At 72.9% G+C, this 111,367-nt stretch carries 104 protein-coding genes, 1 tRNA gene and 4 pseudogenes (1 of these 109 cut by a window edge); 62 read left to right on the top strand and 47 right to left on the bottom strand.

The window, feature by feature from the left end; all coding sequences use genetic code 11:
- Positions 1–607, bottom strand: the 5' portion of a protein-coding gene (locus tag ABD220_RS08360; RefSeq protein WP_344121552.1) for an ABC transporter ATP-binding protein. Its footprint begins 347 nt before the window's first position; the window shows 607 of its 954 coding nt (coding positions 1–607); its start codon is at positions 605–607; its stop codon lies beyond the left edge, outside the window.
- Between the two features lie 286 nt (positions 608–893).
- On the opposite strand from ABD220_RS08360, the gene ABD220_RS08355 reads away from it, so the two are divergent.
- The 6 genes from ABD220_RS08355 (at position 894) to ABD220_RS08330 (ending at position 6,651) form a co-directional block, all read left to right on the top strand.
- On the top strand, positions 894–1,691 hold the full coding sequence (locus ABD220_RS08355) for a helix-turn-helix transcriptional regulator (RefSeq protein WP_344121550.1): 798 nt from the start codon (positions 894–896) through the stop codon (positions 1,689–1,691).
- Positions 1,684–3,138 carry a Fe-S cluster assembly protein SufB gene (gene sufB, locus ABD220_RS08350; RefSeq protein ID WP_344121549.1) on the top strand — a complete coding sequence of 485 codons (1,455 nt, stop codon included), beginning with the start codon at positions 1,684–1,686 and terminating at the stop codon, positions 3,136–3,138. The genes ABD220_RS08355 and sufB overlap by 8 nt, the downstream gene beginning before the upstream one ends.
- 166 nt (positions 3,139–3,304) lie before the next feature.
- Positions 3,305–4,504 carry a Fe-S cluster assembly protein SufD gene (gene sufD / locus ABD220_RS08345; RefSeq protein WP_344121658.1) on the top strand — a complete coding sequence of 400 codons (1,200 nt, stop codon included), beginning with the start codon at positions 3,305–3,307 and terminating at the stop codon, positions 4,502–4,504.
- Between the two features lie 59 nt (positions 4,505–4,563).
- A complete protein-coding gene (gene sufC, locus ABD220_RS08340; RefSeq protein WP_344121547.1) occupies positions 4,564–5,325 on the top strand; it encodes a Fe-S cluster assembly ATPase SufC in 762 nt (253 codons plus the stop codon).
- 35 nt (positions 5,326–5,360) lie between these two features.
- A complete protein-coding gene (locus tag ABD220_RS08335; protein WP_344121545.1) occupies positions 5,361–5,717 on the top strand; it encodes a metal-sulfur cluster assembly factor in 357 nt (118 codons plus the stop codon).
- Between the two features lie 142 nt (positions 5,718–5,859).
- Positions 5,860–6,651: a ZIP family metal transporter gene (locus ABD220_RS08330; RefSeq protein WP_344121544.1), complete on the top strand. Its 792-nt coding sequence runs from the start codon at positions 5,860–5,862 to the stop codon at positions 6,649–6,651.
- Positions 6,652–6,714: 63 nt separating this feature from the next.
- Here the strand turns inward: ABD220_RS08330 and ABD220_RS08325 are convergent, their stop codons facing one another.
- Positions 6,715–10,617 carry a phage tail protein gene (locus tag ABD220_RS08325; RefSeq protein ID WP_344121542.1) on the bottom strand — a complete coding sequence of 1,301 codons (3,903 nt, stop codon included), beginning with the start codon at positions 10,615–10,617 and terminating at the stop codon, positions 6,715–6,717.
- 155 nt (positions 10,618–10,772) lie between these two features.
- On the opposite strand from ABD220_RS08325, the gene ABD220_RS08320 reads away from it, so the two are divergent.
- Complete coding sequence (locus ABD220_RS08320; protein ID WP_344121540.1) at positions 10,773–11,498, top strand: NYN domain-containing protein; 726 nt, start codon at positions 10,773–10,775, stop codon at positions 11,496–11,498.
- A 721-nt stretch (positions 11,499–12,219) separates the two neighbouring features.
- On the opposite strand, the gene ypfJ is transcribed toward ABD220_RS08320, so the two are convergent.
- The 7 genes from ypfJ to ABD220_RS08285 form a co-directional block, all read right to left on the bottom strand.
- Positions 12,220–13,125, bottom strand: a complete 906-nt coding sequence (gene ypfJ / locus ABD220_RS08315; RefSeq protein WP_344121538.1) for a KPN_02809 family neutral zinc metallopeptidase — start codon at positions 13,123–13,125, stop codon at positions 12,220–12,222.
- Positions 13,126–13,475: 350 nt separating this feature from the next.
- A complete protein-coding gene (locus ABD220_RS08310) occupies positions 13,476–14,099 on the bottom strand; it encodes a biotin transporter BioY (RefSeq protein WP_344121536.1) in 624 nt (207 codons plus the stop codon).
- A 10-nt stretch (positions 14,100–14,109) separates the two neighbouring features.
- Positions 14,110–15,564, bottom strand: a complete 1,455-nt coding sequence (locus ABD220_RS08305; protein WP_344121533.1) for an AI-2E family transporter — start codon at positions 15,562–15,564, stop codon at positions 14,110–14,112.
- Positions 15,565–15,694: 130 nt separating this feature from the next.
- The gene (locus tag ABD220_RS08300) at positions 15,695–16,792 is read right to left on the bottom strand and encodes a zinc-dependent alcohol dehydrogenase (protein WP_344121530.1); all 1,098 of its coding nucleotides are present in this window, start codon (positions 16,790–16,792) and stop codon (positions 15,695–15,697) included.
- The gene (locus tag ABD220_RS08295; RefSeq protein WP_344121528.1) at positions 16,789–17,766 is read right to left on the bottom strand and encodes a Gfo/Idh/MocA family protein; all 978 of its coding nucleotides are present in this window, start codon (positions 17,764–17,766) and stop codon (positions 16,789–16,791) included. Before ABD220_RS08295 ends, ABD220_RS08300 begins: the two co-directional genes overlap by 4 nt.
- Positions 17,763–18,902 (bottom strand): glycosyltransferase, encoded by a 1,140-nt coding sequence (locus tag ABD220_RS08290; RefSeq protein ID WP_344121526.1) that lies wholly within the window; start codon positions 18,900–18,902, stop codon positions 17,763–17,765. The genes ABD220_RS08295 and ABD220_RS08290 overlap by 4 nt, the downstream gene beginning before the upstream one ends.
- Positions 18,899–19,867: a glucosyl-3-phosphoglycerate synthase gene (locus ABD220_RS08285; protein WP_344121524.1), complete on the bottom strand. Its 969-nt coding sequence runs from the start codon at positions 19,865–19,867 to the stop codon at positions 18,899–18,901. Before ABD220_RS08285 ends, ABD220_RS08290 begins: the two co-directional genes overlap by 4 nt.
- A 163-nt stretch (positions 19,868–20,030) precedes the next feature.
- On the opposite strand from ABD220_RS08285, the gene ABD220_RS08280 reads away from it, so the two are divergent.
- From ABD220_RS08280 to mgtE, 3 genes are all read left to right on the top strand, one after another.
- Positions 20,031–20,741, top strand: coding sequence for a histidine phosphatase family protein (locus ABD220_RS08280; protein ID WP_344121522.1), 711 nt, complete (start codon positions 20,031–20,033; stop codon positions 20,739–20,741).
- Between the two features lie 95 nt (positions 20,742–20,836).
- Complete coding sequence (abc-f, locus tag ABD220_RS08275; RefSeq protein ID WP_344121520.1) at positions 20,837–22,435, top strand: ribosomal protection-like ABC-F family protein; 1,599 nt, start codon at positions 20,837–20,839, stop codon at positions 22,433–22,435.
- An 81-nt stretch (positions 22,436–22,516) separates the two neighbouring features.
- Positions 22,517–23,854 (top strand): magnesium transporter, encoded by a 1,338-nt coding sequence (gene mgtE, locus ABD220_RS08270; protein WP_344121518.1) that lies wholly within the window; start codon positions 22,517–22,519, stop codon positions 23,852–23,854.
- A gap of 33 nt (positions 23,855–23,887) precedes the next feature.
- Here mgtE and ABD220_RS08265 read toward each other — a convergent pair whose 3' ends face one another.
- From ABD220_RS08265 to ABD220_RS08255, 3 genes are read right to left on the bottom strand one after another with little or no spacing between them, the layout of a single operon-like run.
- Positions 23,888–24,859, bottom strand: a complete 972-nt coding sequence (locus ABD220_RS08265) for an SURF1 family cytochrome oxidase biogenesis protein (RefSeq protein ID WP_344121516.1) — start codon at positions 24,857–24,859, stop codon at positions 23,888–23,890.
- Positions 24,856–25,128, bottom strand: coding sequence for a hypothetical protein (locus ABD220_RS08260; RefSeq protein ID WP_344121514.1), 273 nt, complete (start codon positions 25,126–25,128; stop codon positions 24,856–24,858). Before ABD220_RS08260 ends, ABD220_RS08265 begins: the two co-directional genes overlap by 4 nt.
- 55 nt (positions 25,129–25,183) lie before the next feature.
- Positions 25,184–25,678 carry a DUF3099 domain-containing protein gene (locus ABD220_RS08255; protein ID WP_344121513.1) on the bottom strand — a complete coding sequence of 165 codons (495 nt, stop codon included), beginning with the start codon at positions 25,676–25,678 and terminating at the stop codon, positions 25,184–25,186.
- A 177-nt stretch (positions 25,679–25,855) separates the two neighbouring features.
- Between ABD220_RS08255 and ABD220_RS08250 the strand changes: the two genes are divergently transcribed.
- The 6 genes from ABD220_RS08250 (at position 25,856) to ABD220_RS08225 (ending at position 30,645) form a co-directional block, all read left to right on the top strand.
- On the top strand, positions 25,856–26,584 hold the full coding sequence (locus tag ABD220_RS08250; RefSeq protein WP_344121511.1) for a beta-ketoacyl-ACP reductase: 729 nt from the start codon (positions 25,856–25,858) through the stop codon (positions 26,582–26,584).
- A 45-nt stretch (positions 26,585–26,629) separates the two neighbouring features.
- Complete coding sequence (locus tag ABD220_RS08245; RefSeq protein WP_344121510.1) at positions 26,630–27,388, top strand: SDR family oxidoreductase; 759 nt, start codon at positions 26,630–26,632, stop codon at positions 27,386–27,388.
- Positions 27,389–27,601: 213 nt separating this feature from the next.
- A complete protein-coding gene (locus ABD220_RS08240; protein ID WP_344121508.1) occupies positions 27,602–28,624 on the top strand; it encodes an ATP-binding cassette domain-containing protein in 1,023 nt (340 codons plus the stop codon).
- Positions 28,621–29,457, top strand: a complete 837-nt coding sequence (locus ABD220_RS08235) for an ABC transporter permease (protein WP_344121506.1) — start codon at positions 28,621–28,623, stop codon at positions 29,455–29,457. Before ABD220_RS08240 ends, ABD220_RS08235 begins: the two co-directional genes overlap by 4 nt.
- A gap of 2 nt (positions 29,458–29,459) precedes the next feature.
- Entirely contained in the window at positions 29,460–29,975 is a 516-nt protein-coding gene (locus tag ABD220_RS08230; RefSeq protein WP_344121503.1) for a class I SAM-dependent methyltransferase, read from the top strand.
- Between the two features lie 160 nt (positions 29,976–30,135).
- Complete coding sequence (locus tag ABD220_RS08225) at positions 30,136–30,645, top strand: SRPBCC family protein (RefSeq protein ID WP_344121501.1); 510 nt, start codon at positions 30,136–30,138, stop codon at positions 30,643–30,645.
- A gap of 165 nt (positions 30,646–30,810) precedes the next feature.
- Here ABD220_RS08225 and ABD220_RS08220 read toward each other — a convergent pair whose 3' ends face one another.
- Positions 30,811–31,227: a VOC family protein gene (locus ABD220_RS08220; RefSeq protein ID WP_344121499.1), complete on the bottom strand. Its 417-nt coding sequence runs from the start codon at positions 31,225–31,227 to the stop codon at positions 30,811–30,813.
- A gap of 107 nt (positions 31,228–31,334) precedes the next feature.
- On the opposite strand from ABD220_RS08220, the gene ABD220_RS08215 reads away from it, so the two are divergent.
- On the top strand, positions 31,335–31,889 hold the full coding sequence (locus ABD220_RS08215) for a dihydrofolate reductase family protein (protein ID WP_344121497.1): 555 nt from the start codon (positions 31,335–31,337) through the stop codon (positions 31,887–31,889).
- Positions 31,890–32,000: 111 nt separating this feature from the next.
- Entirely contained in the window at positions 32,001–33,422 is a 1,422-nt protein-coding gene (locus ABD220_RS08210) for an FAD-binding oxidoreductase (protein ID WP_344121495.1), read from the top strand.
- Positions 33,423–33,450: 28 nt separating this feature from the next.
- Here the strand turns inward: ABD220_RS08210 and ABD220_RS08205 are convergent, their stop codons facing one another.
- Complete coding sequence (locus ABD220_RS08205; protein WP_344121493.1) at positions 33,451–34,209, bottom strand: amidohydrolase family protein; 759 nt, start codon at positions 34,207–34,209, stop codon at positions 33,451–33,453.
- A 152-nt stretch (positions 34,210–34,361) separates the two neighbouring features.
- Between ABD220_RS08205 and ABD220_RS08200 the strand changes: the two genes are divergently transcribed.
- Positions 34,362–34,772 carry a hypothetical protein gene (locus ABD220_RS08200; RefSeq protein ID WP_344121491.1) on the top strand — a complete coding sequence of 137 codons (411 nt, stop codon included), beginning with the start codon at positions 34,362–34,364 and terminating at the stop codon, positions 34,770–34,772.
- 144 nt (positions 34,773–34,916) lie between these two features.
- Here ABD220_RS08200 and ABD220_RS08195 read toward each other — a convergent pair whose 3' ends face one another.
- From ABD220_RS08195 to serB, 4 genes are all read right to left on the bottom strand, one after another.
- Positions 34,917–35,093 carry a helix-turn-helix domain-containing protein gene (locus ABD220_RS08195; protein WP_344121489.1) on the bottom strand — a complete coding sequence of 59 codons (177 nt, stop codon included), beginning with the start codon at positions 35,091–35,093 and terminating at the stop codon, positions 34,917–34,919.
- Positions 35,094–35,233: 140 nt separating this feature from the next.
- The gene (locus ABD220_RS08190) at positions 35,234–35,899 is read right to left on the bottom strand and encodes a response regulator (protein ID WP_344121487.1); all 666 of its coding nucleotides are present in this window, start codon (positions 35,897–35,899) and stop codon (positions 35,234–35,236) included.
- Complete coding sequence (locus ABD220_RS08185) at positions 35,896–37,746, bottom strand: sensor histidine kinase (protein ID WP_344121485.1); 1,851 nt, start codon at positions 37,744–37,746, stop codon at positions 35,896–35,898. The genes ABD220_RS08190 and ABD220_RS08185 overlap by 4 nt, the downstream gene beginning before the upstream one ends.
- A gap of 122 nt (positions 37,747–37,868) precedes the next feature.
- Complete coding sequence (gene serB / locus ABD220_RS08180) at positions 37,869–38,798, bottom strand: phosphoserine phosphatase SerB (protein WP_344121484.1); 930 nt, start codon at positions 38,796–38,798, stop codon at positions 37,869–37,871.
- Between the two features lie 90 nt (positions 38,799–38,888).
- Here serB and ABD220_RS08175 point away from each other — a divergent pair, with 90 nt between their 5' ends.
- The 8 genes from ABD220_RS08175 to ABD220_RS08140 all read left to right on the top strand — a co-directional run bounded on the left by ABD220_RS08175 (position 38,889) and on the right by ABD220_RS08140 (position 47,074).
- Positions 38,889–39,674 carry an ABC transporter ATP-binding protein gene (locus ABD220_RS08175; protein WP_344121482.1) on the top strand — a complete coding sequence of 262 codons (786 nt, stop codon included), beginning with the start codon at positions 38,889–38,891 and terminating at the stop codon, positions 39,672–39,674.
- 70 nt (positions 39,675–39,744) lie between these two features.
- On the top strand, positions 39,745–40,581 hold the full coding sequence (locus ABD220_RS08170) for a sulfite exporter TauE/SafE family protein (RefSeq protein ID WP_344121657.1): 837 nt from the start codon (positions 39,745–39,747) through the stop codon (positions 40,579–40,581).
- A 90-nt stretch (positions 40,582–40,671) separates the two neighbouring features.
- Complete coding sequence (locus ABD220_RS08165) at positions 40,672–41,496, top strand: TrmH family RNA methyltransferase (protein WP_344121480.1); 825 nt, start codon at positions 40,672–40,674, stop codon at positions 41,494–41,496.
- Positions 41,497–41,700: 204 nt separating this feature from the next.
- Positions 41,701–42,249, top strand: a complete 549-nt coding sequence (locus tag ABD220_RS08160) for an AMIN-like domain-containing (lipo)protein (protein ID WP_344121478.1) — start codon at positions 41,701–41,703, stop codon at positions 42,247–42,249.
- Positions 42,250–42,479: 230 nt separating this feature from the next.
- The gene (locus ABD220_RS08155; RefSeq protein WP_344121476.1) at positions 42,480–42,740 is read left to right on the top strand and encodes a type B 50S ribosomal protein L31; all 261 of its coding nucleotides are present in this window, start codon (positions 42,480–42,482) and stop codon (positions 42,738–42,740) included.
- 133 nt (positions 42,741–42,873) lie between these two features.
- Positions 42,874–43,938: a lipoate-protein ligase LplAB gene (gene lplAB / locus ABD220_RS08150; protein ID WP_344121475.1), complete on the top strand. Its 1,065-nt coding sequence runs from the start codon at positions 42,874–42,876 to the stop codon at positions 43,936–43,938.
- Between the two features lie 195 nt (positions 43,939–44,133).
- Positions 44,134–45,204: an LCP family protein gene (locus ABD220_RS08145; protein ID WP_344121474.1), complete on the top strand. Its 1,071-nt coding sequence runs from the start codon at positions 44,134–44,136 to the stop codon at positions 45,202–45,204.
- 100 nt (positions 45,205–45,304) lie between these two features.
- Positions 45,305–47,074, top strand: a complete 1,770-nt coding sequence (locus ABD220_RS08140; protein WP_344121472.1) for a glycosyltransferase family 4 protein — start codon at positions 45,305–45,307, stop codon at positions 47,072–47,074.
- Here ABD220_RS08140 and ABD220_RS08135 read toward each other — a convergent pair.
- The 3 genes from ABD220_RS08135 to ABD220_RS08125 all read right to left on the bottom strand — a co-directional run bounded on the left by ABD220_RS08135 (position 47,037) and on the right by ABD220_RS08125 (position 49,714).
- Positions 47,037–48,026 (bottom strand): oxygenase MpaB family protein, encoded by a 990-nt coding sequence (locus tag ABD220_RS08135; protein WP_344121655.1) that lies wholly within the window; start codon positions 48,024–48,026, stop codon positions 47,037–47,039. The two genes, ABD220_RS08140 and ABD220_RS08135, sit on opposite strands and share 38 nt — an antisense overlap.
- Before the next feature lie 128 nt (positions 48,027–48,154).
- Positions 48,155–48,829: a hypothetical protein gene (locus ABD220_RS08130; RefSeq protein WP_344121470.1), complete on the bottom strand. Its 675-nt coding sequence runs from the start codon at positions 48,827–48,829 to the stop codon at positions 48,155–48,157.
- Positions 48,830–49,012: 183 nt separating this feature from the next.
- Complete coding sequence (locus ABD220_RS08125; RefSeq protein WP_344121468.1) at positions 49,013–49,714, bottom strand: SDR family oxidoreductase; 702 nt, start codon at positions 49,712–49,714, stop codon at positions 49,013–49,015.
- A gap of 221 nt (positions 49,715–49,935) precedes the next feature.
- Between ABD220_RS08125 and ABD220_RS08120 the strand changes: the two genes are divergently transcribed.
- Complete coding sequence (locus tag ABD220_RS08120; RefSeq protein ID WP_344121466.1) at positions 49,936–51,330, top strand: aldehyde dehydrogenase family protein; 1,395 nt, start codon at positions 49,936–49,938, stop codon at positions 51,328–51,330.
- 40 nt (positions 51,331–51,370) lie between these two features.
- Here the strand turns inward: ABD220_RS08120 and ABD220_RS08115 are convergent, their stop codons facing one another.
- Together ABD220_RS08115 and ABD220_RS08110 are read right to left on the bottom strand one after the other, a co-directional pair.
- The gene (locus ABD220_RS08115; RefSeq protein WP_344121463.1) at positions 51,371–53,056 is read right to left on the bottom strand and encodes an ABC1 kinase family protein; all 1,686 of its coding nucleotides are present in this window, start codon (positions 53,054–53,056) and stop codon (positions 51,371–51,373) included.
- Positions 53,053–54,195, bottom strand: a complete 1,143-nt coding sequence (locus ABD220_RS08110) for a hypothetical protein (protein WP_344121461.1) — start codon at positions 54,193–54,195, stop codon at positions 53,053–53,055. Before ABD220_RS08110 ends, ABD220_RS08115 begins: the two co-directional genes overlap by 4 nt.
- A 192-nt stretch (positions 54,196–54,387) precedes the next feature.
- On the opposite strand from ABD220_RS08110, the gene ABD220_RS08105 reads away from it, so the two are divergent.
- A complete protein-coding gene (locus ABD220_RS08105) occupies positions 54,388–55,809 on the top strand; it encodes a hypothetical protein (RefSeq protein WP_344121459.1) in 1,422 nt (473 codons plus the stop codon).
- A gap of 69 nt (positions 55,810–55,878) precedes the next feature.
- Complete coding sequence (locus ABD220_RS08100; RefSeq protein WP_058875007.1) at positions 55,879–56,082, top strand: hypothetical protein; 204 nt, start codon at positions 55,879–55,881, stop codon at positions 56,080–56,082.
- 64 nt (positions 56,083–56,146) lie between these two features.
- Here the strand turns inward: ABD220_RS08100 and pepN are convergent, their stop codons facing one another.
- Positions 56,147–58,771, bottom strand: coding sequence for an aminopeptidase N (pepN, locus tag ABD220_RS08095; protein ID WP_344121456.1), 2,625 nt, complete (start codon positions 58,769–58,771; stop codon positions 56,147–56,149).
- 121 nt (positions 58,772–58,892) lie between these two features.
- Here pepN and ABD220_RS08090 point away from each other — a divergent pair, with 121 nt between their 5' ends.
- On the top strand, positions 58,893–59,351 hold the full coding sequence (locus ABD220_RS08090) for a DUF2243 domain-containing protein (protein WP_344121454.1): 459 nt from the start codon (positions 58,893–58,895) through the stop codon (positions 59,349–59,351).
- Positions 59,348–60,127: a cytochrome c oxidase assembly protein gene (locus ABD220_RS08085; RefSeq protein ID WP_344121452.1), complete on the top strand. Its 780-nt coding sequence runs from the start codon at positions 59,348–59,350 to the stop codon at positions 60,125–60,127. Before ABD220_RS08090 ends, ABD220_RS08085 begins: the two co-directional genes overlap by 4 nt.
- 10 nt (positions 60,128–60,137) lie before the next feature.
- On the opposite strand, the gene ABD220_RS08080 is transcribed toward ABD220_RS08085, so the two are convergent.
- Positions 60,138–60,410, bottom strand: coding sequence for a hypothetical protein (locus tag ABD220_RS08080; RefSeq protein ID WP_344121450.1), 273 nt, complete (start codon positions 60,408–60,410; stop codon positions 60,138–60,140).
- A gap of 278 nt (positions 60,411–60,688) precedes the next feature.
- Here ABD220_RS08080 and ABD220_RS08075 point away from each other — a divergent pair, with 278 nt between their 5' ends.
- The 10 genes and pseudogenes from ABD220_RS08075 to ABD220_RS08035 all read left to right on the top strand — a co-directional run bounded on the left by ABD220_RS08075 (position 60,689) and on the right by ABD220_RS08035 (position 72,455).
- Positions 60,689–61,684 (top strand): polysaccharide pyruvyl transferase family protein, encoded by a 996-nt coding sequence (locus ABD220_RS08075; protein WP_344121448.1) that lies wholly within the window; start codon positions 60,689–60,691, stop codon positions 61,682–61,684.
- 37 nt (positions 61,685–61,721) lie between these two features.
- The gene (locus ABD220_RS08070) at positions 61,722–63,359 is read left to right on the top strand and encodes a carbamoyltransferase family protein (protein WP_344121445.1); all 1,638 of its coding nucleotides are present in this window, start codon (positions 61,722–61,724) and stop codon (positions 63,357–63,359) included.
- Positions 63,356–65,008 carry an HAD-IIIA family hydrolase gene (locus ABD220_RS08065; RefSeq protein ID WP_344121443.1) on the top strand — a complete coding sequence of 551 codons (1,653 nt, stop codon included), beginning with the start codon at positions 63,356–63,358 and terminating at the stop codon, positions 65,006–65,008. The genes ABD220_RS08070 and ABD220_RS08065 overlap by 4 nt, the downstream gene beginning before the upstream one ends.
- Positions 65,009–65,010: 2 nt before the next feature.
- Positions 65,011–66,114, top strand: a complete 1,104-nt coding sequence (locus ABD220_RS08060) for a glycosyltransferase family 9 protein (RefSeq protein WP_344121441.1) — start codon at positions 65,011–65,013, stop codon at positions 66,112–66,114.
- Positions 66,102–67,061, top strand: a complete 960-nt coding sequence (locus ABD220_RS08055; protein ID WP_344121439.1) for a glycosyltransferase — start codon at positions 66,102–66,104, stop codon at positions 67,059–67,061. Before ABD220_RS08060 ends, ABD220_RS08055 begins: the two co-directional genes overlap by 13 nt.
- Positions 67,058–68,236: pseudogene (locus tag ABD220_RS18070) on the top strand (glycosyltransferase); the annotation flags it as partial. The gene ABD220_RS08055 and the pseudogene ABD220_RS18070, both read left to right, overlap by 4 nt.
- Before the next feature lie 24 nt (positions 68,237–68,260).
- A complete protein-coding gene (locus ABD220_RS18065; RefSeq protein ID WP_425552535.1) occupies positions 68,261–68,908 on the top strand; it encodes a D-sedoheptulose-7-phosphate isomerase in 648 nt (215 codons plus the stop codon).
- Positions 68,905–70,317, top strand: a complete 1,413-nt coding sequence (locus ABD220_RS08045; RefSeq protein ID WP_344121434.1) for a PfkB family carbohydrate kinase — start codon at positions 68,905–68,907, stop codon at positions 70,315–70,317. Before ABD220_RS18065 ends, ABD220_RS08045 begins: the two co-directional genes overlap by 4 nt.
- On the top strand, positions 70,307–71,314 hold the full coding sequence (locus ABD220_RS08040; RefSeq protein WP_344121432.1) for a glycosyltransferase family 9 protein: 1,008 nt from the start codon (positions 70,307–70,309) through the stop codon (positions 71,312–71,314). Before ABD220_RS08045 ends, ABD220_RS08040 begins: the two co-directional genes overlap by 11 nt.
- 130 nt (positions 71,315–71,444) lie before the next feature.
- A complete protein-coding gene (locus tag ABD220_RS08035; RefSeq protein ID WP_344121430.1) occupies positions 71,445–72,455 on the top strand; it encodes a UDP-glucuronic acid decarboxylase family protein in 1,011 nt (336 codons plus the stop codon).
- 81 nt (positions 72,456–72,536) lie between these two features.
- Here the strand turns inward: ABD220_RS08035 and ABD220_RS08030 are convergent, their stop codons facing one another.
- Complete coding sequence (locus ABD220_RS08030; protein WP_344121429.1) at positions 72,537–73,469, bottom strand: glycosyltransferase family 2 protein; 933 nt, start codon at positions 73,467–73,469, stop codon at positions 72,537–72,539.
- Positions 73,466–74,380 (bottom strand): glycosyltransferase family 2 protein, encoded by a 915-nt coding sequence (locus ABD220_RS08025; protein WP_344121428.1) that lies wholly within the window; start codon positions 74,378–74,380, stop codon positions 73,466–73,468. Before ABD220_RS08025 ends, ABD220_RS08030 begins: the two co-directional genes overlap by 4 nt.
- A gap of 228 nt (positions 74,381–74,608) precedes the next feature.
- Between ABD220_RS08025 and ABD220_RS08020 the strand changes: the two genes are divergently transcribed.
- The 3 genes from ABD220_RS08020 to ABD220_RS08010 are packed head-to-tail and all read left to right on the top strand — an operon-like array spanning position 74,609 to position 78,029.
- Positions 74,609–76,258, top strand: a complete 1,650-nt coding sequence (locus ABD220_RS08020; protein ID WP_344121426.1) for a circularly permuted type 2 ATP-grasp protein — start codon at positions 74,609–74,611, stop codon at positions 76,256–76,258.
- Positions 76,252–77,178, top strand: a complete 927-nt coding sequence (locus ABD220_RS08015) for an alpha-E domain-containing protein (RefSeq protein ID WP_344121424.1) — start codon at positions 76,252–76,254, stop codon at positions 77,176–77,178. The genes ABD220_RS08020 and ABD220_RS08015 overlap by 7 nt, the downstream gene beginning before the upstream one ends.
- Positions 77,175–78,029: a transglutaminase family protein gene (locus ABD220_RS08010; RefSeq protein ID WP_344121422.1), complete on the top strand. Its 855-nt coding sequence runs from the start codon at positions 77,175–77,177 to the stop codon at positions 78,027–78,029. The genes ABD220_RS08015 and ABD220_RS08010 overlap by 4 nt, the downstream gene beginning before the upstream one ends.
- A 39-nt stretch (positions 78,030–78,068) precedes the next feature.
- Here the strand turns inward: ABD220_RS08010 and ABD220_RS08005 are convergent, their stop codons facing one another.
- The 3 genes from ABD220_RS08005 to glgC all read right to left on the bottom strand — a co-directional run bounded on the left by ABD220_RS08005 (position 78,069) and on the right by glgC (position 81,469).
- Positions 78,069–78,824, bottom strand: a complete 756-nt coding sequence (locus tag ABD220_RS08005; RefSeq protein WP_344121420.1) for a class E sortase — start codon at positions 78,822–78,824, stop codon at positions 78,069–78,071.
- A gap of 12 nt (positions 78,825–78,836) precedes the next feature.
- Positions 78,837–79,865: a hypothetical protein gene (locus ABD220_RS08000; protein WP_344121418.1), complete on the bottom strand. Its 1,029-nt coding sequence runs from the start codon at positions 79,863–79,865 to the stop codon at positions 78,837–78,839.
- 359 nt (positions 79,866–80,224) lie between these two features.
- Complete coding sequence (gene glgC / locus ABD220_RS07995; RefSeq protein ID WP_344121416.1) at positions 80,225–81,469, bottom strand: glucose-1-phosphate adenylyltransferase; 1,245 nt, start codon at positions 81,467–81,469, stop codon at positions 80,225–80,227.
- Positions 81,470–81,680: 211 nt separating this feature from the next.
- Between glgC and glgA the strand changes: the two genes are divergently transcribed.
- The 5 genes from glgA (at position 81,681) to ABD220_RS07970 (ending at position 84,564) form a co-directional block, all read left to right on the top strand.
- Positions 81,681–82,874 carry a glycogen synthase gene (glgA, locus tag ABD220_RS07990; protein ID WP_344121414.1) on the top strand — a complete coding sequence of 398 codons (1,194 nt, stop codon included), beginning with the start codon at positions 81,681–81,683 and terminating at the stop codon, positions 82,872–82,874.
- 441 nt (positions 82,875–83,315) lie between these two features.
- Positions 83,316–83,401 (top strand) — tRNA-Leu (locus ABD220_RS07985).
- A gap of 379 nt (positions 83,402–83,780) precedes the next feature.
- The gene (locus tag ABD220_RS07980; RefSeq protein ID WP_344121412.1) at positions 83,781–83,936 is read left to right on the top strand and encodes a hypothetical protein; all 156 of its coding nucleotides are present in this window, start codon (positions 83,781–83,783) and stop codon (positions 83,934–83,936) included.
- A 30-nt stretch (positions 83,937–83,966) separates the two neighbouring features.
- Complete coding sequence (locus ABD220_RS07975; protein ID WP_344121409.1) at positions 83,967–84,287, top strand: hypothetical protein; 321 nt, start codon at positions 83,967–83,969, stop codon at positions 84,285–84,287.
- 58 nt (positions 84,288–84,345) lie between these two features.
- Complete coding sequence (locus ABD220_RS07970) at positions 84,346–84,564, top strand: hypothetical protein (protein WP_344121407.1); 219 nt, start codon at positions 84,346–84,348, stop codon at positions 84,562–84,564.
- A gap of 16 nt (positions 84,565–84,580) precedes the next feature.
- Here ABD220_RS07970 and ABD220_RS07965 read toward each other — a convergent pair whose 3' ends face one another.
- From ABD220_RS07965 to ABD220_RS07955, 3 genes are all read right to left on the bottom strand, one after another.
- Entirely contained in the window at positions 84,581–84,832 is a 252-nt protein-coding gene (locus ABD220_RS07965) for a hypothetical protein (RefSeq protein ID WP_344121406.1), read from the bottom strand.
- 53 nt (positions 84,833–84,885) lie between these two features.
- A complete protein-coding gene (locus ABD220_RS07960) occupies positions 84,886–85,719 on the bottom strand; it encodes a hypothetical protein (protein ID WP_344121404.1) in 834 nt (277 codons plus the stop codon).
- A gap of 255 nt (positions 85,720–85,974) precedes the next feature.
- Positions 85,975–86,634, bottom strand: a complete 660-nt coding sequence (locus ABD220_RS07955) for a hypothetical protein (RefSeq protein ID WP_344121403.1) — start codon at positions 86,632–86,634, stop codon at positions 85,975–85,977.
- A gap of 776 nt (positions 86,635–87,410) precedes the next feature.
- Between ABD220_RS07955 and ABD220_RS07950 the strand changes: the two genes are divergently transcribed.
- The 4 genes from ABD220_RS07950 (at position 87,411) to ABD220_RS07935 (ending at position 91,053) form a co-directional block, all read left to right on the top strand.
- A complete protein-coding gene (locus tag ABD220_RS07950) occupies positions 87,411–87,539 on the top strand; it encodes a hypothetical protein (RefSeq protein WP_344121401.1) in 129 nt (42 codons plus the stop codon).
- Between the two features lie 389 nt (positions 87,540–87,928).
- Positions 87,929–88,477 (top strand): ferritin, encoded by a 549-nt coding sequence (locus ABD220_RS07945; RefSeq protein ID WP_344121399.1) that lies wholly within the window; start codon positions 87,929–87,931, stop codon positions 88,475–88,477.
- Between the two features lie 585 nt (positions 88,478–89,062).
- Complete coding sequence (locus tag ABD220_RS07940) at positions 89,063–89,731, top strand: dienelactone hydrolase family protein (RefSeq protein ID WP_344121397.1); 669 nt, start codon at positions 89,063–89,065, stop codon at positions 89,729–89,731.
- Entirely contained in the window at positions 89,728–91,053 is a 1,326-nt protein-coding gene (locus tag ABD220_RS07935; RefSeq protein WP_344121395.1) for an erythromycin esterase family protein, read from the top strand. The genes ABD220_RS07940 and ABD220_RS07935 overlap by 4 nt, the downstream gene beginning before the upstream one ends.
- Before the next feature lie 138 nt (positions 91,054–91,191).
- Here the strand turns inward: ABD220_RS07935 and ABD220_RS07930 are convergent.
- The 3 genes and pseudogenes from ABD220_RS07930 to ABD220_RS07920 form a co-directional block, all read right to left on the bottom strand.
- Positions 91,192–92,295, bottom strand: a pseudogene (locus ABD220_RS07930) (glutamate--cysteine ligase); the annotation flags it as partial.
- Between the two features lie 188 nt (positions 92,296–92,483).
- Positions 92,484–93,464 carry a DUF4383 domain-containing protein gene (locus tag ABD220_RS07925; protein WP_344121393.1) on the bottom strand — a complete coding sequence of 327 codons (981 nt, stop codon included), beginning with the start codon at positions 93,462–93,464 and terminating at the stop codon, positions 92,484–92,486.
- A gap of 277 nt (positions 93,465–93,741) precedes the next feature.
- Positions 93,742–94,102: pseudogene (locus tag ABD220_RS07920) on the bottom strand (DUF2254 family protein).
- A 275-nt stretch (positions 94,103–94,377) separates the two neighbouring features.
- Between ABD220_RS07920 and ABD220_RS07915 the strand changes: the two are divergent.
- Complete coding sequence (locus ABD220_RS07915; RefSeq protein WP_344121392.1) at positions 94,378–95,091, top strand: hemerythrin domain-containing protein; 714 nt, start codon at positions 94,378–94,380, stop codon at positions 95,089–95,091.
- A gap of 584 nt (positions 95,092–95,675) precedes the next feature.
- On the opposite strand, the gene ABD220_RS07910 is transcribed toward ABD220_RS07915, so the two are convergent.
- Positions 95,676–97,364, bottom strand: coding sequence for a RecQ family ATP-dependent DNA helicase (locus ABD220_RS07910; protein ID WP_344121390.1), 1,689 nt, complete (start codon positions 97,362–97,364; stop codon positions 95,676–95,678).
- Between the two features lie 360 nt (positions 97,365–97,724).
- On the bottom strand, positions 97,725–98,249 hold the full coding sequence (locus tag ABD220_RS07905; RefSeq protein ID WP_344121388.1) for a hypothetical protein: 525 nt from the start codon (positions 98,247–98,249) through the stop codon (positions 97,725–97,727).
- A gap of 519 nt (positions 98,250–98,768) precedes the next feature.
- Here ABD220_RS07905 and ABD220_RS07900 point away from each other — a divergent pair.
- Positions 98,769–100,019 (top strand): S8 family serine peptidase, encoded by a 1,251-nt coding sequence (locus tag ABD220_RS07900; RefSeq protein WP_344121386.1) that lies wholly within the window; start codon positions 98,769–98,771, stop codon positions 100,017–100,019.
- Positions 100,020–100,800: 781 nt separating this feature from the next.
- Here ABD220_RS07900 and ABD220_RS07895 read toward each other — a convergent pair.
- From ABD220_RS07895 to ABD220_RS07880, 4 genes are all read right to left on the bottom strand, one after another.
- Positions 100,801–101,208 carry a hypothetical protein gene (locus ABD220_RS07895; protein WP_344121384.1) on the bottom strand — a complete coding sequence of 136 codons (408 nt, stop codon included), beginning with the start codon at positions 101,206–101,208 and terminating at the stop codon, positions 100,801–100,803.
- A 231-nt stretch (positions 101,209–101,439) separates the two neighbouring features.
- Entirely contained in the window at positions 101,440–101,913 is a 474-nt protein-coding gene (locus ABD220_RS07890; RefSeq protein ID WP_344121382.1) for a hypothetical protein, read from the bottom strand.
- A gap of 31 nt (positions 101,914–101,944) precedes the next feature.
- Positions 101,945–102,145: a hypothetical protein gene (locus ABD220_RS07885; protein ID WP_344121380.1), complete on the bottom strand. Its 201-nt coding sequence runs from the start codon at positions 102,143–102,145 to the stop codon at positions 101,945–101,947.
- A 145-nt stretch (positions 102,146–102,290) separates the two neighbouring features.
- Positions 102,291–103,022 (bottom strand): DUF72 domain-containing protein, encoded by a 732-nt coding sequence (locus ABD220_RS07880; protein ID WP_344121378.1) that lies wholly within the window; start codon positions 103,020–103,022, stop codon positions 102,291–102,293.
- Between the two features lie 171 nt (positions 103,023–103,193).
- Here ABD220_RS07880 and ABD220_RS07875 point away from each other — a divergent pair, with 171 nt between their 5' ends.
- Positions 103,194–103,784 carry a thymidine kinase gene (locus tag ABD220_RS07875; protein ID WP_344121376.1) on the top strand — a complete coding sequence of 197 codons (591 nt, stop codon included), beginning with the start codon at positions 103,194–103,196 and terminating at the stop codon, positions 103,782–103,784.
- Between the two features lie 46 nt (positions 103,785–103,830).
- On the opposite strand, the gene ABD220_RS07870 is transcribed toward ABD220_RS07875, so the two are convergent.
- Positions 103,831–104,328, bottom strand: coding sequence for a hypothetical protein (locus ABD220_RS07870; protein WP_344121374.1), 498 nt, complete (start codon positions 104,326–104,328; stop codon positions 103,831–103,833).
- A gap of 608 nt (positions 104,329–104,936) precedes the next feature.
- Positions 104,937–105,083, bottom strand: coding sequence for a hypothetical protein (locus ABD220_RS07865; RefSeq protein ID WP_344121372.1), 147 nt, complete (start codon positions 105,081–105,083; stop codon positions 104,937–104,939).
- Between ABD220_RS07865 and ABD220_RS07860 the strand changes: the two genes are divergently transcribed.
- Together ABD220_RS07860 and ABD220_RS07855 are read left to right on the top strand one after the other, a co-directional pair.
- On the top strand, positions 105,082–106,308 hold the full coding sequence (locus tag ABD220_RS07860; protein WP_344121370.1) for an IS110 family RNA-guided transposase: 1,227 nt from the start codon (positions 105,082–105,084) through the stop codon (positions 106,306–106,308). The two genes, ABD220_RS07865 and ABD220_RS07860, sit on opposite strands and share 2 nt — an antisense overlap.
- Before the next feature lie 310 nt (positions 106,309–106,618).
- The gene (locus ABD220_RS07855) at positions 106,619–107,230 is read left to right on the top strand and encodes a deoxynucleotide monophosphate kinase family protein (RefSeq protein WP_344121368.1); all 612 of its coding nucleotides are present in this window, start codon (positions 106,619–106,621) and stop codon (positions 107,228–107,230) included.
- Here the strand turns inward: ABD220_RS07855 and ABD220_RS07850 are convergent.
- Positions 107,205–108,107 (bottom strand): SDR family NAD(P)-dependent oxidoreductase, encoded by a 903-nt coding sequence (locus tag ABD220_RS07850; RefSeq protein ID WP_344121366.1) that lies wholly within the window; start codon positions 108,105–108,107, stop codon positions 107,205–107,207. The genes ABD220_RS07855 and ABD220_RS07850 overlap by 26 nt on opposite strands.
- 97 nt (positions 108,108–108,204) lie before the next feature.
- On the opposite strand from ABD220_RS07850, the gene ABD220_RS07845 reads away from it, so the two are divergent.
- Positions 108,205–109,077, top strand: a complete 873-nt coding sequence (locus tag ABD220_RS07845; RefSeq protein WP_344121364.1) for an aldo/keto reductase — start codon at positions 108,205–108,207, stop codon at positions 109,075–109,077.
- A 68-nt stretch (positions 109,078–109,145) separates the two neighbouring features.
- A complete protein-coding gene (locus tag ABD220_RS07840; RefSeq protein ID WP_344121363.1) occupies positions 109,146–109,844 on the top strand; it encodes a type 1 glutamine amidotransferase domain-containing protein in 699 nt (232 codons plus the stop codon).
- A gap of 77 nt (positions 109,845–109,921) precedes the next feature.
- On the opposite strand, the gene ABD220_RS07835 is transcribed toward ABD220_RS07840, so the two are convergent.
- Entirely contained in the window at positions 109,922–110,125 is a 204-nt protein-coding gene (locus ABD220_RS07835; protein WP_344121361.1) for a hypothetical protein, read from the bottom strand.
- 184 nt (positions 110,126–110,309) lie between these two features.
- Here ABD220_RS07835 and ABD220_RS07830 point away from each other — a divergent pair, with 184 nt between their 5' ends.
- A complete protein-coding gene (locus tag ABD220_RS07830) occupies positions 110,310–111,053 on the top strand; it encodes an MBL fold metallo-hydrolase (RefSeq protein ID WP_344121359.1) in 744 nt (247 codons plus the stop codon).
- A gap of 81 nt (positions 111,054–111,134) precedes the next feature.
- Here ABD220_RS07830 and ABD220_RS07825 read toward each other — a convergent pair.
- A pseudogene (locus ABD220_RS07825) lies at positions 111,135–111,367 on the bottom strand (manganese catalase family protein); the annotation flags it as partial.

Genomic DNA, 111,367 nt, shown 5'->3' with positions numbered 1-111,367 from the left:
GCTGGGCGTCGTCGAGCAGGTGCGTGGTGAGGATGATGCACACCCCCTCGCGGCGCAGCTGCTGGACGAGGTCGAAGACGATGTTGCGGGACTGCGGGTCCATCCCGGCCGAGGGCTCGTCGAGGAAGAGCACCTCCGGGCTGCCGGCCAGGGCCGCCGCCAGGGCCACGCGCTGGCGCTGGCCGCCGGAGAGCCGGCGGACCACGGTGCGGTCGAAGCTGCTGATGCCGAGCCGCTCCACGAGCTCGTCCATGTCCCGGGGGCTGCGGTAGAGGGACGCCACGTGCCGGAGCAGCTCCAGCGGGCGCACGGCCTGCGGGAGCCCGCCGTCCTGGAGCATGACGCCCACGCGGGCGCGCAGGGCCGGGCTGGCCCGCCACGGGTCCTGGCCCAGGAGGCGGACCGTGCCGGCCGAGGGCCGCTGCAGTCCCTGGGCGCACTCCAGGGTGGTCGTCTTGCCCGCGCCGTTGGGCCCGAGCAGCGCCGTGATCTCGCCGTGCCGCGCGGTGAGGGACAGCCCGTTGACGGCGTGCACCACGTCGGCGCGCGTGGCGCCCGGACCGTCCGGACGCCGGGAGCGGCGCCGGCGGACGGGGAACTCCTTCACGAGGCGCTCGATCGAGAGTGCGGGCGAGGGCGCGGGGGGACTCTGGGCGGGCACCGGACCAGTGTAGTGCGGCGCGCCCGCGGCCCGGCCCCCCTTGGCCGCCCCGCGTCCGGGGGTTATTATGAGTAGGTCGTGATTTAAACGCAGCGGCCCGGTAAGGCTCCACTTACTGGTGAGGCCGGAATGAATTACGACATACTCCGGTTGTGTATTGAGAGCGGCCCTGACGGGTCGCACCCTGCACCACGAGAACCTCCACCCCGACCAGGAAGCGAGCGGTTCATCCATGACTCAGACCACGGACGCCCGGAGCAGGTCCCGCTCCGGCCCGCGGGCGGAGCAGGAGGAGAACACCCGCTCGCGCGTGCTCGGCGCCGTCCTCGAGCACGGCCCGGTCTCGGCCGCCGACCTCGGCGAGATGCTCGAGTTGACCCCCGCCGCCGTGCGCCGCCACCTGGACGCCCTCGAGCAGCAGCACTTCGTCGAGGTCACCATGGTCCGCCGCCGCAGCGGGGGCGCCGGCCGCCCGGCGCGGCGCTACGTCGTCGCCCCGGAGGGCCACGCCAAGCTGGGCGACGACTACCTCGAGATCGCGACCGACGCGCTCGAGTCCATCCGGCGCATCGCCGGTCCCGACGCCGTGCAGTCCTTCATCCAGGAGCGCGTGGACCGACTCGAGGCGTCCTACCGCCCGGAGGTCGAGGCCGCCGGGGACGACGTCGCCGACCGCCTGCCCGTCCTGGTGCGGCTGCTCAGCCGCGACGGGTTCGCCGCCTCCACCAACGAGGTGGCCGTCGGCCGCGGGGAGTCCCGCACCATCGTCTCGGCGCAGCTGTGCCAGGGGCACTGCCCCGTGCGCGAGCTCGCCGCCCGCTACCCGCAGTTCTGCGAGCTGGAGACCGAGCTCATCGCCCGGCTGCTCGGCACCGACGTCCGCCGGCTCTCCACGCAGGCCGCCGGCGCGCACGTGTGCACCACGCACGTGCCCCTCACGCGGCCGGGACCCGCCGCCGCACCGACTTCCGTGGACCGCACCGCGGGCCGCGTCACAGACCAGACAACAGAGGAAGGCCGTCATGACTGACCAGATCGCCAGCGGCAACGACACTGTCATCGCCGACATCCTGGAGAAGAACCCCGAGCTCGAGGGCATCGGCACCTACGAGTACGGCTGGGCCGACTCCGACGTGGCCGGCGCCTCCGCGCGCCGCGGTGTCGACGAGGACGTCGTCCGGGACATCTCCGCGAAGAAGAGCGAACCGCAGTGGATGACCGACCTGCGGCTAAAGGGCCTGAAGTTCTTCGACCGCAAGCCCATGCCCACGTGGGGTGCGGACCTGTCCGGGATCGACTTCGACAACATCAAGTACTTCGTGCGCTCCACGGAGAAGCAGGCCGCCACCTGGGAGGACCTGCCCGAGGACATCCGCAACACCTACGAGAAGCTCGGCATCCCCGAGGCCGAGCGCGGACGGCTCGTGTCCGGTGTCGCCGCCCAGTACGAGTCCGAGGTCGTCTACCACCAGATCCGCGAGGACCTGGAGGAGCAGGGCGTCATCTTCCTCGACACCGACACCGCGCTCAAGGAGCACCCGGAGCTGTTCGCGGAGTACTTCGGCACCGTGATCCCCGTGGGCGACAACAAGTTCGCGTCCCTGAACACGGCCGTGTGGTCCGGCGGTTCCTTCGTCTACGTCCCGAAGGGCGTGCACGTGGAAATCCCGCTGCAGGCCTACTTCCGCATCAACACCGAGAACATGGGCCAGTTCGAGCGGACGCTGATCATCGCGGACGAGGACTCCTACGTCCACTACATCGAGGGCTGCACCGCGCCGATCTACAAGACCGACTCGTTGCACTCCGCCGTCGTGGAGATCATCGTCAAGAAGAACGCCCGCGTGCGCTACACGACCATCCAGAACTGGTCGAACAACGTGTACAACCTCGTGACCAAGCGCGCGATCGCCCACGAGGGCGCCACGATGGAGTGGATCGACGGCAACATCGGCTCGAAGGTCACCCAGAAGTACCCGGCGGTCTACATGACCGGCGAGCACGCCCGCGGCGAGACCCTCTCGATCGCGTTCGCCGGCGAGGGACAGCACCAGGACACCGGTTCCAAGATGGTGCACATCGCCCCGAACACGTCGTCGTCGATCGTCTCGAAGTCCGTGGCCCGCAACGGCGGCCGCGCCGCGTACCGGGGTCTCGTGCAGGTCCGCGAGGGCGCGAAGGGCTCGAAGTCCAACGTGGTCTGCGACGCCCTGCTGGTGGACACGATCTCCCGCTCCGACACGTACCCGTACGTCGACATCCGTGAGGACGACGTCACCATGGGCCACGAGGCGACCGTCTCGCGCGTCTCCGAGGAGCAGCTGTTCTACCTCATGCAGCGCGGGATGGCCGAGGACGAGGCCATGGCGATGATCGTGCGCGGCTTCGTGGAGCCGATCGCCCGCGAACTGCCCATGGAGTACGCGCTCGAACTCAACCGCCTCATCGAACTGCAGATGGAAGGATCCGTTGGCTGACATGTCCAAGCTGAACGAAACGATTCGCAATGCCACGGAGGCCGCCGCCTCCGCGGCCACCGCGGTGGCCGACAAGGCCGTCGGCGCGGCCAGGGACGCCTACGACAACCTCGGCGAGAAGGTCGACGGGGTGCCCACCGGGGACGGCCGCATCGCCATCCCGGGCATGGACCAGGAGGGGGAGCGGCTGGCCCGGGACAAGGTCGAGAACGACACCCTCGTGCGGCACACCGCCCATGGCGACATCTCCGGTGTGCCCGACTCCTCCCGCGCGGGGCGCCGCACGTCCTACGACGTCGCCGACTTCCCGAAGCTCACGGGCCGCGAGGAGGACTTCCGGTTCACCCCGCTGAAGCGCCTCAAGGGCCTGCACGCCGACGCCCTCACCGGCCCGGCGCCCGCGCTGACCGTCGACTCGGACGCCGTGCGCGTCGAGACCGTGGGCCGCGACGACGCCCGCATCGGCAGCGCCGGCATCCCCGAGGACCGGCTCTCCGCCAACGCGTGGAGCAGTGTCACCGAGGCCACCGTGATCACGGTGCCGCAGGAGGCCGAGGTGACCGAGCCGGTCGTCGTCGACATCCACGGCACCGACGCGACCCCGGCCGCCCAGCACCTCGTGATCGACGCCCAGCCCTTCTCCAAGGCCCTCGTGGTCCTGCGCCACCACGGCAGCGCCGTGCTCTCGCAGAACGTCGAGTTCCGGGTCGCCGACTCCGCGAACCTGACCGTGGTGACCCTCCAGGAGTGGGACGACGACGCCGTGCACGCCTCCTCCCAGCAGGCGCGCCTCGGCAAGGCGGCCACGTTCAAGCACGTGCTCGTCTCCTTGGGCGGCGACCTCGTGCGCGTCACCCCGTCCACCCGCTTCGACGCCCCGGGCGGCTCCGTGGAGCTGTACGGGCTGACGTTCGTGGACGCCGGCCAGCACCTGGAGTCCCGGCTGTTCGTGGACCATTCCCAGCCGAAGTGCACCTCCCGGGTGACCTACAAGTCCGCGCTGCAGGGCGAGAACGCCCACGGTGTGTGGGTCGGCGACGTCCTCATCCGCGCCATCGCGGAGGGCACCGACACCTACGAGCTCAACCGGAACCTCATCCTCAACGACGGTCCGCGGATGGACTCCGTGCCGAACCTGGAGATCGAGACCGGCCTCATCGCCGGTGCCGGCCACGCCTCCACCACGGGCCAGCTGGACGACGAGCACCTGTACTACCTCATGTCCCGGGGCATCCCCGAGGACGAGGCGCGCCGGCTCGTGGTCCGCGGATTCCTCTTCGAGATCATCCAGCAGATCGGTGTCCCGGACATCGAGGAGCGGCTGCGCGAGGCCGTCCAGGACGAGCTCGCCTCCGCCAACTACTGAGCCTCTTCCGGCACGCACTCTTCCGACCACAGACTTTTTCGACCACAGGAGAACCATCCATGGCAACTCTCGAGATCAAGGACCTGCACGCGTCCGTCGTGCTCGACGACGAGACCACCAAGCCGATCCTCAAGGGCGTGAACCTGACCATCAACTCCGGTGAGGTCCACGCGATCATGGGCCCCAACGGCTCCGGCAAGTCCACGCTGGCCTCCACCGTGGCCGGCCACCCCAAGTACGTCGTCGACTCCGGCGAGGTCCTGCTGGACGGGGAGAACGTCCTGGAGATGTCCGTGGACGAGCGCGCCCGCGCCGGGCTCTTCCTGGCCATGCAGTACCCCGTGGAGATCCCCGGCGTGACGACCTCCAACTTCCTGCGCACCGCGAAGACCGCGATCGACGGCGAGGCCCCCTCGCTGCGCACGTGGACCAAGGACGTCAAGGCCGCCATGGAGCAGCTGAAGATCAGCCCCGACATGATCCAGCGCAACGTCAACGAGGGCTTCTCCGGCGGCGAGAAGAAGCGCCACGAGATCCTCCAGCTCGAGCTGCTCAAGCCGAAGATCGCCCTGCTGGACGAGACCGACTCCGGCCTCGACGTGGACGCGCTCAAGGTCGTCTCCGAGGGCGTCAACCGCGCCCTGGAGACCAACGACATGGGCGTCATGCTCATCACCCACTACACGCGCATCCTGCGCTACATCAAGCCGCAGTTCGTGCACGTGTTCCACGACGGCCGCGTGGTCGACGAGGGCGGGCCCGAGCTCGCCGAGCGGCTCGAGAACGAGGGCTACGACCGCTACCTGGCCCCGGCCAAGTAGGCTTCGACCCCACCAGCCCCGAAAGGAGGCCAGCGATGGCCGACACCCCTGCTGAGACCACCGCCGATCCCGCGGCCGCGGGCCGGCCCTCCGCCGAAGAGGTCGAGGAGGCGCTCAAGAACGTCATCGACCCCGAGCTCGGCGTGAACATCGTGGACCTGGGCCTGCTCTACGGCTCCAAGTGGGCCGAGGACGGCGCCCTGGTCCTCGACATGACCCTGACCACGGCCGCGTGCCCGCTGCAGGACGTCATCGAGGACCAGTGCGCGGCGAACCTCGACCCCATGGTGGACGAGTGGCGCGTGAACTGGGTCTGGATGCCGCCGTGGGGACCCGACCGGATCACCGAGGACGGCCGCGACCAGATGCGGGCCCTGGGCTTCAACATCTGATCCTCCCTCCCGGCACGCCTGCGGCGGCCCGCCCACCTCCGACGGAGGTGGGTGGGCCGCCGTCGTCGTGCCGATCCGCCTTTCACGGAGAAACCTTCCGGATTGTGGGCGCGAACGCCCCGCCCGCTCCTACACTGCCGTCATGGGCCAGACGTTGCTCTTCGGGATCGTCGCCTCGAGCGCCCTCGTCATCGGGGCGCTGGTCGGCGTCCGCTTCGAGCTCCCGAAGCGCGTGCTCGCCATCCTGCTCTCCTTCGCCGCCGGCGCGCTCATCACCGCACTGGCCTTCGAGCTGTTCGAGGACGCGTACGAGCGCGGGGGTCTACCGCTGGCCGTGATCGGGCTGTTCGCCGGTGCCGTGGTCTTCACGGCCCTCAGCGCCCTCCTGGACCGCTGGGCGCAGCCGGGAGCCCCTTCCGGGGACGCCGAGAAGCAACAGGGCAGCGCCAAGCTGGACACGGACGCCGCGGCGGACGAGAAGGCGCCGACGTCCGCCTCCACCGGTGGTGCCGCCGGTCTCGCCCTGCTGGCCGCCGTCACCCTCGACGGTGTGCCCGAGAACGTGGCGCTCGGCGTCTCGCTCACGGAGGGCACCGGCGGCCTCGCCCTGCTCGCGGCGATCTTCGTGTCCAACCTGCCCGAGTCCCTGGTGGGCGCGGCCTCGATGCGTGAGCAGGGCATGTCGAAGGGCAAGGCCGTCCTGCTCTGGACGGTCTGTGGCGTGCTCCTGGTGGTGGCCGTGCTGATCGGCGCCGGTCCGCTGGCCGGCAGCGACCCCGAGACGATCTCCCTGCCGCTGGCCTTCGCCGCCGGCGCGGTGATCGCCTCCCTGGCCGACACCCTGATGCCGGAGGCCTACGAGCACGGCGGCCCGGCGGTGGCGGTGAGCACCACGGCCGGCTTCGCGCTGTCCTTCGCGCTGTCGCTGGCTTGAGATCTTCGATTATCATCGCACTTCTCGTAGAAGCTCAAGAACTCGAACGACGCATGCGCATGGTCATGATGCCTTGCCTTCGTTCCGTCCACGAAACCGGCGTCCCACCTTATAGGAGGTCGGTTCTTTTTCACCGCTACCCTTGCCGGAATTGCAACTCCTGCACATCGTAACGAGAATTGCTCCGTTGCTGCCTTTGCCGTTGAACCATTCATTGCGTTCCTGGTAGCTGCAATCGTTACCTGTGGACTTCCAGTGGGAGGCGACGGAAGGGTTGTGGTCGAATGTCAATTCGCCCTTCGTGTCGACCTCGTCTATTTTGGTCAGCCGGCACACCGGGCAGTGATATGCGTCAGGGTTTTTCCGGTCCGAAGAAGTAGCCGGGATCATTGCGCGCAGACGGGCGAATTCGGAGTTTCGGTGTGAGCCGTTTGTCCGGTTGTCTTTGTCCCAGCTTCCGTAAACCCTAGGGCGGAAGGACTTCCCCCGGTACTCGTTCTTGAGTTCTCCCTCCACGGTGATCCACTCCGACGGGTGCCCCAAGTGACGCAGGCTCTTCAGCCCGAAAGTTCGCCCCACGTCGCCCAGTAGAGCTGCCGCGTCTACCACGAGTTCATTGATCCGCTTTTCCAGGGCTGCAGTCATTTTTGTACCTTGGTATGTGGAGTCGTGCAGCGCGGAGGCCCGTCCAAGTGGGACATATACTTTGTTGAGCGCCTTTCGGAGCCCCTTTTTCGGAGATTTTGACTGTTCGAGTTCTGTGGCTTCATCCTCGGCGAAGGAGAGCAACGTTGCCAACAGTTCACGGCGCGAGGCCATTTCAACGTTTAGTTTGCCGTGGACGGTCTTCGCGAAAATGGTGTGATGCGTGCCGGACATGTCGAACGGTTTGGAGATGTTAATCGCAGGTATGCTAGTACCGGCATCCGCGGAAGAACGTGGACTGCGATCCTTTCCGCTTTTCCGCTTCATCCATTCGTTGCCCGCCTTGACCTTGCCCTTGACGTATGATTTACCTGCGGCGACCTTCCCCTTCACAAATGCCTTTCCGGCAGCGATCTTCCCCTTGACCTTGCCGCCCAGCTTGGTGAGGCCGCGAATAATGGGGCCAGCGAGCTTGAGGCCGGTCTTGATGACGAAGTCGAGGGCCTGCTTCACCGGCTTCTGCAGCGCCGTGACGATCTCGCGGATCTTCTGACCGATGCCACCGAGGCCGAGCACGCTGGCGAGGAATCCGATGAGGATCGGCACGATCTGGCCGAGCACGTTCTCGATCTTGGCGACCACGCCGCCCACGTTGCCGCGCACGATGTCCGCGACCGAGTCGATGATCGTGTCGACGAACTGCGCCAGCCGGGCGGCGTTGTTCACGAAGAACATGACCACGTCGTAGATGAGCTTGCAGGCCTTGATGAACGCGGCCGCGGGGTTGAGTAGGCTGATCAGCCACGTGATGCCGGCGGTGATCACCTTCGTGACGACGAAGTCCTGGACCTTCTCCAGGATCATGTCCTTGATGTTGCCGACCTTTTCCACGAGCAGCTGCCACAGCCCGCCGACTCCCTGGGTGGCGATGAGCTGGAAGATCTCCACGCCCTTTTCCACCGCGGCCATCGCCGGCTCGCCGATCTGCTTGACGAGCCGGTTGCGGATGTTGGTCCACGTGAGGCCGAACAGTGAGGCGAGCAGCTTGACGACGCCCTTGAGGTCGAAGGTGTCCGGCAGCTCGACCCCGCCCTCGGCCAGTGCCCCGAACAGCCAGCCCATCAGTCCCTTGCGCAGGTGGTCGAGGATGTTGTCCTTGAACCTGAGGATGCCGCCCTTCACGCCGGCGATGAGGTGGCCGAGGAAACCGATCGGGTTCTTAATGATGTCGCCCACCACCCCCGCGGCCCGGGAGAGCACGTTCTTGAGCATGGAGGCGAGCTCGCGGATCGTGTTGATGACGGCCTTGATCGCGCCGATGGCCTTGTCCACCAGCCCGCGGTTCTCCGCCTGGAGCGCCTCGATCCGCTCGTCGAGTCCCTTCCGGGACTCCACGTATTTCGTGGCGAGGGCATCCACCACGGACTCCTGCTTGGCGTCGACGTCGCTCTCGAGCTGGGCGAACCTGTCCCCGATCTCCTTCGCAGCCTCCGAGCCGACCTTCTGCAGGTCCTTGGGGAGGCTCCCGACATAGGTCGCGATCTCGGTCCGGCCCTTTGCGATCCGTTGCTTGGCCTGCGTCAGATCGTCGCCCACGATTTTGGCGACCCCGGAGATGACACCGTCCATCTGTTTCAGGTAGAGCTCGCGGCCGGCTTCGTAGAACTCGTTGACCTTCGCGGGCATCCCGCGGATCTTGTCCCGCAACCAGCGGTACCCGCCCAGCCAGCCGCTGTACCGGTCTTTCTTGTACGCCGACATCTTCGCCTCGACGTAGTTCTCGAACGCGGCCCGGGCGGTGGCCTCGCCCTGCTCGAAGGCGGCGTCCACCTTTGGGTCTATGCCGTCGAGGATCTTCTTCACGTCGGCCTCGGTGGCGGCGAAGATGCCCTGCACTTTGGCCGTGACCTCGGCCCGCCGGGTCTCGTCCTTGGACTTGGTCTTCCCCTTGTCGGCGACCAGCTGGGCCAGCGCCGCGCCCTTGGCCCCTTGCATGCCGGTGACGCCCGCCGTCGTCACCGCGGCGGCCTCGGCCCGGTCCTGCTGGATGGCCTGCTGCTCCTGCTGCCGGTACTCGGCGGGTGCCGTGTCCGCGTGCTCGGCGACGGCCTTCTTGTCGACCACGGCCTGCTGGAACTCCGGTTCGTTGGACTGGGCGAGCTGCGCCTCCGAGACCCCGGCGTCGGCCATCTCCCGGTCGGCCTCGTGTTTGCCGGCGGCGAGGTTGGTCTGCTCGGGCGGTGCCGGCTTGGGCACGGCCCCGGCGGCCGGAATCGGCACGGCCTGGCCCGGGTCCTCCGGAGCCAGCGGGGTGACGGGCTTGGGGACGGCCTTGGCCGGGTCCGGCGGGGCTTCGGTGGCCGCCTCGATGTCCTTGGCCTGTCCCTCCTTGCCCTGGGTGACCAGTCCCTTGACCTCTCCCTTGACCTGCCCGGCCTGACCGGATTCCTTGTACTCGTCGGCCTCCTTGAGGGTCTTCGGCGACTTCGCCTCGATCGCCGCCTTCACGGCGGCGATGAACGCCTTCTTGTCGAAGCTGCCTGCCGGCTGGGCGTCCATCGTGTCGACCTTGGCCGCCTTCGCCTGCGCGCCCAGGTCGTCGGTCGGGGCCATCGCGGCGCCCTGCGCCTCCTTGGCCTTCGCCGCGGCGGGCGGGTGCGCCTTCTTCGCCGCAGCGAAGCCCTTGACGTTGCGCGTCACCTGGGCGAAGGCGGGATCCTCCTCGGGCCGGACGGCTGTCGGAGCCACGGGCGGCTGGAGGAGCTTGTCGGCGGGCAGGGGAGCGGGCGCCGTCGTGGGCGCGGGGGCGGGCCCTGCCGCCGGGGGCGCGGTCGGGGCCCTGCCCGGGGGGCCCTTGGCCGGGCCGCCGGCCTTGGCAGCGGCCTTGCCGAGCGGGCTGACTGCCGGAACCTGTTTGGGTGGTGGCACCGGCTTCTTCGGAGCCACGGATCCCGGCCCGAATCCGGTCCTGGTCACGGCGAGGGCGGACGCCGGGGGTTTGGGGCCCTCGAGCTCGACGGGCACCCCGGCGGCCTGGGCCGCCTTCAGGCCCTTCTCGACCGTGTCCACGGCCGGCTCGTCCCGGCGGACCTCCCGCAGCGCGGCGTCGATGTCGGCGACCGCCTGCTCACCCGGGAAGCGAGCCCGGGCGGCCATCAGGGCACCGACGGCGGAGTTGCCCGCCTGGCGCTGGAGGGCCAGGACGGCGGGGGGCCCGACGACGGGACGGGCGTTCGCGCCGCCGGCTCGGTGTCGGCCCGCCGTCAGGGCGTCGCCGACCGCGGCCTGCTGGGCCTCGGCCACCCGGTGTGCGCCGGTCATGTTTCGAGGATCGCCGACCCGTCGCTGAGGCGCCGGTCGCGGGGAGCCTTCCCCGGGGGCACGGCGGCCTGCCCCAAAGGGCAGCGGCAAGACGGGGAGGTCGCCGAGGTCCCGGCGCGCCGATTGACCCTCGGCGGGTGGACCCGCATGCTCGGGTGGTGAACACCGACGAGAAACGCATCGCCCTGCTCATCGACGCCGACAACGCGCCGGCGTCCAAGATCGACGTGGTCCTGGCCGAGGTGGCCCGCCACGGGGCCGCGAACGTGCGCCGCGCCTACGGCGACTGGAAGAGTCCGCGCCTCCAGCAGTGGGAGGCGGTGCTGCACGCCTACGCGATCCGACCGATCCAGCAGTTCGCCTACAGCACCGGCAAGAACGCCTCGGACATGGCCATGGTGATCGACGCCATGGACCTGCTCTACGCCGGATCGGTGGACGGATTCGCGATCGTCTCCAGCGACGCGGACTTCACGCCCCTGGTGATGCGGATCCTCACCGACGGGCACAAGGTCTACGGCTTCGGCCAGCGGCAGACGCCGGAACCCTTCATCAACGCCTGCTCCCAGTTCACCTACGTGGAAAGTCTGGGGGAACCCGCCGCCGAGGCTCCGGGCGAGGCGCCCGTGGCGACACCTCAGCAGATTCTGCGCGGGGACGCCCGGCTGGTCAGGATGCTGCGGAGCGCGGTGGACGCCGCCAGCGGCGACGACGGCTGGGCTCACCTCGGCGCGGTCGGTCAGCAGATCGGCAACCAGGCGTCCTTCGACTCCCGCAACTACGGGTACCGCAAGCTCAGCGACCTCATCGAGGCCACGGGTCTCTTCGACGTCCGGCGGCAGAACCCTGGCGTGCAGGTGCGGGACAGCCGCCGCCGGTGAACGCCGACGGTGCCCCCATGTCACCAGGCACGCTGGTCGACAAGACACCGTCTCGACTCACTGAATCCGCATGGCATGGCCCAAGAGCACCGCGGGTCTTAATGCCATCACGGCAGTCGCGTCACGCTTAGTCTTCGAACATGGCTTACGACCTGCACCTTACGAGAGCCGATGACTGGTCAGAGGGACTCTCGCGGCCGATTACGACTGAGGAGCTGGTTGACGCTTGCCGCCAGGTCGGCTTTACGCTCCGATCGGATGGTTCTGACGCATTCCAATTGCGTCGTATCGCCCCGGGAAAAGCCGACGTGGATCTGATGTCCGCCCACGTCTTTGAAGGGCAGGTCACCCTCAAGCCTTTTCCTCCCGATCAAGACGCGGCAGATCGGGTGACGCTCCTGGCGGCAGTCTTGGAGGCTCGAGTTCAGGGTGATGATGGCGAAGTCTACGAGCGGGCCCCTGTCCTGCGGATTGTGCGTCGGCCATTCTGGCGGCGCGGATAGCGGCAGGGCAGGCCTGGCGTTGCAATCTGCCGACGGGGCCACTTGGGTCGGCAATCCGAGATGTGTGCACCGTCGTGCTGACCGGCCAGCGCCGAGTCCCCAAGGGACTCGCGAATCCCCACGCGGATTCCTGGGGAGATGCGAAGTCCTTGGGGACTCGGGGTCCAAGGTGGGGTCGGGATGGGGACTCGGCACGCGGGGCCGGGGTGGGGGGCGGGTCAGAGCGCCGGCGGGGCGTCCAGGTCACGGGCGCTGAAGGTGTCGCAGGCGTTGATGTCGCCGGTCCGGTAGCCGGCGTAGAACCACAGCTGCCGCTGGGCGGAGGCCCCGTGGGTGAAGTTCTCCGGGCTGACCCGGCCCTGGGTGGTCTCCTGGATCCGGTCGTCGCCGATGGCCGAGGCGGCGTCGAGGGCCTGGTCGAGCTCCTCCTGGGAGATTTCTCCCAGGTCCACGGCCCCCGAGGTGTCCCCGGCGGCGCCGCCGGCCCACAGCCCGGCCAGGCAGTCGGCCTGCAGCTCGACGCGCACGGCGCCGGACTCCGGGCCCCGCGGGTCCTGCTGGGCGTAGCCGAGGGTGCCGATCTGGTTCTGGATGTGGTGGCCGAACTCGTGGGCGAGCACGTACTCCTCGGCCAGCGGCCCGCCCTCGGCGCCGAACTGGGTCTGCAGCTCGTCGAAGAACACGATGTCGAGGTACGCGGTCTCGTCCGCGGGGCAGTAGAACGGCCCCACGGCCGACGACGCCGCGCCGCACCCGGTCTCGGTCTGTCCCTCGAACAACTGGACGCCGGGCATGACGTAGTGCTCGCCCGTGGTCCGCGGCAGGTAGTCCGCCCAGAACTGGTCGAGGCTCTGCGCCGTGGCGATCATCCGGCAGTCGGTGTACCGGTTCGCGTCCTCGCCCGTCCGGCACCGCTCGGCCCGCTCCTGCTCCACCGAGGACCGCGACCCGGTGTCCTGGCCACCCCCGCCGGTGATCGCGTCGATGCCGTCCTGGCCGAAGAGCAGTCCCACGACGAGCAGCAGCAGCCCGCCGCCCAGGCCGCCGCCCACGGCGACCCCGCGTCCGCGCCCGCCGCTGCCCACGCGCGAGGCGTCCAGCTGGGAGCTGTTGCCGAAACTCATGGCTGAAGTGTAAGCCGCCTGATGGTGGTGCGGAGGGAAGCGGTCGGTCGAAGCCGCGGGCGGCCGGGCCGGGACCGTGGGTGGAGATCGGCAGCCGGTGCGGGAGCGCGCCGAGCAGCCCCACGGGCCGGCCCCGGTCGCGCAGGTCGAGCAGGGTCGTGCGAGGGCTCGTCGCGGACGAGGACCTCGGGCTCCGCGCCCGGCGCCGCCTCGAACGCCGCCGGCCGGCGCTCCGCGCCGGCGAGGCCGCGGATGCGATGCTCTGCACGGTGGCCGATGCGCATGCGGTCGAGCAGAGCCGGCGCGGCGCGCCGTCGTCGGGGCCGGGTCCCCGGAGGCTCCGGGTGGGGTCAGCGCGTGCCGGCGATCCGGGGGAACGCCTTGTGCACGGCCACGGCGATGACCGCGGCGAGCACTACCTTGACCAGGTCGCCGGGCCAGAAGACGAGGTCGGCGAGGAACGCGTCCTGGAGGGGCAGGCGCGTGTTGGCCACCAGGCCGAGGATGCCGCCGATCCGGATCACCACGAACCCGGCCAGGGCCGCGGCCACGAGTCGCAGGGTGTAGGTGCCGGTGCGCTCGTAGCGGGCGTTGGTGGCGCCGCCGTCGTTGGCTCGGCGGGCCGGGATCAGCCACTGGGCCACGTAGCCGGCCGCGGCCGCGGCGAAGGGGAACGCGAGGATGTAACCGGCCGAGGGCTCGGCGAGCACGCCGGGGCCGCCGCGGAAGTCCGCGAAGACCGGGACGCCCATCAGGCCGACCAGGACGTACAGCGCCACCGCGAGGAGCCCGCGGGTGCCGCCCAGGACCAGACCGGTCAGGAACACGGCCAGGGTCTGCAGCGTCAGCGGCACATCCGCCGTGCCGAGGGGGATCCCGGGGAGCGCGGACAGGGCGGCGGTGAGGGCTGCGAAGAGGCCGATGTTGGCGAGGTCCTCGGCGGTGATAGCGCGGCGGCGTTCGACGTTGGTCATGGCTCCCAGACTAGGGCTTGCTGCCCTCGGCGGCGGAACCCGTGCGCTCGTCCTCCGCGCCCTGCGCGCTGCCGTCGGCGTCGTCGTCCTGCCGGACGGCGTCGCGCTCCGTGGCCCCGAAGCGTCCGCCCAGGGCCTGCTGGTAGCGCATCCGCTGGTACTTCCAGCGCTCGGCCATGGTGGCCTTGGACTCGACGCGGTCCTTGGGGTTCACCGGGTCCGGGCCGAGCACGGGGTCGTCGCCGACCTGGTAGCGGCTGGACCAGACCTGGATGACGGCCCACGCGACCGCGGTGTACGGCACGGCCAGGATGGCGCCGAAGATGCCGCCCACCAGGGTGCCGACGGTCAGGGCGAGCAGCACCATGAGGGCGTGCAGACTGAGGGTGCGGCCCATGATGATCGGCTGCAGGATGTTGCCCTCGATCTGGTTGACCACGATGATCACGATGACCACGGCCAGGGCGACGGCCGGCCCGTTGGTGACCAGGGCGACCAGGGCGGCGATGATGCCGGCGATCGTGGCCCCGACCACCGGGATGAACGCGGTGACGAACACCAGGACGGCGAGGGGCAGGGCCAGCGGAACGCCCAGGATGAGCAGCGCCGCGCCGATGAACACGGCGTCGATCGAGGCGACCATCGCGGTGCCGCGGACGTAGCCGCCGAGCACCTGGGCGCTGCGGTCCACGGACTCGGCCAGCTTGGCCCGGCGCTCGCCGCGGAACCAGCGCAGCGTGAAGTTCCACATCTTCTCGCCGTCCTTGAGACAGAAGAAGAGCACGACGATCATCAGGACCACGCCGGTGACGAACTCCGTGGCCGCGCCCAGACCGCTGATCGCCCCGCCCGCGAAGGACCCGCTGGTGACGAAGTCACCGGCCTGCTGGACGGCCGAGTCGATGGCGGCCGTGTCGACGGGAAGGGGCCCGGACTGCACCAGGCGCTGCAGCTCGTTCCAACCCTCCACCGCGGAGGCCGTCAGCGTGTCCCACTCGCTGCGCACGGCGAGCACGATGCCGGTGAGCACACCGCCGACCAGGCCCAGGATCCCGAGGAAGGCCGCGAGGGTGGCCAGCAGATTGGACCAGCCCCGGCGCTCGAGCCACTTCACGGCCGGGCCCACCGCGGAGGCGAGGATCAGCGCCACCAGCACGGCGATCAGCACGACCTTGACCTGCAGAAAGACCCAGATCAGCCCGACCACCACGGCGGCCACGAGCAGCGTCTGAGCGGCGCGCGAGCCGGCCCGGCCCAGCGAGTCCGCCCAGGGGCCGACCGCGGGGGCCAGCGCCTGGGTGGCCTCCTCGAAGCCGGCGGGCTCGACCCCGGGGCCCATGGCCGGGACGGCGCTGGTGCCGGGGTCGGCCTGGCCGCCGAGAACGCTCTCGGCGTGCAGCGGGGCGGCCGACGACCCCCCACCGGGGCGGTGCGGGGCTTGTTCCGGTCGGGACGACGTGGCCATGCGGATCTCCTCGGAGAGGGCAGCGATCAGGGGGTGCGGTCGTGCGACGACGACCCTCGCCCCAACCATAAGGCGGCTGTCGGAAGAGTGTCCACCGGCCGGTGCTGCGCCGGAGCCGCATCGGTCCCGGTCAGACGTGACCGTGCATTGCGAACACGGCGGTCAGGACGTGCCGGCGGCGGCCCGCGACGTCGTGCATGAGCGCCGGCGCGTCGTCGAAACCCACGACGTCGCTGATCAGGTGCTCCCGGAACTCCCCGGCGTGGGCCCCCAGCAGCCTGATCGTCTCCGCGGAGAGCCGGGCCCGGTCCCAGGTGTGGGCGAGGCCGCGCGGCACCCGCCCGATCTGCGCGCAGCGCAGGCTCAGCCCGTTGTGGTGGAACTCCTCGCCCAGCCGCACCGCGTCCGCGCCCTCGGTGTAGAACGCCAGGTCGATCACGGTGCCCTGGGGGCGGACGGCCCGCAGCGCGGTGTGCAGGGCACCGGGCTTGCCGCGGCACTGGAACACGACGTCGGCCCCGTGCTCGCCCGGGCCGTGGCGCCAGCGGGTCTTGAGCACCCGGCCCGGGTCGTCGTCGAGGTCGAGGGGGAGGAAGCCCAGGCGTTCCGCGACCGCCCGCCGGCGGGGGTCGGCGTCGGCCACGGCCACCTCCCGGGCGCCCAGGGCGCTGGCGAACAACCCCGTGACCAGGCCCACCGGCCCGGCCCCGGTGACGAGGACCAGCCGTCCGGCCACGCCGTCGCCCAGGCCGCGCACCGGTCCCGCGTCGGCGGCCGCGTGCAGCAGCCCGTTGGCGCAGATGGGGCCGAAGTGGGCGACGAAGACGCCCAGCATCGGGTCGAGCGCGGCGGGCAGCGGCACGAGGTGCTCGCCCAGCGGGTCGGCCACGTGGGCGGTGGCGTGGCCGTAGGCCGTGGCGAGGACGTCGCCCACCCCGAAGGCGGGGGTGCGGGACTCGGCCACCCTGGCGACCTCCATGTAACCCAGCCGGCGCACGGGGTAGCCCTGCGCCGGGACGCCGGGGCGGAACAGGCCCAGCTCGGTGTCCTGCCGGGAGTGCAGCCCGGGGTGGTCGCCCTTGACGAAGGCCAGTTCCGTGCCCGTCGACAGCCCCGTCACCAGCGTCTCCAGGAGCAGACCGCCCTCCGGGACCTCCAGGAGCTCCTCCTCGGCGATCTCGATCCGGCCCCGGGCGGGGACCACGAGGTTGCGGCGCCGGGCGCTCACCCGCGCTCCTCCAGGGCGACGGCCCGGCCCGTCCGGGCGGACTGCGCGATGGCGCAGGCGAGCCGGTGGGTGCGCAGCGCCTCTCCGTAGGGCGCCCGGGTGGCCTCCCGCTCGCCCCGCACCGCTTCCAGGAACTCCCGGTCCACGGCCACCCTGGGGTCCTCGGTCGGGGCGTGCTCGGTGCGCTCGGCCGGCCAGAAGGCCGTGAGCCCCTCCTCGGCCAGTTCGAGCACCAGGCCCCGGCTGACCGTGTGCAGCGCGGCGCGGTGCTTGACGGCCAGCGCGGAGGTCGCCGCGAGGGTCGCCACCGCCCCGGAGCGGAAGCGCACGGTGGCGGCGGTCGCGTCGTCGACGTCGCCGTCCTCGGCCTCCGTGCCGTCCGGGGTGCCGCGGACCCCTGCGGCGTAGACCTCGACGGCCTCGCCCAGCAGGAACCGGGCCGTGTCCAGCACGTGCGTCAGCTGCTCGACCACCTGCCCGCCGGAGCGGTCCGTCCGGCCCCACCAGGGCACGGGCGGGCGCTTGTCGAGCCAGTAGCCGTTGGCCAGCAGCGGCGGGGCATCGGCGAGCAGGTCCCGGGCCAGCACGGCGGTGTCCAGGCAGCGCCAGTGGTAGCCGGTGCCCGTGACGACCCGGGTCTCCTCGACCCGCCGGCCGATCCGCTCAGCGGCGTCCAGCCCGAGCCCCACGGGCTTCTCCACGAACAGCGCCTTGCCGCGCTCGAGCGCGGCGAACTCGGCGGGCCCGTGGGCGAACGGGGGCACGCACACGTAGACGGCGTCGGCCTCCACCGCGTCGAGGGCCTGCTCCGGGTCGGTGAAGGAGGGGACCTCGAGCGCGGCGGCGAGGGCCTCGGCCGCGGGCGGGTGCGCGTCGGTCACGCTGACCACGCGGGCGCCGCCGAGCCGGTGCAGCACGTCGACGTGGCGCCGGGCCACGGACCCGGCCCCGACAAGAGCGATCCTGAGCGTCATGCGGGGTTCTCCTCCAGCAGCCGGTGGTACAGGTCCAGGTAGCACCGGGCCATGCCCGCCGGCGTCCACTGCCGGGCGGCCTCCCGGCATGCCTGCGGGTCCAGGGAGTCGAGCTCGCCCAGGTGCCGGACCAGGTCGTCCTCCTCGGCGGCCAGGAACCCGGTCCGCCCGTGCTCGACGAGCGAGGGCAGCACCCCCCGCGGCGTCCCGACGACGGGCACGCCCCGGGCCAGCGCCTCGACGACGCCGGTGGCGCCGGGCTCGGCCCAGCGGATGGGGCTCAGCAGGGCGCGGGACGAGCGCAGCAGCCGCTCCTTGCGCTCACCGGCCACACCGCCCACCCACGTCACCGACGTGCCGTCGACCAGGGGCCGCACCTCCTCGAGCCAGTAGCGGACGTCGGGGTGGGCGCCCAGCGCCTCGTCGCCGTCGGCGAGCCGGCGCTCCAGCTCCTGCGGGTCGTCGATCCCGGCCACCGGGCCGGCCAGGACGAGGGGCACCCCGGCCCGGCGGCTGATCCGCGCCGCCACGTCCTGGGCCTTGTCGGCGGTGATCCGCGCCAGGACCAGGACGTGCTCGCCCGGGGTCGTCTCCACCTCGAGCGGTGGCGGCGCCGCCAGCGGCACGACCCCCAGCGTCTGCCGGCGCAGGTTGGCCGGGGCCCGCTCGAGCTGGGAGGCGGAGACCGCGGCGAAGCGCACGCGCCCGCGGCCGTCGAAGACGGAGTAGAACTCGGGGTGCTTGCGCAGGTCCCAGTGCAGGGTCTGCAGGGTCGGCGGGGCGGCCGCGCCCATCGCTCCGAGCACGGACGGGCCCACGACCTCCAGGTGGTCGTGCACCAGGTCCCAGCGGCCCCCGTCCCGCAGGGCGTCCACGAGGCCCTGCATGTGGGCGTGGGCGATGCCGGAGACCCGGTTGTAGGGCATGGCGATGGACCGGAACGCCGGTCCCGGCAGCGGCCGCACGTAGTCGTCCGCCTCCAGGCTGCTGGTCCCCACCGTGGCGAGCGTGACGTGCACCCCCGCCCGCCGCAGCTCCGGCACCAGGGTGGCGACCACCGTCTCGATCCCGCCGTAGCCGGACGGGGGCACGGGCAGCCACGGGCCCGCGTTCACGAGCACCCGCAGCCCGCTCATGCGACGCGGCCGACGAACCGGGCACGGTACTCGGGGATGCCCGCCATGGGCGGGCGCTCGCGGACACTGACGTCGTGGGTCTCGGCGAGGAACCGCTCGCCCTGGCGCAGGAACTGCGTGAGCTGCCCGCTCTCACCGGCCACCGGGGCCTCGCAGCGCAGACGGGCCTGGACCGTCAGCTGGATCTGGGCGGCCATCCGCGCCAGGGCCGCGTCCGAGGAGTTGCGGTGCGAGCGCACGCCGAGGTCCACCTGGGCCATCGCGTCCAGGCCGACGGCCTCCAGGACGTCGATGAGCATGGCGATCTCCACCCCGTACCCGGACACGAAGGGCACCTGCTCCAGCAGCTCCCGGCGCCCGGCGTACTCCCCGGCCAGCGGCTGGACGAGGCCCGCCAGCTGCGGCCAGAACAGGTTGAGCAGCGGACGCGCCACGAGTTCCGTGACCCGCCCGCCGCCGGCGGGCAGGACGGTGGCGCCGTCGTGCAGCGGGCGGTCGTAGCAGCTCTTGACGAACTGCACCCCCGGCTCGATGAGCAGGGGGCCGAGCAGGCCCACGGCGAAGTGCGTGTCGAACTCCCGCAGGTCCGCGTCGACGAACGCGAGCACGTCCCCGGTGGTCACGGCCAGGGACTTCCACAACGCCTCGCCCTTGCCGGGGACGTTGCCGTGGGCGGGCAGGATCTCGACCTGCCGATGGACCCGGGCCCCGGCCGCTGCGGCGACCGCCCCGGTGCCGTCCGTCGAGTCCGAGTCGATGACGACCAGTTCGTCGATCAGCGCCACGTCCTCCATGAGGTCGCGCCGCAGCGCGGTGACGATCCGCCCCACCGTCTCGGCCTCGTTGCGGGCCGGCAGCACCACGCTGACCGTGGTCGCGCCTTTCCGGCGGCAGAGCTGCTCCGCGGACCACTGCCTGCCGTGGTAGCTCCGGGTGGCGAACCACTTCTGGACGTCCTGTCGCATGCTGCTCGCTCCCGACGATGAGGAATACTGGACGACGACTGACCGGTTGCCGTCGGACACTACCGAGCGCACGGCTTCCCGAGAAGAGCGCGGAGGACAGTCGGGGCAATGTGTCGCGGCCGCCGGGCCGGGTGGGAAGCGGTCACGCCGACGAGAGGCAGGGATGAGCCAGCGGACGAGCTCGCGGGGACCGGCACGCCGCCGCCTGGTGCTGTGGCGCCACGGGCGCACCGCGTGGAACGTGGAGGACCGCGCCCAGGGGCAGGCCGACATCCCCCTGGACCCGGTGGGACGCCTGCAGGCCCGGACCGCCGCCCCGGCGCTCGCCTCCTTCGAGCCCGCGTTCGTGTGGTCGAGCGACCTGCAGCGGGCCTGGCACACCGCCCAGGAGCTCGCCGCCCTGACCGGGCTCGAGGTGCGGCCGGACCCCCGGCTGCGCGAGTACGACGTGGGCATCCGGCAGGGCACCACCTTCCCCGAGTTCCGCGAGAGCCATCCCGACGTCTTCGCGCGGTTCTTCTCCCAGGAGGACTACCGCGTGCCCGGCGCCGAGCTGCCCTCCGAGGTCGACGAGCGGATGGCGGCCGTGCTCGGCGACGCCGCCGCGGCGCTCGACGAGGGCCGCACCGGCGTGCTCGTCGGCCACGGCGCGGCCCTGCGCAGCGGGGTGCCGGCCTTCCTGGGGGTCCCGCCCCGGCTGCGGGACATGTTCGCGGGGATGGCCAACTGCGCCTGGACCGTGCTGCAGGAGCATCCGCACCGCGGCTGGCAGATCGCCGACTACAACGCCCGCACCCTGCCGGGCGACTCGCCGGCATCGGCCGACGAGATGCCCGCCCGGCACGTGAGCAAGAACGCGGACCCGGCCCGCTGAACGGGGTGCCGCCCGGGAACGGGGACCGGTAGAATGGACAGGTTGCCCGCTCAGGGCGCCCACACCTCCCGTGCTCCCTCCGAAAGGTCTCCTCCGTGATCACTGTCCAGAACCTCGAACTGCGTGCCGGTGCGCGGCTGCTCATGGACGAGGTCAACTTCCGCGTGGACAAGGGGGACAAGATCGGCCTGGTCGGGCGCAACGGCGCCGGCAAGACGACGATGACCAAGGTCCTCGCGGGGGAGACCCTGCCGGCGGGCGGGACGGTCACGCGCACCGGGGCGATCGGCTACCTCCCGCAGGACCCGAAGGTCGAGGACATGGAGCAGCTGGCCCGCGACCGCATCCTCTCCGCCCGCAACCTCGCGGGCGTCGTCGCCCGCCTGCGCCAGGCCGAGCAGGACATGGCGTCCGAGGACGAAGCCGTGCGCACCAAGGCCATGCGCGGCTACGACCGGCTCGAGTCGGAGTTCCTGGCCGGTGGCGGCTACGCGGCGGAGTCCGAGGCCGCGACGATCACCTCCAACCTGGACCTGCCCGAGCGCATCCTCGGCCAGCCGCTGCGCACGCTCTCCGGCGGTCAGCGGCGCCGCGTGGAGCTGGCCCGCATCCTGTTCTCGGACGCCGACATCATGCTCCTCGACGAGCCCACCAACCACCTGGACGCCGACTCCGTGGTGTGGCTGCGGGACTTCCTGAAGAACTTCCAGGGCGGGTTGCTGGTCATCAGCCACGACGTGGAGCTGATGGAGATGGTGGTCAACAAGGTCCTGTACCTGGACGCCAACCGCTGCGTCATCGACCTGTACAACATGGGCTGGAAGAACTACCTGCTGCAGCGCGAGCAGGACGCCCACCGCCGGAAGCGCGAGTTCGCCAACGCGGAGAAGAAGGCCACCGCGCTGATGGACCAGGCCAACAAGATGCGCGCCAAGGCCAGCAAGGCCGTGGCCGCCCAGCAGATGATCAAGCGCGCCGAGCGGCTCATGAACGGCCTCGAGGGCGAGCGCCAGGCGGACAAGGTCGCGAACATCCGCTTCCCGAAGCCCGCCGACTGCGGCAAGACCCCGCTGACCGCCCGGGACCTGTCCAAGTCCTACGGCTCGCTGGAGATCTTCAACGACGTGGACCTGGCCATCGACCGGGGCTCCCGGGTGGTCATCCTCGGCTTCAACGGTGCCGGCAAGACCACGCTGCTGCGGATGCTGGCGGGCGAGGCCGAGCCGGACACCGGTGAGGTGGTCCCGGGCCACGGACTCAAGCTCGGCTACTTCGCCCAGGAGCACGACACCCTGGACCCGGACCGGACGGTGCTGGAGAACATGCGCTCCGCCGCCCCCGACCTCGCCGACACGGAGGTCCGCAACGTCCTGGGCTCGTTCCTCTTCCAGGGCGACGACGTGTCCAAGCCGGCCGGGGTGCTCTCCGGCGGCGAGAAGACCCGCCTGGCGCTGGCGACCCTCGTGGCCTCCTCCGCCAACGTGCTGCTGCTCGACGAGCCGACCAACAACCTCGACCCGGCCTCCCGCCGGGAGATCCTCAACGCGCTGCGGACCTACGAGGGCGCGGTCGTGCTCGTGTCCCACGACGAGGGCGCGGTCGAGGCCCTGGACCCCGAGCGCGTGGTGATCCTGCCCGACGGCACGGAGGACCTGTGGAGCCAGGAGTACCAGGACCTCATCTCCCTCGCCTGACGGCGCGCGCCCCGCGGGCGCGGCCGGAACCGGCAGGGACGCGACAGGGACCGGACACGACCCGGCCGGGAAGGACGTGACGTGGACACCTCGCTGCGGGAGCGGATCCGCGCGGGACTGCGCCAGCACGACCTCGAGGAGGTCCGTGACCGCGTCCTGCAGTGGGGCCTGGCCGAGCAGGTGGACCTGCTCGAGCGCCTCCCGCCGTCGGAGCGTGCCGTGGTGTACCGGCTGCTGCCGCGCGAGACGGCCTCCCAGGCCTTCGTGCGTCTCGACACACCGCTGCAGGGGGAGCTGCTGACCGCGCTGCGGAACGGGGAGGTCCACGACCTCGTGGCGGAGCTGGACCCGGACGACCGGGTGAGGCTCCTCGACGAGCTGCCGGCGGACGTGGCCCGCGCGCTGCTGGTGGACCTCTCCCCGCAGGAGCAGGACGCGACAGGGCTGGTCATGGGATACCCGGCCGGCTCCGTGGGGCGTAGGATGAGCCCCGAGTTCGTGGCGCTCGACCGCCGGATGTCGGTGGACCAGGCCCGGGCGGCGGTGCTGGCACGCATCGACGACGCCGAGACCGTCTACGCGCTGCCGGTCCTGGACGAGCAGCGGCGGCTGTGCGGGATCGTGGGACTGCGGCGCCTCCTCGCCACGGACGGGTCCGCGCCCGTCGCGGACATCCTCCGCGAGGCGGTCACCGTCGAGGCGCACGCACCGGCGGAGGAGGCGGCCCGCCGGTGCGCGGACGAGAAGCTCCTCGCCCTGCCCGTGGTCGACGGGACGGACCGGCTGGTGGGCATCCTCACCTTCGACGACGCCCTGGACGTCCTCGAGGAGGCCGAGTCGGAGGACGTCGCCCGGTCCGGCGGCGCGGAACCGCTGCGGCGGCCGTACCTGTCGACACCCGTGCGCTCGATCGTCCGCTCGCGCGTCGTGTGGCTCCTGGTCCTGGCCGTCGGCGCCACGCTCACCGTGCGGGTGCTGGAGGTGTTCGAGGCGACGCTGGAGCAGATGGTGGTGCTGAGCGTCTTCATCCCGCTCCTGATCGGCACCGGCGGGAACACGGGCAACCAGGCGGCGACGACGGTCACCCGGGCGCTGGCCCTCGGGGACGTTCGGGCGCGGGACGTCGGCCGCGTCGCCTTCCGCGAGATGCGGGTCGGTGCGTTGCTGGGCGCCTGCCTGGGCACCGCGGGACTCCTGGGCGTGGGCCTCGTCTACGGCTGGGAGGTGGGCACGGTGATCGGTCTGACGCTGCTCACGGTGTGCGTGCTCGCGGCGACGGTGGGCGGCGTGATGCCGCTGGTGGCGCGCGCCCTCAAGGTGGACCCCGCGGTGTTCTCCAACCCGTTCATCACCACGTTCGTCGACGCCTCCGGACTGGTCGTGTACTTCCTCATCGCCTCCGCGGTGCTCGGGCTCTGAGACCGACGTCCCCGGTCCTGGGGGCCGGTGGGCCTACCGCCCCTGGCGCTCGAGGGCGTCCAGCAGCGCGTCCTCCTCGTCCTCCCACGTGGGGCGGGAGCGCCGGCGCTGCGGTTTGGGCCGCATGAGCGACCGGAGGTGGGCCGGCATGTCGTCGGCCATCTCCAGCTGGCGGACGACGAGCTCCTCGTCGCCCTCACCGACGTAGTTGCCGTCCTCGTCGTAGAACCGTCCGAGCCGGCGCTCCATCTCCTCGGCGAACTGGCGGTCCCACACGTCGTTGCGCGCCTGCTGGCGGGCGGCGTAGCCGTAGGCCACGAAGAACAGCGCCGCGAACGCGTACCACTGGAACGAGTAGGACAGGTGCGGCCCGGAGCCGGTCTCCGGCTCCGAGGCCGGCGCGGGGGCCGCTGCGGGCGCCGGGTCCTCGGCGAAGACCTCGCCGTAGGCCGCCGTCCCGATCGGGCGGTCCCAGCGCTCGCGCAGCTCCTCGAGGTCGATCGTGGCGATCTGCCCCTCGGGGGCGCCGCGGCTGACGTCCGGCTCCCCGGGCAGGAGCCGGGCGGTGACCGTCACCTCCCCGGCGGGCGGGGCGGGCACCTCGTCCGGCATCCCGTTGGCGGCCTCGCCGGTGGGGATCCAGCCGCGGTCGAGGACCACGACGTCCCCGCCCTGCGTGCGGAACGGGACCAGGACCTCGTAGCCGACGCGTCCGTCCTGCGGCCGGTTGCGGACCAGCACCTGGTCCTCCGGCAGGTAGCGGCCGGACAGCTGCACGGGGTGCCAGGTGAGGCTCTCGTCGTGGGCGGCGAACTGCTCGGCGGCCCGCGCTCCGGTCAGGGGCTCGGCGCGGTAGTTCCGCGTGATCTTGGCGTTCTCGCCCTCGAGGTGGTCGTTGCGGTCCATCTGCCAGCCGCCCAGGTGCACCGAGACCACGGCGGCGGCGCAGGCCAGGAGGAAGAAGCCCAGCCACTTGCCGCTGAGCAGGAACCGGTAGTCGTTCATCCTCGGGGCTCCTGCGCGGGGTCGGCCAGCGGGACGGTGTCCTTCCAGAAGCCGCGGGCGCCGAGGAACTCTTCGAGGTCGCCGCGGTGCTCCGGGCACGCCAGCCACGTCTTGCGGCGCTCCGGGGCGTGGATGCGCGGGTTGTTCCAGCGGATCTGCCACGCGGCGTCCGCGCGGCAGCCCTTGCGGGAGCACTGCGGGGTGTCGGGCCCGGCCGGGGGAGCGCCGGCGCCTCGCGGGGACAGCGATCCGAGCAGGTCGAACTCCACGGCGGTCGTGCTCCTCAGGGTCTTCGGTGGGGTCCCGGGTCGGCCCGCGGCGGGCTCAGGCCGCGCCGCGGCGCCGGGTGGTCTCGTCCTCGACAGTAGCGGAGGAAGCCGGGTCCCCGCTGGGAGCGGCCCTGCTCCCGGAGCCCGCCGGGGTGGTGTCGTCCTCCCCGTGGCCGGCGACGAACTCGCCCTCGAGCACGAAGCCGATCGCCCGCGGCTCGGCCGGCGGTGCCGGCTCGGGCGCGGCGGCCAGCGCCGGCGCGGCGGGCGGCTCGTAGTAGTGGCTCGTGCGGGTGGAGCGGTCGTTGCTGTTGGCCAGCAGCACCGCCATCCAGGGCAGGATGGCCACGCCCAGGATCGCGACGCCACGGACCCAGATGTTGTCGACGGCGACGAACACGATGAGGCACACGATGCGCAGGCCCATCTGGATGCTGTAGACCTTCATCCGGTGGCCCATGTCCTGGGTGTGCGGCTCCGCCGTGGTGGTGATGGAGTGGACGTCGTCCTGTCCGGCGGTCCCGCCGGTCGTGCGATAGCGCTTGGTCATGGTCCTCCCAACAGACGATCAATTGTCTCACCGGGGTCCGACATCGAGAAGGCGGTGCCCGGGGACTACCGGCCGGTCACCGGCCCCGACCGGTACCATTGGGGGGATTTCCCCGCGGACCCCGCACCCGATCCGCACCGCGGGCTCCGCGACCCACGACCGAAAGGCCCCCTCCCCATGGCAGACGAGCAGCGCAGCCCGGCACCCCGCACCGTCCTCGTGACCGGCGGCAACCGCGGGATCGGACGGGCCATCGCGCAGGCGTTCCAGGACGCCGGTGACCACGTGGCCGTCACCTACCGTTCCGGCGAGGCGCCCGAGGGCTTCTTCGCGGTGCAGGCCGACGTCACCGACTCCGCCTCGATCGACGCCGCGTACAAGGCGGTCGAGGCCGAGTTCGGTCCGGTCGAGGTGGTCGTGGCCAACGCCGGCATCACCCGGGACACCCTTCTGCTGCGGATGAAGGAGCAGGACTTCCAGGACGTCGTGGACACCAACCTCACCGGTGCCTTCCGTGTCGTGCAGCGCGCCGCCAAGGGGTTCATGCGCCTCAAGCGGGGCCGCGTGGTCCTCATCTCCTCCGTGGTCGGGCTCTACGGCTCGCCCGGGCAGGTCAACTACGCCGCGTCCAAGGCCGGCCTGGTCGGCATCGCCCGCTCCATCACCCGTGAGCTGGGCGGGCGCAACGTGACCGCCAACGTCGTGGCCCCCGGGTTCATCAACACGGAGATGACGGCGGCGCTGCCCGAGGACACCCAGTCGAACTACCTCGCCTCGATCCCGGCCGGCCGCTTCGCCGAGCCGGAGGAGGTCGCCGCCGTGGTGCGCTGGATCGCCTCCGACGAGGCGAAGTACATCTCCGGCGCCGTCATCCCCGTGGACGGCGGCCTGGGCATGGGCCACTGAGCCCTGCCGCCCCATGATCCCCGCACGTTCCACCGAAGGAGCACCATGAGTTCACTTGCAGGCAAGACCGCGGTCGTCACCGGGTCCTCGCGCGGCGTCGGCGCCGACACCGCCAAGCTGCTGGCCGGAGAGGGCGCCAACGTCGTCGTCAACTACCGGCAGAAGGCGCCCCGCGCCAACAAGGTCGTCAAGGAGATCGAGGCGGCCGGCGGGAAGGCCATCGCCGTCCAGGCCGACATGACCGAGCCCGAGGAGGTCCGCGCCCTGTTCGCCCGCGCGGTGGAGGCCTTCGGCGGGGTGGACGTGCTCGTGCTCAACGCCTCCGGCGGCATGGAGACCGACCTCGGCGAGGACTACGCGCTCAAGCTCAACCGGGACGCGCAGAACGACACGCTCACCGCCGCTCTCGAGCACCTGCCCGAGGGCGGGCGCGTGGTCTTCGTGACCAGCCACCAGGCGCACTTCATCAACGACGTCGAGACCATGCCGGAGTACGTGGAGGTCGCGAAGTCGAAGCGCGCCGGCGAGGACACCCTTTCCGCCCGCATCCCGGAGCTGACCGAGAAGGGCATCACGTTCGTGGTGGTCTCCGGCGACATGATCGAGGGCACCGTGACCGCGACCCTGCTCAACCGGGCCCGCCCGGGCGCGCTCGAGGAGCGCCGTGAGGCCGCCGGCAAGCTCTACTCCGTGCAGGAGTTCGCCGTGGAGATCGCCCGGATGGTCACCGCCGACGTCCCCACCGGACACGTCGAGCTCGTCGGCGGCGCCGACGACTTCCTGGCGAAGGCCGGGCGGAAGTAGCCCTGCCGGGGACCTGCCCGGCGTGCGACGAGGTGACGGCGCAACGCCGCCCGGACACGTTCCGGGCGGCGCTGCGCCGTCAGCGGGCCGGGGACTGGTGCGCTGTCCGGGGTCGGTGAGATGCTCCTCACGTCACCGATCGGACGACCGGGTCCCGGGGCAGGACGGGGCCGACCGGAACAGGGGCGGGCGCGCCCAGGACGGAGCCCCACCATGACCGGTCCACTCATCGGGGTCGAGGGGCTGACCAAGACCTACCGGTCCCGCTCGCGCACGGTCCACGCCCTGTCCGGCCTCGACCTGGCCGTGCCGGAGGGCATCGTCAAGGGCCTATTGGGCCCCAACGGAGCGGGCAAGACCACAGTGGTCAAGGTGCTCACCACTCTCATCACCCCGGACGCCGGGACCGCGCGGATCGACGGGGTCGACGTGGTGGCCCACCCGGCCCGGATCCGGCGGATGATCGGTGCCTCCGGTCAGTACGCCGCGGTCGACGAGAACCTCACCGGCACCGAGAACCTGCGGATGGTCGGCCGGCTGTACCACCTGGGCGCGGCGACCGCCCGGCGCCGGGCCGCGGAGCTGCTGGAGCCGTTCGACCTCGAGGAGGCCGGGGACCGCACCGTGAAAGGATACTCGGGCGGCATGCGGCGTCGCCTGGACCTCGCCGGGGCGCTGGTCATCCGGCCCCGCGTCCTGTTCCTGGACGAGCCCACCACGGGCCTGGACCCGCGCAGCCGCATCGGTCTGTGGGACGTGATCCGGTCCCTCGTCCAGGACGGCACCACGGTCCTGCTCACGACCCAGTACCTCGAGGAGGCCGACCAGCTCGCCGACGAGATCTCCGTCATCGACGACAGGAACGTCATCGCGGCGGGCCCTCCCGACGAGCTGAAGACCCGCCTCGGCGGTCACCGGGTCGTCGTCGTCCTGCAGGACGGGGCCGACGCCGCGCGGGCCTCCGACGTGCTCGCCCGCCACGGGGAGGGCACCCCCACGTTCGGCGAGCAGGGGCGCGAGCTCCACATCCCGGTCCAGGAGGGCCCGCAGGCCCTCCAGCGCATCCTCGCGGATCTCGACGCCCAGGGCGTGGGCCTGCACGACGCCGGGATGCGCCGGCCCGCCCTCGACGACGTGTTCCTCTCGCTCACCGGGCACACCACCGCACAGGCCGCCGGCGACGAGAAAGCATCCGGCAACGCCGTGAGCGCGACCGGCGGAGGACAGCACCGATGAGCACCCGCGCCCTGCCCGGATCGACCAGCCCCGGCGCCACCCTCAGCAGCTGGGCCGCCGACGGCTGGACGATCACCCAGCGCAACCTCATCAAACTGCGGCGCTCACCGGACATGCTCGTCTTCGCCGTGCTCCAGCCCATCATGTTCGTCCTGCTGTTCAGCCAGGTCTACGCCGGGTCGATCCAGGTGCAGGGAACCGACTACACCCAGTACCTGATGGCCGGGATCTTCGGGCAGACGGTGCTCTTCGGCTCCACGTTCTCGGGGGCCGGCATGGCCCAGGACCTCAAGGAAGGCATCGTCGACCGCTTCCGGACCCTGCCCATGAGTCCCTCGGCGGTCCTGATCGGTCGGACCAACAGCGACCCGGTGCTCAACGGCGTGTCCATGATCATCATGATCGGCACGAGTTTCGTCGTCGGGTGGCGGTTCACGACATCGGTCGGGTCGTTCCTCGCCGGGATCGCCCTGCTGCTGCTGTTCGGCTACGCGTTCAGCTGGGTCATGGCATTCGTGGGCATGAGCGTGCGCAGTCCGGAGACCGTCAACAACGCCTCGTTCATCATCCTGTTCCCGCTGACGTTCATCTCCAACGCGTTCGTGCAGTCCCAGAACCTCCCGGGACCACTCGAGACCTTCGCCAACTGGAATCCCGTCTCCGCGCTCGTGCAGGCCGCCCGCCAGCTGCTCGGCAACACCGGGTCCGCCCCGGTGCCGGACGTGTGGCCCATGCAGCACCCGGTCCTGACCGTGGTGGCGGGGAGCTTGCTGCTGCTCGCGGTCTTCGTGCCGCTGTGCTTGCGCAGGTTCGCCACGGTCAGCTCGCGGTGACCGTGGCGCGGCGTCCGGCGCCGGAGCGCAATCGGTGGGCCGTCGAGCAGCTGGGCCTCCGTCCCGGGTCCCGGGTGCTCGAGTTCGGCTGCGGCGGCGGCGCGGCGGCACAGCTCGTCCTCGACCGGCTCTGCGGCGGGTCGGTGCTGGCGATCGACCGCTCGGCCACCGCCGTGGCCCGTGCCGCGGAGCGCAACCGCGCGGCCGTGGACGCCGGAGTGCTGACCGTGCGTCAGGTCCCGCTCGCCGACCTCGACGTCCCCGCGGGGTCCTTCGACGTCGCCTTCGGCGTGGACGTCAACCTCTTCTGGACGACCTCCGCGGAACCGGAGCTCTCCGTGCTGCGCGACGCGCTCGCCCCGGGAGGAACGCTGCTCATCGCGTACGGCCCCGCTCCGGGTCCGGAGCGCCGTGCCGCGCTGCTGGAGCGGGTGCGAGGAGCCGTGGCCGCCCACGGATTCGTCGACGCCGAGGTGGTCGAGGCGGCACGGGGGAGCGGCGTGCGGGCCCGCGCCTGAGCCCGCCCGGTCACTGAGCTGCTGAGGGCGGCGCGAAACCGTCCGCAATGTGACGCCGCCCGTCCGGCGCGGGTGCTAGTCATGGACCACACGGGGCGGGGCCGTCCGCGCCTGGGCCGAGAGCACCTCCGCGCGGTGCGGAGCCGAGCGAGGAGCCGCCATGACCCCACAGCCCACCGGACGGCTCGACCCCAGGGGCCATCTCGTCCTCACCCGCGCCCTCGACGCCCCCGTCGAGGAGGTCTGGTCCGCGGTGACGGACCCCGGCCGGCTCGCCCGGTGGTACGGCACGTGGCGCGGGGACCCGGCCTCCGGGCGGGTGGAGGTCCTGACGACCGCCGAGGACTGGGACCGGCCCGAGCCCCTGCTGATCCGCGCTTGCGACCCGCCGCGGCACCTGGCGCTCACCCTGGGCACGGCCGCCGACGCCTGGCGCGTGGACCTCGACCTCCACGAGGACGACGGCAGGACCGTCCTGCAGCTCACCCACCGATACCCCGACCCCGACGAGGTGGAGTCGGTCGGGCCCGGCTGGGAGTACTACCTGGACCGGCTCGTCGCCGCCGAGACCGGCGGGGACCCGGACGCCGTCGACTTCGCCCGGGACTACCACCCCGCGATGTCCGGGCACTACCGGCCGCTCGCCGAGCAGCTCCGGGCCCGGGACTGACCCCGGCCGGACGTCCCGCGACCTGCCCGTGCACCGGCCGCGCCCAGGAGCACCAGAGCGCCGGGGCGAGCCACGGCCGCACCGCGCCCCCTGCGCCGGGCGGCCCGCCGCCCGGGGTCGGGGCGGGCGCGCGATCCGGACGGCGGTGCCGCGCCTGGGGGCGCGTCAGGAGCCGGCGTCGCCGACGCTGAGCATCCAGTGGATGCCGAACCGGTCGGTGCCCATCCCGAACAGGCCGCCCCAGGGCGCCTCCTCGAGCGGCATCGTGACGGTCCCGCCCGCCACCAGCTCCTCCCACCAGCCGCGCAGCACGGCCTCGTCGTCGCCGCTCACCGAGACCGAGACGTTGTCCCCGACGACCAGGTCCATGCTGTTCGGGGTGTCGGAGGCCATCAGGACCATGCCGGTGCCGGTGGTGAGCATCGAGTGCATGACCTTGTCCTGCTCCGCGGGGTCGTCGCTGGCCCCGTACTCGCTGAACCGGCTGATCGACAGCTCCCCGCCGAACACGGAGCGGTAGAACGTCATCGCCTCCTCGGCGGTGTCCCGGAAGGAGAAGTAGGGATTGAGCAGCATGGGCATGGCCGGGCCTCCGGATCGATGGGTCGGTGCCCCCATCATGACGCCGTCCGGGGCGCGGGGGGAAGCACCTCTGGGAAGCCCCCGGCGGCGTGCGTAACCTGGTGCGCATGAGCAGAACGCAGTACTACGTGGCGGCCAGCGCCGACGGGTACATCGCCGACCGGGAGAACCACCTCGACTGGTTGCTGCAGTACGGCTTCGAGGCCTATCAGGAGCACTACGACGCCTTCCTGGCCGAGGTCGGGGCGCTCGCGATGGGCGCGAGCACGTACGAGTTCGTCCTCGACCAGGGGGACTGGGCCTACGGCGACCTCCCGGTGTGGGTGTTCAGCCACCGCGAGCTGCCGCGGTTGGAGGGGGCGGACCTGCAGTTCGTCAGCGGTGCCGTCACGCTGCACGCCGAGGCCATGGTGGCGTCCGCGGGCGGGCGGAACCTGTGGGTGGTGGGCGGCGGACAGCTCGCGGCCCAGTTCGCCGACGCCGGCCTGCTCGACGAGCTGTGGCTGACCTACATGCCGATCGTCCTGGGCGGAGGTCATCCCGTCCTGCCGACCGCGGCGGCGCGCGACCTGCGGCTCCAGCGCACCACCCACTTCGAGGGCGGCGCGGTGGAGCTGCGCTACGTCCTGCAGGGCCCGGACCGGCAGGTGTGGCCCGAGTAGCCGCCCTCCGTTGTCGGGGCGGGAACCGGGGACTACACTTCCTGCCACGCCCTCGGCGGCCGCTCCGCCGCTCCACCGGGGCCCGAGCGCCCCTCGTCGCAGGACCTCGCCATGAGCCTCCACCGCCCCGCCGGTGACCGTGCGACCGATCGGGCCCTCCGCGACCTCGCGGCGCACCTCACCGGCGCACTGATCGGCCCCCACGACCCCGGCTACGACGACGCACGACGGGTCTGGAACGGCATGGTCGACGTCCGTCCGCGCGCTCTCGCCCGGGCGGGGTCCGTCGCCGACGTCGACCTCGTCCTGGCGACCGCCCGGAGCACCGGTCTGCCGCTGGCCGTGCGCGGCGGCGGGCACAACATCGCCGGGCAGAGCACGGTCGCCGACGGACTCGTCCTGGACCTCGGCGGTCTCACCGGCGTCGTGGTCGATCCGGCGGCGCGCCTCGTGACCGCCCAGCCGGGAGCCACCCTCGCCCACGTGGACCGGGCCACGGCCCCGCACGGCCTCGCCGTTCCGCTCGGCGTGGTCGGCGGCACCGGCGTCGCCGGACTCACCCTCGGCGGCGGGATCGGATGGCTGACCCGCACCCACGGCCTGACCATCGACAACCTGGTCTCCGCGGAGGTCGTCACCGCCGCGGGCGAGCACCTGCACGTCGACGAGGCGGAGCACCCCGAACTGTTCTGGGGGCTGCGCGGCGGGGGCGGGAACTTCGGCGTGGTGACCTCGTTCCAGTGCCGGGCCCATCCGCTGGCGTCCCCCGTCCTGGCGGGCGGCCTGGTCTACCGCCGCCCGCGTTGGGAGCAGGCGCTGGCGGCCTTCGAGGCCTGGGCGCGGGAACTCCCGGACGAGATGAACACCATCGTGTCCTTCGTGGTCCTCCCGCCGGAGTACGGGCTCGGGCCCGAGGTGCTCATGACCGTCGGGCTCGCCTGGGCCTCGCCGCAGCACGGCGCCGGACTCGAGCTCGTCGACCGATTGCGCGCGGCGGCGCCCCCCGACCTCGAGACCGTGGGCCCGGTGCCCTGGACCGTGTGGCAGACCGCGAAGGACCCGGTCTTCCCGACGGGCTCCCGGGGTTACTGGAAGAACGTGGCGTTCAGCCGCCTGGACGAGGAGGTCGTCTCCGCGCTCGTGTCGGTGGCCGCCCGGATCACCTGGGTGGGCAGCGGCATCAACCTGCACTACCTCCGGGGCGCCTTCGGCAGGGTGCCCGAGGACGCCACGGCGTGGCCCAGCCGCGCCGCACGGTTCTGGCTGAACATCTTCGGGTTCTGGCGGGACCCGGCCGACGACGCCCGGCTCACGGCCTACGCCCGGACGGTGCACGCGGCCCTGGAACCGTTCGCGGAGCACGGCCAGTACGTCAACTTCCTCGGGGCGGAGACCGGCGGCGACCCGGTGGCGGCGGCACGGCACGCCTACGGGCGCGACAAGCACGAGCGGCTGGTGGAGCTGAAGAACCGCTTCGACCCCGGGAACATGTTCCGTGGCAACCACAACATCGTCCCGACGGCGGCCAGCTGACTCCTGCCACCGCGCAGGACCCGTCCGGTCAGGGCGCGGCCGCCGGGCGCGGCAACCCGTACCAGGCCGCCGCGTTGTCGTGCAGCACGGCCGCCGCGGCGTCCGCGCCCAGGGTTCCGACGACGAGCGCGACGTCCGTGTCCCGGAACGGGCGCCGCGCCCGGGTGCTCGGCAGGTCGGTGCCGAACAGCAGCGCGGTCGGGTCCACGGCATGGATCCTCCGCAGCGCTTCCGGCACATCGAGGTCGACGCGGCCGAAACCCGTGGCCTTGACCTTCACGCCGTGCCCGACGAGCTCGAGCAGCCGCGGCAGCCCGGCCGCGCTCAGGCCGAGGTGGTCGACGCCGGCCCGCGGCAGCCGCCGCAGCACGGGGGCCAGGTGCTCCAGCGCCGCGGCGTCGAGGTAGAACTCGGCGTGCCACCCGGCGAGGTCGTGCACCCGCCGGGCGAGACGCTCGATGCCGGCGGGGTCCGAGGCCGCGCCGCGGCGGAGGGCGAAGCGCACCGCCCGCACCCCGGCCCCGTGCAGCGCGCGCACCTGCTCGTCCGCGACGGTGGGCGGCAGCTGGGTCACACCGGCGAATCCGGGCCCGAGCTCCGCCAGCGCGGCGCGCAACCAGCTCTGGTCCTGGCCCTGGAACGATCCGCTCACCACCGCCCCGCCCACCACGCCCAGGCCCCGGACCCGCCACCGGTAGTCCCCGACCGTGAAGCGCGGCGGCACGTACCCCTGGTTCGGCACCAGCGGGAACCGCGGGTCGACCACGTGCAGGTGGGCGTCGATCATGGTGCCATTCTGCCCGGCGCCGCGGCTGTTCCCGGTGCCGTCGTCGTGGCCGGAGCCGGGTGCGCTCCGCGCGGACGCCGTCGGGGGAGGCCCGGCGGCGACACGGGGTGGCGTCCCGCGCCGGTGCATGCGCGGGCATATGCTTCTCGGCGATGACCACCACCGCCCGGACCCCCGACCACGTGCTCCAGGCCGCCGAGGAGGCGCTCGACCGTGCCCGGCGCAGCTACGCCCGGAAACTGCTGCGCCTCGTGGCCGCCGAGCTGACCCGCCGGCACCCCGACGCGGTCCGGCTGGACGTGCTCACCCGTGACGGCGACCGGGAGTTCTTCGTCGACGCCCTGCGCGGCGCCGACGGCGAGTACGTCTGGGGCGACCCGGGCCGGGTCGTGGTGGTGCGCGAGACGGCCGACGACGAGCTCGGCGGCCCCGTCACCGTCGCCGCCCGGGACGTGCGCGAACTCGTGGGCCGCGCCCTGGACGCCTACGACGGGCCGCTCGAGGGGCTCCTGCGCCACGACGAGGAGCGCGACACCTACTGGCTGGACCTCACCCGCCCGTGACCACCCGGGCTCCCGGCGCCCGGCCGGGGGCCCGGGCGGCGGGGCGCCGCCGGAGCCGCCGTCCCGTCCGCGGCTCGCACCGCAGCCCGTCCCCGTCCGGGACGGACCTGCCGGGCACGGGCGGGTCCCGGCGGGCCGGGCGGGTCACTCCTCGAACGGCGGCCACAGGCTGGTCCCCAGCCGGACCTCCAGGCGGGCGATCGTGTACCCGTCCGGCCAGACGTGTCCGTCCAGGATCCGGGACAGCGCGGTGTGGTCGACGCCGGTGAGCGTCCCGAGCTCGCGCAGCGTCCGGGACCCCGCGGCCGCGCGCAGGTTCACCGCGAAGAGCCTTGCCCGCTCCGCCACCGGATCGGCGCAGATCTCCTCCGGCCACGAGACACAGTGGTCCTGTGGTTCCGGTCGTACCCTGCTGGCCATGGCGAGCAGTCTAGGGACCGCTCCTGTGCATGAACTTGGCGTCAGGGCGCCGCCGGCCCGTAGCGGTGCTCGGGGCGCCCGGTGCTCCCGTAGCGGAGCTGGATCTCGACCGACCCGTCCTCGGCCAGCGCGGAGAGATAGCGCTGGGCCGTGGCGCGGGAGATGCCCACCTTGCGGGCGATCTCCGCGGCCGAGAGCGGCACCCCGGCCTCCAGGGCCGCGAGGACGGAGGCCTCCGTCGCGGACCGGGTGCGCTCTCCGGGGGAGGCGGTCTCGCCCGGGCGCAGGGCGTGCAGGGCACGGTCCACGGTGTCCTGCGTCAGCGCGTCCCGGTCGGCGAGGAGCCGGCGGTACCGGGCGTAGGCCCGCAGGGTGCGCGCCAGCCGCTCGTTCGGGAACGGCTTGATGAGGTAGGCGAGTGCACCGCGGCGCACGGCGGTGCGCACCGAGGCCGGGTCCGCCGCCGCGGTGAGCATGATGACGTCCACGTCGAGGGCCCGCAGCAGGTCCAGGCCGAGCGCGTCGGGCAGATAGACGTCCAGTAGGACGAGGTCGGGCTGGTGGGCGTGGACGGTGCGCATCGCCTGCTCGGCGGTGCCCACGGGGGTCATCGCCGTGAAGCCGGGCACGGCGTTCACGAAGCCCGCGTGCAGCCGTCCCACGTGGAAGTCGTCGTCGACCACGAGGACCACCAGGTCGTCGCTCATCCTGCACCTCCTGCTCTGCCGGCGGACCGTTCGCCGTGGACGTCGGCCCCGCGCCCGGGGTCGCGGACCACGGTACCGGGCAGGCGCGCGCAGAAGACCGCTCCCGGACCGCCGGGGCCCCCGGGGTCGGCCACCCACACGTCCCCGCCCCGCCGGCGGGCCAGCTCACGGCTCAGGGACAGGCCGAAGCCCTGCCCGTGGACGTCGGGCAGGGCGTCGAACGGCGCGCCGCCGCCGTGGCCGGGGACGACGGCGGACGGGGCGGTGGTGGACCAGCCCTGGGCGAAGATCGGCTCCGGGTCCTCCACGGGCAGCCCGTCACCGGAGTCGGCCACGACCAGATGCAGGGTGCCCTCCCCGCCGGTCCAGTCGTCGAGCAGCTCGACCTCGACCCAGCGGTCCTCCGCCGCGCCCTGGACGGCGGCGCGGACGGCGTTGTCCACGAGGCTGCCGATCACGGTGGTGACGTCCTGCGGGTCCGTGATCCGACCGCGGACCAGGGTGTCCGCACCGATGCGCAGGCTCACGCCGCGCTCGGCGGCCTCGACGCTCTTGGCTCCCAGGAACGCCTGCAGGTAGGGGTCCCGCAGCAGTTCGGCTCCTTCGGCCGGGTAGCTCAGGGGCCCGGTCTCGGTCACCTCGGAGACGTACCTGCGGGCCTCCTCGACGTCGCCGATCGCGAGCAGCCCCGAGATGGTGTGCAGGCGGTTGGCGAACTCGTGTCGCTGGGCGCGCAGCGCGGTGCTGAGGGCGCCGACCGCGTCGAGCTGCCGGGTCAGGGACTGCAGCTCGGTGCGGTCCCGGATCAGCACCACCCAGCCCAGTTCGGGGACGTGCGACCCCGGCCCGGGTGCTGTCCGCCGCGGGTCCCGCAGGCGTCGCTGCGGTGCCCGGGCGGGACGCACCGCCCGGGCGGACAGAATCAGCACGCGCGGGCCGATGACCTGTTCGATGGCCGGGGACTCCGGGGTGGCCGCGGCCAGCAGCGCTGAGAAGGAGCCGGGCAGACGGGTGTCGCCCAGGCGCTCGCCCACGAGCCGGTCCGGGTCCTCGATCCCCAGCAGGCGCCCGGCCTCGCGGTTGCACACGGTGATCCGCTCCTCTGCGGAGACGCCGATGACGCCTTCGTCGACCCCGCGCAGCACTGCCTCCTGGTCCTGCGCCAGCGTGGCGATCTCCTCGGGCTCGAGACCCAGGGTGAGGCGCTTGAGCCGGCGTGCGATCGCGGCCGAGGCGGCCGCGCCCAGGCCCAGGGCGCCGACCGCGGTGGCCGCGACGGGGGTGATGTCCTCCTCCAGCGTGGCGAGCACGTCCGCGCGGGAGATCCCCACGCTCACCGCGCCCACCACGGCGTCCGTTCCCGGGGCGTACACGGGGACCTTCGCGCGGGCGGAGAGCCCGAGCGTGCCGCGCTCCTGGCTGGTGACCTCCTGCCCGGCCAGCGCCTCCGTGGGGTCCGTGCTCACGGGCCGGCCCAGCTGCTCGGGATTCGGGTGGGAGAGCCGCAGCCCGGCGTCGTCGGTGATCACCACGAACAGGGAGTCCGTGCGGCGGCGGACCTCCTCGGCGGCGAGCTGCAGGTCACCCCGGGCCAGCACGTCCGGGTCCAGGTCCCCGGGACCGGCGTCGTCAAGGGCTGTCACGCCCGCGCGGACGTCGTCGTCGGCGGCCACCGACCGGGCGATGGACAGTGCCCGCTGCTCCGCGTCGCGGCCCAGCCGCTCGTAGGTCAGCCAGCCGTAGACCCCGCCGCAGAGCAGGACCACGGCCGCGACCACCGCCAGGTGCAGCAGCATCATCCGCACCAGGAAACCGGGGCGCTGCCGGGGCGCACCGGGTGCCGTCACTGTCTCTCCTCGTGGCCGGGCGTGGTCTCGTGCTCGATCTGCGCGCGTGCTGCATCCCACTCTACGGCCACGGGTCCTGCGCAGGAGCCCGCCCGGAGCGGCGGCCCCTGCGCGGCAGGTGGTCAGAGATCGGCGAAGAAGCGGACCGCGTCCAGGTTCGGCAGGTTCAGCTGGGCGTCGGCGGCCGCGCGCAGGGCGGGCTTGGCGTTGTAGGCCACGCCGAGCCCGGCGGCCGTGAGCATGTCGATGTCGTTGGCGCCGTCGCCCACGGCGATGACGTCCTCGGGGGCGACGCCCAGCTCCTCGGCCCAGGTCCGCAGGCACCGCTCCTTGACGGTGCGGTCCACGACCTCCCCGAGCACCCTGCCGGTGAGTCTCCCGTCGACGACCTCGAGGGTGTTGGCGGTGTGCCGGGTGAGCCGCAGCTGCTCGGCGAGCGGGGTGAGCACGCCCAGGAAGCCCCCGGAGACCGCCGCCACGGCGTGCCCCTCCCGCAAGAAGGCCCTGACGAGCACGTCGGCGCCGGGGGAGAGCCGCACCGCGGCCCGGACCTCGTCCACCACGGACGCGGGCAGCCCCGCGAGGGTCTCGACCCGCGCGTGCAGGGACTGGGCGAAGTCCAGCTCTCCGCGCATGGCCGCCTCGGTCACGGCGGCGACCTCGGCCTCGCGCCCCGCGTGGGCGGCCAGCATCTCGACGACCTCCTGCTGGATGAGCGTGGAGTCGACGTCCATGATGAGCAGCTTCTTGCGCCCCGGGTCGAACAAGGTGGTCGGCACCACGTTGACGTCCACGCCCGGCAGCATCTGGGTCAGCGGGTCGGGGCGCAGGGCCGCGAGCAGAGCGGTCGCCTCGGAGCCGTGCACGAGGGCGGTGAAGGCGTTGTAGCCGGGGACCTCCGAGTCCGGGCCGGCGGAGCCGGGGCCGGTCACCCGCACGGTGGAGAAGCGCTCGACCTCGGCGCCGGCGTCCTGCACCAGGGCGAGGATGCGCTCACGGGCCTCCGGGTCCGGATTCCGGGCGAACGCGATCACGGCGAGGTCGGTGGTCATGCGGCCAGTCTATCCGTGCCCCCGGACGCCCCGCCCGGTGCCGGGCGTCGGGACGGGGACCGGCGCCGCCGGTGCCCTACAGTGGCCCCTATGAGTGCTGTGCTGGAGATGGTGGACGTCAGTGTGGTCCGCGGGCAGAAGACCCTGCTGGAGTCCGTGGACTGGGTCGTCAACGAGGGTGAGCGGTGGGTGGTGCTGGGCCCCAACGGCGCCGGCAAGACCACGCTGCTGTCCATCGCCGCCGCCCGGCTGCACCCCACCCGCGGCATGGTGGACATCCTCGACGAGATCCTCGGCGCGGTGGACGTCTTCGAACTGCGCCCGCGGATCGGCCTGAGCTCCACGGTGCTCGCCGCCCAGATCCCCGAGGCCGAGACCGTGCGCAACTGCGTGGTCACGGCCGCCTACGGCGTGACCGGGCGGTGGATCGAGAACTACGACGACGCCGACGAGGCCCAGGCGCGGGAGCTCCTGGACGCGTGGGGCATCGGCCACCTGGCGGAGCGCCGCTTCGGGTCCCTGTCCGAGGGGGAGCGCAAGCGCGTGCTCGTCGCCCGGGCGCTGATGACCGATCCCGAGCTGCTGCTGCTGGACGAGCCGGCGGCCGGCCTCGACGTGGGCGGCCGGGAGGACCTGGTGGCGCGGCTGGACGAACTGGCCCGGGACGAGGCCGCACCGACCGTCGTGATGGTCACCCACCACCTGGAGGAGGTGCCCGACGCCTTCACCCACGCGCTGCTGCTGCGCGAGGGACGGGTCGTGGCCTCCGGGCCCGTCCAGCAGGTCATGACGCAGAAGAACCTCTCCGAGACCTTCGGCCTGCCCCTCAAGCTCGTGAAGGTCGGCAACCGCTACGCGGCGTTCGCCCGGTCCTGACCCGGCGCCCGGGCCCGAGTCCGCCTTCGTGGAGACCGTCAGCGATGCCGTCACCGGCCTGCTCGCCGGCATGCCCTTCGAGCCCTGGCAGGTGGGGCTCATCCTGCTCGCCGGGGTGTGGGCCGGGCTGATCAACACGATCGTGGGCTCCGGGACCCTCGTGACGTTCCCCGTGCTCGTGGCCATGGGTGTGCCGCCGGTCACCGCCACCATGTCCAACGCCATGGGCCTGGTCGCCGGCAACCTCACCGGCGCGTGGCACTACCGTGCCGAGCTCAAGGGGGTCGAGCGGACCCTGCTGAAGCTCGTCCCGCTCTCCATGCTGGGCGGCGTGGCCGGTGCCGCACTGCTGCTGCACCTGCCCGAGGCCGTGTTCGGCTACGCCGCCCCGGTGCTGGTCGTCGTCGCCCTCGGCTTCGTCGTCTTCCAGCCGAGGCTGCAGGCCGCGGTCCGCCGCCGCAAGGCCCTCCAGGCCGACGCCGCGGAGGCCGAGGCCCGAGCCCGGGGCGAGACTCCCACGCCCCTCGACCCCGACCGTGCGTCCCAGCCGCTGTCCCTGTACGTCCTCGTGCTGCTGGCCGGGGTCTACGGCGGCTACTTCGTCGCCGCCCAGGGGGTGCTCCTGCTGGGGATCCTCGGCGTGTTCCTGCTCGCCTCCCTCCAGGCCGCCAACGCCGTGAAGGTGGTGCTCGTGGCCGTGGTCAACATCGTGGCGGCGGTCTCCTACATCCTGTTCGCCGCCGACCGCATCGACTGGTGGGTGGTGCTGCTGATCGCGGTCAGCTCGAGCATCGGGTCCTGGGCCGGCGCCAAGATCGGGCGACGGCTCCCGGCGCCGGTCCTGCGCGCGGTCATCGTGGTGCTCGGCGTCCTCGCCCTCGTGAGCCTGGTCGCACAGCTGGTCTGAGCCCGAGGGCCGGGTGCGGCGGCAGCCACAGCCGCTACGATCGTGGCGGCCCCCACCGGCCACGCCCCCGCCGCGACCCGAAGAGACCCCGTGACCGACTTCCCCCACCTGATCCGCCTCGACAGCGCCGACGACCCCCGGGTGGCCGACTACGCCCGCCTGACCGACGTCAAGCTGCGCCGCCGGCTCGAGCCCGAGCGCGGCATGTACATCGCCGAGTCCTCCAAGGTGCTCCGCCGGGCGCTCGCGGCCGGTCACTCGCCCCGGTCCTTCTTCATGGCGGACAAGTGGCTGGAGGACCTCGCGGACGTCCTGGCGGAGCACCCGGAGGTGCCCCTGTACGTGGGACCGGACGAGGTCCTCGAGCAGATCACCGGCTTCCACCTGCACCGCGGTGCCCTGGCGGCCATGCAGCGCCCGGAGCCGGTGGCGCTGGAGCAGCTCCTGGCGTCGTCCTCCCGGGTGGCGGTCCTCGAGGACATCGTCGACCACACCAACGTGGGGGCGATCTTCCGCTCGGCGGCCGCCCTCGACGTCGACGCCGTGCTCGTCACCCCGCGCTGCGCCGACCCCCTGTACCGGCGCGCCATCCGGGTCTCCATGGGCACCGTGTTCCAGGTCCCGTGGACCCGGCTGCAGCACTGGACCGCCGACCTGCAGCGGATCAAGGACGCGGGCTTCACCACGGCGGCGCTCGCCCTGAGCGAGGACTCGATCACCCTCCAGCAGCTGTCCGCTCGCCGGGACGAGAAGCTCGCTCTCGTCCTCGGCACGGAGGGGGACGGCCTGAGCCCCGCCACCGTGCACCACGCCGATCTCACCGTCCGCATCCCGATGTCCCACGGCGTGGATTCCCTCAACGTCGCCGCCGCCTCGGCCGTGGCCTTCTGGGAGACCCGGCCCGACCGCGGCTGAGAACTCCGGCCGGCGCGCAGTGACCGGCGCGGGGCCGTCGGCTCGCGAGCGGCCCGCGGAGGGACCGCGGCCGCGACGGTCCCTCCCATAACGATTGCTGCTTCACTTCGCTTTCGCCGGGAGACTTAGCTTTCGAAAAGGCGGATCATGGAAGCACCCGCTCGCGCCCGTGGGGGGCACGAGGGGCCCTCGAGAAGGTGCATCATGAAGAAGTTGATCTCATGGCTGGCGGCAGTGGTGCTGGCCATGGGGCTGGGGCTCATCGTCCCCAGCAGCGCGAATGCCGCGGCCCCGTACTGCGGCATCACCTGGGGATCCACCCCGAAGAACTCGGACGTGTACACGAGCGATGTGATCACCAACGTGCGATCCGGTCGGCACGCGTGCTTCGACCGCCTGGTCGTCGACCTGCGCGGGAAGCACGCGCCGGGCTACAGAGTGCAGTACGTCGCGGCCGTCCACGAGGACGGCTCGGGCAAGAAGGTCCCCCTCCGGGGCGCGGCCGATCTGCAGATCATCGTGCACGCGCCGGCCTACCAGAACGGCAAGGCCACCTACCTTCCGAAGAACCGGAAGGAAGTGCTCGACGTCAGCGACTACCGGACGTTCCGCCAGGTGGCGTGGGCGGGCAGCTTCGAGGGCCAGACCACCCTCGGCCTCGGCGTCCGCGCCCGGCTGCCGTACCGGGTCTTCGTCCTCGACGGCCCGGGGAAACACACGCGGCTCGTCGTCGACGTCGCCCACCGGTGGTGACGGGTTCCGCGACCTGACCACCGCTGCACGAGGGGCCCGGCGCACGCCGGGCCCCTCGTCGTGTGGGACAGCGGCACGTGAATATCCAGCGGCGATCCCGTACGATGGACCGCTGGTGCCCGATGCCCCCGCCATGCTCGAACCGCGCGGACGGACGACGACGGCGCACCGCCCACCGAGCGAAACCGTGGCTGGCAAAATCCAGGCACCAACGAAAAGGTTTGAACCCCATGAAGACTGACATCCACCCGGACTACCACCCGGTCCTCTTCCGCGACCTGGCCTCCGGCAAGACGATCCTGACCCGTTCCACCGCCACCTCGCAGAAGACCGAGACGTGGGAGGACGGCAACGAGTACCCGATCATCGAGGTCGAGATCTCCTCGGAGTCCCACCCGTTCTACACCGGCAAGCAGCGCATCATGGACTCCGCCGGTCGCGTGGAGCGCTTCAACGCCCGCTTCAAGAACTTCGGCAAGTCCAACAGCTGACGTTCGGCCCGTTCACGGGTCCCCGCGCGATCGCCCGCAGGCCCGGACCGCATCGGTCCGGGCCTGCGCCGTGCCCGCGGGCCCCGGCGTAGGCTGACCCGGGACCACCGGCTCGGACGACGGAAGGACGCGGATGGCGCAGGAGCGGCGGCACGGGGAGTTCAAGGTGCTGGGCGGCAAGCTCGTGGTCGCGGACCTGGTCGTGGTCGAGGGCCGGCTGGCCGACGTCTCCGTCAGCGGGGACTTCTTCCTCGAGCCCGACGAGGCCCTCGAGGACATCAACGCGGCGCTGACCGGGCTCAGCGAGCACATCTCCCACCAGGACATCGTCGAGGCCGTGGAGGCGGCCCTCACGCAGGACGTGGTGCTGTTCGGCTTCTCCCCGGCGGCGATCGCCACCGCGGTCCGCCGGGCCCTGGCGCACGCCACGACGTGGGAGGACCACGCGTGGGAGGTCATCCCGCCCACGGTCCGGCCCACCCTGGAGAACCTGGCGCTCGACGAGGTCCTCGCCCGCGAGGTGGGGGCGGGCCGGCGCCCGCCGGCCCTGCGGCTGTGGGACTGGGAGGAGCCGTCCGTGGTGATCGGCTCCTTCCAGTCCCTGCGCAACGAGGTGGACGCGGAGGGCGCCCGGCGGCACGGCGTCTCCGTGGTGCGCCGCGTCTCCGGCGGCGGGGCCATGTTCATGGAGGCGGGCAACTGCATCACCTACTCGCTGTACCTGCCGCAGACGCTCGTGGACGGCCTCAGCTTCTCGGAGTCCTATCCCTTCCTCGACCAGTGGGTCATGCAGGCGTTCCGGGAGATGGGCCTGGAAGCCCTTTACGTCCCCCTCAACGACATCGCCACCGAGCACGGCAAGATCGGCGGGGCCGCGCAGAAGCGCTTCGCGGGCGGCGGGATGGTCCACCACGTGACCATGAGCTACGACATCGACGCCCGGAAGATGACCGAGGTCCTGCGCATCGGCAAGGAGAAGCTCTCGGACAAGGGGCACCGCTCGGCCAAGAAGCGCGTGGACCCGCTGCGCCGGCAGACCGGCATGGCCCGCGCCGACGTCGTCGACAGGCTCATGGAGGTCTTCGCGGGACGCTACGGGGCCGTGCAGGGCGCCGTCCGCGACGCCGAGCTCGCCGCCGCCCGCCGGCTGGTGACCACGAAGTTCGCCACCCCGGAGTGGATCGCCCGGGTGCCCTGAGCGGACCCTGGCCCTCCGGCGCCCCCGCGCACCGCGCCCCCGCGTCCCGGGCGTCCTTCGTGTTCCCAGCGGTCTCCGTGTTCCCAGCGGTCTCCGAGCGGTTCCCGAGCGGCGGCGGCCTAGCATGGGCGGCAACCACCGGCCCGGACGAACCGCGACCGGTGTCCGCCCGATCCACCGAACCGGGAGCCTTCCATGTCCGTCCACGACCGCGGATCCGCCCGTGGTGCCGACCGTGGCGCCGATCGAGGCGCCGGCGGCGCGGTGGCGGCGGCACCGCGCCGCCGGCACCCGTTCCGGCGCGTGCTCCTCGTGCTTCTGGGGCTCGTGCTGGTGCTCGCCCTGGCGGCCGGTGCGTTCCTCTGGCACCTGGGGCGGACCTTCGACGCCCGCAGACAGGTCGTCGCACACGCGTTCCCGGCCGAGAGCGGCCGGCCCGCCGCCGGCTCGGCCCAGGACCGGGGGACCACCGTGCTGCTGCTCGGTGCGGACAGCCGGCCCGGTGGCCGGGCGGACGTGGGCGTGGAGGGGGAGCGGGCGGACACCATCATGCTGGTGCACGTCCCCGAGGACGGCGGTGAGGCCTACGTCATGTCCGTCCTGCGGGACATGTGGGTGCCCATCCCCGGGGTCGGGGAGGCCAAGATCAACGCGGCGCTCGACCTCGGCGGCGTCCCTCTGATCGTCCGGACCGTCGAGGACCTCGTCGGCGCCCGGGTCGACCAGGTCGCCGAGGTGGACTTCGCCGGCTTCCAGGCCCTCACCGACGCCCTGGGCGGGGTCACCGTCGACGTGCCCCAGGACTTCGTGTCCAACGAGGGCATGACCTTCGAGGAGGGCCCCGAGCACATGGACGGAGAGCGGGCGCTCGAGTTCGTCCGGGAGCGCAAGGCCTTCGAGCGCGGGGACTTCCAGCGGGTGCAGAACCAGCGCACCTACGTGCGGGCCGTGCTCGAGCGGACGCTCGGCCCGCAGACGCTGCTCCATCCCGTCCGGCTGCACACCGTGGTCAGCGACTTCTCGCCCTACCTGACGGTCAGCGAGGGCCTCGACGCGGCGTGGATCGCCGGACTGGCCCCCGACCTGGTCGGTCTCTCCGCCGGGGACCTGAGGATGTTCACGGCCCCCGACCGCGGCCTCGGCGTGTCCCCGGACGGGCAGTCCGTCGTCCTGCCCGACCTCGAGGCGATGGAGGGGATCGGCACGGCCGTCGCGGCCGACGATCTCGGCGGATATGTTGCTACGCTGAGCCCTGACGATCAGTAGTTCCCCGCCGGCCCCCGACCCGGCGAGGAACGACTTCCCCCGCCCGCAGCACGCCCCGCGATCGACCGGGACGGCCCCTCTTGACCCCCGCGAGAAGGCCATGCCGCACACCCCCCGCCCTTTCAGTCCGGACGACGAGCCCGAGGCCTTCTGGCTGCCCGCGGCCCGAGTCCTCCCCACCGGAGCGGCGCGACCCGCCGCACGCGCCCTGCTGCGCAGTCCCTGGCCCGAGGCCGGTGCCGCCGTGGCCCGCACGCTGGGCCCGGACGTGCGCGCGGAGCGGCAGCTCGAGCACCGGCTCCGCCGTGCCCGCCGCGGGCGTCCTGCGGCGGGCACGGCCCGCCGACTCGCCGAGGCCGCCCTGTCGGCGGGGCGCGTGGCCGAGGCGGACCGGCTCCTGGCGCAGGTGCCGCCCGGCACCAAGGACCTCGCCGGCACGAGGGCGCGCCGGCACCGCCACGTCGGCCGGATCTCGGAGGCCGTGGTCGAGCTGCGGCGCGCCGTGGCCGCCGGGCGCGCCACGCCCGGGGAGCGGCGCCGGCTGAGCCACTACGAGGACGAGCTGCGGCTGCTCTCCGGCTGGCGGCCCGCCCTCACCCCGGTGGTGGGCTACCGCCCGGAGCCCGCGTCCGTGCTGCACGTGCTCGCCGAGACGCCGCCGCGGGCCCGGGGCCGCCGCGCCCCGCGCAACCACTCCCTGCTCTCCGCGACCGTGGCCCAGGGCTGGACCGTGACCGCCGTGACGCGCCCCGGCCCCCTGCCCCCCGGCGGCAGGGCGCACGGGGCGGCCACCGAGGTCCTCGACGGCGTCTCCTACCACCGGATCCTGCCCGGCCGGCAACCGCTGCTGCCCACGGCGCGGCTGCAGCAGGAGGCTCAGGCCCTGCTCGAACTGGCGCTGCGCGCACGGCCCGCGGTGCTGCACACCACGAGCCGGCCCGGCAACGCCCTCGTGACCCGCGCGGTGGCGGAGGCCCTGGGCATCCCGTGGGTCTACGAGGTGCGGGAGTTGCCCGCCGACCGGTGGGCGGCCTCCCGGCCCGCCGAGGCCGCCTCGAGCGAGCGCCACCGGCTCGACTGTGCCCGCGAGGCCGAGGCCCTCGCCGACGCCGCCGACGTCGTGACCACCAGCAGCGCCATGGGTGAGCGGGTGCGGGCGCTGACGCGGACCCTGCCGGCCGGCCCGGTGCCGGTCCGCGTGACGCCCCCGGCCGTGGACGGTCCCTACCTGGCGGATCCCCGCCCCCTGCGGGAGGCGCGCCGGGTCCTGGGGCTGCCGGAGACGGCCCGGGTGGTGGGCGCGGTCGCGGACCTGGTGGAGCACGAGGGCCTCGACGACCTCCTGCGCGCCGCCGCCCTCGTGGCCGCCGACGTGCCGGAACTGCTCGTGGTGGTCGTGGGCGACGGCCCGGCGAGACGGGATCTCGAGGTGCTGGCCGCGGAGCTCGGCATGCTCGGCCGGGTCCGCTTCGCGGGGCGGGTCCCCGACGAGCAGGTCGTGCAGTACCACCAGGCGTTCGACGTGTTCGTGGTCGCCCGCAAGGACCGCCCCGTCACCCGGGCCGCGGCCCCGACGGAGTCCGTGGAGGCCCTGGCGACCGGTACTCCCGTGGTCGCCTCCCGCCTGCCCGTGCTCGCCGAGACCGTGGCCGACGGCATCACCGGGATGCTCACCCCGCCGGAGGAGCCCGAGACCCTCGCCACGGTCCTGCGGATGATGCTCGAGTGCCCCGCCGTGCGCCGGTGCCTGGGCGGCGAGGGCCGGCGGCGGGTGGTGCCGGGTCGGACCTGGCACGGGGTGGCCTCGGCCGCCGCGGAGGTCTACGACCACCTCACCGGGCGGGCCGGCTCCGAGGAGGCATCGGCCTGAGCGCGGTGCGGTCTCGGAGCAGGCCGAGGCGCGCGAGGCGGCGGCGTGCGGCCGCCTCGCTCGGCCCGGTCCGTCCGAGGGCCCGGCCGGCGACCGCCAGGGTGAGCGCGGCGGCGCCCCGCACGGGCAGCGGCACGGGGCCCAGCCGCGGACGCCCGAGACCGAGCAGGCCCAGCCGGTCCTCGGGCAGCGAGTCCACGACGGCGGCGAACAGGGCCCGGTAGCCCGGCAGCAGCACCGGGTCCAGGGGAGGGCGGCGCAGGAACGCCACGACGTCGTCCACCCGGGGGCCCCCGGCGAGACGGGGCCCGAAGGACCGGAGGCGCTCGTCGAGCTCGGCCTCGGAGTGCGGCGGCCGCTCGACGCCCATGAGCCGCCCGGCCACGGCCCACTCCCGCACGTAGGCGTCGGGTCCGCCCGGGATCGGCCCGCCCCACCGCTGGTGGCAGCGCAGGAACGCGTCCGTGAACGCCAGGTGCACCCACTCGGCGAGCTCCGGGTCGTTGGCGCAGTAGGAGTGCTGCAGGCCGTCGGCCCCGGTGTAGCTGCCGCGCACGCTGTCGTGGATCCGGCGGACGTGCGCCGAGGCGCGGTGCGCGGCGGCGGTGTCACCATAGGTGACGGTGAAGATCCACCGGATGGTCCCGGCCAGGCGTCCCAGCGGGTCGCTCCGGTAGTCGGAGTGCTCCACCACGCCGGCCAGGGCACCCGGGTGCAGGGCCTGGGTCAGCAGGGCGCGCACGCCCGCGGGAATCGTCGCCATCGACCCGTGCACCGCCCACACCGCCGAACCGGGCCGGAAGTACCCGGCGTCCACGCCGTCGGCCAGGGCCAGCTCCCACTCCGGCACGCGGTCGGCCTGGCCAGCGAACGTCGTGCGCAGCCTGTCCTGCAACGGCGCCATCAGTCCCACGTCCTGCTCCTCCGGTCCGGGGGCGGTCTGTGGCGCCATCATGGCGCCCGCCTCCGACATCCGCGGCGCCGGCGCGCACGGGCGGGGAGCGGCACCCCGTTCCGGGCCGGTCGGAGCGGGGCCGGTCGGACCGGGACCGGCCGGGTCGCGCCGGCCGGGCGAGCCGGTCAGGAGCGCTCCGGGCCCCCGGCGACCAGGGCGGCCAGGGGCGCGCCCCCGAGGAAGCGCGCCAGGCCGGGAGAGCCGGTCACCACCGTCTCCTGGTAGCGGCCCGGCAGCTCGGGGTCCTTGCCGATGACCATCTGCTCCACACCGTCCTCCAGGAACATCGACATGGTGCCCCGGAGCAGTTCCAGCGCGGCGTCGTCGTGCAGCCACTGGCGCACCACACCGGGCAGCCGGAGGGTGCGCGTCCCGTCCAGCAGGAGGTCGGCGAAGGCGGGGGAGTCGCTCGTCGACCAGCGGGCCGTGCTCGCGGCCGCGACCACGGCGACGGCCTCGATCGCGACGGTGACCACGATGGTCGCCTCCATCAGCGCCGCTTGGACGTCCTCCGCACGGCGTCGCTCGAGGTCCTTGCGCCAGCGGCTCGGGCGCCGTCGGCCGACCACCAGGTACTCCAGCTGCAGCTTGCCCTGGCACTCCTCCAGGAAGGAGACGGTGACCGTCTCGGCGGGGGACTCACCCCGGACCGCGGCGTAGGCCCGGCGCAGCAGGTCCTGCAGGTCGGTGGAGCCGCGGCCGAGGGTGCGCGCCGAGAGGCTCACGGGCCGGCCGTGACCGTCCAGGAAGCGCACGACGATCGGGACGCGTGCCACCGCAGTGGCGAGGGGGGTGACCACGGTGCCTTCGGGCCTTCCTGTGCGGATCGGGGGAGTGACCTTCATCATAGATGCACGCGCATCGTCCGACCCCCGCGTGTCCCGTCGGCGCTTATGGGGACAACCCGCCTCCCACCAGTGGGAACGGCCGGTCCGGACCGTGCTCGCACCGTCCGGACCGGCCGCTCCCGGGCCGGGCTGCGATCAGGGCCAGGAGCCCTCCTCGGCGTGGGCGATGAACAGCTCGCGGATCTCGCAGCCGCGCGGCTGGGCGAGGGCGAACAGCACGGCGTCGGCGACGTTCTCCGGATCGTTGAGCTGGGAGTCGTCCTGGGGCTTGTACTGCTCGTCCCGGTCGTCGAAGAACCGCGTCTTCATGCCGCCGGGGATGAGCTGGGTGACGCCGACCTCGCCCTTGAGCTCCGCGGCGAGGGCCTGGCTGAAGCCGAGCACCCCGAACTTGGACGCGCAGTAGGCCGTCGCGTCCGAGACGCCCTTCAGCGCCAGGGTGGAGGCCACCGTGATGACCCGGCCCCGCGACTCCCGCAACGCGGGCAGCGCCGCACGCACCGTGGACACGGTGCCGAACAGGTTGACCTGCACGACCTTCTCCCACTCGGTGCTCGCCACGTCCTCGAGCCGGCCGCAGCGGTCGATGCCGGCGGCGGTGACGACCGCGTCCAGGCCGCCGGCGGACTCCACCGCCCTGCGCACCGTCTCGGTCACCGCGGCGGTGTCCGCCACGTCGACCTCGTAGGCGGTGACGCCGGTGAGCGTGCTGATGTCCCGGTCCAGGACGATGGGGGTGCCCCCGTTGTCGCGGACGGCCTCCGCCACAGCGGCGCCGAGCCCGGAGGCACCGCCGGTGATCAGCACCCGGCCGGGGTTGGTGGGCTGGAAACTCATGCAACTTCCTCTCTGCTGGACATGGCCGCGCCCGCGGCCGAGCCGCGGGCGGGCGTGCTGCTCCTGGTCGGAACAGGGGCAGGCCCCGCGGGTGCGGCGGCCTGGTCACTGCTACCGTAGCCGTTCCCGGGCCGTTCATCAGTATGCTCATCAGGACGGCCCCCCGCGGTGTCCGCACGGGCACGGCCGGAGGACGCCCAGCCGAACGGAGAAGGAGTTCCATGACCACCGCAGCACCCGCCACCGCCCCGACGACCGAGCTCACCGTGCTGGATCCCCGGGACGGCTCCACGGTCGGCACGGTGGCCGCCGCCACGGACGAGGAGGTGCGTGCCGCGGTCGCGACCGCCCGCCGCGCCGCCCGTGACTGGGCGCGGACCGCCCCCGAGGAGCGCGGGAAGGCTCTGCGCGCCGCCGCCGACCGCCTCGCCGAGCACGCCCAGGAGCTCGCCGAGCTCAACGCCCGTGAGACCGGCAAGCCGGTCGAGGAGTCCCTGGGCGGAGTCATGGCCGGGGTCGGCACCCTCCACCAGTACGCGGAGCTCGGCCCTGTGCACCGGGGTCACAGCCTGCGCGGCAGCGTGCTGGCGGCCGACTACACCGTCGCGGAGCCGCGCGGCGTCGTCGTCGCCCTCACCCCCTGGAACGACCCCGTGGCCGTGGCCGCAGGCCTGCTCGGCGCCGCGGTCGTCACCGGCAACACCGTGGTGCACAAGCCCAGCGAGCGCTGCCCGCACGTCGGGGCGCGCCTCGGGCAGATCCTCGCCGAGGCCCTGCCCGCCGGGGTGCTCACCACCGTCACCGGCGGCGCCGCCGTGGGCGAGCTGCTCACCGCGCTGCCCGACGTCGACGTCCTCGCCCATGTCGGCTCCACCGCCACCGGGGAGGCCATTGCCCGCGCCGCGGTCGGCACCGGCGCCCACGTGATCCGGGAAAACGGCGGCAACGACGCCCTGGTGGTCGACGACGACGTGGACCCCGTCTGGGCCGCCGGGCAGGCCGCCCTCGGCGCGTTCGCCAACTCGGGGCAGATCTGCGTGGCGGTCGAGCGGATCTACGTCCACCGGGCTGTCGCCGAGCCGTTCCTCGAGGCCCTCGCCGAGGAGGCGCGCCGGCGCAACAGCGGCGGAACGCTCGCCCCGCTGGTCGACGAGCGGATGCGCGAGGAGGTCCACCGCCAGGTCGCCGACAGCGTCGCCCACGGGGCGGTCGTGCTCGAGGGCGCGCAGGTCCCGGAGGGCCCCGGCGCGTTCTACCCGGCCACCGTGCTGAGCGGGTGCACCCCCGGGATGACCGTGATGGCCGAGGAGACGTTCGGGCCCGTGGCACCGGTGCAGGTCGTCGACAGCTTCGACGAGGGGCTCCGGCTGGCCGCCGCCGACCGCTACGGGCTGGCCGCCACCGTGCTCACCGGGCGGATCGCCCACGCCCAGCGCGCCGTGGCCGAGCTGCCGGTCGGCACGCTCAAGGTCAACAACGTCTTCGGCGGTGCCCCGGGGGGTGCGGCGCAGCCGCGCCGGGCCTCCGGCGCGGGCTTCGGCTACGGGCCCGAGCTCCTCGACGAGATGACCCAGGTGAAGGTCGTCCACGTCGAGATGCCGCCCACCGCCGGCTGAGACGCGGGACCGCGCCGCACCGTGGGCCGGAGCGGCGCGGTCAGAACGCGCGGCGGCGGAGCCGGATGGTGCTGGCCAGGCGCCGGACCTTCGGCACGTTGGTGGAGAGCACGAGGTAGCCCGTGAGGGTCCCCACGGTGGTCGCGCCACCGGCGATGAGGGGGGTGTGGAACCTCCGCCACCGGTCCGGGTCGGACGCGAGGATGTGGGCCATGCCGTTGATGGACGCGGCGATCACCGCGCCGGCCACCACCTGGTGGCCGATCTTCTCGCCGCGCCGCAGCAGCGGCTCGATCTCGTCGGCGCGCAGGTGGACGTCGAAGCCGCCCCGCTCCAGCACCACGATGAGCCGCCGGAGGTACTCGGGGGCCTCCACGCCCATCTGCACCGCGTCCTGCAGGATGTCGCGCAGCCGCTTGGCGAGGATCTCCGGGGAGAGCCGGTGCAGCACGAACCGCTGCGCGTACGGGGTGAGGACCGAGACGAGGTCGAACTCCGGGTCCAGCCCGGTGCCCACGGACTCCGCCGTGACGAGCATCCGCAGGAACAGGGCCGACTCGCGCGGCAGGTGCATCCGGTACCGGCGCAGCATCCCGATGAGGTCGCCCATCAGGTGGCCCACCCGCACCTCGTGCAGGGGCTTGTTCGAGTAGCGGCGCAGCATGATCGCCACGTCCCGCTCGAGCTCCTTCTTGTTGACGTCCTGCTCCTGCGAGGTCAGCCCCAGCAGCCCCGCGGCGACCCGGCGCGGGTTCTCCTGCACCACGCCGAGCATCAGGGTCACCAGGTGGTCCCGGAACTCGTCGGTGAGGGTGCCCATCATCCCGAAGTCGATGATGCCGATCCGCCCGCCGGTCTCCACGAAGAGGTTGCCGGGGTGCGGGTCCGCGTGGAAGAAGCCGTGCTCGAAGATCATCCGGCAGATGGCCTCGGTCGAGTCGACGGCCAGCAGGTGCCGATCGAGCCCGGCGCTCTCGAGCGCCGGGTAGTCGTTGATCTTGATGCCCCGGATCCGCTCCATCGTGAGGATCCGGGAGGTCGAGGCCTCCCAGAAGATCTTCGGGATGTGCACCCGGGGGTCGCCCGTGAAGTTCTCGGCCATCCGCTGGGCGTTGCGGGCCTCCGTGAGGTAGTCCAGCTCGTCGCGCAGGGACTGGGCGAACTCGTCCGCGAGTCCCTCGAGGTCGAAGTGCTCCACCGCGGGCCAGTAGGTGGACAGCAGCTTGGCCAGCTCCGAGAGGATTTCGAGGTCCCGGTTGACCTCCTCGACGACGCCGGGGCGGCGGACCTTCACGATCACGTCCACCCCCTTGTACACGGCCGCGTGCGCCTGGCCGATCGAGCCGGTGGCGAGGGGCACGGGGTCGATCTCGGCGAGGATCTCCTCCGCCGCGGAGTCGGGCTCCGACTCGATCATCTCCCGGATCCGCTCCGGCGGCACCGCGGGGGAGCTGTCCTGCAGCCGCGTCAGCTCCTGCACGTACCGCGCCGGCAGCAGGTCCGGCCGGGTGGAGACCACCTGTCCGAGCTTCACGAACGTGGGACCGAGCTCCTCGAGGGCCTGACGCAGGTGCACGGGCTGGCTGTAGAGCTTGTTCGGGTCGATGAGCCGGACCCGGGCCAGGGGGGCGCGCCACTCCTCCTTGATCCCGCCGAGGGCGAAGCCGAAGCCGTGCTTCGAGAGGACCTCGAGGATCTGGAGGAAGCGCTCCCTGCGGCTGATCATCGGCGGGCCACTCCGGTGCTCATCCGGGCCAGGTAGAAGGACATGAACCCGGTCGCGACCGCCACGATGAAGCACAGCGCGCTCACCAGGGGCTCGATGCCCAGGAAGACCACGCCCACCCCGCCCAGCAGCACGGTCATGGCCAGCAGCACCCACACGGCCGCGTGCACCCGGCCGAGCACGCCGGTCCCCGCGCCGGCGGACGACCGCTGGGCGGAGACGTCGTCGTCGTGCGGGACCCGCTCGGCGGCGGACACGGCCAGGCCCTTGCGCCACTTCTTCGCGTTGCGCGAGCGGTCGGCCTCGGCGGGGACGTAGGCGTCCGGGACGGCGTGGCCGCCGCCGGGCGGCAGCAGCTCGGGGACGTCGTTGGGCAGCTGCTCGAACCACTCCGCGGGGATGTCCTCGGGGCGCGCGGCCTGGATCGTCATCGAGACCTCGAAGGCCGAGCCCCGGATGGTGCCCCACACCGCGGTGAGCTTGTCCTGCTGGAAGGCGTGGTCGATGATCGGGATGAACTGCTCGGACATCTGGGTGGAGAGCCGGCCCACCTGGCGGCGCTCGTAGAGCACGTCGACGATGTCCAGGGTCTGCCCGTGGTGGTTGCGGACCTTGTTGGTCTCCAGGGTCAGCATCACACGGCCCTCACCGGACGGGGGGATGACGCTGTGCAGGTACTCGGCGAACTCCTGCTCGTCCAGGACCTTGATCGACGGGCCCTGCGGCAGCACCGCGGCCTGCGCCGGGGGCGTGTTGAGCGGGAACAGCAGGTCCGGGGCGGCGATCGACAGCCGCGCCGAGGCGTCGACCTCCGCCTGCCCGTCCTGGCGCAGGACCGTGGCCTCCAGCTTCAGCGGCGCCACCGGGGTGTAGCCGGAGGCGATGACCCGCGCGAGGTAGGGCCAGTACCGCTGGGCGTCCTGCTGGGCGAGATGACCGATCTTGTTGGGCCCGATCCGCACCGAGACGGTGTGGGGGTCGAAGGGGTTGTCCGGCTCCGGGACCAGCGCCGCGCTGCCCGTCCAGGTGCGCAGCTTGCCGAAGGACAGACCGCCGAACACCCGCATGATCTCGGTGTCGTAGAAGTTCTCCGTGACGATCTCCAGAGAGCCGCGGTCGTTGAGCGCGTAGTCGGTCATGGTCTCCCTCGATGGAGCTGGGGCATCAAGTCGTCAATAGCTTCTCACGATTCCCGGGACGCCCGGTTCATCCCCCCGGCCCGTAGGGTGTCCGCGCTGACTGGTGCAATGATGACCGATCAGGACACCGGGCCGGCCCGGTGACCACCCCGGGACGAGGGCCGGACCGGGACTTGTGAAGGAGGCGCGCGGATGCCCCAGGGCCAGGTCCCCCCGCCCGAGCCCGACCGCCCGGCGGTGGACGTCGACGTGCTGCGCACGCTGTTCCTCAGCCCCGCCGACTGGATCCACCGCCGCGTGGAGTCCGTGCTGATGAGCCCCGACGGCGTCACCCGCCGGAAGGTCTCCCTCGACGTGGACCTCGCCGCGCGCGCCCCGTGGCCGACCGACGCCGCGGGCCGGCTGCTGGTGCCCGTGACCATCCAGGCGAAGCAGCCCCTGCGCAACTTCGACGCCGTCTGCCAGGGCGACCCCGTCCCGGTCCTCAGCACGGAGGACAACGGCGCGCTCGCCGTGCTGCTCCTGCGCGGGCTGATCCCGGAGCAGCTGCCCCCGGCGGAGGCGGCCGTCCTGGCCGACGACCACGTCCCGGCCGTCGTGCACGCCCCCGAGCTGCTCGTGGAGGACGCCCTCGACGGGTTCTGGGCCTACTGCGAGCACCTGCGCGCCGTGGTGCAGGGGCTCGTCGACGGGGGGCGGCTGGCGGCGGAGGACGCCGAGCACTGGGACGCCGACCTCGCCCTGTTCACCACGGTGGCCGACCAGCTGGCCCGCGGCTTCCTGCTGACCTTCGCGCTGCCCGCCGAGTTCGCAGGACGCCGGCTGGTGCTCAAGTACTCGATGGACGAGCAGTACGCCGCCGGCCGGAGACCGCGCGCCCGGGACCGTCTGCGGCACTGCTGGATGCCCTGGGTGGGGCGGGTCGGTCTGCACGACCTCGCGTCCTGCCGCAGCTTCCACCTGGAGCTGACGGTGCCCGCGGAGGTCCGGTTGCACGAGTTCACGGTCCTCTCGCACGAAGGGGGCCGCGCCGGTGGTCCGGGGGGTTCGCACCGGGCGGTGGAGCGGGTGCTCGCCGAGGACCGCACCGTGCGGCGGTGGCCGGGGGCGGTGCGCGGCCACCTGGCGCTGCGGCCCACGTCCCGCTTCGACGACGCCTTCTGCGAGATGGTGATCCTGCCGGCGCGGCAGGGGATCACGGCGTTCGCCTCCGTGGCGGTCAGCCTCATCACGGCGGTCCTGCTGCTCGTGGGGCTCGTGTCGACCGTGCGGGAGCACGTGCTGGGGCCGGGCTGGCAGGTGCCCTCCGCGGCGGCGTCGATCGTGATGTCCGTGGTGGCGGTGCTGCTGTCCTGGATCAACCGGCAGCCGGAGCACGACATCTCCGTGCGCGTGATGCGGCCCCTGCGCTACGCGCTGAACCTGGAGGCGCTGGTCATGCTGATGCTCGCCGGCGCGGCCTCGGTCCCCTTCGCCCCGGGGGCCGCCGCGGCGTACTGGTCGGTGCTCGTGCTGCTGCACGTGCTGTCCCTGGTGCTCGTGGCGCGCACCTGGTGGGTGCGGAGGTCCGTGGACCGGGGCTGGTACACGTCCCGGGCACGGCGGCACGGCTGATGACCGGCGGCGCCCTGTTCAGTGGGACGGCGGCCTCCTACACTGGAGTAGTCACGGAAAGGATCCACCATGGCCTATGACGCCCGGACCGGTCCCCAGGCGCCCCAGCCGCGCCGCGAGCACCGCAACGACTCCAAGGTGAACCTGCTGCAGCTGGGCAACTCGTCGATGTCGCTCGGCCAGAGCCTCGACCGGCGGGTCTTCAAGTCCAACGAGGACGCCCAGCGCGCCGTCGACCGCGTGCTGCGCCGCTCCGGGCGCCCCGCCGCCTGACACCGCCCCCGCCCCGCGCGGCACCTCCGGCCGTCAGCCGGGGACCCGGCGCGCGAGCCGGCGATCAGGGACGCGCCGCGGCCTGCGCCCGCAGGGCCCGCAGCAGGTGGTCCCGCTCCTCGACCAGGATCCGCCGCAGCGCGGCGGATGCCCCGGAGTGGTTGCTCAGCCACAGCTCCGTGCGGGCGAGCACCGGGTGGTGCTCGGGGTCGTGGCCGGGTTCGAGGTCGGCGCCGGCGGGGTAGAGCCCCTGCACGATGCGGGTGGCCATCCCGATGGAACGGCTCGCCCACACCTCCTCGAGCATGGCGAAGTACTTCTCGCGGTACGGCTCCAGCAGCTCCGCCGGGCCCAGCTGGAAGCCGGTCACCGTGGCGCTCAGCAGGTCGTTGGACAGCGCGTCACCGGTGATCGCCTCCCACGCCTCGGCCTTGGCGCGGGGCAGCGGGCGGGCGGCGCGGGTGCGGGCCCAGCCGACCTGCCCGGTGCGGGTCCGGTCCCCGGCACGCTCCTGCTCCAGGGCGACGTCCAGCCCGGGGTCCTCGCCGTGGCCGGTGGCCGCGAGCGCCGTCCACAGCGCCCAGCGCAGCTCCGAGCCCAGCCGCAGCCCGGGCAGCGCGTCCCGCCCGCCGAGGAGGTCGCGCAGCCAGCCGGCGTGGCTCCCGTCGCGGCGGGCCGTGCGGGCGGTGAGCCGGGCGAGGGCCAGCTGCCGGTCGCTGCCGGGGTCGGCCCGGCGCAGCTCCCGCACGGCGGCGTCGAGCAGCCGCCCCCGCAGCCGGTCCCGCCGGGCGGTCGGGCTGAACCGCTCGACGGCCTCCACGGCGTGGTCCACGGCGGTGGTGAACATCCCGGTCTGCGGCTCGGCGAAGCCGTGGTCCAGGACGGCGCCCACCCAGTCCCCGGGGTCCAGCTCGGCGTCGCGGGTGGCGTTCCACAGCCCCGACCACAGCTGGGCGCGGGCCATGTCGTCCTCCACGGAGGACAGGGAGCTCAGCGCCGTGGTCAGCGAGAGCGGGTCCAGGCGGGTCTTGGCGTAGGTGAGGTCCTCGTCGTTGACCACCAGCAGGGGCGCGGTCGAGCCGACGAGCTCGGGCACCTCCACGGAGGACTCGGCGGGCAGGTCCACGCTGACGGTGCCGGTGCGCACCAGCACGTCGCCGGGCCCGCGCTCGTAGCCGCCGAGCAGCAGCCGGTGCGGGCGCAGCACCCCGGGGCCGGGGTCCTGGAGCAGCGCCGCGAAGGTCACGGTGCCGTCCTCGTCCCGGGCGAGGTCCAGGGTCAGGGAGGTGACGCCGGAGGTCCCCAGCCAGGACTCCGCCCAGCCGTGCACGTCCCGCCCGGAGGCCTCCTGCAGCACGGCCAGGAAGTCCTCCAGGGTGGTGGACCCGTAGGCGTGGCGGCGGAAGTAGGCGCGGCACGCGTCGACGAACGGGCCGTAGCCCACGAACGCCACGAGCTGCTTGAGCACCGCGGCGCCCTTGGCGTAGGTGATGCCGTCGAAGTTCTGCCGGGCGGCCTCGAGGTCCTGGACGTCGGCGACCACCGGGTGCGTGGTGGGCAGCTGGTCCTGCCGGTAGGCCCAGGCCTTCCGGCGGTCCGCGAACGCGATCCACGCCTCCTCGAAGTCCGTGGCCTGCACGGACGCGTGCGCCCCCATGAACTCCGCGAAGGACTCCTTGAGCCACAGGTCGTCCCACCACGCCATGGTGACGAGATCCCCGAACCACATGTGGGACATCTCGTGCATCAGGGTGTTGGCCCGCCCCTGGTGCTCGGCGCGGGTGGCCCCGTCCGGGAACAGGTATTCCTCGGTGAACGTCACCAGCCCGGGGTTCTCCATGGCGCCCAGGTTGTACTCGGGCACGAACGCCTGTTCGTACTTGCCGAAGGGGTAGGGGTAGCCGAACAGCTCGGTGAAGAACGTCAGCCCCTGCCGGGTGAGGTCGAACAGCTCCCGTGCGCCGGTGCCCGCGTCCAGGTGCTCCGCCAGCGCGGCGCGGCAGTACAGGGCCAGCGGCACGGACATGCGGGTGCCGTCCTCGAAGGAGTGCCGCCACTCGCCCGTCACCCGGTGGTACGGGCCCGCCAGCACCGTGGTGATGTACGTGGAGATCCGCTCCGTGGCGGCGAACTCGTGGCGCACCGCCCCGGGCCGCTCGGCCTCCGGGGCGGGGGAGACCGCCATGCGGACCCCGTTGGAGGACACCTGCCAGCCCTCCGGGGCCAGGACCGTGAACCGGAAGGACGCCTTGAGGTCCGGCTGCTCGAAGTTCGCGAAGACCCGGCGGGCGTCCGCCGGCTCGTACTGCGTGTACAGGTAGACGCGGCCGTCGGCCGGGTCCACGAACCGGTGCATCCCCTCCCCGGAGCGCGAGTACAGCCCCCGCCCGGCCACCGACACCTCGTTGGTCGCCTCGAGGGAGGGCAGGCGGATCCGCGCGCCCTCGACGACGTCGTCGGGCTCCAGCTCCCGGCCGTTGACCGTCACCGACTCCACGGAGCCCCCGATGAAGTCCAGGAACGTCTGGGCGCCCTCCTCGGCGCCGAAGCGCACCGTGGTCACGGACCGGAACGTGTCCGTCTGCGGGTCCGGTGCGGCGGACAGGTCCAGCAGCACGTCGTAGCTGTCCACGGCGACGAGCTCGGAGCGGTCGGCGGTCTCGCGGCGGGTCAGGTTGTCGTTGCGCACCGTGCCATTGAACCACCCGGACCGCTCTGCCCGCCGGGCCCGGGGCGCCCGGACCCTCGACAGCCGGCGGTGCCACCGTAGGCTGGACCGCAACCCCGCCCGTGCGCACCAGGAGGACCCCATGGCCGACCAGGACCGCCGGACGCTGCTCGCCGGCGCGCTGCTGGGGGCGGGCATCGCAGCCTCCGTGGTGGACCTCGCCGTGTTCCACCTGCTCCTGCACTGGCACCACTTCTACGACCTGTCCACCACCGGCGTCGCCCTCGCCTCGGACGGGCTCTTCCACGCCTTCGGCTGGTTCGTCACCGTGGGCTCCCTGTTCCTTCTCGCCGACGTCCGGCGCCGGGGCGCCGTGTCCTGGGGCCGCTGGACCGGGGGCCTGCTCGCGGGCCTCGGCGCGTTCCAGCTCTTCGACGGGGTGGTCCTGCACAAGGTGCTCAGGATCCACCAGATCCGCTACGACGTGGACCTGCTGGTCTACGACGCCACCTGGATCGGCACGGCCCTGCTCGCGCTCGCGGCGGGACTGGTGCTGCTGCGCCGGACCCGCCCGGCCCGCCCCGCCCGCCCGGGGCGATGACGCACCACCACGGCGCCGCCGGCTGGGCCCTCCTCGACGCGACCGTGCTCGTCCTGCTCGGCCTGGGCGCCGCCGGCTGGGCCGCGGGGCTGTGGGCGGCGCGGCACCGCGGCCCGTGGCCGGCGCACCGCACGGTGCTGTGGTTCACGGGGCTGCTGTGCGCCGGAGTCGCACTGGTCGGTCCCCTGGCGGAGGCCGCCCGCACCGGCTTCACCGCCCACATGGCCGGGCACCTGCTGCTGGGGATGGCCGCCCCGCTGCTGCTGGTGCTCGCCGCCCCCGTGACCCTGGCGCTGCGCGCGCTGCCCGTGGCCCGGGCCCGGGTCCTGTCCCGTCTCCTGCGCACGCCGCCCCTCCGGGCGGTGACCCGTCCAGTGGTGGCCGGGACGCTCAACGCCGGGGGCCTGTGGCTGCTCTACACCACGGAGCTGTACGGTCGCATGCACACCTCGGCGCCCGTGCACGCGGCGGTGCACCTCCACGTGCTCCTGGCGGGCTGCGTCTTCACCGCGGCCGTGGTCGGGGTGGACCCGGACCCGCACCGGGGCTCGTTCCGGCTGCGCGCGGCGGTGCTGGTCGGCTTCGTGGCGGCCCACTCGGCGCTCGCCAAGCACCTGTACGGCCACCCACCGGACGGGGTCGGGGCGTCGGACGCCCGCACGGGCGCGCAGCTCATGTACTACGGCGGCGACGTCGTGGACGTGGCGCTGATCGTCGTGCTCTTCGCCCAGTGGTACGCCCGGCCCCGCGCCCGGACCGCCGGGCCGGTCGCCTGAGCGGACCGGCTCACGCTCCGGAGGCCGCCCCCTGACGGGCCTCGAGCTCGGCCGAGAGCTCCTCGTGGCGGTCCTGGGTGACGGGGTGGGGGCCGTCGGGGTTCACCAGGTACTCGTGCTCGAGCTGGCACACGACCCTGCTGTGCAGCACCTGCAGCTCCACGAGGGACAGTGCGGAGAGCTCCGCGGGGAATTCGGCGTCCGGGCCCAGGCACGTTTCGCAGTCCCGGTGCCCCCCGGCACCGGCGTCCGCCGGGGGCGGGGCGACGTCGACGCCGCTCACGCCGCCACCCCGCCCTGCTCCGCCCTGCTCCAGGGCGTGGGTGCATGCGGACGGGGACCCGGGCGCAGGGCCTGGGCGGCGAGGGACAGGAGATGGTTCATGGAGGGGTCCTTCCACAACAGGACGTCACGGCCGACGGCTCGATCCGTGCCATCGAGCCTAGTCTTCTGTGACGTGGGCCACCAGCCGTCGTGCTGACTCGTTACCGGACGTGACAGTGCTCACAGTGCGCCCGCGCGGCGGCCGTGGGCCCCGCTCCGGCCGGTAGCGTCGAGGCCATGCGCACACTCGTGGTCGGTTGGTCCAGCGTCCTGCACGGCGAGGCGACGGCCGGTGACGTCCTCGCCATGGACGCCGTCGCCGATGCCCTCGGCACGGGGGGCGTCCCGCACGACGTCGCCTGGAGCGCGGTCATGTGCCCGCCCGGTGGGCTGCGGCTCGAAGACGCCGAGCCCGCGCGCTACACGCACCTGGTGTTCGTCTGCGGGCCCGCGACGGGACGGTCGATCGCCGAGCTGCACGAGCAGTTCGCCCACTGCCGCCGGGTCGCGGTCGGGGTCAGCGTCCTCGACCCCGAGGACCCGGTGACCGCCGGGTTCCACCGCGTGATCGCCCGCGACCGCCCCGGTGCCGACGCCCGCCGGGACCTCGCCGCGCGGGCCGCGCCCCAGCTCGTGCCCGTGCTGGGCGTCTACCTCACCTCCGGCCAGCAGGAGTACGGTGCCCGCCGGAGGCACGACGGTGTCCGGGCCGGGCTGGAGGAGTGGCTGGGCCGGCTCGACGCCGCCCGGCTGCCCCTGGACACCCGGCTGGATCCGCGGGACTGGCGGCTGCCCGCCACCGCCGCCCAGGTCGGGTCGGTCATCGCCCGCCTCGACACCGTGGTGACCATGCGCATGCACGGACTGGTCCTGGCGCTGCGGGCCGGGGTGCCCGTGCTCGCCGTCGACCCCGTCGCGGGCGGCGGGAAGGTCACGGCCCAGGCGCAGGCCTGGGACTGGCCGGCCGTGGTCGGCGCCGACGAGCTCGACCCCGGGCGGCTCGACGACCGGCTGCGCTGGTGCCTGTCGCCGGCCGGGCGCGCAGCGGCCGAGGAGCGGGCGGCGATGGCCCCGAGCGGCTTCGAGCAGCTCGACGAGCTCGTCGGGGAGCTCCTCGGGGACCTGGCCGGCGAGCCGGGCCGGGACGCCGACGACGAGTTCGACCGGGAGCTCGGCCCGGAGCTGCTCCAGGCGGCGGCAACCGGGCGGCACCAGGGCGGACACGGGTCCTAGATCAGCCGCCTGATGATTTTGTGCCATACTCCGATCCATGAACTACCTGGGCATCAACGCGATTTTTCATGACCCCGCGGCGGCTCTCGTCGTGGACGGCAGAGTGGTGGCCGCAGCGGAGGAGGAGCGCTTCTCCCGCCGCAAGCACGGCAAGCGCCCGGTGCCGTTCTCGGCGTGGGAGCTGCCCGAGCAGGCGATGCGCTGGTGCCTCGCCGAGGCCGGGCTGACGCCCGCGGACCTGGACGCCGTCGGCTACTCCTTCGACCCGGCGATCGCCGCCGAGATGCCGGACGACCCGTACGACCCGGTCCGGGTGGACTACGCCCGCCGCGCACCGGGGTTCCTCGCCGAGGCCCTGCCGGGTCTCGGGCGCGGGAAGGTCCGCTTCGTGGAGCACCACGTGGCCCACGCCGCCTCCGCCGGCCTCGCCGCCCCCACCCGCACGAGCAGCGTCCTGGTGGTCGACGGCCGCGGCGAGGCGCACTCGCACCTGGCCGGGCGCTACCGCGACGGCGAGCTGGAGATCCTGCACCGCCAGGCCCTGCCCGAGTCCCTCGGCCTGCTCTACGAGTCCCTCACCGACCACCTCGGCTTCCTCCGCTCGAGCGACGAGTTCAAGGTCATGGCCCTGGCCTCCTACGGCGAGCCCCGCTTCCTGCCCGAGCTGCGCGAGATCGTCCGCGCCACGGGCGACGGCGGCTTCCGCGCCCAGGCGCCCGACTGGACCCGCTTCGCGCCCCGCCGGATCGACGACGGCACCTGGGGCGGCGACCACGCCGACCTCGCCGCGTCCGTCCAGGCCGTGGTCGAGGAGGTCCTGGTGGACCTCGCGACCTGGCTGCACGAGCAGACCGGGGACACGGTGCTCACCATGGCCGGCGGCACCGCCCTGAACTGCGTGGCGAACTCCCGGATCTGGCGCGAGACGCCCTTCGAGCAGGTCTGGGTCCAGCCCGCCTCCGGGGACTCCGGGACCGCGCTCGGCGCGGCCCTGCACCTGGCCCAGGAAGCCGGGGACCTCGGCGCGCCCCAGCCCACCGCGGCCCTCGGGCGCAGCTGGTCCGGCGAGGAGCTCGCCCAGTGGCTGAGCACCGCCCAGGTGCCCTTCACCACCCCGGAGGACCTCGCCGGCGAGGTCGCCGACATCCTGGCGGACAACGGCGTGATCGCCTGGTTCGACGGCCGCAGCGAGTTCGGCCCCCGGGCGCTGGGCCGCCGCTCCCTGCTGGCGAACCCCATGCACCCGGACAACCTCGAGCGGCTCAACGACGTCAAGGGTCGCGAGCAGTTCCGGCCCGTGGCCCCCATGGTCCTCGAGGAGCGCGCCGCGGAGATCTTCGCCGGCGGGCCGATGCCCAGCCCCTTCATGCTCTTCGTGCACGACGTGGCCCCGGAGTGGCGCGAGCGGATCCCCACGGTCACCCACGTGGACGGCACCGCCCGGATCCAGACGGTCACCGACGAGGACAACGCCGGGATCGCCGCGCTGCTGCGGGCCTTCGACGAGCGCACCGGTGTGCCAGTCGTCGTCAACACCTCCCTCAACACCGCCGGCCGGCCCATGGTGGACGACCCCCGCGACGCCCTCGAGCTCTTCGGCTCCGCCCCGGTGGCCGCCCTAGTGCTCGGTCCGCACCTTGTCCGCCGCGCCTCCTTCTTCCAGGAGGCCAAGTGACGGCCGCGCCCGCGACCTACGCCGTCGTCGTCCCCTCGGTGGGGCGCCCGACCCTCCAGTGGTTGCTGGACACCCTCTCCGCCCAGGACGTCGACGCGGACCACCCCGGACCGCTCGAGGTCGTCGTGGTCGACGACCGGCGGGGTGACGTGGAGCCGCTGCGGCTGAGCGTGCCCGACACCGTGGCCTGGACCGTGCGCACCGTCCGGGGCTACGGGCGGGGCCCGGCCGCCGCGCGCAATCGGGGCTGGCGGGCCGCCCGCCGCTCGGGGGCGGAGTGGATCGCCTTCCTGGACGACGACGTGGAGCTGCCGGCCGGCTGGGCCCACCGCCTGGCCGAGGACCTCGCCGCGTGCGGGCCCGAGATCGGCGCGACGCAGGGCCGGATCAACGTCCCCCTCCCGGGCTCCCGCCGGCCCACCGACTGGGAGCGCAACACCGCGTCCCTCCAGGATGCCGACTGGGCGACCGCGGACATGGCCTACCGCACCGCGGCGCTCGAGGCCGTCTGCGGTTTCGACGAGCGCTTCCCCCGGGCCTACCGGGAGGACGCGGACCTCGCCCTGCGGGTGCGCCGGGCCGGGTGGCAGCTGGTGCGCGGGCAGCGCCGGATCACGCACCCCGTGCGCCCCGCCGACGACCTCGTGAGCCTGCGCGTCCAGGCCGGCAACGCCGACGACGCCCTGATGCGCCGCCTGCACGGACCGGACTGGCGGCGTGCGGCCGAGGCCCCTCCCGGCGGCTTCCGCTGGCACGCGGCGACGGTCGCCGCCCTGGGCACCGCGGCAGCGGGAGCCGGTGCGGCGCTCACCGCCACCGCCCTGGGCCACCGGCCCGCCCGGCGCTCCGCCCTGGCCGCGGCCGGCGCCGGCGCCGCGGCGTGGGGCTGGCTGACCGGCCGGTTCCTGCTGCTGCGCACGGTCCCGGGTCCCCGCCCGGGCGACCCCGAGTTCCTGCCCGAGCTCAGCCGCATGGTCCGCACCAGCGTCGCCATCCCCGTGGCTGCCGTGCGGCACAAGGCCCGGGGCTGGTGGCGGCACCGGGAGACCGGGCCGTGGCCCGTCCCCGTGCGCGCCGTGCTCTTCGACCGGGACGGCACTCTGGTCCACGACGTGCCCTACAACGGCGACCCCGCCGCGGTCGAGCTCGTGCCCGGGGCCCGCGAGGCGGTCGACGCCGTGCGCGCGGCCGGACTGCGGGTGGGCGTGGTCTCCAACCAGTCCGGCATCGGCCGCGGCCTGCTGACCCGCGAGCAGGTCGACGCCGTCAACGCTCGCGTGAGCGAGCTGCTCGGTCCCTTCGACACCTGGCAGCTGTGCCCGCACGCCCCGGAGCAGGACTGCGCGTGCCGCAAGCCCCGGCCCGGCATGGTGCTCGCGGCCGCCGCCGAGCTCGGCGCGGACCCGTCCGAGTGCGTGCTGATCGGCGACATCGGCGCCGACGTCGAGGCCGCCCAGGCCGCCGGCGCGCGCAGCGTTCTGGTGCCCACCCCGGTGACCCGCGAGGAGGAGGTGGCGGCCGCCCCGGCCGTGGCCCGGACCCTGCGGGAGGCCGTCGCCTCCGTGCTGGGGCCCGCCGCCGGCGAGGGGGCGGAAGGCGCCCCCCAGGGCTTCCCGACACCGGCCGCGACGGCCGGGGCCAGGGGCTGAGCGTGGGCCGCACCCTCGCCGTCCGCCTCGACTCGGACGGCGACGTCCTGCTGACCGGGCCCGCCGTCCGGTCCCTGGCCCGGCTGGGCAACCCGGTGGACCTGCTGGCCTCCCCGTCCGGTGCTGCCGCCGCGCGGCTGCTGCCGGACGTGGCCGAGGTCCTCGAGTACTCGGCGCCGTGGTCGGGCTTCCGGCCGCCGCCGGTGGACCGGGAGGCGACCGCGGCCCTGGTCGCGGACCTCGCCGCCCGCAGCTACGACCTCGCCGTGGTCTTCACGTCCTTCCACCAGAGCTCCCTGCCGATGGCGCTGCTGGCCCGGCTCGCCGGGATCGACCGCGTGGTCGCCACGAGCGAGGACTACCCCGGGTCGCTGCTCGACGTCCGGCACCGCCGCGCGGACCCGCCCGGCGGCGGCCACGAGGTCGAGGCGGCCTTGGAGCTCGCGGTCGCGGCCGGGGCCCCCGAGCCGGCACCGGCGGATCTGCGCCTGGCCGTCCGCCGCCCGCTCCCGGAGCTGCCGGACGAGCTGTCCGCGCTGCCGGACGGGTTCGTGGTGCTGCACCCCGGCGCCTCCGTCCCCTCGCGCGGGCTCACCGCCGAGCACGCCGGGGCCCTGGCGGCGGGGCTCGCCGCGGCCGGGCGCACCGTCGTCCTCACGGGCGGGCCGGGGGAGCGCGGGCTCACCGCCGCGACCCGCGCCGTCGCCCGGGCCGGCGCACCGCGCGGCACGGTGCTGGACCTCGCGGGCCGCACCGACCTGCCGGGCCTGGCCGCCGTGCTGGACGCCGCCGCGTGCGTCGTCGTGGGCAACACCGGTCCGGCGCACCTCGCCGCGGCCGTGGGCACCCCGGTGGTCTCCCTCTTCTCCCCGGTCGTGCCGCCCGAGCGGTGGGCGCCCTACGGCGTGCCCGTCGTGCTGCTCGGGGACCAGGGCGCGGACTGCCGCGGCTCCCGCGCCCGTGACTGCCCCGTTCCCGGCCACCCCTGCCTGTCGTCCGTGTCCCCGTCCGCCGTGGTCGCGGCCGTCGAGGAGCTGACGGACGGCGTCCCGGGGGCGCCCGCCACTGTTCCCGAACCGGAAGGAGGACCCGGGTGCGCATCCTGACCTGGCACGTCCACGGCTCGTGGACGACTTCGTTCGTGCACGGCCCTCACACCTACCTGCTGCCCGTGGTCGCCGGCCGCGGCCCCGACGGCCGCGGCCGGGCCGAGACCTGGGACTGGCCTGCCGCCGCCGTCGAGCGCACGCCCGAGGAGCTCGCCGACGCCGAGTTCGACGTGGTCCTCCTGCAGCGCCCGCACGAGCTCGAGCTGCTGGAGCGGTGGACCGGGCGCCGGCCGGGGGCCGACGTGCCGGCGGTCTACGTGGAGCACGACACCCCGCGCGGGCCCGCCGTGGCCACCCGTCACCCCCTGGCCGAGCGCTCCGACATCCCGGTGGTCCACGTGACGCACTTCAACCGGATGATGTGGGACAACGGGGACGCGCCCACCGAGGTCGTGGAGCACGGCGTCCTCGACCCGGGCCCGCTCTACACCGGGCGCACGGCCAGCCTGGCCGCCGTGGTCAACGAGCCCGTCCGGCGCGGGCGCATCGCGGGCACCGACCTGCTGACGGCGCTGGCCGAGGAGCTGCCCGTCGACGTCTACGGCATGGGCATGGACCGCCTCGCGGAGCACGCGCCGCACATGGCCGGGCGGTTGCACGAGAACTATCCTCAGGAGCGGCTGCACGCGGCGCTCGGCGAGCACCGGGCCTACTTCCACCCCTACCGGTGGACTAGCCTGGGGCTCGCGCTGCTGGAGGCCATGACCATCGGGATGCCGGTGCTCGGGCTCTCGACCACCGAGGCGCCCCGCGCGGTGCCGCCCGGGGCCGGGCTGCTCTCCAACGATCCGGAGGCCCTCGCCGCCCAGGCCCGGCACTGGTTGAACGACCCCGACGCGGCGGCCGCCGCGGGCACCGCCGCCCGCGAGCACGCCCTGAGACACTATGGAGCAGACCGCTTCCTCGCGGAGTGGGACCGCATCCTGGAGAAGGTGACAGCATGAGAATCGCAATGGTCTCCGAGCACGCCAGCCCGCTGGCCGCGCTCGGCGGGGTCGACGCCGGAGGACAGAACGTCTACGTGGCCGCCCTCGCGGAGGGTCTGGCCCGGCTGGGCCACGACGTCACCGTGTACACCCGCCGCGACGCGGCCGGTCTGCCCGACGAGGTCGAGCTCGCCCCCGGGGCCCGCGTGGTCCACGTCCCCGCAGGACCCCCGAGCCTCCTCCCCAAGGACGACCTCGCCCCGTACATGGACGAGTTCGGCCGCTGGCTCGCCCGCGACTGGGCCCGCCGCGGGGTGCCCGACCTCGTGCACGCCCACTTCTGGATGTCCGGGATCGCGGCGCGCCGCGCCGCGGAGACCCTGCAGATCCCGGTGGTGCAGACCTTCCACGCGCTCGGGGCCGTCAAGCGCCGGCACCAGGGCGCGGCCGACACCAGCCCCACCGGCCGGCTCGCAGCCGAGAACGAGATCGTCGCCGCGGCCGACCTCGTCCTGGCCACCTGCCGGGACGAGCGGGCCGAGCTCCTGGCCCTCGGCGGGGACCCGTCCCGGATCGACGTGGTCCCGTGCGGCGTGGACCTCGACGCCTTCGTGCCCGCACCCCGGCCCGCCGGCGAGCGGCGGCCTCGGATCGTGGCGCTGGGCCGCCTGGTGGAGCGCAAGGGCGTGGACGTCGTCGTGCGCGCCCTCGCCGAGCTGCCGGACGCGGAGCTCGTGGTGGCCGGCGGCCCCGACCGCGCCGAGCTCGACCGCGACCCCGAGGCCCTGCGGCTGCGGGCGCTGGCCCGGGAGCTCGGCGTGGCCGAGCGCGTGGAGCTGCTCGGCCGCGTGGACCACGACGCCGCCGCCGCGCTGCTCGCCACCGCGGACGTCGTGACCTGCACCCCGTGGTACGAGCCGTTCGGCATGGTCCCGCTGGAGGCCATGGCGTGCGCCCGCCCCGTGGTGGGCAGCGCCGTCGGCGGTCTGCTCGACAGCATCGAGGACGGCGTGACCGGTCTGCACGTCCCCCCGCGGGACGTCGCCGCGACCGCGGCCGCCCTGGGCACCCTGCTGGCCGACCCCGAGCTGGCGGCCCGCATGGGCCGCGCCGGGCGCGAGCGCGTGGAGCGGCTCTTCGGCTGGCGGCGCGTGGCCCAGGACACCGAGCGCTCCTACGCCCGCGCCGTCGCCCGGCACCGCCGGGAGCACCCCCCGCTGCTCGGGCACACCGAGCGCTGGCTCGGCGCCCACCTGGACGAGCTCGCCGTCGCCGCCCGCGACGCCGCCCAGCACGCCGACGTCGTGGACCGGTGGGGCGCACGGCTGGCCGGGATGCTCACGGACGGCGGGCGGGTGCTCGCCGTGGGCAACGGCGGCAGCGCCGCGGAGGCCCAGCACTTCACCGCCGAGCTCGTCGGGCGCTTCGTCGACGAGCGGCGGCCGCTGTCCGCCGTGTGCCTGTCCGCGGAGACCTCGAGCCTGACCGCCATCGTCAACGACTACGGCGTGGAGGAGGTGTTCGCCCGCCAGGTCCAGGCCCACGGGCGTGCCGGCGACGTGCTCGTCGTGCTGTCCACCAGCGGGCGCAGCCCCAACGTCCTGGCCGCGGCCGAGCGGGCCCGGGAGCACGGCCTGCACGTCTGGGCGCTCACCGGTCCCGGCCCCAATCCGCTGACCGAGCGGGCGGACGAGTCCCTGACCGTCGCTGCCCCCAGCACCTCGGTGATCCAGGAGGTCCACCTCATGCTGCTGCACGCCGTCTGCGCCGCCGTCGACGCCCGGCTCGCGCCGGCCGCCGGGCCCGCGGAGCCCTCCGGGACCGGGACACCGGCCAGGACGGCCGTCCGGGCGGGGGCCGCATGAGCGCCCCGCACATCGTCGTCGTGGGCGACGCCCTGCTGGACCGGGACGTCTCCGGCACCTCGACCCGGCTGAGCCCCGACGCCCCCGTGCCCGTGGTCGACGTCGACGACGTGTTCGCCAGCCCCGGCGGGGCCGGTCTCGCCGCGCTGCTGTGCGCGGAGCCGCCGTCCGTCGGCGCCGCCCCGGCGACGGTCACCGTGACCCTCTTGGCGCCGGTCGCCGACGACCCCGCCGGGCGGGAGCTGGCCGGCGCGCTCGGCGAGGTCGCCCTGGAGCGGCTGGGGCACGAGGGCGGGACGCGCACCAAGACCCGGATCCGCAGCTCGGGGCAGAGCCTCGTGCGCGTGGACGAGGGCGGGCCCGGCACCCCCGTCGGTGTCACCGCCGCGCACGTGAGCGCCGTCCTGGCCGGAGCGGACGCCGTCCTGGTCTCCGACTACGGGGGAGGCGTCACGCGCGACCCCGCCGTGCGCGCGGCGCTCGAGGAGCACGCCCGCACCGGCGTGGTCGTGTGGGACCCCCATCCGCGCGGCGGCACCCCGGTGCCCGGGTGCACGCTCGTCACCCCGAACGCCGCCGAGGCGGCGGCCGCCCTCGGGCGCTCCGCGTCCGGGGCCCCCCGGGACCTCGCGGGCGCCCTGCGCCGGCACTGGGCCGCCCGTGCCGTGGCCGTCACCGCCGGCGTGGAGGGCGCCTACCTGGCCACGGCCGCGGGCACCGAGCTGGTGCCCGCGGCACCCGTGCAGAACACCGACCCCTGCGGGGCGGGGGACCGGTTCGCCTCCGCTGCGGCCCTCGCCCTCGGCGGCGGGACGCACGTGACGGCCGCCGTGGAGACCGCGGTCGAGGCCGCGGGCCAGTGGGTCGCGGCCGGCGGGGCGGCCACCTACCGCAGCCGGCGCGCCGCGGGCGCCCGGGCCCGGCCCGTTCCGCACCCGGGCGCCGAGCGCCTGCCCCGCGACGTGCAGGAGCTGCTGGCCGAGGTGCGCGGCCGTGGCGGGACCGTGGTGGCCACGGGCGGCTGCTTCGACGTCCTGCACGCCGGGCACATCGCCTCCCTCGACGCCGCGCGCCGGCTCGGCGACGCCCTCGTCGTGCTCCTGAACTCGGACGACTCCGTGCGCCGGCTCAAGGGGCCGGGGCGCCCCGTGGTCGGCGAGGCGGACCGCGCCCGCGTGCTGGGCGCCCTGCGCAGCGTCGACGCGGTCCTCCTCTTCGACGAGGACGACCCGCGCGCGGCCCTGAACCTGCTCCGCCCCGACGTGTGGGTCAAGGGCGGGGACTACACGCCAGAGCAGCTGCCCGAGGCCGCCGACGTCCGCGGCTGGGGCGGCCACGTCACCGTGCTGCCCTACCTGTCGGGGCGCTCGACCACCGCGATCCTGCAGAAGGCCGGCCGTGAGCGCTGAGCCCGGCACCGCGGCCGCGACCGTGTCGGACCGATGGGCCGTGGACCCCGCGACGATCGGCCCGGGGGACGTCCTCGTGCTGCGGGCGCTCGGGCTCGGGGACGCCCTGACGGCCGTGGCCCCCCTCCGGGGCGTGCGCCGGATGCTGCCCGGTCACCGGATCGTGCTCGCCGCGCCCGCGGGCGTGGGCGCCTGGCTGGCCGGGCTGGGCGTCGTCGACGGCGTGCTCCCGGTCCCCGGGCTCGTGCCGCTGCCGCCGACCCCCGGCGGGCACGTGGCCGTGAACCTGCACGGGCGCGGACCGCTCAGCCACGAGCTCCTCCTCGCCTCCCGCCCCGAGCGGCTCGTCGGCTTCGCCGCCCCGGCGGCCGGCCACGACGGCCCGCCGTGGCGGCCCGACGAGCACGAGGTCCATCGCTGGTGCCGCCTCGTGGCCGGCGCCGGGGGGCCGTGCGGACCCGAGGACCTGCGCCTGCGCGACCACCGCCCCGCGCCCGGGGACGCCCCCGTGCTGATCCACCCGGGCGCCGCTTCCGCCGCGCGGCGCTGGCCCGCCGAGCGCTGGCGAGAGGTCGCCGCGGACCTGGCCGCGGACGGGCACCGGATCGTGGTCACCGGCTCCCCGGCCGAAGCCGACCTCGCCGCCACCGTGGTGGCGGGGATCGACGCCGCGGAGAACCGGTGCGGGACACTGGACCTGGACGGTCTGGCCCGCACCGTCGGGGCGGCCGCCGTGGTGCTCAGCGCCGACACCGGTGTGGCCCACGTGGCCACCGCCCAGGCCGTGCGCTCCGTGGTGCTCTTCGGGCCCACCCCGCCCGCCTGGTGGGGGCCCGCCGTGGACCCCGACCTGCACACCGTGCTGTGGCACGGCGACCCGGCCGCGCAGGCGTGGGGCGACCCCCACGCGGACCGGCTCGACGAGCGGCTCGCCGCCGTCACCCCGGCCGAGGTCCTGGCCGCGGCCCGGGCGCAGCTGGGCGCCTCCCGCACCTGACCCACCGGATTCCCGGTCCGCCGGGGACCGACCGGCGGACCCCGGCATCCACCCCGGACCTCGGCCCCGGATCTCGCCCCCCGGCCTCGACCCCGTCCTTCGACCCCGTCCTTCGACCCAGAGGAGCACCGTGAACCCCACGACCGATGCGACCACCACTGCGGGCGCAGCCCGTCCGATCCGCCGCGCCGTCGTGACCGGCGGGGCCGGCTTCCTCGGCAGCCACCTCTGCACGGAGCTGCGCCGCCGGGAGGTGGAGGTGGTGTGCCTCGACAACTTCCTCACCGGCTCCGCGGCGAACATCGAGCACCTCGTGGGCGACCCCGGCTTCCGGCTCGTCCAGTGCGACGTCACCGACTACGTGCACGTGCCCGGCGACGTGGACCTCGTCCTGCACTTCGCGTCCCCGGCGTCCCCGATCGACTACCTGAAGCTGCCCATCCACACCCTGAAGGTCGGCTCGATCGGCACCCACCACGCTCTCGGCCTGGCCAAGGACAAGGGCGCACGGTTCGTGCTGGCCTCCACCTCCGAGGTGTACGGCGACCCGCAGGTCCACCCGCAACCCGAGAGCTACTGGGGCCACGTCAACCCGGTCGGCCCGCGAGGGGTCTACGACGAGGCCAAGCGCTTCGCCGAGGCCCTCACAGTCGCCTACCGCGCCGAGCACGGGGTGGACACGGCCATCGTGCGGATCTTCAACACCTTCGGCCCCCGGATGCGGCCCTTCGACGGCCGCGCGATCCCCACGTTCATCCGCCAGGCCCTCGCCGGGGAACCCCTCACCGTGGCCGGGGACGGCGCCCAGACGCGCTCGGTGTGCTACGTCTCCGACCTCGTCCGCGGCATCCTGGCCCTGGCCGGCAGCGGGCACGGCGGTCCCATGAACATCGGCAACCCCCACGAGCTGTCCGTGCTGCAGATCGCCCGCGACGTCATCGCCGCGACCGGCTCCTCCTCGGGGCTGGAGTTCGTCGAGCGTCCCGTCGACGACCCCATGGTGCGCCGCCCCGACACCACGCTCGCGACCGAGGTCCTCGGCTGGACCCCGGAGGTCCCGTGGACGCAGGGCCTGGAGCGCACGGTCGAGTGGTTCCGGGAGGGGGCCGGTCTCCCGCAGGCCGGCGTGCGCGCCCGTTGAGCGGACCGCCCCGGACGGAGCCGGGCGGCGGCTCCGCCGGGCTGGGCGCTCGGTCGGCCCGGCGCTCGGTCTGAGGGGGGCTCAGCTGACGTAGCGGCGCGCGGCGCTGCTGCGCTGCGACTCCTCCAGTGCCAGGAACCGCCGTTCGACGTGCTCGGGCAGGGGTCGCCGCTCGCGCAGCACCCACGGCGCCCCGCGCAGGGCATCGAGCAGGGCCAGGGCCGTGACCCGGTCCCGCGGGGCGGCGCCGACCACGTCCCGCGTCCGCCGCAGGGCCGCGCGCAGGGGGCGGCGCAACCAGATGAACCACAGCGTGTTACGCAGCCCGTGGCGGCGCCGCAGGTGCGGGTCGCGGACCGTGGAGGCCTGGTGGTGGACCACGACGTCGGGCAGGTGCACGAGTTCCCAGCCCGCGGTCGCGAGGTCGGCGGCCAGCAGCTCCTCCTCGCCGCCGAGCCACAGCCGCTCGCTGAACCCCCCCACCTCGCGGAACGCGCTCCGGCGGACCACGGACGCCCCCGCCAGGAAGCTGCCGAGGGCGGGCCCGGGCATCCACTCGGGGCCCTCGACGGGCGAGTGCAGCAGCTCCGCGTTGATGGGGTCCTCCCGGGCCCCGGGCTCCACGAGGATCCTGCCGGTGACCACGCCCAGCCGGGGGTGGGCCTCCAGCGCGTCGGCCGCCCGGCGCAGGGACCCGGGCTCCCACCAGGTGTCGTCGTCGCAGAAGGCCACGAACGGTGTGTCCACGCGCTCCAGCGCGACGTTGCGGCCCACGGCACCGAGGTTGACGGGGCTCGCCACGAGCTCCGCCCAGGGGTGCCGGTCGCGGATCGCGTCGGCGGTGCCGTCCTCGGAGCCGTTGTCGACCACCACCACGTGCGGTCGCTCCGGGAGCTGCCGCAGCCGGGTCAGGGCCAGCAGGGCCTCGTCCCGGCGGTTGTAGGTGATCATCACGACCGCCACGCGCCCGTCGGGGCCGGTGGCAGGCGTGGGGGTGGGATCGGTCTCGGTCACGGGCTCTCCTCCGGGGCGGTGGGGTCGGTGGTGGCGGGGTCGGTCGGGTCGGTGCGGACGGGCCCGTGCAGCAGTGCGAGCGCGGCCTCCGTGGTCGGGGACACCGGGTTCCGGGCGCGCAGCGCGGCCGGGACGCGGGGGAGGGCGCCGAGCAGACCGCGGCGCCCCGCCCGTCCACCGCGCAGGGCCTCGCGCAGCTCGTGCGCCACGACACGCCGCGGCCGGCGCATGAGGGCGGTGAGCAGGCGGCTGCGGACGAGCCCGGCCTGCCGGTGCTCGTCCGTCCCCCGCCGCGGCGAGGGGTGGTGGTGGGCGCGGACCTCCGGGACGTAGGACAGCCGCCACCCGGCGTCGAAGAGGTCGAGGGCCAGGCGCTCCTCCTCGCCGGGGAAGCGCACGACGTCGTCGAAGCCACCGGCGGCCAGGAACGCGGAGCGGCGCACGACCGCCCCGCAGCCCACGAAGCCGAGCAGCGCCGGGCCGGGGCACCCCGTCGGGATGCCCAGCGGTGACGCGGCGAGCACGGCGTTGAGCGGATCCGGGCGCTCCTCGGGGCCCACCGCGATGGAGCCGGCGATCAGGCCCAGCCGGGGATGGGCGTCGAAGACGGCGGCGGCGCGGGCGAGCGCCCCGGGCGCCCACCAGGAGTCGTCGTCGGCGAAGGCCACGTAGGGGGTGCGGGCGAGCCGGACACCGACGGTCCGGGCCACCGCGCCGATGTTGCGGGGCAGCTCCACCACCTGTACGTGCGGGTGGGCGGCGCGCACCGCCTCGGCGGAGCCGTCCGTGGAGGCGTTGTCCACGACGACGACGGGCCCCTCGTGCCGGCCCAGGTGCGCCACGAGCTCCTCCCGGCGGTTGCGGGTGGCCACGACCACCGTGACGCGGCACTGGGGGTCCGGGGCGTCCATCGTGTCCTTCCGTCGGGTCCGCCGTGTCCCGGTGGCGGACGCGGCCGTGCGTCCGCCCTCCGGCGGACACGCCCTCCCATCGTAGGGGCAGGTCCTCCCGCCGTCCGGCGCGTGGCGCGTGACACAATCGGGTGGAGCCTGGGCCACCGGGTTACCGCTGCGAAATACGACCCGTCCATACTGCACGTACTGCCCGCCCCGACCCCGAAAGGCATGTGATCGCCCGACATGTCCGACCTGTTCGAGAACTACGCCGCTGACATGGCCGTGGCGGACGCCTACGACGAGATGTACACGGCGGATCGGCGGGTGCGTCCCGGCTACGACCGCATCGGCGGGGTCCTGGACGACCTGTCGCTGAGCGACGTCAACACCCGGGCCGACTCCATGGCCCGCTCCTTCCTCGACCGGGGTGTGACCTTCGACTTCGCGGGGGAGGAGCGCCCCTTCCCGCTCGACATCGTGCCGCGGGTGATCACCGCCGACGAGTGGGACGTGATCGAGCGGGGCGTGAAGCAGCGGGTGCGGGCCCTGGAGTGCTTCCTCGACGACGTCTACGGGGAGCAGCGGGTGGTGGCCGACGGGGTCGTGCCGAAGGCGCTGATCACGTCCTCCGCCCACTTCCACCGGGCGGTGTGGGGATTCCGGCCCGCGGGCGGCGTCCGCATCCACGTGGCGGGCATCGACGTGGTCCGGGACCAGCAGGGCGTGTTCCGGGTCCTCGAGGACAACGTGCGCGTGCCCTCGGGGGTGTCCTACGTGATCGAGAACCGGCGGGCCATGACCAAGGGCCTGCCGGAGGCCTTCATGTCCCAGCCGATCCGGGCCGTGGAGGCCTATCCCCGGCACCTCTACAAGGCGCTGCGCGCCACGGCGCCGGAGGCGGCCGAGGATCCCACGGTGGTGGTCCTCACCCCGGGCGTGTTCAACTCCGCCTACTTCGAGCACACCCTGCTGGCCGGGCTCATGGGGGTGGAGCTCGTGGAGGGCCGAGACCTCGTGGTCCGCGGCGACAAGGTCTACATGCGCACCACCGACGGCGAGCAGCGCGTGGACGTGATCTACAAGCGGATCGACGACGAGTTCGTCGATCCCCTGCACTTCCATTCCGGGTCCGTGCTCGGCTGCTCCGGGCTGGTCAACGCGGCCCGGGCGGGCAACGTGACCATCGCCAACGCCATCGGCAACGGCGTGGCGGACGACAAGCTCACCTATTCCTATGTCCCCGACCTCATCCGGTACTACCTCGACGAGGAGCCGGTGCTGCCCAACGTGGACACCTACCGGCTGGAGGAGGACGACGCCCGCGCCTGGGTCCTGGAGCACCTGGACGAGCTGGTGGTCAAGCCCGTCGACGGGTCCGGCGGCAAGGGCCTGGTCATCGGCCCCCAGGCCACCGCTGCGGAACTCGAGGAGCTGCGGGCGAAGGTGCTCGCCGACCCGCGCGGGTGGATCGCCCAGCCGGTGCTGCAGCTGTCCACCGTGCCGACGTTCGCGGACGGGCAGTTCAGCCCACGGCACGTGGACCTGCGCCCCTTCGCCGTCAACAGCGGCGACGAGGTCTACGTGCTGCCCGGCGGGCTGACCCGCGTGGCCATGCAGAAGGGCTCGCTGATCGTCAACTCCTCGCAGGGCGGCGGCTCCAAGGACACCTGGGTGCTGGGCCAGCCGCAGACCCAGGACCTGGACCCCGGCCAGGCCCCGCCCCCGGACGTCGACTCCTCGGTGCACACGTGGCCGGTCTCCGCGTCCTGGCAGGACGAGGGCGACAGCGGCCAGCAGCAGCAGCAGCAGCAGGCCGTGTCCGGCCCGGGCGCTGCGTCCACCACCGCATCCACCACCGCGACCACCCGCACCGGAGAGGGGCCCACGTGCTGAGCCGCATTGCCGAGTCACTGTTCTGGATCGGCCGCTACGTCGAGCGGGCCGACGGGGTCGCTCGGATCCTCGACGTCCACCTGGAGCGCATCACCCAGCTGCCCGTGGGCGAGCAGGAGGCCGAGGTGCGCCGCATCATGGCGGTGATGGGCGTGGAGCCCGGCGACGGCGACCACAGCGTCCGGTCGATGATCCACGAGCTCGCGTGGAACAAGGACTGCCTGACCTCCATCTCGGGTTCCCTGCACGCCGCCCGCGAGAACGCCCGCCGCGCCCGGGAGACGGTGTCCTCGGCCATGTGGGAGTCGCTCAACTCCACCTACTACGGTCTGGGCCAGCACCGCCGCGACGTCGTCGGCACCTTCCGGGTGTGCCACTGGACCATCGAGCGGATGGCGACCGTGCGCGGGCAGACCCAGATGACCATGTCCCACGACGAGTCCTGGATGTTCCTGTCCCTGGGCGCGGCGATCGAGCGGGCGGACATGACGTCCCGGCTGCTGTGGACCCGCTCGACGTCCACGTCCGGCATGTCGTGGGTGTCGATCCTGCACTGCGCCGGCGGGTACGAGGCCTTCCTGCGCACCAGGTACGGCACGTTCAGCGACGAGTCCGCGACCGAGTTCCTGCTCCTCGACCGGCTGTTCCCGCGCTCGATCCTGCACGCGCTCACCACGGCGGAGGAGATCCTCGTGGGCCTCGAGCCGGGCCTGCAGCGGGTCGGGTTCAAGGACGACGCCCGCCGGATCATCGGCGAGGCGCGCACCGCCCTGGAGTTCCACCACGCGGAGGACCTCATCGCGGTGCTGCCCGAGCACCTGAACAACGTCCAGGCCGCGTGCGCGAGGGCGTCGGAGGCCGTGAGCACCAAGTACTTCTCGCACGCCGTCGAGGCGTCCTGGTTCGGAGGCATGCTGTGACCCGGCTCAAGATCGACCACGTCACCCGCTACGACTACAACGACAACGTTTCGAAGTCCTACAACGAGGCCCGGATGACACCCCTCTCCGACGACGAGCAGATCGTGCTCGAGGCGGAGCTGACGCTGAGTCCGGGGATCGCCACGGTCAGCAACTACCGGGACTACTGGGGCACCCGGGTGGCGGCCTTCGACATCCAGGGCCGGCACCGGCACCTGGAGGTCCGCTCCTCGGCCACGGTGGAGGTGCACCGGCGGCCCGGTGACGAGGTCGCGGACGGGCTGAGCTGGGAGGAGCTGGCGACCCCCGAGGTGCTGGACGCGGTCTCCGACTTCGTGCCCCAGACCCCGCTCACCCGGCTCGGGCCCGAACTGGAGAAGGTCGCCGAGGAGATCCGCAAGGAGGCGGCCGATCCGGCCGCTGCCGCAGCGGCGATCTTCCAGGGCATCGCCTCGCACATGCAGTACGTGCCGGGGGTCACCGGCGTCCACACGGACGCGGAGGCCGCCTGGCGGGAGGCCAAGGGCGTGTGCCAGGACCTCGCGCACGTGGCCATCGGCATGATGCGGCACATCGGGATCCCCGCCCGCTACGTCTCCGGCTACCTGCACCCGGACTACGAGGCGGGCATCGGCGCGACCGTGCCGGGGGAGTCCCACGCCTGGGTGGAGTGGTGGAACGACCGCTGGTACGCCTACGACCCCACCAACCACACGCCGCTCACCGACTTCCACGTCACCGTCGCCCGCGGCCGCGACTACACCGACGTCACCCCGCTCAAGGGCATGGTCACCGGCGGCGGCGGGACCTCCGGGTTGGACGTCACGGTGGAGGTCACGCAGACCGCGTGACCCGGCACCGAGCACGGTCCTCGCGCCCGCGGGCCGATCTCAGCGGCGGCCGGCAGCGGCGACCGCCTCGGCGATCTCCGCCGGCGGGCCGGCCGACGACGGCCTCCACGACGTCAGCACGGCACGGCCGATGAAGCGCTCGGTGGCTCCGTAGCGCGGATGGCAGGTCGTCAGCGTCAGGAGCCGCTCGGTCGGCTCCGAGGTCGGGGCTGCGGGGTCCGGCGCCAGCACGCGTGTCGCGTCCGGGGCCACGACCTCGCTGTCGCGGTAGGAATAGGTGAAGTACGCCTCTGCGGTGCGTACGTGGATGCGGTCGCCCGGCCGCAGGGTGTGGATCAGGTCCAGGGCCTTCCCGTTGGACTGCCGGTGCCCGGCGATCGCGAAGTTGCCGAGTTCTCCCGGCATCGCCGTGGACGGGTAGTGCCCGAGTCCGAGGGCGTCCAGCACGTCGGGTCCCGCTCCCTCCGCAACTGGCCGGGCGTAGTCGTCACCGAAGCGCGGCACGTAGACGATGCCGAACGGTTCCCCGGGCGACGGGTGGGCGGCCACCGGCGGCGCTCCGTCGTCGGCGCCGGTGGCCGCCGTGTGCTCCGTGGGGAGTGCCTGCTCCAGCTGGTCGCTCGTCCGGACCACCGCCCGATCCTGGGCCCGTCCCGCCATGAGGTCGGGCCACCACAGGTTCCACAGCGGAACGAGCAGCAGTGTCAGCCCGAGCGCCATCACCAGGACCGGGACGGTTGCGCGTCGCCGCTCCGCAGGATCGTGTCGGGTGGTGGTCGCTGCGGCTCGGCGCACGGTGCCGCTCCCTCAGGCGCGCTTGAGGCGCAGGGCGGCGCCCAGGGCCAGGAGCAGGGCGCCGAGCCCGCCCGCGCTCAGAACACCCCCCGGCACGCCGGTGTACGCCAGGGAATCCGGCAGCGGCGGTGTGCTCGGATCTGTCCCGGAGGTGGAGACCCGGGCTCCGGCGGCAGCCGGCATCGTGGGAGCCTCAGCACCGGCTGACCGGGACATCACCGTGGCGTCCTGCACGGAAGTCCGGACCGTGGAAACCGGACGCGCGGAACCGATCTGGGGCGCATGGTCCCATCCGGTCCCCGTCCTTGACGTGTCCGGCAGACCGACGACGCCGACCGGCCGCGGAGCCGGTGCTCCCGCATCGTGCACAACCGGAGGAGCCTTTATCGGAGCCGGGGACGGGCTGCCACTGTCGCTGTCCTTCTCGTGCTCGAGGGCGCTGCCGCCGTTGCTGGGGGTGGCGTCGTCGTTGCTGTGATCGCCGCCGCCGTCGCTGCCCTGGTCGCTGTTGCCGGGGAGGTGGCCGTCGTTTTCGTGGTCACCGTTACCGTGGTGACCCTGTCCGCCGTTGCCCTGGGTGCCGTTGCCGTTGTGGCCGTTGCCGGGGGTGGCGCCGTCGCTGCCCTGCCCGCCGTTGCCCTGCCCGCCGTTGCCCTGGGTGCCGTTGCCGTTGTGGCCGTTGCCGGGGGTGGCGCCGTCGCTGCCTTGTCCGCCGTTGCCCTGGGTGCCGTTGCCGTTGTGGCCGTTGCCGGGGGTGGCGCCGTCGCTGCCCTGCCCGCCGTTGCCCTGCCCGCCGTTGCCCTGCCCGCCGTTGCCCTGCCCGCCGTTGCCCTGCCCGCCGTTGCCCTGCCCGCCGTTTCTGCCGGGGCCGGCAGCCGGCGCAGTTGTCGGCAGGGGAGACGCTGAGGTGATGAGGACCGACGTGCCGGGCGATGCTCCGTCGGGCGCGACATCTACGGCGAGGGCGCCGGTGAACCCGCACAGGGTGATGGCAGAGGCGGTGGGGGCGACGAGCAGAGCTCGCCAGAGGGGGGTGTTCACGATCATCTCCGAAGGGTGAGAAGCGATGTGCTGATCAGGTCTCACCGTACGGAGATCCCATGCGCATTCATGTAGGCCGAAGAGCCCATGATCAGAGGTGTCCCCTGTTGTGCAGCACCTCGACGATGCGCCGCTGACCTGGAGCGACAGATTCCACCTGGATGGAGGTGCTGATGCGGCGTCCGCTTTCTGTCCCTTTTCCGGCACCGGGCGGGCAGTGCGTGTCCCCGGAAGAGTATGCGTCACCGGCCCCTCCCGGAACCGGTGGATGCCGACGAGCGGTGCCACGGCACCCCCGTTCCGACGACGGGCCCGCNGGGGCCCGTCGTCGGAACCGGACGCGAGGCGTCCGGAGGGCGTCAGCTCTCGAAACGGAAGTTCTTCGGGGCGACCGTCAGCCCGGACTCCGTGACCGTCAGGCCCCGCGACCGGTCGAGCTCGTGGTCCACGCCCACCTGCGCGCCCGGGGGCACCACCACGTTCTTGTCGAGGATGCACCGGTCGACCACGGCTCCCTCCCCGATCTGGACATTGGGCAGCAGGACCGACTGGTTGACGGTGGCGTCGTTGTGCACCAGCACCTTGGGGGAGAGCACCGACTCGGTCACGCGTCCGCCCGTGACGAGCACGCCGCGCGAGAGGATGGAGTCCGTCGCGATGCCGCCTTCCCCGTGCGGGCCGCGCACGAGCTTCGCCGGCGGGGCTTGCATCTCGTTGGTGTAGAGCGGCCAGGCGTAGTTGTACAGGTTGAACACCGGTAGCGGACGGATCAGGTCCATGTGCGAGTCGTAGTACGAGTCCAGCGTGCCGACGTCGCGCCAGTACTGCCGGTCCCGATCCGTGGAGCCCGGGACGTCGTTCTCCGTGAAGTCGTAGACGGCCGCCTCGCCGCGATCCGCGAACCAGGGCATGATGTCCCCGCCCATGTCGTGGCTCGTGTCCTCCTTCGCCTCGTCGGCGCGCAGGGCCTCGACGAGCGCGTCGGTGTCGAAGACGTAGTTGCCCATCGAGGCGAAGAACGCGTCCGGGTCGTCGGGCAGGGGAGCCGTGCTCTGCGGCTTCTCCACGAACCGGCTGATCTTCGTGACGTCCTCCGGGTCCGTCTCGATCACGCCGAAGGACGTCACCATCTCCATGGGCTGGCGCACGCCCGCCACTGTGGCGCGGGCGCCCGACTCGATGTGGAAGTCCACCATCGCCGAGAAGTCCATCCGGTACACGTGGTCCGCGCCGACCACCACGACGATGTCCGGCTTCTCGTCGTCGATGAGGTTCATCGACTGGAAGATGGCGTTGGCGGAGCCCAGGAACCACTCCTTGCCGCGCCGCTGCTGGGCCGGCACGGTGACCACGTAATTGCCCAGCTGGGCGGACAGGCGCCAGGTCTGGGTGACGTGCTGGTCCAGGGAGTGCGACTTGTACTGCGTGAGCACCACGACCTGCAGATAGCCGGAGTTCACGATGTTGGACAGCGCGAAGTCGATCAGCCGGTACCCGCCCGCGAACGGCACCGCGGGCTTGGCGCGGTCCTCGGTGAGCGGCATCAGGCGCTTGCCCTCGCCTCCTGCCAGCACGATCGCGAGTACCTTCTTGCGGTGGGGCATGGGAACCTCTCTGACGTCTTCGACAACGGGCGCAACCACTCCGCCTCGCGGTGCAGAACCACTCGACAGTGGCCTTCATTGTGTCTTAACCGACGCGAAGCAGCGTGACCCCCGGCACAGGAAACCCGATGTGTCACCAGAACTGGGGATGTCGGCCCCTCGCCGCGCCTTTCCCGTGGCGGGGACCGGATCCTGCAGTACGCTCGAAACCGTGCGAGTCGATATCTTGTCCAAGGAGTTCCCGCCCGAGATCTACGGCGGCGCCGGAGTCCACGTGTCCGAGCTCTCGCGGGTCCTGGCCCCGCTGGTCGACCTGAGGGTGCGGTGCTTCGGTGCGCCACGTGAACCCCGGGTCAACGGCGTCGAGGTCCAGGCCTATCCCGTGCCCGCGGACCTGGCCGGCGCCAATGCCGCGATCCAGACCCTGGGGGTCGATCTCGCCATGATCGGCGACATCGCGGGCGCCGACCTGGTGCACTCCCACACCTGGTACGCCAACATGGGCGGGCACCTCGCGTCACTGATGTACGGCATCCCCCACGTCCTCTCCGCCCACTCACTCGAGCCCCTGCGCCCGTGGAAGGCCGAGCAGCTCGGTGGCGGGTACGCCGTCTCCTCCTTCGTGGAGAAGACGGCCTACGAGGCGGCCGCGGCCATCATCGCCGTCTCCGACGGGATGCGCGAGGACATCCTCCGGTCCTATCCGGACGTCGACCCGGACCGGGTCCGGACGGTGCACAACGGCATCGACGTGAGCCAGTGGGTGCGCGACGAGGGCACCGACGTGCTCGAGTCCTACGGCATCGACCCGGCCAGGCCCTCCGTCGCGTTCGTGGGCCGCGTCACCCGGCAGAAGGGCGTGCCGTTCCTGCTGCGCGCCGCGGCTCGGCTGCCCGAGGACGTCCAGCTCGTGCTGTGCGCCGGGGCCGCCGACACTCCGGAGCTGGGCGCCGAGGTCAACGCGCTCATCGACGAGCTGAAGGCCACCCGGTCCGGGGTGGTGCTCATCGAGAAGATGCTGCCCCGCCGCGAGATCGTCCAGATCCTCTCCGGCGCCACGGCCTTCGCCTGCCCGTCCGTCTACGAGCCGCTCGGCATCGTCAACCTCGAGGCCATGGCCTGCGGCACCGCCGTGGTCGCCTCCGCCACGGGCGGCATCCCCGAGGTCGTCGTCGACGGGGAGACCGGCCGGCTGGTCGCCATCGAGCAGGTCCAGGACGGCACCGGCACTCCCATCGACCCGGAGAAGTTCGTGGCCGACTTCGCCGCCGCGCTGACCGAGGTGGTCTCCGACCCGGCGCGCGCCCGGGCGATGGGCGCCGCCGGCCGGCGCCGCGCTGAGGAGCACTTCGCCTGGGAGTCCATCGCCGAGCGCACCCTGGAGGTCTACCGCTCCGTGCTGTGAGTCCCCGCGGTAAGGGGCTGCCTCGAGGTCGCTCCGTGCCGCGCAGGGGAGACGGCGGCCACCGTGGACCCGTGGGAGAACGGTTCGGCGGTGGCCGCCGCCGGCACAGGTGAGGGGGGTCCCCGGCCACTCCGAGAGCCCATGGCACCGGCGGGGACGGGGGCACCCCGGCGCTGCGGAGGCGGCTCTGGAGAGAGCATCGTCCCAGGTCAGCTGGACGATCCGGGGGATGCTCCGACCTCATTCAACCGCATGCAGGGCCGTGGGGAAAGGCGGGAGCACACGTACCGACGAGTTTTCATCAAGTTTTTCGACGGCGCTCCGCCCCGTCCCCCGGCGGCGGCGCCGATGTGAACGGTGGGCACGCATGTGGTACCTTATTTTCTGTTGCGTTCAGGAAGGACGGCCGGCAACGGCACCACGTTCTCCCTGGATCCACTCGCGCGGGTGGCGGAATAGGCAGACGCGCTAGCTTGAGGTGCTAGTCCTCGTATTAGAGGGTGGGGGTTCAAGTCCCCCCTCGCGCACAGTGCGATGTCGCAGGACATCGGAAACACCCCGGACCCACGGTCCGGGGTGTTTTTTCGTGTCCGGGGGCTGGTCGAGGGTTCAGGGCCGGCGGTCCTGGCCTGGTCGGGGACGTGACGTCCCGCAGGGACCGGGGTGCCGTCCCAGGGGTGAGCGCAGAGCTTCGAGCCGAAGCCGAAGTCGGGGGTGGGCGTCGGCTCGCGCACCGGCGCGAGGGAGAGCCGCATCATCCTCCGTCTCGTCCCGCTGCCGCGCCGACCCGCACGACCTGACGGCCGGTCTCAGGGGAGCATTTCGCGCTCGAGCACCGAGGGTGTGACACCTGCCCGACCGGGCGCCGGGTCGTCACCCCGTCGACGCGGTCGGCGATCATGAGGCATGGCCCATCGCACTGACCCGGAGGCACCGCAGTTCGTCACGCTGTTGCCGTGGCAGATCCGCATCGCCTTCGGCGTCACGTTCCTCGTGGTGATGTTCGCGGCGATCATGGCCGTGCCGGGCGGGCCGTGGAACGTGTGGGGCGCGCTCGTCTAGGCCGGCGGGTTCGTCGCCTACGGACGGCTGGTGAACACGTCGGTCGTCGTCCGGGTGGAGGACCGGTCCGTGCGCGTCCGGCTGGGCCGGCACAAGGTCAGCATTCCGTACGAGCAGATCACCGAGGAGGCCGTCGGGCCGCGCACCTCCCGGTGGCAGATCGGTCGGCGCCGACTGGACGACGGGTCCACCGGTTACCTGGTGGGCGGCTCCAGCGTGCGCATCAGCGCCGCGGAGACCTCGGTCGTGGTCTCGGCGGACGAGTCGTACCGGGTGACCGGGGCGATCCAGCGCCGGCTCCAGCACGTCGCAGAGGAACGGGTGGCGGGCACGGAGCAGTCCGGGCGCTGAAGCAGTCGCGGCCGGCGCCCCAGGGAAGGCACAGGTGCCCGTGACAGCGTGGAAGGCGATGAGCACTCCAGCACCGGACCAGCGAGCACGAGCCGTCGCGCGGCAGCGCAGGATCACCCGGGTCGGCCTCGCCGTGCTGACCACAGTGCTGTTCGTCGCGGCGATCTCCTTCCGCGAGCTGGAGTTCATCACGGCCGCACTGCTGACCGGTGTGGCGGGCGTAGCCCTGGATGTGCGGCAGACCAAGAAGTTGGCGCGCACGCGGGCGCAGCCATAGCTCGGGCAGCGGATCGTCAGCCGGGGCGACCGGCGCCGTGCAGGACAGGCAGCCAGGCCCGGCCGCCGCGGGCCCGGAAGACGCATTCCACGGTGCGGACCACTGGGCCGCCCAGTGCAGCCGGCCACGGGTACGCAGGGGCGATCTGTGCGCAGAGCTGGAAGGCGATGACGATGGCGACTGCCCCCACGAGTGCCTCGATGCTGAGGCAGGCATCGACGCCGACTGCCTGCCGCACGTCAGGGTGTTCCGGCAGAGGCCCGGTCATGGGCTCCTGTATGGGGAGGTGGCGGGGCCGCCTCGGCCGGAAGCGTCGATGGCTCAGCGCGGCAGGTGGCGCTGCAGCCACATCGTGCACCACAGCTTCAGTCGTAGCTCGTCCCAGTCCTGGACGTTGACGATCAGAGCATTGGCCCCGTAGCGGTGGACCGACTCGACGCCGTCGCGGTCGCACAGCTGCGCGATCAGCTCCTCCACGACCTCCGGGTGCTGGGCCGGAATGTCCTCGCGCAGGCCGACGTCGAAGCAGTCGAGCTCGGCGACGACCGTCACCATCGGCTCCTCGATGGCCGCGGCCTCCGGGCCCTCGCCGCGCAGGGCGTCGATGGTGCGCTGGGTGTGCACGCGCATCTCGGTCCCGCTCATGGGGGAGCGGCCGTGGGCGGACTGGTAGACGCTGTAGAGCGGGATGGCCGGCAGGAAAATCTGGTGGTGCTCGGTGGCCAGCACCGGGTAGTTGTGCAACGGGTGGTCGGCGATGAGGTGCTCACCGATCCGCCAGGAAGCCCGGGGTGCCGCGGCGGAGACGACCGCTCCGAGGTAGGAGGCGAAACCGTCGACGAGTGCGATCGTGGCCGCAGGCGGGTGCGGGTCCACGAGCCGGCTGTGCCTGGACCATGACGGCCAGGTGGGGCGGGTCGGGTCTTCGGTGAGCGGGTGCGGGTCCACGCCGAGCTCGGCGGCCCGGGCGCTGATCCAGACCCACAGCGGGGAGACCGAGTAGACGGAGCTGTCGAGCATCTCCTCGGGGTCCTGGCCGTGGTCGGCCAGTGCCGAGCGCAGTCGCTGGAATGCTGCGTCACGTTCGGCCAGGTACGCATCGAGGGCGTCGGCGGCCTGTGTAGCGCCCATCAACTCGTAGAGCAGATCCCCCATGGGGCGACTCTACATCCGGTGGGCACCGGCGTCGCGATGCCGGACGCCGGTGCGCTCAGTCCAGCTCCGGGATCCGGGCCTTCAGCCAGTCGGTGACCCACTGCTCGAACGGAGAAGCCCATGACGATCGTCGAGGCCGCTACGGCCGCCGGCGAGGACGGGTTCCTGACCGCGATCGTGGAGATTGTCCTCGTCGACCTGATGGCGGGGCCGCGCGCCGTGATGGTGCCGCTGTGAACACTGCGCCGGTTGGGGCTACGAGGCCGCGGTCTCCTCGGCCGCGGCCTGGTCGAGCAGGTCGCACAGGTCGAAGACGTACTCCGTGGAGTTCTCGGTGATCTCCGCAGACACCACCGTCGGTTCCTGTCCTGGCTCAGGTGCGGACGCGAAGGTGATTGTTCCGGCCAGCTCCCCGGACAGGAAGAGGAACGCCTGCGGAAGCCCCGCCTCGTCAAACGCCTGCGCCTCGACCTCGCTGTACGCCGCCACGACCGCCGGCCCTGAGCCACTGAGGGTAAGGGTGGTGCCGTCGGCGGAGTAGGTCTCGAATCCGCGGTTGGAGAGGTCGACCTCATCGAGCACGGCGCCGTCCGAGGCGCGGGTGATGTCGGCCGTGGCGTCGCCCCGGTACTCCACCACCGTGTCCCCCTCGGCGGTGACCAGGGCGCGGTACTCGCTCTCGTCGACGTCGCCGGGGGCGATGGTGACCTCGGAGTCGCACGCGGGGAACGTGAAGGGCTGCTTGAACTCCTCGGGGATGGGCAGGAACTTCCCGTGGGTGCTGGCCGGTGGCCACTGCACCTCAGCCGGTTGCTCGGCCGGCGGGGCGGGCTCATGGCTGGTTGCGCCGGCCGGTGCGGCGGCGAGCAGCAGGACGGCGGCGGCCGCGGCTGTGATGCGCTGGGTGGTGTTCATGATCGGTCCTCGCGACTGAGTGCCGAGGACGGGCCGGGCGCTGTCCGCGGCAGGTGCAGTGGATGGTTTCGGGCTGCGGGCGAGATCGATCAGCGCCCACGGGTCCAGTGTCACCGTCTCATCGAATGCACTGTCGCCAAGAGGGCGCTTGGCCGCACGATCGTTACGGTCTCGTCCGGCTGGTCGTCACAAACACTCCCCAGTCGGTGCGGATGTGAACGCCCCCAGGCTCCACGACGGAGACCGGGGCGTTCACAATGCCGCCCCTTCCGTGAGCGCGGCTCCGCAGGGGCGCCTCGTTCCTGGAATTGTGGCAGGGGTGACGATGATGGACCGGACCGAGGAGCAGATCGCCGAACTGCGGGCGGATCGGCCGGTGTACCGGGACGAGGGGCAGGGCACCGCGCTGACCTGAGTGCGCACCGGTGAGGACACCGGAGGGGAATACAGCCCGGTGTACGGGGAGTACACCCCGGGGGGCAGAGTGTCCCCGCACTACCACACGCTCTGTCAAGAGACCCTGCACGTGCTCGACTGGGTCATCGAGGGCAAGAGCGCCGGGCGGGACATGCACGCGCAGGCGGGGACGTGGTGCCCCGGCGGGCGGTGCACGAGTTCCGGAGCGTCGGCGACCGCACGGTGCGCTTCCTCGTGGAGGTCCGTCCCGCGCACCCCGGTTTCGAGAAGTGGCTGGTCACGCTGCAGAACATGGCTGCCGACGGCTTGCCCACCCGGACGGGCGGCCGAGGAACCTCCACCACGCGGCGCTGCTCCTCGTGGAGTCCGACATCAACCTTCCCGGCCCGGGCCGGGCGCTGATGCCTGTGTTCCGGCTGATGGCCCTCCGGGCCCGGCGCAGGGGCATCGACCGGATGCTGGAGGAGAAGTACTACCGCCAGGGCTGAGCGCCCAGCACGTCACGACGGGAACCCAGGGCGCTCGAGCACCTTCCGGCGTGTCGGCCAGGGCGCCGGAAGCACGACGTCGAGGTGCGACGCGTGATGTCGGGGCGGTCCGAACGCGGGAGGACCTCGGTGGATACCGGCGGGATCTCACTGCTTCCCGGATCCGGGCCGGGGTGCGGTTGATCGAGGCAGGGGCGGCCATGAAGCAGTTGCCTGCCGTGTCCGTGCCCTATGACTGCAGGAGCGGTGTCCTCCGCAAAGTGGCGCGGAGCACTAGGGTGGGGCTCATGATCAACGTGTTCAGGTCAGGAAGCGGCCGGGAGCGGTCCAAGGAATCGACATCCGGCCCGCTGCTGCAACCCGTGACGTCCCGACCTGAGGAGAGCCCGATGGCCCCCGAGACCTTCAATCAGCTGCTCACCCGGCAGGTGGGCAACGAGTTCGCCGCCTCCCACCAATACATCGCGGTGGCGGTGTGGTTCGACGGCCAGGACCTGCCGCAGCTGGCCCGGCACTTCTACCGGCAGTCGCTGGAGGAGCGCAACCACGCCATGATGATCGTCCAGTACATCCTGGACCGGGACCTTGAGCTGACGATCCCGGCCGTCGGGGAAGTGCGCAACGACTTCACCGACGTCCTGGAACCCCTGGCCCTGGCCCTGGCCCAGGAGCAGGAGGTCACCGATCAGATCAAGGCCCTGTTCGCCGCCGCCCGGTCCGAGAACGATGCGCTGGGGGAGCAGTTCATGCTCTGGTTCCTGAAGGAACAGGTGGAGGAGGTCGCCTCGATGACCACTTTGGTGAACGTCGCCCGGCGTGCGGAGAATCTCTTCGACCTGGAGAACTTCGTGGCCCGTGAGCAGGTCGGCGACAGCGGTCACGGGCACGGCGGTGGTCACGGATCCGGGGCGCCGGAGGCCGCCGGCGGCGCTGTCTGACCGCACTGGATTACGTCCGGACGAGGTCGACGGGGTCCTCGGGCGGCCCGCCCGGACGGATCCATACGGAGGTGATGATCGCCCTCTCCAGCAGCCTCAGACCCTCAACGCTTTCCCGCCCTGACGGGCTGCCCGTTGCCCGACCTATCGATGAACCGACCCCGCTCAGCCCTCCTCGGCCCCTCACCCGGGAACCGCTGTCCTGCCCGTCGCGTCCGATGTCTTGTTGGACAGCATCCCTCCACCGGCCGAAGGACGCTGTCACGGGATCCCGTCGGGCATGCACGGGCGTCGATGGATGGTCGCGGGCGTAGGCGGGAGCGATGGGGCCACGATGGGCCGGGAAACAGCCCGGCGGGCCTTCCCCGCGTCCCGTAAGCATCCTTACCATAGGGCATGGTTTACTTCGTCGGCCCCGTCGTCGAGGCGGGCCGGCATGGCACGGGAACGGGCGGTGAGTCGGCACCCCGGCGCGGGGGCCGGAAGGGTTGTGGGACAGTGGCGGATTCCCGAGGCGAAACCGATGCCGACCGGCGCCATCAGAGGCTGCCTTCCGCCGCGGAGGCGAAGCCCCGTGCCGGAGCAGTGGTTGACGAGGACGTACAGATCCCCGCCGGCGGCACAGTGCTCAAGGGCCGCCTGCATCTGCCCGCCGTCAACGCCGGGGTGGTCATCATGGCCGACGGTGGCGGCCATGGCGACGCACGCCGCCTGCGTCTGGAAGAGGTGGCCTCGATGTTGCAGCAGGCGGCTCTGGGCACCCTGGTGGTGGACCTGCTCACCTCCCAGGAGGAGCCCGTTCGCGGCCGTGCGGGCGGCATCGATCCGCTCGCCCAACGACTCACCGCTGCCGCGGCGTGGTTGCACCAACAGCCCAAGAGCATGTCCTCGCGAGTGGGGTACTGCGGGACGGGCGTCGGGGCCGCCTCCGCCCTGTGGTCTGCGGGTGAGCCCGGCGCCCGGATCGAGGCGATCGTCTCCCTCGGCGGAAGCATCGAGGCGGCCGCTCCGCGGCTGGCGGCGGTGCAGGCCCCGACGCTGCTGATCGTCGGCGGGGAGGACCGGGAAGGCCTGGGCCCGCACCGCAGGGCGCAGGCACAGTTGCGCGGCGAGAACCGGCTGGCCGTGGTGGAGGGCGCCGGCGAGCTGTTCGAGGAGCCCGGCGCCGGCGAGGTCGCCGCAGGACTGGCCCGGGACTGGTTCACGCGGTACCTCGCTCCAGCTCAGGGCCGGACCACGGAGGTGTCCCGATGACGCCGGTCGGACAGTCGGAGTCCTCGGGTTCCGGCGTCCTCGACGAGATCCGTTCCCTCGCCTCCCCTCTCGGCGGCGCGGAGGACCTGGACCGGCTCGTGGAGCAGGCGGCCGTGGCGCGTTTCGTGTGCGTGGGGGAGGCCTCCCACGGCACCCACGAGTTCTACGCCCGGCGGGCCGACCTGAGCCGCCGGTTGATCCAGGAGCACGGCTTCACCTGGATCGGGGTGGAGGCGGACTGGCCCGACTGCTGGCGGATCAACCGCTGGGTCCGCGGCCAGGCCGACCAGGGCCTCGACGCCCGCGGCGTGCTGGAGACCTTCAAGCGTTGGCCGACCTGGATGTGGGCCAATGAGGAGGTCGCCGGCTTCTTGGACTGGTTGCACCAGTGGAACGCCGGGCGTCCGGCGGGTGATCAGGTGGGCTTCTACGGGCTTGACGTGTACTCGCTGTGGGATTCGCTGCGGGAGATCAGGACCTGGGTCCAGGCCAACGCCCCGGACGCGCTGCCGGCGGCTGAGCAGGCGTGGCAGTGTTTCACCCCCTACGGGGAGGACCCGCACGAGTACGCCTGGAGCACCCGCATCGTGCCCGAGACCTGCGAGGCCGACGTCGTCGCCCTGCTCGCCGAGGTCCGCCGCCGCACCCTCGACCGTGCCGGGCAGGACCCGGAGGCGCTGGACGCGGCGCTGAACGCCATGGCCGCCGCCGACGCGGAGCACTACTACCGCACCATGGTGGGCGGGGACCAGCAGTCCTGGAACGTGCGCGACACGCACATGGCCGACGTCGTGGACCTGCTCGCCGAGCACCACGGCTCCGGCTCCAAGGGACTGGTGTGGGAGCACAACACCCATGTCGGCGACGCGCGGGCCACCGACATGGCCCGGTACGGGCTGGTCAACGTTGGGCAGCTGGTGCGTGAGCGCCACGCCGCCGAGGGGGTGGTGCTCGTCGGCCTCGCCTCCCACCGGGGCACCGTGATCGCCGCCGGGGCATGGGGGGACCCCGAGGAGACCATGGCCGTGCCCGAAGCCCGTCCCGGCTCCCACGAGGACGCCCTGCACGAGGCGCTGGGGGAACCGGCGGTGCTGGTCTTCGGCCCGGACCGGTCCGGGCCGTGGCTGTCCCGGCGGGCCGGGCACCGGGCGATCGGGGTGGTGTACTCCTCGTGGGAGGACGCGGGCAACTACGTGCCCACGGTCATGGGCGGACGCTACGACGCGCTGCTGTGGTTCGAGGACACCTCCGCGCTGCGGCCCCTGCACCACGAACGGCCACCGGAGGAACCGGAGTTCGAGACCGAGCCCACCGGCTTCTAGACCGAGCCTCGGGTCTGCTCGACGCTTCCCGGACCCAGCACGATATCCGCGCGACGATACGAGGCACCGTGTGTTCCGGGGGATCGAGGGCCACACGTCCTCAGCCGGCGGTGGTGTCCCAACTCATCGGTGTCGGTGTCAGGTGGTCGGAATCGCGGGGATCACGCTCGGGGCGCGGTGGGTGGCTGCGAGGGCGGTGACCATGACGTCGCGCAGGTCGTGCCGGTCTGCATAGGCGTGCCGCTGGAGGTGGGCTCCGGAGCCGTGACGCAGGATGTCGGTGACCACGTCCTCCACCTGCTGCTCCTCCCCGTACTCGGCCAGGACCGGGCGCAGGGTCTCCAGCAGGCGGGCCACGACGTCCCCGGCCGGGGCGGGGGCGCCGGTGGCCGGGTCGATCAGCCGGTCCTCGACCCCGCTGCGGCTGGCCTGCCAGGACCAGGCCCGCAGCAGCGAGGCGGGCACGTCCGCGGCGCTGGTGCGCCACTGCCTGGCCGCGGTCTCGACCAGTGCGCGGATCAGGGCCGCCGGCACGGCGGCGTGCTCGGGGTCCAGGCAGACATCGGCGATACGCACCTCCACCGTGGGGTGGTGCTCGCACAGGCGGGCGTCGTAGTAGAGCATCGCCGCATCCAGCGGCACCCGGGTGCCCAGCAGTGCCTCCCGGTGCTGGTCGTTGCCGGCGACCGAGCCGAACACGTCGGTGGGCCCGGCGGTGGGCCAGCGGGACCAGGCCTGGTAGCGGTAGGAGGCGTAGCCGGTGTCGATGCCGTGCCGGAACGGGGAGTTGGCGCTCAGGGCCAGGATCACGGGCAGCCAGGTGCGGATCCGGTCCAGCACGGTCACTGCCTCGGTCCGGGAGGTGATGGCGACGTGGACGTGGAAGCCGTTGGTGAGCTGCTCGGCGGCGGTGAGCCCGAAGTGCTCGCCGATCCGGCGGCAGCGCGGGGCCGGGACCAGGTGCGGGGTGACCGCCCCGGGGGCGGTGGGCAGGGCGACCACGTGCCCGCCCACGCGGGTGGCGGCGGCCTCGGCCAGGGCCCGCCCGGTGCGGATCGCCGCCAGCTGACCGGTCAGGGTGGTCTGGGGCGGGGAGGCGACCTCGAGCTGCTCCTGCTGCAACTCCGTGGTCAGCCCGTACCCGGGGACAAGGGTGTCCTCCTGCAGACTGATCACCCATTTCCCGGCCGGCAGCGGCTGAAGGGTCGTGGCATCGACGAGCAGCAGTTCCTCTTCCACACCGAATGTGCGCCGGGACCGTCCTTTCGGTTGTTCTTGATGTTCTCACTCAGGTCCACGGGCCTCATCCGAACCCGTGGCGTTGCAGTCACAGCTCCAACCGGTGCCCGGCAGGGTCGAGCGAACGTGGGGACCGCCGCGGGTTCGGCCGACGGGGTGCGGCCCAGCGCGGACCGGGAGGCGGCCGATGCTCAGGAGGCCCGGCCGGTGTGGCCGGCTCGGGCAGGCTCACGGCCGAGGAAGGACAGGCCCACCATGGTGGCCCCGAAGAACAGGTGCAGCCAATCGTCGGCGGTGTTGAGGGGAACGACGTTCACCGGGGACTGCTGGTGCACGATCAGCCCATGGATCCACAGCACCAGGTAGACGGCCCCGCCCCAGCGAAGGTATGTCCGGGCGCCGGCGGCGGAGCGGGCCATGGCCGCCCCGGCAACGCCGTAGAGCAGGTGGAGGGCGTTGTGCAGGATCGAGACCTGGAACAGGCCCAGGAGCATGGCCTCCGAGTGGTGGCCGGCCAGCTCCAGGGATGCGTAGTCCGTGGTGAGGCCCGGGATGAAGCCGGCCAGGCCGAAGAGCAGGAAGACGGTGACGTAGCCCAGCGTGGCCGTCTCCACCGGTGATCGGTACGTGGAGCGGGCGGCAGCGGTGGTCATGGTCCATCCCTTCGTCGGTGGTGCACAGGGGGCGAGCAGACGGCGCCCACGTTGATCGCCGCTGAAGAACCGGGTGGCCGGGGCCGGGCCGGGCGGAGCCCAGGCTGTGGATCCGGTCCGGGACGCCTCGCCCGCGGGGGCGGGGAAGATCTGGTGGCTGGGGCCGGAGTCCGGTGGAGTCCAGGCAGTGGACCCGGTCCGGCGCACTTTGCCCTCCGGGGGCCCGGGGAACCTGCCGGTTGAGAGGGGCTCGGCCAGGGCAAGACGCACCGGCCGGGTCGGACTCCCCGTGCCGTCGTGCTCGACCTCCCAGCACAGCAGGTCCAGCGCTGCGCCCTCGAGGCGGTCGACCGAGGTGAGGTCGATGACGACCTCGGTGTCGGAGGCCAGGGCCCGGGCCTGATGGATCAGCGGGTACAGGACCTGCTGATTGGTCTCTGTCAGGCGCCCGGTCGTGATCAGACGCACGCGTCTGTGGTCCGGGTCGACCCGGACGTGCACGCAGAGTTGGAGGTCCACGACAGAGCTCCTAGAACCACGTAGAGGCGGACGTGGCCGGCTGCTGGACCTGCCCTCAGGTTAGGCGAGCCCGCCCGCGCTGACCAGGGGCTTCTCTCGTCCGGTGTGGTGATGGGCGGTGGAGCCCAGGGTCCTGCCCGGTGCTCGCGGTGCCGTCCCACCCGCAGCCGGGAGAGGAGATCGGGGCAGCAGCCGACCGCGTGGGCGGCGGCCTCCTGGTGGTCGGCGACCGTCATGGAGTCCACGCGCTCGGATCGGACACTGTGACCCGGGAACATCAGCAGGGCTCCGCTGAGCCCGGCCCCAGGACAAGGGTCAGGGCGGGCGCGAACACTGGCAGCGGCTCGTCCGAGCCCATGTCCCGCAGGCCGGTGAGGGCGGCGACGACGGTTGCGACGAGCACGGCCAGCGCCGTCCGGGTCTCAGTGTCTCGGGCGAACGCGCGCAGCAGCCGGGGGGCACTGTTGGGAGGCCGGTTGCAGGGCGACCACGGTCAACGAGAAGGTCAGGGCCGTGGCCGTCATCACGGGGGTCGCCACGACCTGCAGCACGGCGCTCGCCGTGTTCCTCCCGCCCGGCCACACCGCCGCGGCCCAGGCTGCCCCCGGTTTCGGCCGGACGGTCAGCAGCACCACCATGAGCAGGAAGGACCCGGGGCGACGACGGCCGACCAGAACCACAGGCGCGCCGTCAGGGCGTCACCCCTGTGGCGCGCCGTGCTGATGTGCATGAACATTCCCCAGGGACCGGGGGACGACACGTGGCTCAGCAGACTTACTATGTCAGGGGAGGGCTGGTCAGCGGTGGGAAGCAGAGATGTCGCGCACCGACCGACGCCGACCGCCCCGCACACCAGCACGGCGGCTCCCGTTCAGGCGGCCCCGGAACGGGAGCTACCCGAAAGGCCATCAGGATGAGATCGATCGCGGAACAGAAGGTCGACGAGCTCGGTGGGCGGCTGAGCGTGCTGACCCGGCAGAAGAGGGACCACGTCAAGCTGCAGGACCTGCTGGAGGACCTCGACGGCGCCACCGGCGCGGCCCAGAGAAAGGTGTTGCTGCGGATCCACCGGCTGGTGTTCCCGCACGCCTTCGCCGAGGAGTCGGTGCTGTGGCCGGTGATGCGCCGGGTCCTGCCCGACGGGCAGGAGCTGACGCTGCAGGTGGAGCGGGAGCACCAGGAGGTCAACGAGCTCGTCACCCGGCTCGAGAGCACGGAAGCGGGTGATCCGGCACGGGGTCGCCTGCTCGCCCGGCTGACCGAGGTGCTGCGGGAGGACGTGCGCGATGAGGAGGACGTCCTGCTCCCACGGTTGCAGACGGCCCTGAGCCGGTCCCGGTTGCGGGGTCTGGGCCTGGCCTGGGAGGTGGTGCGCCGCACGGCGCCAACCCGTGCCCACCCTGTGGTGGCCCGCAGGCCGCCCGGCAACGTGGTCGCTGCTCTTCCGCTGTCGGTGCTCGACCGGATTCGGGACCTCGTGGACGGGGCCGTGCTGCGCGGCCCGGGGCGGGCCGCGCCCGTGCTGCGTGGGATCAGCACCCGCCTCGGTGGTCTGGCCCACCGGATCGAGCACCTGCCCGTGATGCGCCGGGGCGAAGATCCCTCCACTCGCCCGGCGGGCCCCTGACCGCCCGTTCGCACGAGGAGGAGTCCACCATGACATCGATCGCGGACCGGACCCGGTCAGCCGGGCTGCGAGGAGTTGATCACCGAACCGGCCGCGGAGCTGCGCCTGGACATCCGCGAAGAGGAAGAAGACCTTCTGTTCCCACGGTTGCGCGAGGACGCCGACGCCCGGCGATTACGACGGCTGGTGCGGCCTGGACCGTGGTGCGCCACAGCGCCCCGGCGCGCCCGCACTTGGCGGTCTCACGCCGCCCGCCGGGCAATGTCGTCGCGGCTCTGCCGCTGAGTGTCCTCAACCGCTCCCGCGACCGCCCGGGCCGTGCGGCCCGGACCAGTCGCCGCAAGGCGTACCGAGCGATCCGGCGGGCTTCGTCCCCCGGTGGACATAAGGCCTGCCGGAGGCCGGCATCCTCTCGACCGCCGGGCTGACCGGACACACATGACACCGGGTGGGGCCGCGTTCCACGGGAGCTGCGTCGGCGTTGCTGTTTCTTCCCCGACATCGGTGACGACGAGGGGCCGATGTCGGCCGCGCCGGCAACGCGGTCTGCCGAGGGTGGTCCGTTCTTCCGGCTGCGCCTCGATCTACCTGCTGCCCTGGCCACCGTGGACCTGCTCGGATCCCTCGTGCACGAGCAGATCCTCTTGTTCCTCGATGAGTTTCAGCGCCAGTTCCTTGTAGCCCACCGACTCGAACAGGACGGTGATCCGGTCCGGTTCCGCCCCCATCACGATCCCCGGTCCCCACTGCCGGTGGGCGACCGGGGTCTGGATCTCCCACCCGGAGGGGGTGTCCATTCGACGCTGCTCGGCCTCCTCCTGGGCGCCCTGCTCCGCGCAGCGGTCGCAGTGGCCGCACCAGCCCCCGGTGTCCTGCCCGAAATAGTGGAGCAACCAGATGCGTCGGCACCCGTCGGTCTCGGCGTAGCCGCGCGCCATCTCGATCCGGGACTGCTCGATCCGGTGCCGGGACTCGGCCTCTTCCAGGCCTTTCGCGGCCGCGGCGCGGGCGCTGATGCCTGCCACGGTGCGGTAGCCGGTGCGGGTGGACGCGACGCTCCCGCTGTGCTCGAGCAGATTGAGGGCCTGGGCCTGGGCGCGGGGACCCAGCTCTGTTCGGTCTCGCAACTGGGCAGGGCGGATCGGGCCGGCCTCGGCCACGGCGCTGAAGACCTTCGCCAGTTCGGCCTCGTCGGGGGTCGCCCCGGCGAAGAACTGCTGCAGGCCCAGGTCCTCGGCCCGGTAGTGCAGCACGGCCAGGGCAGGCTGCCCGTCTCGGCCCGCCCGGCCGATCTGCTGGTAGTAGCTGTCGAGGGAGTCGGGGATGCCGGCGTGCACGACGAACCGGACATTGGGCTTGTCGATGCCCATCCCGAACGCGGTGGTGGCCACCACCACGTCGAGCTCGTCGGCCAGGAAGCGGGCGTGGACCTCCTGTCGCTCGGACTGCTTCCGCCCGGCGTGGTAGGCCGCAGCCCGCAACCCGCGCTCGGTGAGCTGGGTGGCGTAGGCCTCGGTGTCCTTGCGGGTCGCCACGTAGAGCAGCCCCGGCCCGCCCAGGTGTGCGACCTCCTCGGCCACGGCCTGGCGCTTGTCGTGATCGGCGTGGTGGCGCACCACTCGCAGTTCGATGTTGGGGCGGTCGAAGCTGCCCACGATCACCAGCGGATCGCGCATCCTCAGTCGTTCCACGATCTCCGTCCGGGTGTGTGGGGAGGCTGTGGCCGTCAGCGCCACCACGGGCGGATGCCCCAGCCGCTCCACCGTCGTACCCAGGCTCAGGTAGTCGGGGCGGAAGTCGTGGCCCCAGGAGGAGATGCAGTGGGCCTCGTCCACCACGAACAGGGAGGGCCGGTGCGCGGCCAACCGCTCCATGGTCTCCTCGCGGGCCAGTTGCTCGGGGGCGAGGAAGAGGAACTTCGCCTGACCGTTCTCCAACGCCGCCCACGCGGCCCGTTCCTGCCGGGCGCCCACCTTGGAGTTCACCGCGTAGGCCCGCTGTGACCCCAGGTCCTCGTTGATGGCCTCGACCTGGTCGTGCTGCAGGGCGATCAACGGGGACACGACCACGGCGGTCCCGGGCAGGGCCATGCCGGGGACCTGGTAGATCGCGGACTTGCCGTGGCCGGTGGGCATCACCGCCAGCACGTCCCGACCCCCGGCCGCGGCTTCCATGGCCTCGAGTTGCCCGTCCCGGAACTCCTCGATCCCGAAGGAGACCCGCGCAGCCTCCCGCAGACGGTGGGACGGAGGGCGGTCCTGGTGCGTGCTCATCGCTGCTCCTCAAGGGGGCGGATCAGGGAAAGGCGACCTCGGTGACAGGTCGGTGGGACTTCTGGGCCGAGACGGCCGGGACAGAGGTCCTCCCCGGAGAGGGAAGGCACCGCAGGTCCTGCGCCGATCGCGCGCTGGGGGGCGTCGGTCTCCACTGCCACCGGGGCGGTGGCGGACGGAGGACGGAGGTGCCGGTCACGGGCCGTGGTCCCACCGGCCCGCCGGGCGCCTTGCACGTGGTGGGCGCCAGCCCGGGTCGCCGCCACGGGCGCCGACCCGTCGGTGCCCGTGCGCTTCCGCCGGCCCAGCCCGATCATCACCCGGCGGACCCCGGCCGGCCCGACAGCGGAGCTGTTGGCATCAGGGGGCGGCATGAGCTGACACCACCGTCGTGCTGTACTGCGGCAAGGAGTCCCGACCGCGGGTATCGGTCACCTCTGGATCCCGGACCTCGCACGACGGTGTCGTCGATGTGGTCCGGACACCGTGCCCGTGGCTCCAGGCCGGGTCCGGCAAGGGATCGGGGAGCAGGAACTCCACCGGGCGCCATCCGTCAGCGCCGTCGTGGTGGGTGGCCCAGCGCAGCAGTTGCACCCCGGTGGCCTCCACGTGGCGGGCTCCGGTGAGGTCCACGGTGACGTGGATGCCGGGGGTGAGGCTCCGGGCCCGTCGGAGCAGCGGATGCAGAGCCCGCTGACTGGCGTCTGTGAGGCACCCGGTGGCGAGGATCCGGATGGTTCTGCCGTCCAGATCGACCTGGACGGTCACGGAGAGCTTGTGGTCCACAGCAGCAGCTTTCTCTTCGGGCGAGGATGCCGCGGCCTGCTGCTGGACCGGTGTCCCAGAATAGACGACCACCGCACAGATGGCCAGCAGGCTTACCATGCGGTCGATGCTGATTCCGCAGGTCAACCTGGCCGCGATCCACGGCGGGCCCTGAAGGAACCAGCACCGCTCGTGCTCGTCCCGGAAGGCGTTCCTGCTCGGGGCAGCGCCGTCCGGGGTGGGTCCCGCTCCTGGCGGTGGACCGAGGAGATGGCCCGGGACCTGCAGGACGACCACGGCCGTCAGATCCGGCGACCTCAGGGCCGGGCCGCCTCCAGGGTTCCGCCTGGCAGGTGCCTTGCCCGTCACTCCCTCGACATGATCGGTCGGGATGGCTTGCTCCGGTCACCGGGATGTCGACAGGACGTGCCGTCCGGAGGAAGCTGTAGCCACACGAGGCAGACCGCCCACCGACCCGGAGCATCGCAGCGGCTGTGCGGCCCAGGCCCTGATCTCATCGGTCCGAGGGGACCGGAGCAGATGGCCGGAGCGGCGCGGCGTCCTGCGGCGCGGAGCACAACGGTGGCACGTCTTCCCGTCCACTGTCCGACTGCCGGAAACACCTGACGGGGGTTCAGCATGAAAAAAGCGGTTCTGGCGGGTTTCGCCACGGCAATGATGGGTCTGGGCGCAGCCGTCCTCGTCGTCCCGGCCGACGCTGCGCCCGAGGCGTCATACGCAGAGGGGCAGATCATGGTCCAGTTCAGGGACAACGGAGCGGCAGCAGATGTGCTGCGCCGGCACGGCCTGAAGCAAGGACCCCGGATCGGGAGCACGGATGCTCATCTCATCGAGGTGCCGGAGGGCAAGGAGCTTCAGCTCATCGAAGCTCTGAGCCGGAATCCGGCCGTCGAGTACGCCGAGCCGGACCATCTGGTGACTGCCGCCACAGACGACCAGTACTTCCCTCGGCAGTACGCCCTGCAGAACGATGGGCAGTCGTTCACCAACACCAACGGCGACATACTGGTGGCCAAGGGCAAGGTGGACGCCGATGTCGATGCCGTCGAGGCGTGGAAGGCCACGACGGGCAGTGGCATCAAGGTCGCCGTACTGGATTCCGGTGTGGCCAACGACAACAACGACATCACACCGAATGTCGTGGCACGCGCCAACTTCACGAATGGTGAGTCCGGTGACGACAACTACGGCCACGGAACGCACATGGCAGGCCATATTGCCGCCACCTCGAACAACACGGAGGGTGTGGCCGGCATGTGTCCGGGCTGCAAGGTCCTGGACGGGAAGGTCCTCAACGACAGCGGGATCGGCTCCAGCTCGAGCCTGGCGAACGGTATCAACTGGTCGGTCAGCAACGGCGCGAAGGTGATCAACATGAGCCTCGGCGTGCAAGCGTCACGGACTCTGGAGAACGCCGTCAACAACGCCTGGAACAAGGGGTCGGTGCTGGTTGCCGCCGCCGGCAACGGAGGCAACCAGACCAAAATCTACCCGGGCGCCTATCCGAACGTCATCGCCGTCGCCGCTACCGACAACAACGACGCCAAAGCCTCGTTCTCCACCTACGGAGCCAGCTGGGTGGACGTCGCAGCCCCCGGGGTCAACGTCTACTCGACCTTCCCGAACCACACGTTCGTGCTGGGAACGCAGAACAAGCGCTCCCTGGGGTACGACGTCGGCAACGGCACCTCGGTGTCCTCGGCGATAGTCGCTGCAACAGCTGCTCTCGCCTGGAGCGCCGATCCCGGTACGACGCACACCTCCGTCCGCGCCAGGGTCGAATCAACCGCCGAGAAGATCGCCGGCACCGGTACCTACTGGGCACATGGCCGGGTGAACGCCTGCGACGCCGTCAAGTGCAGTCGATGAGCTGGAGCACTCCGCCGGCAGACCTGACGGAGTGCTCACCGCGAAGGCGGGACCTCGGGCAACCACCGCCTTGTCCTGTGGAACGGTGCCGAAGTGACTGTCCGGGCTCGCCGAGGGATGCGGCCTCGCAGGGCGGCCCGCACCGAGGGATCCTGGTGGCGACGGCGCAGGTGACGTGGTTGGGGGTGGGGGTCGCGGGACCCACGGTGGCGATGGTGTCCGGGCACCAGGGGACGCGGCATGCGGCGAACCCGCGGGACGACCAGCACGATGACCGCCTTGGGACCAGGGCGGCTACCCGCGGAGAGGGTCTGCGGGGATCCGGTGTGCAACGGCGCTGTTCCGGTGACACGATGGAGGTGTCGTCCGGCCAGGGACGACGAGACACAGCGAGCGTCGGCTCGCCCTTCTCCGTGGGGGCGGACCGGCGCTCGTACTCGTCGGCGGCGGACACGACGACGCCCCCTCGCGAGCTGCCCGACCGGGCGACGACTGCCGGCCGCTCCCATCGGGCGCACGAAGGCTCCGGGGAGTGCCGGACTCCCGCTGCCGGCGGTTCCGCAGGGAACCACCGCGGCCGGTCCGCGCCGCACGCAGGCCCCTGCCCGCCGGGCGCGCGCTGCCCGGGCTTCGATCCCCGGCGCCCGTGGACACGGGCCGTGCTCGGCGCGGGCGTCCCGGTGCCCCCGGGCGCCCCGGAGCAGTCCGCGTGCGTCCTCGAGCGGCGCCGCGGACTGCTCCTCGTCCTCTGCGCGCGGAGCAGAGCCGGGTCCGTGCGGTGTCAGGGATTCGTGCTGAGCTCCCCGCCGAGCTCGTCCTGGAGCTGCTCCAGCCGGGCCTCGTCCGGGGAGATGACGACCCAGTTGGCTGCGTGCAGGAACGGGATTCTTCCCCGGCTGCCGAGGGTGTTCAGGAAGCCCTCCATCTCCTCGTCGGAACCGGCGACAGCCATCCCCATGTGACCGTTGGTGCAGTCCAGGAAGGTGGTCTCCGGATCGTCGGGCGCCGACAGCTGGTCCGTGCCCGGGCACGGGACACCGGCATCGACGACGTCCTCGCGCAGCGCCAAGGCGTCGTCATAGGCCCTGGCGGAACCGTCCACCATGGCCTGGATGTCCTCGGCAGTCGGTCCGCAGCCGGTCAGGGCGAGGGTCGAGAGGGAGAGGAGTGCAAGAGCAGATCGGCGCATGAGACGTCCTGTCGTCGTAGGGACCAGTGACCGAGGAGGGATCACCGAGCGCGTGAGAGCGAGCCCTGGCCCGATCCTATGCGTCCGACGCCGGGGGAGCAGGCCGAACTCCGCATTCCGGCGGGGCTCACCGCCCCCGGCCGGGGCGGTCTGTCGTGTCCCGTGGGGGTCGAGGGACCGACGCGGTTCGTCGCACGCGCCACGAGGCCGGTGTCGTGGCAGCGGAGGGCGTCAGGGGGTGCGCCGGGGCCCCTCTCCGGTGAGCGCGTTCACGCGGTCCCCGGCAGCGTCCATGCCCAGCGAGGCGAGCACCGCGAGCGCGGCCATCCACCGGCGCGGATGGGCCGCACCGCGTCCGACCAGCCAGCGTTCGAGCAGCGCGTCGATCCGCAGCGAGGCGGCCTGGACCCCGCACGTCGCCGCGCCGAGGCCCAGCAGCAGCGCCGCCCGGGCGGCGACCGGCATCCGTTGCACGGAGACGGGGACCTCCCCGGACGGGGACCCGTGCTCGGTGACGGCGCCGGACCCGACGGACTCGTCCTCGCCGGTGTTCTGCGAGAGCGCCCACGCTCCCGCGGCGGTCACCAGGACTCCCGGCACCACGACGTAGGCGGCCCGCGTCCGGGACGACCAGCCCGACGGAGAGATGAGCGTCAGCGCCCCGGCGGCCGCGGAACCGGTCAGGGAGAGTACGAGATTGTTCATGGCTCCACGCTACGTGCCGCGCCTCGGCTCGTCACCCGGAACGGCCGGCTCCCGCCTCGGGCTCGTCCAGCGGCAGGACGTCGTCCTCCGCGTCCTCGGCCGGACCGTCCGCGCGCCGGTTGTTCTCGTCGGTGGCGGCGGTCAGCCAGTTCTCGTCGCGGACGCCCAGTCCTTCCTGGCTCGTCTCCGCGTAGGCCTCGTTGCGGTCCGCGGGTTCGGGATAGCGGTCCATCTCCGGCTCCTGTCCTGCTCGACGATGATGGCCCGATCCTATGCCCGGAGCCTCGCGCTGCGCGCCCCCCGGCTTCCCGACGAGCACGGACACGGGCCCGGCGGCCCTCCGGGGTCCGCGTGCGGGGCCGGCCCCGAGAGCCCGCTCAGCCGCCCTCGAGGAACCGGCGCAGCGTCAGGGCGTTGCGCACGGCGTGGCCGTCGCCGTCGTTGTTGAAGTACGCGTAGACCTCGCGGCCGCCGTGGTGCCACTCCCGGATCCGGTCCGCCCACCACGCCAGGTCCGCATCCGAGTAGGAGCCCGCATAGAGGTGGTGCTGGTCGGGCCCGTGGAAGCGGAGGTAGACGAACGGGGCGGTGGCCTCGAGCACGCAGGGCAGCCCGGCCCCGCTCATCACGCAGTACGCCGCGCCGTGGCGCCGGAGCAGCTCGAACACCTCCCGGTGGACCCAGCTGTCGTGGCGGAACTCCACCGCGACCTGCAGCCAGCCGGGCAGACCGGCCAGGAAGAAGTCGAGGCGCGCGTCGTCGCGGGCCTGCGCCGGCGGGAGCTGGACCAGCAGCACCCCGCGCCGGTCCCGCAGCTCGTGCCAGGACTCGGCGATCCGACGGCTCCAGGTCTCGGGCGCGTAAAGCTTCTTCGCGTGCGTCAGGCCGCGGGGGGCCTTCACCGTCATCCGGAAGCCCTCCGGCAGGCGCCGGTTCCAGCTGGCGAAGGTGCTGCTCCGCGGCCAGCGGTAGAAGCTGGCGTTGAGCTCCACGGTGGAGAAGACCCGGGTGTACAGCTCCAGGCGTCGCGCCGGGGCGGTGCCCGGGGGATAGAGGACGTGCTCCCAGTGGTCGTAACTCCACCCGGAGGTGCCGATGTGCCAGCCCATGGGCCCCAGGCTAGCGGTGCCGGGACCCGGGCCGGGCGCCGGCCGGCCCGGCCGCGGACGTAGGGTGTTCACCGGCACGCACGGCGTCCCCCGCCGTGCGCCGCCCCCCCCGCACCGTCCCAGGAGGACCCGCATGACCACCCCCGCCTCCCGGCCCACCGGGACCCGCTGATGGCGAAGCTGTACTTCCGTCACGGAGCGATGAACTCCGGCAAGTCCACGGTGCTGATCCAGGCCGCGCACAACTACGAGGAGCGTGACCAGAAGGTCCTCGTCGCCAAGCCCGCGATCGATTCCAAGGGCGCGGACACCGTGGTCTCACGGCTGGGGGAGTCCCGGCGGGTCGACCTGCTGCTGGGCCCGGAGGACGGGGCCCGCGAGCGGTTCCGGACCGCCGTCCGGGAGCACGGAGCGGTGCACTGCCTGCTGGTCGACGAGGCACAGTTCCTCGCCCCGGCCCAGGTCGACGACCTGCTGCGCATCGCGGTGCTCGACGGCGTCCCGGTGCTGGCCTACGGGTTGCGCACCGACTTCCGCACGGAGGCGTTCCCGGGCGCGGCGCGCCTGCTGGCCGTGGCGCACACGGTCGAGGAGCTGCGCACGATCTGCCGCTGCGGGTCCAAGGCGATGTTCAACGCCCGCACGGTGGACGGCGAACCGGTCTTCGAGGGCGACCAGGTGGCCATCGACGGCGTGGCGGTGTCATACGAGTCGATGTGCGCCGGCTGCTACCTCCGGCACTCCGGCGGGCGCCTGCGCTGACCCGTGCCCGCTGACCCGTGCCCGGTGGGGCGGACCGGGGTCGGCGTCAGGGGGTGACGTCCCGGTCGTCCTCGCGGCCGTGCCGGTCGACGACCGCCCAGAACAACTCCTCGGGGATCGCCTCGAGATCGGGGTGCAGGGCGGCGAGCTCGTCGATGATGGCGGCCACGTCGTAGTGGGCGTGCACGTCGCCGCGCCGTGCCAGCCGGTTGGAGGCGATCAGCCCCTCGACGTAGGCGGCGTGATCGGCGTCGGTGAAGGTGCTGAGCACGGCGTCGGCCCACAGCTGCTCGAACGCCGGATGTCCCTCGGTGACCAGCCGGGTCGGGGCGTGCGCGTCGTCGAGCTCGCCGTGGTCGACCGCCGGGGCGTCCCACACCAGTCCGGTGGCCTTGGCGAACCGGGTGCCGTCGTCGACCGTGACGGTCCGGTCGGTCTCGTCGACGACGGTGTGCCGCTCGGTGCGCAGGACGGGGCCCCCGCGGACCACCACGGCACGGGCGCCGACTCCGGTGGCGCCTCCGGGATGGTGGTGCCGGCTCACGGGGACCTCCTCGGGCCTGCGGTACGGTGGCGGCCCATCCGCCGGGTACCTGATGCGCAGAAGGTAGCAGTCGGGGCGGACCGCCGGAAGCCTCCGAGACCGCGCACGGCGCCGCCGGAGAGGCTCCGGCGGCGCCGCCGACGCGGGGTGGACCGGGGCTCAGCCGCCGAGCAGCACCGCGCGGACCAGGTCGAAGAACATGCCGAGGATGGCCGTGACGTTGGGGTTGAAGAAGGCGTCGAACTCGCCGACCAGTCTGATCATGACAGTTCCTTCCGAGGGGTGACGGGGTGCCGGGCCGGGCGGGGACCCGGCCCGGCACCCAATCTACCGAGGGCGTTCCCTTTCGCACATGGTCTTTCGACCAGTTCACGTCCCGGACCGCCCGGGCGCCCGGGCCCGTCAGGGGGCCGGGGCGCCGCCGCCTCCCCGGTCCGGGCGGGAGGGCACCGGCGCCGGCGAAGTCGGCCGGGAGCGTCTCGGGGGTTGTCGGTGACGCCCCCGTTACCTTCTTCCCAGCTCCTCAGTCCGTGATGATGGGGAGTGTTGGCCGGTCGGTCCTTGGCATGATCGTTTGCCCCCAGTCGCCCATGATCCGGGGGGTGTTGTCACCGAGGGCCGGTCCGGTGGTCGCGGATCGCTAATAGAGGCGGGGCCTGCTGGTTCAGGGCCTTCGTAACGTGGATGCCGAGCGTGACCACCTTCCGGCCGGCCAGCATGCTCGTGCAGCAGCGGATGAGAAGGGACTCGGCCATGGCAGAGCAACCACATCCGGCGGTGTTCGTCGGCCTCGACGTCGGTAAGTCCGACCACCACGCGGTGGCCGTGACGGCGGCCGGGAAGACGGTCTACGACAAGGCGCTACCCAACGACGAGGCCCGGTTGCGGGACATCCTCGAGGAGTTGGCCACGGAGCACGGGCCGGTGCTGATGGTCGTGGACCAGCCGGCCACCATCGGGGCGCTGCCGGTGGCCGTCGCCGAAGCCACCGACGGCGTGCAGGTGGCCTATCTGCCCGGGCTGGCGATGCGGCGGATCGCGGACCTGCACCCGGGCACGGCCAAGACCGACGCGCGGGACGCGTTGATCATCGCCGAGGCCGCCCGCACGATGCCGCACACCCTGCGGAACATCCGGGCCGATGAGGCCCAGATCGCCGAGCTGGCCGTGCTGGCCGGCTTCGACGACGACCTCGCCGGGCAGGTCACCGCGACCTCCAACCGGCTGCGCGGGATGCTCACCCAGATCCACCCCGCCCTGGAGCGGGTCCTGGGACCTCGGGTGACCCATCCGGCGGTGGCGGATCTGCTCACCCGGTACCCAACTCCGGCCAGGCTGGCCGCCGCCGGTCGTGGTCATGTGCGGGCGCGGCTGCGCAAGCACGCCCCGCGGTTGGCCGAATCGTTGACCGAGGAGGTCTTCACCGCCTTGGGGCAGCAGTCCGTGGTGGTGGCCGGCACCGAGGCCGCGACCACCGTGATCCCGATCCTGGCCGGGCAGTTGGCCGCCCTGATTCATCAGCGCGCCACGGTGGCCGCCCAGGTCGAGGCCCTGGTGGAGGCCCACCCTCTTTGCCCGGTCCTGACCTCGATGCCCGGGATAGGGGTCAGGACCGCCGCGAGGATTCTCACCGAAGTCGTGGGCAAGGACTTCCGAGACGCCGGGCACCTGGCTTCCTACGCCGGGATCGCTCCGGTCACTCGTCGTTCCGGGACCTCGATCCGCGGCGAGCACGCCGCCAAGGGCGGCAACAAACGCCTGAAGCGGGCGCTGTTCCTCTCGGCCTTCGCCTCGCTCAACCACGCCCCCTCGAGGGCGTACTACGACCGGAAACGCGCCCAGGGCAAACGCCACAACCAGGCGATCATCGCCCTGGCCCGCCGACGGACCGACGTCCTGTTCGCGATGCTGCGCGACGGTACCCTCTACCACGACCCGACCGAGCCTCAGACCTCGTCACCGGTGGCACTGGCCGCTTGACGAAAACCATAGAGGCACCCCCCCCCCCGAGCTCACCGGCCCGACCGGTCTGCGCGCAGCTCCCGACCACGGTGAACCCGCCCGGCCCGTGCCCGGCGGTCAGCCGGCGCCCACCGGCGTCGAGGGGAACGGGGTGTCCGCCGCCTGCGCTGCTCCCGCGCTCGGTGTCACCGGAGCCGCTCGTGGCGCAGAGGCTGGTGCGCCCGCCCCGCCCTGGCGGACTTCCTTCGGGGGTGCACCGAGTGCACCCCGGCGCTCCGGTCCGTACGCTGGAACGCGTCGGCGCACGACCGACCGGAGGAGGCCCGTCATGGCGCAGGAACCGGACCCCCGACCGCGGCTGATCGGGCTGCACGGGCGCAAGCAGTCGGGCAAGGACACGTGCGGTGACCGCCTCGTGCGCGCCCACGGCTACGCCCGGGTGGCCTTCGCGGACCCGCTGCGGATGTTCCTCACCGAACTGGACCCCCTCGTGGGCGTCCGGGACGGCCGGCCGCTGCGGCTGGCCACGGTGCTCTCGGAGGTGGGCGGGGACTGGGGCCTGCTCAAGGACGAGGCGCGGGACCCGGTGCACCGGGAGATCCGGACGCTGCTGCAGAAGGTGGGCAACGAGGCCGGCAAGGCGGTCTTCGGGGAGACGGTGTGGGCCGACCGCGGGCTGGAGACGGCCCGGCAGCTGGGCGGTCCGGTCGTGTTCACGGACGTGCGCTTCGACGTCGAGGCCGAGGCCATCACGGCCGCCGGGGGCAGGGTGGTGCACGTGGTGCGCCCCGGGGTGTCCGCCCCGGACGACCCGCACCCCTCCGAGGCCGGCATCGACCCGCGCTGGATCACCGCCGTCCTCGTCAACGACGGGACGGTCGAGCAGCTCTGGGCGAAGGTCGACGCCCTGGCGCTCAGCCGGCCGGGCGCCCCGGGGTGAGCCCCACGAGCTCGGCGCTGCGCCGCCACAGGGCGTCCGCGAGGGCGTCGTCGGCCGCGCGGGCCGGGATACGGGCGGCTTTCCGCTTCTCGTAGTAGCCCCCGGAGCGCCAGTCCCGTCCGGCGGCGCCGGCGGCCAGCCACACCAGGGTCTGCGCACCCTGCTCCGGGGTGCCCATGAGCGGGCGGCCCGGGTGCATGCGGTACAGGAAGCGCAGGGCGGTGGTGGTGCCCGAGGCGAAGTTCGTCGCGACGCCCCCGGGATGGAAGGCCGCTGCGGACAGCCCGTGCGCCCCGTGCCGGCGGTCGAGACCGCGGGTGAAGAGGATGTTGGCCAGTTTCGTGTCCGCGTAGGCCCGCTGCGGGGACCAGCGCCGGTCGTCGACGAGGGTTTCCGGCGAGAGCCGGCTGATGCGGGACGCGATGCTGGACGTGGTGAGCACCGCGGCCCGGTCCGCCACCAGCCCGTCGATCAGCAGGTGGGTCAGCAGGAACGGCGCCAGGTGATTGACCTGCCACGTCCTCTCGTGACCGTCGGACGTCGGTTCGCGGCGGTCGAAGATCGCGCCGGCATTGTTGACCAGGACGTCGATCCGCGGAACGGACGCCTGCAGCTCGCGGGCGAGCCGGCGCACGTCGTCGAGCCGCTCGAAGTCCGCGGTGAAGTGCGGGACCCCGAGCGGACCGGCCACCGCGGCGGTCTTCTCCGCCGAGCGGCCGACGACGACGACGTCGAGGCCGCGGCCCGCCAGCTCTCGGGCGGCCGCGGCGCCGATGCCGTCGCTCGCGCCGGTGATCACGACCGTGCGCCGGCCGCTCCGCCGCCCGTCGTGCCGGTCGGCGTCGCCGTCGGTGCGCCGCCCGTCGCGCCGGTCCATGGAACCTCCTCGGTCGTGCCCGAATCCCGGCCAGCATAGCCGCGCCCCCGGGGCCGCCGGCCGGAATAAGCGCGCGGACGGGCTCGTTGCGGCACGCATGACGGAAAACACCCGGACCACCGCCCGAGCTGTTCCCCGCTCCATCGACCTTCGCGACCTCGGCACCGTCCACCGACTGGGCTTCGGCGCCATGCGGATCGTGGGCGAGGGGGTGTGGGGCGAGCCCGCCGACCGCGCGAACGCCGTGCGCGTGGTGCGCCGGGCCGTCGAGCTCGGTGTCGACTTCATCGACACCGCCGACGCCTACGGGCCCGACGTCAGCAAGCAGATCATCGCCGAGGCCCTGCACCCGTATCCCGAGGGCGTGCGTGTCGCCACCAAGGTGGGCTTCGCCCGCACCGGGCCGCGGAAGTGGATTCCGCTGGGCCGGCCCGAGTACCTGCGCCAGCAGACCGAGCTGAGCCTGCGCAAGCTCCGGGTGGACGCCCTCGACCTGCTCCAGCTGCACCGCGTGGACCCGGCCGTCCCGGCCGAGGAGCAGTTCGGCGTCCTGCGGGAGCTCCAGCAGGAGGGCAAGGTCCGGGCCCTGGGCCTGTCCGAGGTGACGGTCGAGCAGCTCGTGGCCGCAGGACGGCACTTCACCGTCTCCACGGTGCAGAACCGCTACAACCTCACCGACCGCACCGCCGAGGACGTCCTGGAGCACGCCGCGGAGCACGGCATCGGGTTCATCCCCTGGGCCCCGATCGCCGCGGGGGAGCTGGCCCGCCCGGGCGGGCCCGTCGACCGGGCCGCCCGGCAGCTCGGCGCCACCACCGCCCAGGTCTCCCTGGCCTGGCTGCTCCGGCACTCCCCGGCGCTCATGCCCATCCCCGGCACGGCCTCCCTCGCCCACCTCGAGGAGAACATGGGCGCCGCGGACCTCGAGCTGGACGACGCCACCTACGAGGAGCTCACCGCCGCCGGCTGACCCGCCCCGGACCGGACCCCCGGACGGACAACCACCGGACAGACACCACAGTTGAGGAGCTGACCATCATGGCCCGTGTTCTGATGATCGTCTCGGCGGCCGATTCCCTCACCATGCGGGACGGCACCGAGCACCCCACCGGCTTCTGGGCGGAGGAGCTCGTCATCGCCCACCGGGCGCTGCGCCGGGCCGAGCACACCGTCGACATCGCCACCCCCGGCGGACGCCGGCCCACCGTGGACCGGGCCAGCTTCACCCCGGACATGACCGGGGGGCAGGAGCGGGCCGAGGAGTTCCGTGCCTACCTCGAGGACATCGACGCGGAGCTCTCGGCGCCCCGCGTCCTGGCCGAGGTCGACGACCACGACTACGACGCCGTGGTCCTGCCCGGCGGCCACGGCCCCATGGCGGACCTCGTCCACGACCCCTCGCTCGGCCGGATCCTGGCCTCCTCGGACCGGGCAGGGAGGCTCATCGCCCCGTTCTGCCACGGCCCCGCCGCCCTGCTCAGCGCCCAGGACGACGGGACCTTCCTGTTCGCCGGCCGGAGACTGACCGCCTTCACCAACGAGGAGGAGCTCGGCGGCGGCACCGGGGAGAACACCCCCTGGTTCCTGGAGACCGTGCTGCGCGAGAAGGGAGCCGTCGTGGAGACCGGACCCGCGTGGTCCAGCCACGTCGTCCGCGACGCCAATCTGATCACCGGGCAGAACCCCCAGTCGAGCCAGGCGGTCGCCGACGTCCTCGTGGAGGCGCTCGCGGAGTGATCCGGAAGGGCCGGGCGGGGGAGCGGGTCGTGATCGCCGACGGCGTGCGCCGCGGGCGGGCGCGGGAGCCGACGGGCTCAGGTGCTGACGACCGTCCGGCGGGCCACCGCCAGGGCGCGGGCGGCGACCACGGCGTCCTGGAAGTCCCGGAACGTGCTGCGGACGGGGCTGCCGCCGTCGGCCGGGACGAAGGTCATGGCCCACCGGTGCCGGCGGAACCGGTGGAAGGGGACGGCGACGATCTCGACGGAGGGCAGGGCATCAGGACGCTGGTCGATCACCGCGGGACCTTTCGGGGGCAGGTCGGGAGGGCGCACGGCCTGTTCCGGGCGGACCGGGGGATCCGCGGGCCGGAGCCGCGCTCAGGACCCATGGTAGCGGGCGTCCCCTCCGGCAGGGGCGCTCGCCCGGGCGGTGTCGGGGACCGGCAGGTATGATCAGCACACTGATCGAGTGAGGAGACCCATGTTCACCCCCGAAGTGGCCGACGGCATCCACCGCATCACCCACGCCCACGTCAACTGCTACCTGATCGAGGACGAGGACGGCGTCACCCTCGTGGACGCCGGCCTGCCGAGCATGTGGCCCATGCTGCTGGCGGGGCTCGAGGAACGCGGACGGCGCCCCGAGGAGGTCAGGGCGCTGGTGCTCACGCACGCGCACTTCGACCACGTGGGCTTCGCCCGCCGCGCCCAGGAGGAGTGGCAGCTGCCCGTGTACGGGCATCCGGGCGACGAGCGGCTGGCCGCCCACCCGTACCGGTACCGGCCCGAGCGCAACCGGTTCCTCTACCCCCTCACGCACCCGCGCTCCCTGCCGCTGCTCGGGCGCATGGCGGCGGCCGGGGCCCTCACGGTCAAGGGCGTGCGCGGGCTGCGCCCGCTCGAGGCCGGCGCGGCCCTGCCGGTCCCGGGCCGGCCGGTGGTGGTGCACACCCCGGGTCACACGGACGGGCACTGCGTCCTGGACCTGCCGGATCGGGGGACCGTGCTCAGCGGGGACGCGATCGTGACGCTGGACCCCTACACCGGCCGGCGCGGCCCGCAGATCGTCGCCGCGGCGGCGACCAACGACTCCGCCGTGGCTCTCGAGTCCCTCGACGCGGTGGCCGCCACCGGGGCGCGCACCGTGCTGCCCGGGCACGGGGACCGCTGGACTCAGGGCGCCGAGGCCGCGGTCCGGCACGCCCGCGCGGTCGGCGCCCACTGAGCGGGACCTGCAGGAGCCGCCGAAAGGGCCCGGGTCGGCCGTCGCCGTCCCGGGCCCGTCGCCTGCGCGGGGCCGGTGGGGTTATTCCTTGTTGAGCTTGTCCTGGATGGTGCCGGCGGCCTTCTCCACCCGGTTGGGGATCTCGGTGGTGCCGTAGAACCGGGCGTCGGGGTGGGTGGGCGGGGGCATCGGCACCCCGGCCATGGGCTGGTCCTTGTACCAGAACTGCCCGTTGCCGTCCGGGGTCGGCCCCTGTGCCCAGGAGCCCTCCGCGGCGGCGGCCCCGTCGGAGAAATTGTAGTAGTCGTAGGAGA

Origin of the sequence: Kocuria aegyptia (assembly GCF_039530085.1) — a bacterium.
Taxonomy (GTDB): Bacteria; Actinomycetota; Actinomycetes; order Actinomycetales; family Micrococcaceae; genus Kocuria; species Kocuria aegyptia.
This window is presented reverse-complemented; position numbering and strand designations above follow the sequence as displayed.

Excerpts from the sequence above, each read along its gene's own strand:
- ABD220_RS08355 (WP_344121550.1), top strand. The coding sequence starts at position 894 with ATGACTCAGACCACGGACGCCCGGAGCAGGTCCCGCTCCGGCCCGCGG.
- sufB (WP_344121549.1), top strand. The coding sequence starts at position 1,684 with ATGACTGACCAGATCGCCAGCGGCAACGACACTGTCATCGCCGACATC.
- sufD (WP_344121658.1), top strand. The coding sequence starts at position 3,305 with ATGGACCAGGAGGGGGAGCGGCTGGCCCGGGACAAGGTCGAGAACGAC.
- sufC (WP_344121547.1), top strand. The coding sequence starts at position 4,564 with ATGGCAACTCTCGAGATCAAGGACCTGCACGCGTCCGTCGTGCTCGAC.
- ABD220_RS08335 (WP_344121545.1), top strand. The coding sequence starts at position 5,361 with ATGGCCGACACCCCTGCTGAGACCACCGCCGATCCCGCGGCCGCGGGC.
- ABD220_RS08330 (WP_344121544.1), top strand. The coding sequence starts at position 5,860 with ATGGGCCAGACGTTGCTCTTCGGGATCGTCGCCTCGAGCGCCCTCGTC.
- ABD220_RS08325 (WP_344121542.1), bottom strand. The coding sequence starts at position 10,617 with ATGACCGGCGCACACCGGGTGGCCGAGGCCCAGCAGGCCGCGGTCGGC.
- ypfJ (WP_344121538.1), bottom strand. The coding sequence starts at position 13,125 with ATGAGTTTCGGCAACAGCTCCCAGCTGGACGCCTCGCGCGTGGGCAGC.
- ABD220_RS08310 (WP_344121536.1), bottom strand. The coding sequence starts at position 14,099 with ATGACCAACGTCGAACGCCGCCGCGCTATCACCGCCGAGGACCTCGCC.
- ABD220_RS08305 (WP_344121533.1), bottom strand. The coding sequence starts at position 15,564 with ATGGCCACGTCGTCCCGACCGGAACAAGCCCCGCACCGCCCCGGTGGG.
- ABD220_RS08295 (WP_344121528.1), bottom strand. The coding sequence starts at position 17,766 with ATGACGCTCAGGATCGCTCTTGTCGGGGCCGGGTCCGTGGCCCGGCGC.
- ABD220_RS08290 (WP_344121526.1), bottom strand. The coding sequence starts at position 18,902 with ATGAGCGGGCTGCGGGTGCTCGTGAACGCGGGCCCGTGGCTGCCCGTG.
- ABD220_RS08285 (WP_344121524.1), bottom strand. The coding sequence starts at position 19,867 with ATGCGACAGGACGTCCAGAAGTGGTTCGCCACCCGGAGCTACCACGGC.
- ABD220_RS08280 (WP_344121522.1), top strand. The coding sequence starts at position 20,031 with ATGAGCCAGCGGACGAGCTCGCGGGGACCGGCACGCCGCCGCCTGGTG.
- ABD220_RS08265 (WP_344121516.1), bottom strand. The coding sequence starts at position 24,859 with ATGAACGACTACCGGTTCCTGCTCAGCGGCAAGTGGCTGGGCTTCTTC.
- ABD220_RS08255 (WP_344121513.1), bottom strand. The coding sequence starts at position 25,678 with ATGACCAAGCGCTATCGCACGACCGGCGGGACCGCCGGACAGGACGAC.
- ABD220_RS08250 (WP_344121511.1), top strand. The coding sequence starts at position 25,856 with ATGGCAGACGAGCAGCGCAGCCCGGCACCCCGCACCGTCCTCGTGACC.
- ABD220_RS08245 (WP_344121510.1), top strand. The coding sequence starts at position 26,630 with ATGAGTTCACTTGCAGGCAAGACCGCGGTCGTCACCGGGTCCTCGCGC.
- ABD220_RS08240 (WP_344121508.1), top strand. The coding sequence starts at position 27,602 with ATGACCGGTCCACTCATCGGGGTCGAGGGGCTGACCAAGACCTACCGG.
- ABD220_RS08235 (WP_344121506.1), top strand. The coding sequence starts at position 28,621 with ATGAGCACCCGCGCCCTGCCCGGATCGACCAGCCCCGGCGCCACCCTC.
- ABD220_RS08225 (WP_344121501.1), top strand. The coding sequence starts at position 30,136 with ATGACCCCACAGCCCACCGGACGGCTCGACCCCAGGGGCCATCTCGTC.
- ABD220_RS08220 (WP_344121499.1), bottom strand. The coding sequence starts at position 31,227 with ATGCCCATGCTGCTCAATCCCTACTTCTCCTTCCGGGACACCGCCGAG.
- ABD220_RS08215 (WP_344121497.1), top strand. The coding sequence starts at position 31,335 with ATGAGCAGAACGCAGTACTACGTGGCGGCCAGCGCCGACGGGTACATC.
- ABD220_RS08210 (WP_344121495.1), top strand. The coding sequence starts at position 32,001 with ATGAGCCTCCACCGCCCCGCCGGTGACCGTGCGACCGATCGGGCCCTC.
- ABD220_RS08205 (WP_344121493.1), bottom strand. The coding sequence starts at position 34,209 with ATGATCGACGCCCACCTGCACGTGGTCGACCCGCGGTTCCCGCTGGTG.
- ABD220_RS08200 (WP_344121491.1), top strand. The coding sequence starts at position 34,362 with ATGACCACCACCGCCCGGACCCCCGACCACGTGCTCCAGGCCGCCGAG.
- ABD220_RS08190 (WP_344121487.1), bottom strand. The coding sequence starts at position 35,899 with ATGAGCGACGACCTGGTGGTCCTCGTGGTCGACGACGACTTCCACGTG.
- serB (WP_344121484.1), bottom strand. The coding sequence starts at position 38,798 with ATGACCACCGACCTCGCCGTGATCGCGTTCGCCCGGAATCCGGACCCG.
- ABD220_RS08175 (WP_344121482.1), top strand. The coding sequence starts at position 38,889 with ATGAGTGCTGTGCTGGAGATGGTGGACGTCAGTGTGGTCCGCGGGCAG.
- ABD220_RS08170 (WP_344121657.1), top strand. The coding sequence starts at position 39,745 with ATGCCCTTCGAGCCCTGGCAGGTGGGGCTCATCCTGCTCGCCGGGGTG.
- ABD220_RS08160 (WP_344121478.1), top strand. The coding sequence starts at position 41,701 with ATGAAGAAGTTGATCTCATGGCTGGCGGCAGTGGTGCTGGCCATGGGG.
- ABD220_RS08155 (WP_344121476.1), top strand. The coding sequence starts at position 42,480 with ATGAAGACTGACATCCACCCGGACTACCACCCGGTCCTCTTCCGCGAC.
- lplAB (WP_344121475.1), top strand. The coding sequence starts at position 42,874 with ATGGCGCAGGAGCGGCGGCACGGGGAGTTCAAGGTGCTGGGCGGCAAG.
- ABD220_RS08145 (WP_344121474.1), top strand. The coding sequence starts at position 44,134 with ATGTCCGTCCACGACCGCGGATCCGCCCGTGGTGCCGACCGTGGCGCC.
- ABD220_RS08140 (WP_344121472.1), top strand. The coding sequence starts at position 45,305 with ATGCCGCACACCCCCCGCCCTTTCAGTCCGGACGACGAGCCCGAGGCC.
- ABD220_RS08135 (WP_344121655.1), bottom strand. The coding sequence starts at position 48,026 with ATGGCGCCACAGACCGCCCCCGGACCGGAGGAGCAGGACGTGGGACTG.
- ABD220_RS08125 (WP_344121468.1), bottom strand. The coding sequence starts at position 49,714 with ATGAGTTTCCAGCCCACCAACCCCGGCCGGGTGCTGATCACCGGCGGT.
- ABD220_RS08120 (WP_344121466.1), top strand. The coding sequence starts at position 49,936 with ATGACCACCGCAGCACCCGCCACCGCCCCGACGACCGAGCTCACCGTG.
- ABD220_RS08115 (WP_344121463.1), bottom strand. The coding sequence starts at position 53,056 with ATGATCAGCCGCAGGGAGCGCTTCCTCCAGATCCTCGAGGTCCTCTCG.
- ABD220_RS08110 (WP_344121461.1), bottom strand. The coding sequence starts at position 54,195 with ATGACCGACTACGCGCTCAACGACCGCGGCTCTCTGGAGATCGTCACG.
- ABD220_RS08105 (WP_344121459.1), top strand. The coding sequence starts at position 54,388 with ATGCCCCAGGGCCAGGTCCCCCCGCCCGAGCCCGACCGCCCGGCGGTG.
- ABD220_RS08100 (WP_058875007.1), top strand. The coding sequence starts at position 55,879 with ATGGCCTATGACGCCCGGACCGGTCCCCAGGCGCCCCAGCCGCGCCGC.
- ABD220_RS08090 (WP_344121454.1), top strand. The coding sequence starts at position 58,893 with ATGGCCGACCAGGACCGCCGGACGCTGCTCGCCGGCGCGCTGCTGGGG.
- ABD220_RS08085 (WP_344121452.1), top strand. The coding sequence starts at position 59,348 with ATGACGCACCACCACGGCGCCGCCGGCTGGGCCCTCCTCGACGCGACC.
- ABD220_RS08075 (WP_344121448.1), top strand. The coding sequence starts at position 60,689 with ATGCGCACACTCGTGGTCGGTTGGTCCAGCGTCCTGCACGGCGAGGCG.
- ABD220_RS08070 (WP_344121445.1), top strand. The coding sequence starts at position 61,722 with ATGAACTACCTGGGCATCAACGCGATTTTTCATGACCCCGCGGCGGCT.
- ABD220_RS08045 (WP_344121434.1), top strand. The coding sequence starts at position 68,905 with ATGAGCGCCCCGCACATCGTCGTCGTGGGCGACGCCCTGCTGGACCGG.
- ABD220_RS08025 (WP_344121428.1), bottom strand. The coding sequence starts at position 74,380 with ATGGACGCCCCGGACCCCCAGTGCCGCGTCACGGTGGTCGTGGCCACC.
- ABD220_RS08020 (WP_344121426.1), top strand. The coding sequence starts at position 74,609 with ATGTCCGACCTGTTCGAGAACTACGCCGCTGACATGGCCGTGGCGGAC.
- glgC (WP_344121416.1), bottom strand. The coding sequence starts at position 81,469 with ATGCCCCACCGCAAGAAGGTACTCGCGATCGTGCTGGCAGGAGGCGAG.
- ABD220_RS07980 (WP_344121412.1), top strand. The coding sequence starts at position 83,781 with ATGGCCCATCGCACTGACCCGGAGGCACCGCAGTTCGTCACGCTGTTG.
- ABD220_RS07970 (WP_344121407.1), top strand. The coding sequence starts at position 84,346 with ATGAGCACTCCAGCACCGGACCAGCGAGCACGAGCCGTCGCGCGGCAG.
- ABD220_RS07965 (WP_344121406.1), bottom strand. The coding sequence starts at position 84,832 with ATGACCGGGCCTCTGCCGGAACACCCTGACGTGCGGCAGGCAGTCGGC.
- ABD220_RS07960 (WP_344121404.1), bottom strand. The coding sequence starts at position 85,719 with ATGGGGGATCTGCTCTACGAGTTGATGGGCGCTACACAGGCCGCCGAC.
- ABD220_RS07955 (WP_344121403.1), bottom strand. The coding sequence starts at position 86,634 with ATGAACACCACCCAGCGCATCACAGCCGCGGCCGCCGCCGTCCTGCTG.
- ABD220_RS07945 (WP_344121399.1), top strand. The coding sequence starts at position 87,929 with ATGGCCCCCGAGACCTTCAATCAGCTGCTCACCCGGCAGGTGGGCAAC.
- ABD220_RS07935 (WP_344121395.1), top strand. The coding sequence starts at position 89,728 with ATGACGCCGGTCGGACAGTCGGAGTCCTCGGGTTCCGGCGTCCTCGAC.
- ABD220_RS07915 (WP_344121392.1), top strand. The coding sequence starts at position 94,378 with ATGAGATCGATCGCGGAACAGAAGGTCGACGAGCTCGGTGGGCGGCTG.
- ABD220_RS07910 (WP_344121390.1), bottom strand. The coding sequence starts at position 97,364 with ATGAGCACGCACCAGGACCGCCCTCCGTCCCACCGTCTGCGGGAGGCT.
- ABD220_RS07905 (WP_344121388.1), bottom strand. The coding sequence starts at position 98,249 with ATGGTAAGCCTGCTGGCCATCTGTGCGGTGGTCGTCTATTCTGGGACA.
- ABD220_RS07900 (WP_344121386.1), top strand. The coding sequence starts at position 98,769 with ATGAAAAAAGCGGTTCTGGCGGGTTTCGCCACGGCAATGATGGGTCTG.
- ABD220_RS07895 (WP_344121384.1), bottom strand. The coding sequence starts at position 101,208 with ATGCGCCGATCTGCTCTTGCACTCCTCTCCCTCTCGACCCTCGCCCTG.
- ABD220_RS07890 (WP_344121382.1), bottom strand. The coding sequence starts at position 101,913 with ATGAACAATCTCGTACTCTCCCTGACCGGTTCCGCGGCCGCCGGGGCG.
- ABD220_RS07885 (WP_344121380.1), bottom strand. The coding sequence starts at position 102,145 with ATGGACCGCTATCCCGAACCCGCGGACCGCAACGAGGCCTACGCGGAG.
- ABD220_RS07880 (WP_344121378.1), bottom strand. The coding sequence starts at position 103,022 with ATGGGCTGGCACATCGGCACCTCCGGGTGGAGTTACGACCACTGGGAG.
- ABD220_RS07875 (WP_344121376.1), top strand. The coding sequence starts at position 103,194 with ATGGCGAAGCTGTACTTCCGTCACGGAGCGATGAACTCCGGCAAGTCC.
- ABD220_RS07860 (WP_344121370.1), top strand. The coding sequence starts at position 105,082 with ATGGCAGAGCAACCACATCCGGCGGTGTTCGTCGGCCTCGACGTCGGT.
- ABD220_RS07865 (WP_344121372.1), bottom strand. The coding sequence starts at position 105,083 with ATGGCCGAGTCCCTTCTCATCCGCTGCTGCACGAGCATGCTGGCCGGC.
- ABD220_RS07855 (WP_344121368.1), top strand. The coding sequence starts at position 106,619 with ATGGCGCAGGAACCGGACCCCCGACCGCGGCTGATCGGGCTGCACGGG.
- ABD220_RS07850 (WP_344121366.1), bottom strand. The coding sequence starts at position 108,107 with ATGGACCGGCGCGACGGGCGGCGCACCGACGGCGACGCCGACCGGCAC.
- ABD220_RS07845 (WP_344121364.1), top strand. The coding sequence starts at position 108,205 with ATGACGGAAAACACCCGGACCACCGCCCGAGCTGTTCCCCGCTCCATC.
- ABD220_RS07840 (WP_344121363.1), top strand. The coding sequence starts at position 109,146 with ATGGCCCGTGTTCTGATGATCGTCTCGGCGGCCGATTCCCTCACCATG.
- ABD220_RS07830 (WP_344121359.1), top strand. The coding sequence starts at position 110,310 with ATGTTCACCCCCGAAGTGGCCGACGGCATCCACCGCATCACCCACGCC.